This is a genomic window from Mycobacterium sp. DHQP2018-32-09, from assembly GCF_058148405.1.
Genome location: NZ_JBYVYK010000012.1, coordinates 1 through 113,121, shown reverse-complemented (window position 1 = coordinate 113,121; position 113,121 = coordinate 1). Strand labels below are relative to the sequence as shown.

Genomic DNA, 113,121 nt, shown 5'->3' with positions numbered 1-113,121 from the left:
CGGTCGGCACTCCGCAGCCGGGCCCGGCGCCGCAGCCGCCCCAGCCGGCCCCGGAGCCGCCGACGACCGCGTTCCGCGCGCAGCCCACGCCCGAGGCGGACGCCACGGAGAAGATCGACACGCGCGAAGCCGCCGACGACGATCGCAAGCGCCGTGGCGGCGGTGGCGGCGTCAGCGCGGCGGACCTGCTGCGCCGCGAAGGCCGGATGTAGGTCGGACCCGGCGGGAGTCATCCCGCCGGGCTCACCTCGTCGGGTCTGGCGCTGATGGTCGGGCCCGTGTCGGCTTCGAGCGCGGCCTGTTCGGCGTCCGGGTCCTCGGCCAGCAGTACGCGCACCGCGCTGTTGAGGAACGCCACGACGGGCACCGCCAGCAGCGCCCCGATGATGCCCGCGAGCACGCCGCCGGTCGCGATCGCCAGCACGACGGCCAGCGGGTGGATCGACACCGCGCGCCCCATCACCAGCGGTTGCAGGACGTGCGCCTCGAGCTGCTGCACCGCGATGATGAGCCCGAACGTGATGAGCGCGTACACCCAACCCTTGGCGATCAGTGCCACCACGACCGCCAGCGCCCCCGACAGCACCGCGCCGACCAGCGGGATGAACGCGCCGAGGAACACCAGCGACGCCAAGGGCAGCGCCAGCGGGATGCCCATGATCGCCAGGCCGGTGCCGATGCCGACGGCGTCGACGAGCGCCACCAGGAACGTGGCTCGCACGTAACCGATGAGCGAGTGGAAGCCCGCCCGGCCGGCGTCGCGGACCCGGGCGCGCGTCCGCGTGGGGAACACCCGGGTGACGAACGCGAAGATGTTGCGGCCGCCGTGCAACAGGAAGATCAGCGTGAAGAACGCCAGCAGCGCACCGGTGACGATCTCGGCGATGGTGCCCGCCGTGGAGAACGCCCCGCTGGTGAGCTTGGACTGGTTGTTCTTCAGCGCGTCGATGGCTGCCTGGGTGGCGCTCTGCACCTGCTCGTTCGAGAAGTGCGACAGCACGCCCGTCGACAACGTCTGACGGACGTTGTCGATGCTTTGCGTCACCTGTTCGACGAGCGCGGGCGCACCCTCGACGAACTGGCTCACCACGAACGTCAGCAATCCGCCGACCACCACCAGGCTGCTCAGCAGCACGATCGCCACCGCCGCGCCCCGGTTGAGCCCGCGGCGATCCAGCAGGTCCACGACCGGTACCAGCATGGCCGTGAGCATCGTGGCCAGCAGCACCGGCACCACGATCACCTCGAGGTGCGCCACCACCCACAGCAGGGCGGCCAGCGCGGCGAAGATCACCAGCAGCCGCCACGACCACGCCGCACCCTTGCGCACCAGCGGGTGCACGGCCTCGTCGGCCGCGGTATCCCACGAGAACCCCTGTGACATGCGACGTAGCGTACTGCCGGTCATGATCATTCTCGATGATCCTGGTCGAGGGTCCCCGAGCCGCGGGGGGCCCGCCGTTACCCTGTAGGGCGTGTCGCACGACGCGCCGGCCGGCGACTCTCGCCGAGAAGGACGCCAGCGTGGCAAGTACTGGTGGTTGCGCTGGGTGATCATCGCCGTCGCCGTCGTGGTGCTGACGGTCGAGGTCGTGCTGGTGTGGGATCAGCTCGCCAAGGCGTGGCACAGCCTGCTGACCGCCAACGCGTGGTGGGTCGCGGCGTCCGTCGTCGCGGCCATGGCCTCGATGCACAGCTTCGCCCAGATCCAGCGCACCCTGCTGCGTTCGGCCGGCGTCCGGGTGCGGCAGTGGCGCTCGGAGGCCGCGTTCTACGCGGGCAACGCGCTGTCCACCACCATGCCCGGCGGCCCGGTGCTGTCGGCGACGTTCATCTACCGCCAGCAGCGCCTCTGGGGCGCCACGCCCGTCGTCGCGTCCTGGCAGCTGGTGATGTCCGGCGTGCTGCAGGCCGTCGGCCTGGCGCTGCTCGGGCTCGGCGGCGCGTTCCTGCTCGGGGCCAGCAAGAACCCGCTGTCGCTGATCTTCACGCTCGGCGGTTTCGTCGCACTGCTGCTGTTGGCGCAGTCGGTGGCGGCGAACCCCCAACAGATCGACGGCATCGGCGTGCGCGTGCTGTCCTGGGTCAACTCGGTGCGCGGCAAGCCCGCCGACACCGGGTTGGCGAAGTGGCGCGAGCTGCTCGGGCAGCTCGAGTCGGTGAGCCTGAGCCGTCGGGCGCTGGGCAAGGCGTTCGGCTGGTCGCTGTTCAACTGGATCGCCGACGTCGCGTGCCTGGCGTTCGCGGCGTACGCGGCCGGGGGGCACCCGTCGCTGGCGGGGCTCACGGTGGCCTACGCCGCGGCGCGCGCCGTCGGCGCCATCCCGCTGATGCCGGGTGGGCTGCTGGTGGTGGAGGCGGTCCTGGTGCCCGGGCTGGTGTCCAGCGGCATGACGTTGGCGGCCGCCATCTCGGCGATGCTGATCTATCGGCTGGTCAGCTGGATCTTCATCTCGGCCATCGGCTGGGTGGTGTTCTTCTTCCTGTTCCGCACCGAGAAGGACGTCGATCCCGACACCGACCCCGGCACCGACGCCACCCCGGAGTCGGCCCGCGATCCGCACGACCCTCATAGGATCTAGGCCATGACCACCCCGCGAAGCGCCGTCCTGGCCGGCCTCGCCGTGCTGACGCTGCTCGCCGGGTGCTCGGGATCATCCGAATCCCCCTCTGCCGAAAGCGGTTCCGACACCTCATCGGCCGCACCCACCGCAGAGGACGCCGAACCCAGCGTGGTCACCCCCGTGCTGGCCCACGTCCTGGCCGCCCCCATCCCCGTCCCCGGTACCGACGGCAAGGTGCACCTGGCCTACGAGCTGCAACTCACCAACGCCATGGGCAGCGACGTCACCGTGCGGTCGCTCGCCGTGACCGCGGGCGACCGTACGCTGCTGACGCTCGACGGCCCCGAGTTGGCCGGCCGCACGCGCCTGCTCGGCGACGCGGGTACCCCCACCGCCACGCTGGGCGCCGGCCGTAACGCCACGGTGTGGCTCGACGTCGCCATCGATCCCAGCCAGGGCACCACACCCGCTGTGCCGGAACGGCTTTCGCATACGGTGGTGGTGGACGTGAGCACGCCGTCACCACCCCTGCTGCCCGCCACGGTCACCGCCGAGGTCGCCCCCGTCACCGTCTCGACGCACGCTCCGGCGGTGATCGCGCCGCCGCTCGACGGGCCCGGATGGCTCAACGGCGACGGCTGCTGCACCGACATGACCGCACACCGCATGGCGCTCAACCCCATCAACGGGGCCCTCTGGGTGGCCGAACGGTTCGCCATCGACTACGTCCAGCTGAGCCCGCAGGGCACGGTGACCACCGGTGACCCGACCAAGCTCGAGTCCTACCCCTACTTCGGCGACGACGTACACGCCGTCGCCGACGGACCGGTGGTGGCCGTGGTCGACGGCCTGCCCGAGCAGACGCCGGGCACCGCCCCGACCGGACTGCGCCTGGACGAGTACGGCGGTAATCACGTGGTGCAGGACATCGGCGACGGCAACTACGCCTTCTACGCGCATCTGAAGACCGCCTCGGTGACGGTGTCCCCCGGCGAGCAACTCACGGCCGGCCAGGTGGTGGGCAGCCTCGGCAACAGCGGCAACACCGACGCCCCGCACCTGCACTTCCACGTGATGGATGGCCCGGACCCGTTGCGCGCCAACGGCATTCCGTTCGAGATCCGGTCCTTCGACCTCACCGGCAGGGTGACGTCCTACGATGCGTTGGGGCCGCTGCTCGCGGGCAGACCCGCGCCCATGGTGGCGGGCTTCGCTCCCCGCACCGAAACCAACACCTCCCCACTGAACTTGGACGTGATGACCTATGCCGTCGGCTGAGAAGCGCACCGTCGCCCTGGCCCTGCTCGCCGACGCGGCGGCCATCCTGGCCTTCGCGGCCGTCGGCCGCCGCAGTCACGCCGAGGGCGTCACCGTCGCCGGCGTGCTCGCCACGGCCTGGCCCTTCCTGTCCGGCACGGCGGTCGGGTGGGTGATCGTCAGGGGGTGGCGCAAGCCCACGTCGCTGCGGCCCACCGGGCTGGTGGTCTGGCTGTCGACCCTCGTCGTCGGAATGGTGTTGCGCAAGCTGGTGTCTGCGACCGTGGTGCCTAGCTTCGTGGTGGTCGCGGCGTGCGCCACCGCCATCCTCGTACTCGGCTGGCGCGGCGTCGTAGCGGTCCTGGCTCGACGGTGACCTCGTCGTCCTGATCGTCGGCGTCGTCGACCGCGGCGGTCGACACGGTCAGCACCGCGCGCAACCCGCCACCAGGTCCGTCGGCCAATTCGATGGCGCCGCCGTGCAAGTCGGCCTGCTGCGCGACGAGCGCCAACCCCAGCCCGGACCCGCCGACGGCGGCCGTGCTGCCGCGCACGAAGCGGCCCAGGACGGCCTCGTGCTCCTCGGCGGGCAACCCGCGGCCGTCGTCGTCGACCACGATGGTGAGCAGCCCGGGGGTGCGGCGGTGGGCCGCGAGCACGATGCGCGACGCGCCGCCATGCGCAATCGCGTTGCGCACCAAGTTGTCCACCGCCAGACGCAGACCGCCCGGCCACCCCCACACCGTGCCGACGTCGTCGTCGGTCTCGACGACGATCTCGACCGCCCCCGAGTGGGCGTTCTCGCGCGCCACCCGGTCGAGCATGTCGGTGACGTCGATGGGCTCGCGGTCCTCGGCCTGCGCCAGCTGTCCCGACGCCAGCTGCCCCAGCGCGGTGATGATCGCCTCGACGCGCCGCTGGGCGCGCGACAGGTCCGCGACCACCTCCTGGCGCTCGTCGGCGGGCAGGTCGTGGATGCGCAGCGTGTCCAGGTCCGCACGCATCGCCGTCAGCGGGGTACGCAGCTCGTGGGCGGCGTTGGCCGCGAAGTCCTGTGCCGCTTGCAGACTCGTCGTCGTGACCTGCTGCGCCGCCGCCAGCCGGCTGAGCATGTCGACCATGGCATCGGAGAGCTCCTCCGCCTCGCGGACGCCCTTGACCGCCTCGATCCGCTCGCCGCCCTTCCCCAGCCGCATCGTCTGCGCGGTGAGCTTGCGCAGCGGCCGGATGGCGGGTCCGGCGAGCAACCAGCCGAGCCCGCCTGCGATCAGCACGGTGATCAGACCGACCGTGGCGTACAGCGGAATCCTGGCGCTGTTCAACAGGATGCTGTCCGCGCGGATGCCCACCGACATCAGCACGCCGCCCTGCTGGTCCATGGGGATCGTGCGCACGCGGTACTCGAGGCCGTTGACCTCCACCGTGGCCGTGCCCGGTGGCAGGCGGGGAAGTTGGAACCCGCGCTGGAACACCACCTGCCCGGACGAGCGCGACCGACCCGTGGTGAGCACGCCGCGGCTCGAGTTGCCGAACTGCTCGGGGTACATGCTGGCGTCCACGATCGAGTCCAGGCGCCGATCCAGTTGCACCGCATCGTTGTTGGCGAGCACCAGCGACGTCAGCACCGTGAACACCGCGACCACGGCCGCCGCGGCGACCGCCGAGGCCAGCGCCACGCGCGTGCGCAGCGAGGCCGACCTCAGGAAGCGGGGTAACTGCACCCGTCAGCCGTCTTGTCGCAGTACGTACCCGATGCCGCGCACGGTGTGGATCACGCGGGGATGCCCGTCGCGCTCCAGCTTGCGCCGCAGGTAGCTGATGAACACGTCGGCGACGTTGGTGTCGACGTCGAAGTCGTAGCCCCACACCAGTTCCAGCAGGCGCTGCCGCGACAGCACCACGCCGGCATTCTCCGCCAGCACCGCCAACAGGTCGAACTCACGCTTGGTCAGCTCCACGCGATCACCGTCGACGAACACCAGCCGGCGCGCGGTGTCGATGGTCAGCGGACCGACGGTCAACGTGTCCGACTGCTGCTCCGAGTGCGCGGAGCGCCGCAGCAGCGCATGCAGCCGCGCCACCAGCTCGCCGAGGTCGAACGGCTTCGTCAGGTAGTCGTCGGCACCGGCCTCCAGACCGGCGATGCGGTCGTTGACCGTGTCACGCGCCGACAGCACGCAGATCGGGATGTCGTTGCCCAGCGCCCGCAGCGCCGTCACCACGGCCACGCCGTCGAGTTCGGGCATCTGCACGTCGAGCACCAACGCGTCGTGGGTCTCGGTGGACAGCAGCCGCAGCGCTTCCTTGCCATTCGACGCCACCCGGACGTCGAACCCCGAGTGCCGCAGACCGCGCGACACCGAGGTACGAACGTCCGGGTCGTCGTCGACCATCAGGACCATCCGGCCCGGCTCCCTGCCGGCTTCCGGCCCGACGTCCTCCCCGGTGGGATGTGCCCCCTGCCTCGCAGGCACGGGGGTTACGGAATTGCGGGCGCCGGTGCCGAGCCGCAGCGATTCTTGATGTCGACCAGCGGCTGCCGGATGCCCGTCAGCTCCGCCTTGGTCTGCGGGTTCTGATCCAGGTAGGCGGTGACGTCCTTGCGGAGCTCTTCGCGCGGCTTGCCCTCGAGGCTGGTGAAGAACCAGTTCACGTCCGGGTGGGTGAACAGGTAGGCCGAAGTGGAGGCCGACACGCCCGCGGCGACGCCTGCCAGGTCGGCGGCGGTGCAGTTCGGGGGGTTCTGGGCCGGGTCGTCGGCCATGGCAGACGGGATCGCGCCGAACAGCATCGCGCCTGCGATCGAGCCGGCGCCCAGTGCGCCAGCAACCGCACGTCGCCCAGCACGGGCCGAGAGCAACATGATCAAGCTCCTTCTTCCAAGACGGACACGCCGTAACCCCAGGCGGTTACCGACACAGAAAAGCTAAGCAGAATCCCCGACGAGTTTCCCGCCTTGTGCACAACCGGTGTCGCCCGACCGTGAAATCGCAGGTCACGACGGCGTCCAGGGACGACGTCGACGCTCGTGGGACTAGCCCGACGTGGTGCTCACCGCTCCAGGAGTCGCCGCACCCCCGGGCCGGGCCGGCGCGCCGGGCGCCGTCACCGTCGGCGCGGAGCCACCGGGAACGCCGACGGTCTGCGCGGCTCCCAGCGTTCCTGGCAAACTGCTGGGAGCCCCACCCTGTGCGGCTGCGCCCGCCCCCTGGACGGCCTGCACCAACCCCAGCAGCTGCGGCAGCGAGACCGGCAGCTTGCACTGGTTGGACAGCGACACCAGCGGCGCTTGCAACTCCCCGATGTCCTTGGCGGCGTCGGGGTTGGCGTCGAAGTACGCCTTGAGCGCCGCCAGCGACTGGGGGCCCGCCTGCTGCTGCGAGATGGTGGTCAGCGCGGCGTCGGTCTTCGGGTGGGCGTCGAGGTAGATGCCCGTGGACGTGGCCACCGAACCGATGGTCTTGGCGATCGAGCTGGCCGCGCACGGGTTGGTGGCGGCCGTCGCCTCGGGGGCGCCGACCCCGCCGGGGATGGCGAGCGCCACGGCGGCTGCCCCGCCTGCGGCGGTGACGGCGAACACGCCGAGCAGGCTGCGGCGGATGGTACGGGGGAACTGGACCACGGTGACTCCTCACGGTCCGCGCGCGGCACGCCAGCGGCGCGGACCTCGTTCGATCACGGCGTCGGCGAATCCCCGACCCACGCCGTCGCGGCCCATCCTGCCATCCGCACGGGACCGGCGCACAATTCGCGCAGCAAACCAGCAGGTCACCGGGAGAAGCATCGCGGCGGTGGGGTCTTGGGCGGCCGCGCAAACGGGTCACCCTACCCCGCGCTGCGGTAGGCTCTCGACAACGAAACGCCTGCGACGGGGACACGAGAAGCCGAGGTTCGTCATCCAGCAGTTCATGATGCGCTTGAGCGCGAACTTGCGCAGATTCCGCTGGGCGGTCTTCGCGGTGTGGCTGTTGCTCCTGGTGCCCTCGGTGTATCTGGCGATCAGCCAGTCGAGCAACCTCATCGGCGGCGGTTTCGAGGTCGCGGGTTCCCAGTCCCAAGCCGTCGAATACCAGGTCGAAGACCACTACCCCGATCTGGGCGCCTCCCCCCTGGCGCTGGTGGCCGCACCCCGCGCCGACGCGTCCTACGACGACATGACCGCCGCCGTGGCCGAACTCGAGCGCATCGCCGCGCAGCAACCCGGCGTCAAGATCGTGCCCAACCCGCAGCAGCCGCCGCCCCGACCCGACCGGCCGTACGTCGTCTCGCTGCAGACCAGCTTCGACAGCGCCAGCACCGACATCGCCAAGCAACTGCGCAAGGACGTCGGCATCGACGGCGAACGACCCGGCCAGACCGCCGACGGCAAGGTCCGGCTCTACGTCATCGGCCAGGGCGCGCTCAGCGCGGCAGCCAGCGAAGCCACCAAGCACGACATCGCCCAGGCCGAACAGTGGAACATCCCGATCGTCCTGATCGTGCTGCTCGCGGTGTTCGGGTCCCTGGCCGCGGCGGCGCTGCCGCTGCTGCTCGGCGTGTGCACCGTCGTCGTCACCATGGGCCTGGTCTTCCTGCTGTCGATGGTCACGCAGATGTCGGTGTTCGTCACCTCCACGGTGTCGATGTTCGGGATCGCGCTGGCCGTGGACTACTCGCTGTTCATCCTCATGCGCTTCCGCGAGGAACTGCGCTCCGGCCGGGACTTCGAGCAGGCCGTCGACGCCGCCATGGGTACCTCGGGGCTCGCCGTCCTGCTGTCGGGTCTGACCGTCATCGCGTCCATGACCGGCATCTACCTCATCGACACGCCGGTGCTGACGTCCATGGCCACCGGCGCCATCCTCGCCGTCGCGGTCGCGGTGCTCACCTCCACGACGCTGACGCCCGCCGTGCTGCGACTGTTCGGCAGATCGGCCGCCAAACGGTCGACCTACCTGCACCTGTCGCGGCGCGGTGACACCACGCAGTCACGGTTCTGGACCCGCTGGGTCACCGGGGTGATGCGCAGGCCGTGGATGTCGGCGTCGATCGCGGCGGTGCTCCTGCTGGTGCTGGCCGCCCCGGCGGTCGGCATGACGCTGGGCAACAGCCTGCTCAAGCAGTTCGAGCCCACGCACGAGATCCGCGGCGGCGTGAACGCCGCGGCCGAGGCCCTCGGACCCGGCGCCATGGGCCCCGTGCGCGTGCTGGTCACGTTCGACGACAACACCGCCAACCAGCCCGACAACGCGGCCACGCTGTCCGCGGTGCAGCAGAAGATCGCGCAGGGCCCCGACATCGCCAGCGTGACGCCGCCGGTCTTCGGCGACGACAACCGCAGCGCGCTGCTGTCCGTCGTGCTGTCGATCGACCCGGAGGAGTCCGGCGCCCGCGACACCGTGGACTGGCTGCGCGACAACCTGCCCGCCGCGGCGGGCGATCGCGCCCAGGTGGCCGTCGGCGGACCCACGGCCCTGATCAAGGACTTCGACGACCGGGTGTCCGGTACGCAGCCCCTGGTGTTCGTGTTCGTGGCGCTCATCGCGTTCGTGATGCTGCTGATCTCGATCCGATCGGTGTTCCTGGCCCTCAAGGGCGTGCTCATGACGGTGCTGTCGGTGGCGGCCGCCTACGGCAGCCTGGTGGCGGTCTTCGAATGGGGCTGGCTGGAACCGCTGGGCTTCGACAAGCTCGACTCCCTCGACAGCACCATCCCGCCTCTTGTGCTGGCCATGACGTTCGGCCTGTCGATGGACTACGAGATCTTCCTGCTGACGCGCATCCGGGAACGGTTCGTGCGCACTCAGAACACCCGCGACGCCGTCGCGTACGGCGTGAGCACCAGCGCGCGCACCATCACCAGCGCGGCACTGATCATGATCGCCGTGTTCGTCGGGTTCGCGTTCGCGGGCATGCCGCTGGTCGCCCAGCTGGGCGTGGCGTGCGCCGTCGCCATCGCCGTGGACGCCACCGTGGTCCGGCTGGTGCTCGTCCCCGCGCTCATGGCGATGTTCGCCGAGTGGAACTGGTGGCTGCCCCGCTGGCTGGACCGCGTGCTGCCGTCGGTCGACTTCGAGAAGCCGCTCCCCAAGGTCGACGTCGGCGACCTCGTCATCATCCCCGAGGACATCTCGGAGCTGGGCCCGTCCGGATCCGACATCCGCACCGTGGTGAAGTCGGCGGCGAAACTGAAGAACCTTGCACCGCAGACCATCACGGTGGCCGATCCGTTGGCGTTCAGCGGGTGCGGCCCGGCGGCCGACATCGGTCGCGGCCGGGACCCCGTCCTCGTCGGCTCCGCCACGCGGGCCACGCCCACCGTGATTCCCGCGTCGTCGCCGGGCGCCAACCCGGTGGCTGACACCGTTCGGCTCAGCACGCGCGGCGGCGTCCGCCTGGTGTCGCGCATCGGGGCCGTCGGCACGTCGGTCAAGCGCGCCCAGCCCACCACCGTGCACCCCGTGACGATGTGGCGCGGCCGGCTCGCCGTGGCTCTCGACGCCCTGCAGACCGCGGCCGACCTCGCCGACCCCGTCGTCGAGCGCCGCCGGCCCATGGAGACCACCAACGTCCTGCTGCCCACCGGCGACCGGCTGCAGATTCCCACCGGGGCCGAGACGTTGCGCCTGACGAGCTATCTGTTGATGTGCCGCAACACCGCGAAGGACTTCACCGCGTTCGCCGACCTCGCCGACTGCATGGAGACTCACACCGCGGCGGAGGTGCTGGCCCGGATGGACCGGTACTACTCTGGTCAACGCTCCCGGCGTCAGTGGGTGGCCACGCAGTTGGTCCGGCGGCTGGCCGATCCGCACCCGTCCGACCTGGACGAGGAGACGCAGGACTGGGAGCGGGTGAGGAAGCGCTGCCTGTCCGTGGCAGTGGCCATGCTGGAGGAGGCGAGGTGACGTTGTCCGCAGAGACGCGGGACACGCACAGCGGAAACGCCGCCCCGCAGCAGCCGCGCCCCGTCGTCGACGAGCGGCCGGTCGAGTTCTGGCCGACGTCGTCCATCCGCGCCGCGCTGGAGACCGACGACCTGACGGTGTGGCAGCGCATCACGGTGGCCATCAAGCGCGACCCGTACGGCCGCACCGCCCGCCAGGTCGAGGAAGTGCTGGCATCGGCGCCGCCCTACGGCGTGTCGAAGGCCCTGGCCGAGGTGCTGGCCCGTAGCCGTGCCGGCCTGGAGGCCAACGAGTGCGCGGAGGTGGCGCGTCACATCAAGCTGATGCTGGACCGGTCCGGGCTCGGCCAGCAGGAATTCGCGTCCCGCGTCGGCGTCCCCGTGGCCACCTTCGAGGCCTACCTGGCCGCCGAGGACTGCCCCGCCGCATCGCTGATGATCCGCATGCGCCGTCTGTCGGACCGCTTCGCGAAGATCCACGGCGAGCGCAACTCGCTGTGAGGGCGCGTCCTACCTGGCGTTGATGGGCGTCACGTCCACCACGCGCCACTGGTCTGCGGTCTCGGCGGTCTTGGTCAGCGCGACGCGCAGCGCGTACACCGCCACGTCGGCGGGCTTGTTCGGCGCGTTCTGGGTGCCCCGCACGACGACGGCGACGCTGGCCAGCTGCGGCCCGATGGCCTCGACGCCCGCCGAGATGGTCTGCGCCTGTCCGGAGATGTTCTTGCTCGTCAATTCCCGTGCCACGGCCGCGAATTGGTTGCGGTAGACGTCGGCGCGCTCGGGCGTCATGAGCGCGGCCGCACGGTCGATCGAGGCGTTCGGATCGCTCGGGGTGAAGGTGGCCGACGCCTCCGCGACGCTGCTCGCGATGCCGACGACCTCCGAGGCGTCGGTGCGCAGGCTGCGGTCGGGCACCGTCAGCTGGAAGTACCCCACCGTCACGGCGGCCACCAGGGCCGCGGTGGCCAGACCGACGACCACCAGGCGCAGTCGTGGGCCGTCGTCGTCGGTGCCGATGGTCACGCCGTCGCGTCGGTACAGCACGTAGTCGACCACCATGGCCTGCACGATCAGCAGGCACAGCACCGAACAGACCGACACCCACCACAGCGGCCACCCGGAGGCGACGCCGACGAACACCAGGCCGGCGACGGCCGCGACCGGGGCCGCGACGTCGAACAGCACCACGCGCACCACGTTGCTCATCGCAGCGTCTCCAACCGGGAGACCAGCAGCTTGCCGTCGACGTCGGACACCCCGAGGCGCAGGTTCCAGCGGACGGTCTGCGGCTTCTCGTTGCCCGTGTTCTGGGTCACCGACGTCGCGACCACCAGCACGGTGTCCGTGCGGGAGGCCACCGTCGAGAGCTCGGGCTGATCCTGCGGTGGCGGCGCCCCGTCGGGCCCCGGGGGCGCGTGGTGCAGCGTCTCGATCGCCACCGACTCGACCTGGCCGGTGGTCTTGGACCGCAGTTTCGCGACGACGGCGCGGAACGGTTCGACGGTGGTCTCGAAGTCCGCGTTGAGCTGGCCGACGGTGCCGTCGTGCAGCGTGCGCAGGTTGTCGTCGATGGTGTCGGCGTTCATGTTGATCAACGTCGTGGTCCAGTCCGCGGCGGTCTGCAGCACCTCGGTCTGGTAGGCGCGTTCGGCCTCGTCGTCGCGGTGACCCGACCAGAGGAGCACGCCGAGGACCACGGCCGCCACGCAGACCACGCCGAGGACCGCCGAGGCGATTCCGTAACCGCTGAGCCGGCCTCCGTCGCGCTCGGTGGGCTCGTCGGGGGACGCGTCGGGCATGGGCGTGAGGGTACCCGGCGCTCGTCGCGCACCCTCCGCTCGGCGGCGGCGCGCCCGCCCGCTCCGATGGCAGGATGGCGGAGTGACACGTGAAGCCATTCGCTCCGGTATCGATCTGTCCTACGTGGACGCCGCCGCACGACCCCAAGACGATCTGTTCGGTCACGTCAACGGACGCTGGCTGGCCGACTACGAGATGCCCGCGGACCGCGCCACCGACGGTGCGTTCCGGCTGCTCGCCGACCGCGCCGAGGAGCAGGTGCGCGACCTGATCCAGGAATCCGCCGCGACGGGGGCCCCGGCCGGCACCGACGAGCAGCGCGTCGGGGACCTGTTCGCGAGCTTCATGGACGAGGCCACCATCGCCGAGCGCGGTGTCCGGCCTTTGCTCGACGAGCTGGCCGCCGTGGATGCGGCGGCCGACCGCACGCAGCTGGCGGCCGTGCTGGGCAGCCTGCAGCGGGTGGGCGTGGGCGGCGGGACGGGTGTCTACGTCGACACCGACTCCAAGAACTCCACGCGCTACCTGCTGCACGTCACGCAGTCCGGGTTGGGACTGCCCGACGAGTCGTACTATCGCGACCCCCAGCACGCCGAGATCCTGGCCGCGTACCCCCAGCACGTGGCGCGGATGTTCGCGCTGGTGTTCGGTGAGGAACCGCAGCCCGGCGAGTGGGAGGCCACGGCCCAGCGCATCGTCGCGCTGGAGACCGCGATCGCCGCGGCGCACTGGGACGTCGTCAAGCGCCGCGACGCGGACCTGACGTACAACCTGCGTCGCTTCACCGACCTGCCGCAGGAGGCGCCCGGTTTCGACTGGGCCGGCTGGGCGGCGGCGCTGGGCAGCACGCGCGAAGAAATCACCGAGTTGGTGGTTCGCCAACCCGACGCGCTCACCGCGTTCGCCGCGCTGTGGGCCGAGCGTGACCTCGAGGATTGGAAGAACTGGCTGCGGTGGCGCGTCGTCAACGCGCGGACGGCCATCCTTCCCGACGAGATCGTCGCCGAGAACTTCGAGTTCTATGGCCGCCGGTTGTCGGGCACCGAGCAGATCCGGGACCGCTGGAAGCGCGGCGTCGGCCTGGTCGAGGGGCTGATGGGGGATGCGGTCGGCAAGCTGTACGTCGCCCGCTACTTCCCGCCCGCGGCCAAGGAACGCATGGACGAGCTGGTGGCCAACCTGCGGGAGGCCTACCGGGTGAGCATCACCGAGCTGGAGTGGATGACGCCCGAGACCCGCCAGCGGGCGCTGGACAAGCTCGACAAGTTCACGCCCAAGATCGGCTACCCGGCGAAGTGGCGCGACTACTCGGCGCTGGTGATCGACCGCACCGACCTGTACGGCAACTACCTACGCGGGCATGCCGTCGAGACCGACCGGGAGCTGGCGAAGCTCGGCGGCCCGGTGGACCGCGACGAGTGGTTCATGACGCCGCAGACCGTGAACGCGTACTACAACCCGGGGATGAACGAGATCGTGTTCCCGGCGGCCATCCTGCAGCCGCCGTTCTTCGACGCCGAGGCCGACGACGCCGCGAACTACGGCGGCATCGGCGCGGTGATCGGGCACGAGATCGGGCACGGCTTCGACGACCAGGGCGCCAAGTACGACGGCGACGGCAACCTGGTGGACTGGTGGACCGACGCCGACCGGGCGGAGTTCGGCAAGCGCACCAAGGCGCTCATCGACCAGTACGAGGTGCTGGTGCCCCGGCAGCTGAGCGATCAGGCCGACGCCCCGCACGTGCAGGGCGCGTTCACGGTCGGCGAGAACATCGGCGACCTGGGCGGGCTGTCGATCGCGCTGCTGGCCTACGAGCTGTCCCTGGACGGCAAGCCCGCACCCGAGATCGACGGCATGACCGGGGTACAGCGGGTGTTCTACGGCTGGGCGCAGGTGTGGCGGACGAAGTCCCGCGATGCCGAGGCCATCCGCCGGCTTGCGATCGATCCGCATTCGCCGCCGGAGTTCCGCTGCAACGGGGTGATCCGCAACATCGACGCGTTCTACGAGGCGTTCGACGTCACCGAGAAGGACGCGCTGTACCTAGAACCGGCTGCGCGCGTACGCATCTGGAACTAGCGCTCAGCCGGTCAGCGGCAGCCCGTGGACGATGACGTCGTCGATGCGGTCCGACAGCGTCGCGACCGCATCGACGACGCCCGCGTGCAGGCCGATGCCCCACACGAGCGAGCCCAGCAGGGCCGCCGTGGCGTGCACGTCGGTGTCGGGCGGCAGTTCCCCGCGCGCCACCGCGGCGCGCACCAGCTCACCGAACAGACGGGCGGCGCCGGTGGTCAACGGGTCGTCGTCGCGCCCCTGGCTGCGGCCGCGCGCCCCGTCGAGGTAGCCGCGCACCAGAAACGCCATCTCGGCGCGATCGGCGAGTTCGATGCGCCGCATCTCGCCGACGTAGCAGCGCAGCTGGCTGCGTAGCGTGGGCTGGGCGGCCACGTGCTGGAAGCACTCGTCGAGCAGGCGCACGGTGTCGCGGAGCAATTCGTCGTAGATGTCGTCGACCGAGGCGAAGTAGTAGTAGATGGCCTTGGCGGACAGGCCGGCGTGGTCGGAGACGTGTTTCATGGTGGTGCCCCACCGGCCGCGGATGCCGAACTCCTCGCGGGCCGCCCGCACGATGTTGGCCCGCGTCTGGCTGGACTGCCGCCCCGCGGGCCTGCCGCGTCGCGGCTTCACGTCGTTCACAGCCATGTCACGCCACCATCATGGACCCAGCATAACGTGCACAAAGCGCGCCAGTTTCACCTCTTGGCGAACTTCGTACCGAAGGCATGAACGACGAGTGCCCCGGCGCCGTGGCGCCGGGGCACTCGTCGGGGATGCGCGGGGGTCAGAACATCTGCCAGTCCGACGCGCCGTCGGGCTGGTTGTAGAGCCCACCCTTGCTGTTCTTCACGACGACGGGGTCGCCGCTGCCGAAGTTGTCGTAGAACCACTGCGCGTTCGCAGGACTGAGGTTGATGCAACCGTGGCTGGCGTTGCGCTTTCCCTGGTCGCCCACCGACCACGGCGCGCTGTGCACGAAGATGCCGCTGTTGTCGATGCGGACGGCGTCCTGGACCTTCAGCTTGTAGCCCTCGGCGGAGTCGACGGGCACGCCGTAGGTGGACGAGTCCATGATCATGTCGGCGAACTTCTCCAGCACGTAGTAGGTGCCGTTCTTGGTCTCGTGCTTGCCGTCGTCGCGGCCCATCGACATGGGGAAGGTCTTCTCCAGCTGGCCGTTGCGCCGCACCTCCATGGTCTTGGTGGCGTCGTCGACCGTGGCCACCAGGTAGTCACCGGTGCGGAACGTCGACTTCGTGCCGCCCGCGTCGATGCTCACCACGGTGTTGGCGGGCCAGAAGTCCTGCGGTCGCCACCGCACCTGCGTATCGCTGGTCCAGTAGAAGCGGCCGGGCACGGGCGGATTGGACGAGATGTGGATGGCCTGCTCGGCCATCGCCCGGTCGGCGATGGGCCGGGCGAAGTTGATGTAGATGGGCTTGGCGACACCGACCATGGAGCCGTTGCTCGGGTTGAACGTCGGCGGGGCGAACACCGGCGGTCCGGTGTACGGCAGGGGGTTCTGCCCGGCGGGCGTGCCGTCGGGGACCGCGGCGGGCGCGCCGTAGTTGTTGACCGCGCCGGTCGCCGGGTCCACGGGGATCCGCGGATCGGTGAGCGGGGCCGGCTCCGGCGGGGCCGGGTCCCACGGCATCCTGGGCATCTGGAACGGCGGCGGGGCCGGTGCCGGTGGCGCGTCGATCACGGCCGGGTCGGGTGCCGGTTCGGCCAGCGCGGTCGGTGCCACCAGCACCGCCGAGGAGACCAGGCCCGCCGCGAACACCGCGGTCCCGATTCGCTTCAACACATTCCGTTGCGGCATCACGCCACCTCCATAACCAAAAAACTGCACTCAGTGTGGCACAGCACGCCGCCGTCACCCGCTCCGCGAACCCGCCCCGACGCCGGCTTGACGGCTGTCGTGCCAGGTCAGACCGCGAAATGTCCGATGAGTGAACCCTCAGGATCGGACCAGGCGAGCGATGGCCGCCGAGGCCTCGGCGAGCTTGCGTTCGGCCTCGTCGCCCCCCTCGGCGACGGCGTGGCTGACGCAGTGCCCCAGGTGCTCGTCGAGCAAACCGAGCGCCACCGACTGCAGTGCACTGTTGACGGCACTGATCTGGGTGAGCACGTCGATGCAGTACTTGTCCTCGTCGATCATCTTGGCGATGCCGCGGACCTGCCCCTCGATGCGACGCAGCCGCTTGGCGTAGTTCTCCTTGTTGCTGGAGTAACCGTGCGCGCCGTCCTGCTCCGGGGTGTCACCCATCGCTACCCTCCCAGCATCTGCTTCATCTGCGTGATCTCCGCCTGCTGGGCCGTGACGATGTCCTCGGCGAGGCGCTTGGCGTCGGCGTTGACGCCCGTGTTCAGCTCCGTCTGCGCCATCGCGATGGCGCCCTCGTGGTGGGAGATCATCGACTGCAACCACAGCGTGTCGAAGTCCCTTCCCTTCAGCGTGCCCAGCCGGTCCATCGTCGCCTGATCCACCATGCCCTGCATGTCGGACATGTCGTGTCCCTCGTGGCCGCCGGTCGGCGCCCCTCCGGTCGGCGCGGCGCCGGTCCACTGCGTCAGGAAGCCCTTCATGGTCTCGATCTCGGGCTGCTGCGCCTTGGCGATGGCCGCCGCGAGTTCGACGACGGCGGGGTCCGACGAGCGGCTGGGCACCATGTCCGCGAGCTGCACGGCCTGCTCGTGATGGGGGATCATCATGGTCGCGAACGACACGTCGGCCGCATTGTGATCAGCTGGGGCGGCCGCCTCGGCGGTCGAGGTCTGCGACGAATCGGGCTGGTGATCGGCGTGGCCGTCACTCTCGGCCTGCTTGGTGCACGCGGACAGGAACAGGGCTGCTGCGCACGCGGCGACGAGGGCCGCGGCGCGCGTCGTGGTCGATGTCATGACCACCACCGTACCCGATACCCCCAAGGGGTATGGAGCCGATTGCGGGCGGCTCCCAGGTCGGGCGCATAATCGTGCCCATGCCCTCAGAGACTCCCTCAGCGTCCGGCGCACCCGACATCAAGCCCCGCAGCCGCGACGTCACCGACGGCCTGGAGAAGACCGCCGCCCGCGGCATGCTGCGCGCCGTCGGCATGGGCGACGACGACTGGGCCAAGCCGCAGATCGGCGTGGGTTCGTCCTGGAACGAGATCACGCCGTGCAACATGTCGCTGCAGCGGCTGGCCCAGGCGGTCAAGGCCGGTGTGCACGACGCCGGCGGGTACCCCCTGGAGTTCGGCACCATCTCGGTGTCCGACGGCATCTCGATGGGCCACGAGGGCATGCACTTCTCGCTGGTGTCGCGCGAGGTCATCGCCGACAGCGTCGAGACCGTGATGCAGGCCGAGCGACTCGACGGTTCGGTGCTGCTGGCCGGCTGTGACAAGTCGATCCCCGGCATGCTGATGGCGGCCGCGCGCCTGAACCTGGCCAACGTCTTCCTCTACAACGGGTCCATCATGCCCGGGGTCGCCAAGCTGACCGACGGCACCGAGAAGGAAGTCACGATCATCGACGCCTTCGAGGCCGTCGGCGCGTGCGCGCGCGGGTTGATGTCGCGCGAGGACGTCGACATCATCGAGCGCGCGATCTGTCCGGGCGAGGGCGCCTGCGGCGGCATGTACACCGCCAACACCATGGCCTCGGCCGCCGAGGCGCTCGGAATGTCGTTGCCGGGCAGCGCTTCTCCGGTCGCCATCGACTCCCGCCGCGACGAGTACGCCCGCCGCTCCGGCGCTGCGGTCGTCGAGATGCTGCGCCGCGGCATCACCGCGCGCGACATCCTCACCAAGGAGGCGTTCGAGAACGCCATCGCCGTCGTCATGGCGTTCGGCGGCTCGACCAACGCGGTGCTGCACCTGCTCGCCATCGCCTGGGAGGCCCGGGTCGAGCTGACGCTGGCGGACTTCACCCGCATCGGCAGCAAGGTGCCCCACCTCGCCGACGTGAAGCCGTTCGGCCGCCACGTGATGAAGCACGTCGACGAGATCGGCGGCGTGCCCGTGGTGATGAAGGCGCTGCTGGACGCCGGCCTGCTGCACGGGGATTGCCTCACGGTCACGGGCCAGACCATGGCCGAGAACCTGGCCCACATCGAGCCGCCGGACCCCGACGGCAAGGTGTTGCGTGCCATGAACAACCCGATCCACCCCACCGGCGGCATCACGATCCTGCACGGATCGTTGGCCCCGGAGGGTGCCGTGGTGAAGTCGGCGGGCTTCGACTCGGACGTGTTCGAGGGCACCGCACGGGTCTTCGAACGCGAGCGGGCAGCGCTGGACGCCCTCGAGGACGGCACCATCACCCACGGCGACGTCGTGGTGATCCGCTACGAGGGCCCCAAGGGCGGTCCCGGAATGCGGGAGATGCTGGCGATCACGGGTGCGATCAAGGGCGCCGGCCTGGGCAAGGACGTGCTGCTGATGACCGACGGCCGGTTCTCCGGTGGCACCACGGGCCTGTGCGTGGGGCACATCGCGCCCGAGGCCGTCGACGGTGGACCCATCGCGTTCGTCCGCGACGGCGACCGGATCCGCCTCGACGTGGCCAACGGCACGCTGGACATCCTGGTCGACGAGGCCGAATTCGAGTCGCGCAAGGCCGGTTTCACCCCGCTGCCCCCGGTGTACGAGACCGGCGTGCTGGCCAAGTACGTCAAGTTGGTGGGCTCGGCGGCCGTCGGCGCGGTCTGCAGCTAGACCGCACTACGGGCACTGCCCGTTGTTGACGCAGCCGGGTGCCGGGGTGGCCTTGAGGGTCGGCGACGCATCCGAGGTCTGCTCCATGGGCGCGGCCGTGGGCAGGCTCGTCACGGGCTCGTCGACGGTGGTGGTCTCGAGCGTCATCCCCGGCACGACCGGTTGCACGTAGGACGTCGTGGTCGCCGAGGCTCCCGAGCCCTTGGCCAGGGCTGCCGGGCCGGGGCCGCCGGCGACCGCGACGATCACGGCGGCGGCCGCCACCGCGCAGACGGCCACGGTCGATCCGATCCTCTTGACGGTGGGCATGGGCTGCTCCTTCCGGACGGTGGCAGGAGTCGACGCCGACCTCTGCAGTCAAGGCCGGAAGCCGATGACAGTCAAGTGGTTGTACAAGTGTTTGGATGAATTCGGCAGCAACCGCACGAGGTCTAACCGGCCGCCGCCAGCCCCTCGATACGGCGCAGCGCCCAGGCCAAGACCGGGAGATACCCCGGCGCCCACCAGGGCGCGCTCATCCAGATCCGGGCTCCGCCGGGCACCGGGTCCACCCCGTGCCGCGTCGCCGGCACCCCGGCCACCGTCCACCCCCAGGATCGGCCGGGCACGAACTCGGTGATCTCGAACGGCAGCGGCACCCCCACCGGCGTCCACACCCTCCCCCGGGAGCCGAGCGTCAACACCTCGCCGTCCATCTCGGCCCGCGACACCGTGGGCCCCCACCGCGGCCACTCCCGCAGATCGGTGAGCACGTCCCACGCGCGCTCGGGCGTCGCACCGATCACTCGGTTCACCGTGAAGGCCATGGGCTATCGGTGCCCTGCCGGTCAGCGCACCAAACTCCCCTCCGACCAGGTTTGCGGACGGGTCGCGCGGGGTATTGAACGCACGCTTGACAAGAAGGCTCAACGAGGAGGCTCAGTGACTGCTGCGCTCGCGTCGCTCATCGACGGCATCTCCCGCGGCAGCTCCGACGATCTGCTGCGTTTCTACGACCGCACGTCCGCGCGGGTGTTCGGGGTCATCGGCAACCTGGTGCCCGACCCGGACCAGCGCGAGCGCGTCATGGAGGACATCTACCTCGAGGTGTGGGAGAAGGCCGCAGACTACGACCCCGACGAGATGTCCCCGGGGGCCTGGCTCATCACGCTGGCCCACCAGCAGGCCGTCGCGCACTCGCGCAGCGGCGCCGCGCCCACCGACGTGGTCGGGCTCCCGGAGTCCGCGCCCGAACTGGACGCGCTTCCCGCCCTGCAGCGCAAGTGCGTCGAACTCACCTACTACCGCGGCATGACGCTCAGCCAGGCGTCGACCCACCTCGGCATGACGGAGGCGGCCGCCACCGAGACGCTCACCGATGCCGTTGGCGGGCTGGCCCCCGCCCGCGAGACGCTGCCTACCGCGGGCTGACGCGGGCCACCGCGAAACCGTCCCACCCCTTGGCGCCGACGGTCTGGATGGCGGCGGCCTCCAGCTGCGGGTGTTCACCAATCATCGCGAACACGTCCCGCACGGCGCGGGCCTGCCGGTCGTCGGGGGCGGGATCCAGGACACGGCCCATCCGGGCGATGTTGTCGACGACGATCACCGCGCCCGGCCGCGCCAACCGGACGGCCCACTCCACGTAGGCGACGTTATTCTCCTTGTCGGCGTCGACGAAGAAGAAGTCGAACGTCTCGCCCCGCTCGGCGAGTGCCGGCAGACCGTCGAGCGCTGCCCCCACCAGGATCTCGACGCGGTCGCCCACCCCGGCCCGGTCGAGGTTCGCGCGGGCCACGTCGGCGTGGGCCTGGGCGTACTCCAGCGTGACCACGCGTCCCGTCGGCCCGACACCGCGCGCCAGTGCGATGGTGCTGTAGCCGGCCAGCGTCCCGATCTCCAGCACGCTGCTCGCCCCGGCGATGGTGGTCAGCAGCGTCAGCAGCTTGGCGTGCTGAGCCGACACCTCGATGGGCGGCATCGCCGCCGCGTCGGCCGCCTCGCGGGCAGCGGTCAGCGCGGCGTCTTCGGTGTGCAGCAGACGTCCGAACAGGTCGTCGAGGGCAGCGGGATCCGGGGTGGTCATGTCGTCGAGACTCCTTCTTTGTCGTAGACCACGCGCAGCACGTGCGCGACCTCCGGCCCCATGACGACGTCCGCCAGCTCGCAGAACGTCGTCACGAACGCCGGCCCGTGGGCGGGTGCCACCGGGCTCAGGTGATGGGCCACCTCGTGCAGCACGACGAGTTCGCGCATGGCCCAACCGGTTCCGGTCTCGGGCACCGCGATCACGGCGGCGTCGTCGCTGCACTCGTAGTGGGCGGCCCGCACGCCGCGGCGGCTCCGCACCCGCAGGGCGGGCGTGCCGGGCCAGCGCTCGCGGACCGCGGGCAGCGCCAGCACTCGATCGAGGTACTCCTGGACCGACGCCACCGACCCGAAGCGCGCCTCGGGCGGCAGCGTCAGCTGCGTCCCGAAGAAGTCCACCGCGTGGCCGCGGGCGGCGGCGCGGTCGAACAGCGTGCGGACGAACTCCTCTGCGGCGTACACCCGGGAGCGCTGCGCGTCGCGCGTCACGGTGCGCCGTCAGCGGTCCAGCGCACCGCGCGACCCGGACAGCTCGGTGGTGGGCCCCAGCCGCGCCCGCGCACCCGCGCGGTCACCGGCACGCCGTGCGGCCGACGAGTAACCCGCCGAGGCGGTGGTGGCCCGCCAAGTGCCCCGCGCCTTCGACGCCTCGCGGTAGAACGACTTCAGCTCGAGATCCTTGTTGCGCAGCGCAATCGCGGTGCCCGGGCGGTCCTCGCGCACCGCGGCGGCCTCGCGTTGGGCCTCCTCGCGGGCCGCGGCCAGGCGCTGACCCACCCGCGCCCCGAAGGCCAGCTGGAAGTTGAGCCGCGCGGTGATGGTGGGCGTGGGCCGGTGCTGGCCGCTGGCGATGTAGGCCTCCGAGGCCTTCACCATCTGCAGCACCAGGCTGGCGTACAGCGCGTGGGTGGCGTCGACGTCCTCGGCGAAGCCGTACGCGTAGACGAACGTCGAGTTCGACGCCACGTCGCACTTCACGTCGTTGGCGGCGGCGATCACCACGAACAGCTGCACGTAGGTGCGCAGCCCCTTGGTGCCCGCCTCGCCGATGGTGACGGTGCGCTGCACGGGCGCTTGGGCCGCGGTGCGCGTCGCCGAATGCGCCCGCGCCACGGCCAGGTCGATCGACGTGGTGGTGGCCAGCCGTTGCGCGGCCGCCATGAATGCCTCGGCCTCGTGGGCGTTCTCGGTGTTCTCGGCCTGCCGCAGCAGCGCTGCGATGCGGGCCAGCATCTTGTCGTCGCTCATGGGTCGACCATGCACCTACCTACCGACGAAACCGTCGAGCGCGGTGACGAGCTGCGGTGACAGCGGGTCCTGCTTGGCGTAGTTGGCGACGCTGTCGGTCGGGTCGTCGCGCAGCACGTGGTTGACGCCCTTGAGCTGGACGGCCGTCAACTGGGTGTGCGCCAGCGCGTCGAACAGCGGCTTCTCGGACGCGCAGTTGGCCTGCGCGTCGGAGTCCGAGCACGTCGCCAATACCGGCATGCCCGCGGGGAGCTTCGCCGCCAACGCCTGCGGATCGATCTGGTCGGCCTCCACGACGGCCTTCACGTTGCCGGGGTTCAGGACGGCGCCGAGCCCTTCCGGCAGCTGCTTGGGTGCGGTGCCCTGCGTGCGCGCTTCGACGACGGCGGCGTTCCACGCGGCCAGCACGTCGTCGGCCTGCTGGCGCGTCTTGGCCCCCGACGCCACGGCGGCGTCGACGTCGGCCCGGACGCGTCCGGTGATGATGTCGAGATAGCGCGCCGACAGCGGCTGGAACAGCCCCAGCGAGTGCACCTGCAGCGCATCGGGTGCGGTGTCGGTCGCCAGCGCCATGGCGTGCACCGTGCCCTCCCCCAGCGCGTAGATCGAGATGCGCGCCTTGTCGGTGCGCGTCTGCCCGGCCAGGAACCGCGCGGCCGCCTTCGCGCCCGCGGTGTACACGGCGCTGCCGACGTCCTGCGGCTTGGTGGCGTACGGCCCGAGGCCGGTCTTGCCGGTGCCCACCTTGTCGTAGCGCAGCGTCGCGACGCCCTTCTCGGACAGGTACTGCGCGAGCTGACGCATGTTGCCCACCGGGCCCGCGACGGCGTTGTCGCCGTTGCGGTCGGTGTTGCCGCTCTCGGAGATCAGCAGCGCCGCGGGACCGGGTGCCGCGCCGTCGCGGTGTCGGTAGGTGCCGTAGAGGGTCAGCCCGTCGGTGGTGAACGTGACGTCCTCGTCGACCCAGCCCGACGGGTCGGCCACCGGTGTCGCCGACCCGGTCGACGGGGCCGCCGGACCGCCGGAGGCGCAACCGCTCACGCACAGGGCCGCCAGCAGCACCGCGAACCAGCGCATCAGCGCCGTCACAGGCGCGCCTCGATCCACCGCACCACGTCGTCGAGCACCTCGTCGCGCTCGGGTTCGTTGAACACCTCGTGGAACAGGTGCGGGTACGCCTGCAACGTCGCGTCGGTGGAGCCGACGTGCGCCATCAGCTTCCTGCTGCCCGCGACGCCGACCAGGCGGTCGTCCTCGCCGTGCACCACCAGCAGCGGTGCGGTGAGCGCGGCGGCGCGCTGCGGCATGGTCTGGCCCACACCGATGAGCGCCTTGGCGATGCCTGCGGGTAGGCGGCCCAGGTGCACCATCGGGTCGGCACGGTAGGCCGCGACCACGGCGGGGTCGCGGGACACGGCGTCGGCGTCCAGCTTCTCGACCGGCAACCCCGGCAGCAGGCCGCCGAGGAGGTTGGCCGCGGTGATCATCACCGGTGACACGCCGTCCTGGGCGTCCACCGCGGGCCCCGACAGCACCATCAGGTCGTAGTCGCCGACGTACTCGGCGCCGTAGCTGAACACGACGCCACCGCCCATGCTGTGGCCCAGCACGACGCGGGGCAGCGTCGGATGCTCACGTGCGGCGATGCCCGCCAGGGCGTGGAAGTCGGCCACGTATTCGGCCATCTCGCGCAGGTACACGCGCTTGCCCCCGGAGCGGCCGTGTCCGCGCTGGTCCAGCGCGTAGGTGAGCAGCCCTGCGGCGCCGAAGCGACGGGCGACGTGGTCGTAGCGGCGGGCGTGCTCGGCGTAGCCGTGGCACAGCACGACGACGCCGCGGGGCGCGACCTGCGGGGTCCAGACGTCGTAGACGATGCGGACGCCGCCGACGCCGGCGAAGCTGCGTTCGGTGCGGGTTGCGGAGGGGGTTTCGGCCACCATGGGAGGTTATCGGTCCTGACACACCGGCGCCGTCGTCGACCGCCCGTGCTCGTCGGTGCCGGACAGTAGGCTCGGCCCCGTGAGCGTGCTCGCCTTCGACTCCAGGGACGCATTCCTCGCCGACGCTCAGCGGTACCGGCGGGAACTACTCGCGCACTGTTACCGGATGACCGGCTCGCTGCACGACGCCGAGGACCTGGTGCAGGAGACCTACCTGCGGGCGTGGAAGTCCTACGAGGGGTTCCAGGGCCAGTCGTCGGTGCGCACGTGGCTCTACCGCATCGCCACCAACGCCTCGCTGACCGCGCTCGACGGACGCAAGCGGCGCCCGCTGCCCAGCGGGCTGGGCGCGCCGGCGTCCGACCCGACGGGCGACATCGCCCAGCACCCGGAGATCACCTGGCTGGAGCCGCTGCCGGACGCCCCGCACGACGATCCCTCGGATCCGTCGGTGATCGCCGAGTCGCGGGAGTCGGTGCGCCTGGCGTTCGTGGCCGCGCTGCAGCACCTGTCGGCGCGGCAACGGGCCGTGCTGGTGCTGCGCGAGGTCTTGCAGTGGAAGGCGTCGGAGGTGGCCGAGGCCATCGGGTCGTCGACGGCGGCGGTGAACAGCCTGCTGCAACGTGCGCGCGCGCAGCTCGACACCGTCGCACCCTCGCCGGACGACGGTGCCGCCGCGCCGGATTCGCCGGAGGCCAGGGACCTCTTGGCCAAGTACGTGGCGGCCTTCGAGAACTACGACATGGAGCAGCTGGTCACGCTGTTCACCGCCGACGCGGTGTTCGAGATGCCGCCGTTCGACGGCTGGTATTCGGGTCCGGCCGACATCGTCACGCTGTCCAAGACGCATTGCCCGGCCGAGGGCGCCGGCGACATGCGCTTCACCATGCTCACCGCCAACGGTCAGCCGGCGGCGGCGCTGTACATGCTCAACCGCGAGACGGGTCGGCACGAGGAGTTCCAGCTGCACGTGCTGGACGTGCGCGCCGACGGTATCGCCCACGTGGTGGCGTTTCACGCCGACGGCCTGTTCGCGAAGTTCGGCCTGCCGGTGCACCTCTGACTCACGGTCCATCGCGGGGTGCCTGATCCACGACGCGTCGTGACCGGCCAACGCCCTGTTCAACGGCGTCGTCGACGGCGATATTAGAACGTGTTCCATGATCGCGTCCCATGAAGACCAAGGGCGCCCTGCTGTGGGAACTCAACTCTCCGTTCCGGGTCGACGAGATCGATCTCGGCGACCCCGTTGCCGGCGAGGTGCAGATCCGCATGCACGCCGCGGGCATGTGCCACTCCGACTACCACCTCACCACCGGTGCGACGCCGATCGGGCTGCCCGCCCTCGGCGGGCACGAGGGTGCCGGCGTGGTGACGAAGGTGGGCCCGGGCGTCACGGCCGTCGAGGAGGGCGACCACGTCATCCTGGCGTTCATCCCCGCCTGTGGCTCGTGCCCGCCGTGCCTGAAGGGCTTCCGCTCGCTGTGTGATCGCGGCGCGCTGCTGTTGGGCGGCAAGGCGATCGCCGACGGGACGTCGCGGGTGCGGGCGGGTTCGCACGACGTGTCGCCGATGAATCTGCTCGGCACGTTCGCGCCCTACATGACGGTGCACCAGGACTCGGTGGTCAAGATCGATCCGGACGTGCCGTTCGAGACCGCCGCCATCATGGGCTGCGCGGTGCCCACCGGCTTCGGGTCGGCCACCAACGTCGCCGACGTCCAGCCCGGGGAAACGGTGGCCGTCATCGGCGTGGGCGGCATCGGGATGAGCGCGCTGCAGGGCGCGGTGATCTCGGGCGCCCGGCACGTCATCGCGATCGACCCCAACGAGTGGAAGCGCGATCAGGCCATCAAGTTCGGCGCCACGCACGTCTACCCGTCGATGGCCGAGGCCATCATGCCGATGATGGAGCTCACGTACGGCCTGATGGCCGACAAGACGATCATCGCGGTGGGCGAGATGCGCGGCGAGTACGTCGAAGAGGCGATGATCCTCACCGCCAAGACCGGAACGTGCGTGGTGACGGGCATGGGCTCGATGGTCGACGCCGACGTCAAGCTCAACCTGTTCCTGTTCACGATGTTGCAGAAGACGTTGAAGGGCAACATCTTCGGCGGCGGTAGCTCGCACGTGGAGACGCCGCGCCTGGTGGGGCTGTACAAGTCGGGCGTCCTCAACGTCGACGACATGGTGACGCGCACCTACCGGCTCGAAGACATCAATGACGGTTACCAGGACATGCTCGACGGCAAGAACATCCGCGGCGTGATCACCTACGACGAATCGGACTGGTAGCCCAGCCGCTGCAGCACGCGGGCCGTCCAGCGGCCGACGACGTCCAGGTCGGCGGCCGACAGGCCGTCGAACACCACGCTGCGCACCAACTCGGCGTGCCCGGGCGCGGCGGCCTTCAGCGCGTCACGGCCCTGCGCCGTGAGGTCGACGGTGGCGGCGCGGCGGTCGTCGGCCGCGCCCGCTCGGCTCACCAGACCCCGGGTGCGCATCCGGCTGAGTTGGTGGGAGAGCCGGCTCTGCTCCCACCCCAGCCGCTCACCCAGGTCCGACATTCGGCATGCCCGCAGGTCGGACAGGGCCACCAGGACGTCGTAGTCGGCGAGCGAGAGGCCGCAGTCACGCTGCAGTTGGCGGTTCATGGCCGCCTGCAGGCGGGCCGTCATGGCGAGGTGGTCTTGCCACACCCGGAGCTGGTCGTCGGAGAGCCACACGGAATACATGACACATCATCCATGTTGTCGTGTCCAGCGCCCGCCACCTAGGCTGGCGACGGACTCCCGAGGAGCGAACCATGACCACAGCCGAAACCGTCGACGTGCGGCGCGCCGGCGACCGCGCGACCACCAAGATCTCGTGGCTGGACTCCAAGCACTCGTTCTCGTTCGGGGGCAACTACGACCCGAGCAACACCCACCACGGCCTGCTGCTGGTGAACAACGACGACGTCGTCACCCCCGGCTCCGGCTTCGAGACGCACCCGCACCGCGACATGGAGATCGTCACGTGGGTGCTGCGCGGGTCGCTGGTGCACCAGGACTCCACCGGGCATTCCGGGGTCATCTATCCCGGCCTGGCACAACGGATGTCGGCCGGCCGGGGCATTCTGCACTCGGAGAAGAACGACTCCTGGACGCTCACCGGCGATGCCCAGCACGCCGAGCCCGTGCACTTCGTGCAGATGTGGGTGGTCCCCGACGAGTCCGGCATCACGCCGGGTTATCAGCAGATGGAGATCGACGACGAGCTGCTGCGCGGCGGCCTGGTGACCATCGCGTCGGGCATGCCCGAGCACGCCGGTGAGGCGGCCATCTCGATCCGCAACCGCTACGCCGCCCTCAAGGGCGCGCGGTTGCAGCCCGGCGACACCGTCGAGCTGCCACAGGCGCCGTACCTGCACCTGTTCGTTCCCCGCGGCGAGGTGACGTTGGAGGGCGCCGGCGCGCTGCACGAGGGCGACGCCGTCCGGTTCACCGCATCGGGTGGGCAACGAGTCACGGCCACCGAGCCGTCCGAGATCCTGGTCTGGGAGATGCATGCGAGTTTGGCAGCGGCATAGCGGGAAGGCCGGGGTCTTCGCAGGGATGGCCCTCGCGGTGACGACCACGGTGCTGGCGGCGTGTTCCTCGGCGCCGTCGCCCGCACCGACCTCGTCGCCACCGGTCCAGACCGCCGGGCTCGAGGAGGTGACGGTGCAGGTGCCCGACGATCTGGGCGCCGCACCGTTCGACGAGCCGCGAAAGGCGCTGGTGCCCAAGGGCTGGACACTGTCGGTGTGGGCACGGCTGCCCGAACCGCGACTGCTGGCGTGGGCGCCCGACGGCAACCTGCTGGTGTCGGCGCCGAGTACGGGGCAGGTCATCCGACTGCAGCCCACCGGCGCCGGGCCGATGGACGAGCTGCTGCTGGACGGTCTCGACCAACCCCACGGCCTGGCGTTCCAGGGGTCGACGCTCTACGTCGCCGAGAGCGACCAGATCGACGCCTACGACTACGCCGACGGGGAGGTCACCAACCGGCGCACCGTCGCCACCGGCCTGCCCGATGCCAAGAGTCCGGACCTGCGGGGCGCCTATGCCCATGCACTCAAGAGCGTCGCGGTGGGACCCGATGGCGCCGTGTACTTCTCGATCGGATCCACGGGCAACGTGTCGGCCGCGGATCGCACGGCCACCCCGCCCCGAGCGGTGATCATGCGGGTTCCCCCGGGCGGTGGGCCCGCAACGCCGTTCGCGACCGGCGTGCGCAACGGCACCGGGCTGGCGGTGGCCCCGGACGGCAGCCTGTGGACGGCCAACAACGGCCGCGACAACGTGCCGTTCCCCGAGGAGGGACCGGACTACGGCAAGGTGCTGCCCGACTACGTGGCCGAGCACCCGCGCGAGCAACTCGCGAAGGTGACGCCGGGCCGCGAACTCGGCTGGCCGTACTGCAACATCGACGGCGGCCCGGCGAACCTGCCGTACCTGCGCGACGCGCAGACCAATCCCGACGGCAGCAAGCTGGACTGCGCGGCGCTGCCGCCGGTGGAGCAGAGCTTCGGCGCGCACTCTGCGCCGCTCGGTCTCAGCTTCACCGCGGGCCAGCTGCCCGAGCCGTATGCCAGCGGTGCACTGGTGGGCGTCCACGGGTCGTGGAACGCGGACCCGCCGCGCGCACCCGAGGTGTCGTTCTTCCCTTGGCGCGACGGCACGTTGGGTGATCAACAGACCCTGGTGGGCGGTTTCCAGGCCGACGACGGCAGCCGCTGGGGCAGGCCGGTCGCCGCAGTGGTCGGCCCCGATCGTGCGGTGTACGTCAGCGACGACGACGCCAACGCCATCTACCGCCTGGCACCTCCGGCCTAGGGCTACCACGGTGGGTCCTGTTCTCGATCAATTGTTTTCGCGTTGGCGTGGCGTTCGTCGGTGATGGCTTGGCGGCGGGCTGCCGCGCGGGTGGCCGGGCGGCGCGGCATGGTCAGGCCCGCGGTGTGCTTGCCCGGCGGGGCGCTGGTGAGGGCGACCGGGGCGGTGGGGCGGCACAGTTCGGGGAAGAGCAGCCGGCTGCCGGGGGTGGTGCGGTAGGTCTGCCCGTCGGGCGCGGTCCACACGACGGTGCCGTCGGGGAATTGCTCGTCGCGCCAGCCCGGCCAGAACGTCTTGAGCAGGTGATGTTCGCGGCACAGGCATTTCAGGTTCGACGCGCACGTCGGACCCACCGGCCAGGCGACGGTGTGATCGAGGTCGGTGACCGTGGCCGGTCGGGCACATCCGGGGAACCGGCACGTCAGATCCCGGCACCGCACGAACTCCGCCAGCGCGCGTGAGGGCCGATACCGCGGCTGCGGGGGCGCCTGCCCAGGGTGGATCAGCCGGCGGATCCGGCCGTGCCCGGCCGCGTGGGCGATGACCGCCGCGGGTAGCACCGCGCCCCCGAGGATCACCCCGGGATCGGCGGCCGACGCCTCGCCCGGATCGGCGGCCAACGCCTGCGACAGTCCGGTCAGGGTGTAGGTGAACCACGGCTTGGGCAGCAGCGGGGCACGGGCGCCAGACAGGGCGCGGCGTTGAGCGGTGAGATCACCACCACGGGGCGTGGAAGCGGAATCGTCTGCAATGAAGTTCTTTTCAGACGTGCTGGGCCCATCGGCGGTACCGGGCGAGGCCCCGTCAGCACGGTCCGCGCTATCGGTGGTCACGGGATTCTCGGCGCTGCCCGCCTCCGGCCTCGGCTCGTCGAGTGCGTCCTGGCGGGCGATCACGTGCACGATCACCCCACCCCCGGCCGGCCGGCTCGCCGCCGCACACCCCTCGGTCTCACACAGGCACGGCAACCGATCCCACCCGAACGCCATCGCCCCCACCGCCGCCGCCCGCCGCTGATCCACCGTGCGCGGATCGGCCGGACACGGCGTGGCCGCCAACGCCGCGATCCGCGCCTCGGCGGCCTTGGCGTCGGTGGCCAACACCGTCGCCTCCAGATACCCCACCCCCGACCCGTCCTCGACGTGCACCTCCACCCGACAACCCCGCGCCCGCTCCCGCGTACGGCGCACCGCGAACGGATCGTGACGGGCGATCACCGCGTCCACCGCCCGCTCGGCCGCCCCCACCGACAACGCCCCCGGCCCGGCCACCACCTCGGCCAGCTCCGCATCCACGGCCGCCAGCGCGTCACGGTCCTGGATCAGCAGCGTGCGCGCACACAGCACGTGCACCAGCCGATACGAGACGTCGCCGGCGGCGAACACCGCCGCCAGCCGCGGCAGCCGCTCCCGCAACGTCACCGCATCCATCAACAACCCCGAGGCCACCCCACTGGTCACCTCGTGGGCCGCGCCGATCTGGGCGCACACCGCACCCCAGTTGTCCAGACGCCACTGCTCCCGGTCGGCCGATCCCACCTCGGCATGGGCGGCGGCCAGCAGATCGGCCATGTGCGACAGCCGCGCCGCGCACGCCGCGTTCTCCAACCGCGCGCACGCCCGCAGTCCCGCCGCCGCCGTACGCGCCGCGACGACCTCGGCCACCAAGACTTCGAACACCTGTTCTACGATACCGACCCCACCCACCGGCCACCAGCACCATCACCCCCACCTGTGGATGAATCCACCACTGGGGATGAACACCCGAAAACGTCAGCGCGGCATGCTAATACACGCCGCGCTCACAGCCCGTTGAGCACGCGCGTCAGCTGCGCCTCGACATCGCCCGCCAGCTTCTCGAACGCCAGCTTCATGGCGGGCGTCAGCAGCTTCGCCGCACCCTTCATCTGCAGATCGGCGTGATAGGTGACCACCGACCCCTCACCGTCGGGGTCCACCGTGATGGTGTCGGTACTGGTGGAGTTGTCGTTCTCGCCGACGAACTCGATGGTCCGGTGGTCCAACCGATTCAGGTGGTAGACGAGCTTGGCCGTGACGCCGAAGATCTTCGATTCGTTGCGCCACGACGAACCCACCTTGACGGGGCCGTCGTCGATGCGCGTGCACGTCTGAGTGCCGGGATCCCACTCCTCGGCGTTGCCGAAGTCCTTGAGGTAGTCGATGACCCGTGCGGGCGGCGGGGTGACGGCGAACGAGCGCTCTACGGAGACCATGGCGCGGGATTACCCCGCCCGTCGTCGATCCACGCCCGCCCGACGATCGACCAGGCCCACGACGTCGCCGACGAGATGCGTGGCAAATCCGTCGGGACCGTCCCGTCACCACGCCGTGATACCAGCGTGACGAAAGTTGACAGCGTGTCACCTGTGATTATTGTTATCTCAGCTAGCGAGAGGGGTTCCGGTGCGCAGGAGGACCGCAAACTTTCGGCGCCTCGCTCGGATGGCGTGCGCCTACGCCACCACCATGACGGTGTGCGCCTCCCTGGCGTCGACCACCGGCGCACCGCACGCCCGCGCGGCCGACGCCCGCGAGTTGCTCGCCGGCGCCATCGCCAACACGCGTGGGGCCTACCTGGTCTACAACTTCGGCGCCGGCCACGCCGCCCCCATGCTCAACGCGGCAGGCAACTGGTACGAGTCGTCCGGCGGCGGCCACCTGATGATCATCAAGGGCGCCTCCCAGCGGCTCACCCCCCGCCTGCTCGTCGACACCCACTCCGGATACCAGGCGCGCTGCGAACGAGATCCCCGCGCCCGCACCGGCGAAGGACTGTGGCAGGCCTCCGAGACCTACTCCCCCCTGCAGGCGTGGCAGGCACTGGGACGCCCCACCATCGCCATCAACGCCAACTTCTTCGACGTCCGCGGCCAGCAGGGCGGTTCGTGGAAGACCACCGGATGCACGTCACCGTTGGGCGCCTACGTCGACAACACCCGGGGCCAGGGGCGCGCCAACGCCGCCGTCACCGGCACCATCCCCTACGCGGGCAAGCAGGGCCTCTCGGCAGGCAACGAGGTGTGGACCGCGTTGAGCACCATGATCCTGCCCGTCGCCGGCGCCCCCTACGTGGTGGCGCCCACCAGCGACACCGATTACGACGCCGCCACCAGAACCGTCACCGAACTGGTGAACAAGGGCACCCGGTTCGTCGCCGTCGCCGGTCTGCACCTGTTGGCCCCCGGCGACACCGGGCAGATGAACGACGGCGGGCCCAGCGCCGCCCGCACCGCCCTGGCCTACTCCCGCACCAAGGACGAGATGTACGTCTTCCAGGGCGGCAGCTACACCCCCGACCAGATCCAGGACCTCTTCCGCGGCCTCGGCAGCGACACCGCGATCCTGCTCGACGGTGGCGGATCGTCGGCCATCGTGCTCCGGCGTGAGGCCGGCGGCATGTGGGCGGGAGCGGGTTCGCCGCGGGGATCGTGTGACACCTACGAGGTGCTGTGCGACTCCCGCGAGCGCGCCCTACCCAGCTGGCTGGCGTTCAGCTGACGTCACGCAGCGTCGGACGCCCCCGCGGCACCGGCACCGGATTCCCCTGCCGCACCGGAGGTCTCGGCACCACCGGCCGCACCGGCAGCCGGCTTGACGGCCTTGTCCTTGCCGGCCGACGACGGCGAAGCGGCGGTCTTGGGCGTCGAGGCGTTGGCACTGTCGCGGACGACGTTGAGCGCCGGCTTGCCGCTCTTGGGCTCGTCGTCGGGCTTCGCGTGCTTGGGGGTCGTGGTGCTCGCGGCCGGCGTCGACCCGTCGTCGGGCTTGGCGTGCTTGGGGGTCGACGACGTGGCATCACCCGCTGCGTCGTCCGTGCCGTCCTTGGGGTCGCCGGCTTGCGAGCCGGCCTGCTCGGTGGTCCCGCCCGTGGTCGGCTGCTTCTCGTCCGGCGTGGCCTGCTCGGGCGCCTGCTCGTCGGTCTTCTGCTCGTCGGTCTTCTGCTCGTCGGTCTTCTGGGGCTGGGTGGCCGCGTCCTTCGACGGCGTGTCGGCCGGCTTGCCCTCGGAGGCTTGGCCCTTGGCGGGCTGCTCCTGATCGCCTGCCTGCTGCGATGACCCTGCCTGCTGCGACGACTCGGACGCGCCCGACAGCGACAGCCGCGAGAACGTCGCGTTGACCTCGGGTACCGACGACGCCGCCTGGGGGGCCAGGTTGGCACCGGGCAGTTGCCCCGTCAGCCCGCCGAGCAGACCGCCCAGCAGCCCACCCACGACGTTGCCCAGCCCGCCGACGACGTTGCCCAGTCCACCGATCAGACCTCCGAGCGGGTTGCCCGCCGCACCGCCGAGGGGCACGCCGCCGCTGGGGTTGAGCAGGCCCCCGTTGGAGAACACCGCGTCGACGAGCGATTGCAGGACGTTGGGTCCGGTGGGCGTGGGGTTGGCGCTGAAGAACTCCTTCTGGAACCCGGTCATCAACGCGTTGACCGAATCCACCAGCGCGCGACCGTAGTCGATGTTCGCGAACGACAGGAACGGCGTCTCGGTGCCCGCCGTGGTGTAGTCGCGCGTATAGGTGCCGTCGGGGTTCTGCGACACGTTGGCGTAGCCGATGTTCGTCATGATCGACAGCGCCGGGGCGAGAGCGTTGGCCAGCCGCATCGGAAGCTGTGCCAGGGGGCTCAGCCCCACCAGGTTCAGGAAGTCCGACGCCAGGTAGAGCGGTTCGAGCAGGGGCAGCGTCTTGGACTTCAGCGTCAGATATCCGTTGAGCGACAACGGTTGTCCGGCGACGATGCCGCTGGTGAGCTTGTTCGTCAGGTCGGCGATCTGATCGTCGAGTTCGGCGGCGGTGATGCCGCGCATCATGTAGGTCGGCGACAACGCGGCGGCCAGGTTGTTGAACAGCGTGAACGCATTGGGCCACGACGCCAGGTCCGACATCGGCTGGTACTCGTAGGTCGCGTCGATCATGATCGGGAGGACGTTGGCCCCGCCGACGTGCAGACCCAGCGGCGTGATGCCGCTGAGCGGGTTGTTGCTGTCCCCGGTGAGCGCGGTGGTCGGGTTCAGCGTGTTGATGCCGAACAATGCTGCGATCGAGGCGAATCGGGCCAGCGCGCCGCCGTCGGGGCGGGCCGGGTTGTTGAGCAGGATCATCGGCAGCACCGTGAGGCTGCCGAGCAAGGGCGTCGCCTCGTTGCTCTGGTATTGCGAACCCCCGGGCTGTGTCTTGAGCTGGTTGATGATCTGCTCGTAGGCCATCGCGGCCGCGAACGCGCCGATGCCCGTGCCCACGACGGGCGTGAGTCGCAGGTGCAACGCGTCCGGCACCAGCCCGGTGACCGGGTCGACGACGCCGGTGATCGTGGTCAGCTGGTCGATGAGCGCGTTGAGCCGCTGGGTGACCGTCGGGGTACCCGGTAGCGAAATGCCCAGGCCGCCGAGCAGGGTGTCGAGCAGCCCGAGATTGAGCGTGTCGGGGTTCGCCTTCTCCAGCAGTCCACGCACGGTGTCCAGCAGACCGTCGACGCCGACCTCGAGGTAGGGCGTGTTGCCCACCTCGCCGGCGATGGTGTTCGGCAGCGCCGGGGTCCACCCCAGGTCCAGACCCAACAGCTTGAAGAACAGCGGTGCGTCGCCCGCGGTGACGACGTTCACGCCGGGCAGGTCCAGGTTCGAGAGGTTGAACGGATTGGCCAGGTCGAGGCCCAACAGCGCCAACAGGCCCGACAGCGTGCCGTTGGTGACCTGCTCCAGACCCACCAGCTTCAGCAGGTTGGTGACGAGCGGGATGTCTTGCGGCTTGAGGATCCCGTCGAGGATCGGCAGATCCACCGAGATGGCACCGAGCAAACCGGGCAGCAGGCTCGCGGGGATGCCGGCGAGCAGCTTGTTGAGCAGGCTCTTAGGGTCCACCCCCGCGGCCTGCGCGACGGCCGCGAGGTTGAGGCCGTTGACCACCTGGCGGATCAGCTGGTCGGCGATCGCCTGATTACCGCCGTAGATCGCCGACCCGGCGCCCCCGGTGAGATCCGGCACCTGGGCGCGCGGTGGCAGCAAGCTGGTTGCAGCCGCCAACCCCACGGCGTCCGCGCGACCGTCCTGGGTCTGATGCGGGGCGGGCACCGCGCCGACGGTCAAAGCTGAGACCGTCGCTGTGGCCGTCGCGGCGACGGCAGCCCGCCGTGCTTGGCGACGTGCTGTCCGGTGCATGGCTGCCATCTGACCAGTCCTTTCGGGCACAGTGTGTCCTGTCTCACAGGACGTTAGCACTGACGCCCGCGCCAATTCCAATCATTGCTCAGCTAACGGTGTGCACCACCCGTCACATGTTCCAGATATGGACCTTTTGACAATTGAAGGACTTTGTCACGGGGTGCCTACAGCAAAGATTCAGCCACTGCCGAGCAAAGCCGGGGGCCGATGCAGGGATGCCGGCGGACGCGCACGACACCCGGCGGCGAAGTTTGCCGCGTTCGTACCATTTCGCTGATTTGCCGAGACCGGAGACCCGCGCACCGGACAAACCCGTGAACTGTCGACGCGCAGGCGGAGCGCTCAGCCCCGGCTAGCTACTTGTCACCGCAATCTTCGCGCGGCACTGCGCGGCGTGCCAGCTCGTTTGCTGGACGCCGACCGGTCGCGGCCGATCAGAGCCGCGGGGTGAGGTCCAACGACGTCACCGCGGTCATCCGCGTGATGAGCCAGCGGTCGTCGCGGCGCTCCATCGACAGCCGATAGGACAGGTACCGCAGTGACGGGATGCCCTTGGTCACCGGGCTGGTGGCCACCGAGTTCGTGAACACCAGCGCACTGGCCTCGGTGGGGGTCAACGACTCCACGGCGGCACCCATCACCTGCGTCGCGTTGCTCACCTGCGCCTGCTTGTTCGACTCCACGATCGAGTCGATGTAGCGGCGGTAGTCCGCGGCGAAGTCGCCTCCGAGGTACTTCGCGGCGCGGTCGGGCAGGGTGTCCATGTCGTCGGGCGTGTACGTCCACAACGTGGTGATGGCATTGGCGGCCACCTCGGCCACCTCGAACTTGGTCTGCACCTCGGCCCGAGAGCTCAGGTATGGCTGCACCTTGGCACCGGCGAACGCCGCCGCGGCGACGAACAGCACGCCCGCGGCCACCGTCGCGACCTTGAGTTTGCGCCCCGCAGTGCGGTGCGGGACCAGAATCGGTTCGGGCTCGGGCTCGGGCTCCGGTTCGGGCCCCGGTTCGGGCGCGGTCGCGCCCGGCTCGGCGGTGTCTGATTCGGCGGTGTCAGATTCGGCGGTGCCAGACTCGGCGGTCTCAGATTCGGCGACACCCGGCTCGGCGACGCCCGGCTCGGGGGTCTCCGGCTCGGCGGTCTCGGGCTCGGGGGTCTCGGGCTCGGGGGCCTTCGCGCGACGCCACGAGAACCGCCGCTTGCGCGGCGTCTCGGCCACCGGTTCGGTGCCCGAGTCGACGGGACCCTCGGCCACCGGTTCGGCCGCCTGTTCGTCGGCGGCGGGCTCGGCTTCCTCGGTGGGCGCGGCCTCCTCGGCGGGCTCGGCCTCCTCGGCAGGGGCGGCCGCGACCTCGGGTTCCGGAGCTGCCGCGGTGGCCTTGCGCAGTTGCTGGCGCGGCAACCGGTGCCGACGGCCGGACTTGCCCTGCGGGACGGCGCCGGTGGTCAGATCACCTGAATCAGATTGCTGATCTTCCACTGCTGTCCTTCCTCGATAGTCGTTACCACCCAACGGTTTCCGCTCTCCACCGTCGACTTGCCGTCGGGCGAGGAAGTGGTGACCTTGGTGGCCACCAGGACGTCGGCGCTGCCGTTGTCGTTCCAGCGTTGCACCCCGGCCGCCAGCACCTCTCCGGTCGACGGTTCGGAGCGGGCCACCTGGATGACGATCTCGTTGTGCTTCTCGTTGAACTGCTTGGCGAAGTCGCCGGTGCCCTGCGCCATGATGCGGTCGGCGTAGTCGTTGGCGTTGAACGGATCCAACGTCGTGTACTTGGTCATGAAACCGCGGACGTAGTCGAGTGCAGCGGCGTCGCGCAGGTCGGTGCGTCGTTGACTCTCGTGCTGCACCAGCATGAACACCGTTGCCGCGATGGCGAGCGCGGCCACCAGCGCGGAGACCATCACCGTCACCGGCAACCCCCAGCGCAGCGGTGCCGGCTTGTCCACCCGGAACGCGAAGTACGTCTTGGGATCGAGCGTCGCGTCGATCCGGCGTTTGGGGCTCATCCGTTGTTCACGTTCATCAGGGGCGCCTTGAGCACCACGAGGTTGGCGACCTGCCAGCGGTCACCGGTCTTGTCGAAGTCGACGCGCACGGTGGCGGTGATGAAGCGCAGATCGGTCGGATTGTCGCCGCGCTGACCCTGCAGTGCGAGCAGCATGGCGGCGTGTGTCGCGGTGTTGTCCAGCACGGCGCTGCTGACGGCCCAGTACTCGTTGGTGACCACGCCGGCCTTGGCGACGGCTTCCTGCTGCGTCATGAGTTGGCCGCGGTACTCCTCGGTGGCGAGGTCCTGCGCCCGCTGGAAGTCGTCCTTGACGCTGTCCTTGCCGTAACTCAGCAGCTGTTCGACGATGCGCGGACCCTGCTCGGCGATCTGGCTGCGTGCCGCCTCCACCGCCCGGTCGTGGCGATAGATGGCCTGGTAGCCCAGACCGGCACCGGCCACGCACAGCACCGCCGCGGCCACCACGACCGCGCCCGCCTGACGACGCACGTTCCGCTTCTCCGGGTCGACGGGATCGACCACGCGGACCTCGGTGCGCGCCAACAGGTCGGCGAAGGTGCGGTGCCGTCGATCCCACAGCGGCCACAACCAGCCGAGGAACAGGGCCACCGTGTCGAGCAGGTGTGCCAGGTCGCGCACCAGCAGCCGGAACGCGCTCGCCGACCCGCCGTCTCGGCCTACCACGCGGATGCCGACCACGGCCCGGCCCAACGTCCAGCCGGTCACGGCCGGGACCACGGTGCGGTTGCACACCGTGGCAAGTGCCGCGATCACGGCGACCACCGTGTACACCCACCACACCCAGCCACGCACCGGCGCGGTGATCACCAGCAGTGCCATCGCCGCGATCACGACGACGCCGGGCACCACGTCGAGCAGCAACGCGGCCGCGCGCGCAGGCCACGAGGCCAGCGGCGGTGAGACCTCGACCGGGGTTGCCTCGTCGAGCAGCTCCGGGGCGGCCTCGGTGGTCGGTTCGGTGCTGACGTCCGTCACGAGGTGACCTGGTCGAGTTTGGCCACCTTGTACGTGCCGTCGGCGGGCGCCATCTTCACGCGCAACCGGTAACCCTGTTCGCGGTCGGCGGCCTCGGTGTTGGTCACCTTGGTGCGCAACGCCACCAGCACGTCGACGGATCCGTCGTCGTTGTTCTTCTCGACGGCGGCCCGCATGTCGCTGACCTGGATCTTGACGTTGGCGGCCTGGTAGGCCTCCACCAGGATGCTGCTGAACAGGCTGGCCTGGACGGCGAAGTCACCGGTGCCGCATTCGATGATCTTCGACTGGCTGGCGGTCATGGCGCTGACGTCGGGCGCCTGGGTGGCCGCCACGCACTCCTTGGCGCGCGCGACGGCCAGGGCGTCGTCGACCGCCATGGCATCGCTGGTGTGCTGCTGCTGCAACGCCAGGTACCCGCCGAAGCCCAGGCCGCCGGCGAGCAGCAGCAAGCCGACGAAGATGGCAGCGAACCAGCCGCGGCCCAGCTTCTCGGGGCGTCGTTCGTCGGCGGGGTCGACGGGCTGTTCCGGGGCCTCGCTGTTTGCGACCTCGGTGTCCGGGACCTCGGTGTCTGGGGCCTCGGTGTCTGGGGCCTCGGTGTCTGGGACCTCGGTCTTTGGGACCTCGGTGTCTGGGACCTCGGACCGTTCCGTGGCCTCGGTTGCTTCGGCGGTGTGCGAGTCGTCCTTCCGGTCGTCCTCGCCATGGGGCGGGTCGGTGGGGTTCAGCCGGCTGGTGCCAGCATCTCCTTCCATCCGTTGTCTCCTGGGTTGCTCGAGTTGTTGACGGAGTACGTGACCCCGTCAGGACCCACGACCTCTCCGCTCTGCGGGCTGTAGATCGCCCCCGGTCCCGATGCCGGAGTGTAGACACACGGGTTGGGCTGCTGGCCACTGCAGCTGACGCTGCCCTGGCCAGGGGCCGTGAGCGGGTCGCTCACCGGCGATGGCGGCGGGGGCAGCTTGTCGGCGGGAAGCGGGTTGAGTCCATTGTTGATCGACGGCGCCGGGATGACGTAACCGGGCTTCACCGGCTGGTCGCAGCGGGCGCCGGCCGCCGGGCAGGTGAGCACCTGGTTGGGGTCGCCGTACCAGGGGTTGGTGCCCGCCGGTTCGTAGGGCTCGTCGCTGCGGCACTCGCGGGGGGTGGCCGCGCGCTTGCCGGGCACGTCCGCGCACGGGTAGTTGCGTGCGCCACGCACCACGTTGCCCTGGTAGTCCTTCGGGATCTTGCAGTACGTTCCCGACGGCAGCGGCGCCATGCTGGTGTCGGCAGGCGACCGCCATTCGGGGGCTGGGACGAACCCCGTCAGACATGGCGGTGGCTGGTTGATCGACAGGCCGAAGTGCAGCAGGCCCTCGCCCTCGAAGATGGTGCCCGCCTGCGCGATCGATGCACCCTGCGGGAACACCACCAGCGCCTGCTCGATGCCCTTGTGGTAGCGCTTGAGCATGTCGTTGACGATCGCGAGGTTGGCCAGCGTCTGCGGTAGCGACTCCTTGACGTCGCCGAACACCGCGTTGAGCTGATCGGCGGTGGGCGCGGCCTGCTGTAGGCCACTGCGCAGCGCCTGGTCCTGCTCGGCGGTCTGCGCGGTGATGGTGTTGAGGTTCGCCGACCACCGCTGGATGGCGTCGCCGGACTCGACCTGGCTGTTCAGGATCGGCGTCGAGTTGTTGATGATGTCGTTGACCGGGTCGAGGTTGTTCTTGAAGTCGGTCGCGATCGCCGTCGTGGAGTCGACGAGGCGCTGCAGTGCGGGCCCGAGCCCGCCGACGGCTTCCGACGTCTCGGTGAGCAGCGAGTCGATCTTCTCCTTGGGCAGCACCGCCAGCCCCTGATTGGCGGCATCGAGTGCGGGCCCCACCTCACTGGGCACCGTGCTCTTGGTGATGGTGTCGCCGTTGGCGAGGAACCGCGTCGGGTTCGGATCGGTGGAGACCAGGTCGAGGTACTGCTCACCGATGGCCGACACCGAGTGCACGTTCGCCGTGGCGTCGGCCGGGATCTTGTAGTTGCTGTCGATCCGCATGGTGGCCCGAGCCCCCGTCTCCGTGGGCACCACCTCCGTCACCTTGCCGATGGTGCTGCCGAGGTAGGTGACGTTGGCGGTCGCGTACAGCCCGCCGGACCGCGGCAGGTTCGCGTGCAACTCGTACTGGCCGATGCCCATCAGGCTGGGCAGGCGCAGGTAGTAGAGCCCCAACGCCGCCAGCGCGATGAGCGTCAAGATCGTGAAGACGATCAGCTGGACCTTGATGACACGGGTCAGCATCGCTCACTCCCCCCTTTCCACCAGGGGACCACCCGGCACGCTGTGCGCGTTCGGCGTGAACCGCACGTCCGGGATCATCGTCGACGGATCGCGACCCCACGCCTGCTCGAGCGCCCGCAGCATGCCCGACACCCCGGTGCCCGACAGGAAGCCGTTGTCGATGGCCGACAGCGTCAGGTCCACGTTGAGCGACACGTTGATGTAGTCGCCGCGAACCACCTTCGGCACGTTCTCGATCGAGAACGGCGCCGTCAGGATCAGCTTCAGCGCACCGATCAGGTACGGCGAGGCCTTGCCCAGCTGGTTCAGCGGACGCTGCAGCAGGTTCAGGTTGCGCGTGATGTCCGGGTTCGCCTGTGACAGGGCGTCGTCGGTGGCCTTGCTGACGCGCCCCAGTGCGACGACGGCATCGGCGAACAGGTCGCGGGTGTCGGCGAAGTGCTTGATCAGCGGCGGGAACTCGGTGAGCACGCGGTCGAGCGTGTCGTTGCGCTGCGCGACGATCGACAGCAGCCGGTTGGTCGAGTCGATGGCGCGCGTGATGTCCTCGCGCTGCGCGTTCAGTTCGGCGGTGAACGTGTCGAGTCTGCCCAGGAATTCCCGGATCTGGTCGGCCCGGCCGGTCAGCACGTTGTTGATCTCGGTCTGGATGGTCTCCAGGTTGGGGATGCCGCCACCGGTGAGGATCGTGCCGATGCTGGCCAGCACGCGTTCGGTGGTGGGGAACGCCGAGGCGCGGTCCAGCGGGATGGTGTCCCCGCTGCGCAGCCGCTGCGACGACGGATCCGCGGGCGGGTCCAGTTGCACGTGCTGGCTACCGAGCAGCGACGTCTGGCCGATGGAGGCCAGCGCGTTCTCCGGCAGGTCGACGTTCGGCTGGACGTCCAGGGTGAGCGTTGCCACCCAGTTCTTCAGCTCGATGCGGCGGACGGTCCCGACGAACACGTCGGCGACACGTACCCGGCTGTTGACGTTGAGCGCCAACGTATCCGGCATCTGGACGTAGATCGTCATCTTGTCGCTGCCACTGCCCGGTCCGCCGGGCAGCGGCACGTTGGCGATGCCCTGCCAACCACACGACGTCAACACCAGACCGGCCATCAGCGCCACGAACGAGCGTTTGGCCAAGCGGGCCAACGGCATCGACTTCACCTTTGCGATCATCAGCCACCTGCCTCTGCGGGAAGCAGCGGTCCGGCGGGTGCGGGCGGCGGGCCGGGGTACGGCGGCGCAGGCGCGTTCACCACGCCCACCGGTGCGGGGGCGGGTCCGGGCGCGGGGGCGCTCATCGCACCACCCGGGTCACCCGGGATGACGCCGGGCGCCGGACCGGGCGGCGGCCCCGGCTGCGGGTACCACGGCGGTGGCAGCGGCGAGTTCTCGCCGTACGCGTTGGGCGGGCCGGGCAGCTTGCCGTTGGCCTGCACGCCGAAGGCCGGCGGCGCGGGCGGGATGGGCACGTCGGGCCCACCGAGCAACGCGGACAACGAATCCGGGGTCAGCATGTTCGCCGTGAACGGCTGCACCTGGGTGCCCTGCATGCCGGGTGCCACCACCCAACCGGGCTCGTGGTTGCCGTGCGAGAACAGGGTGTCGCGCGAGAAGATGCCCGGCACCGTGGTGTCCTTGTAACCCGGCGGCGGCTGCAACCGCGGCTCCGAGTACGCGATCTGCTTGGGCAGCGTCATCGCGGTGCTCACCTGGTTCAGGCCGAACGGCGGGTAGTTGAACTTCGTCGCGTCCAGGATGGGCGCCAGGTACTGCGCGCACAGCTCGGCCGAATCCTGGTAGCCCAGACGGCTTCCCGCCTGGATGGCACTGCACAGGAACTGCATCGGGTTGGCGTAGTTGTTGATCACCGGCAGGCCCACGATGCCGCCCTGGTTGGGCGAGCTGATGTTGACGATGTTGGCGCCCAGGTTCGGGAACACGTGCAGGCCGGTCTCCAGGCCGTCCCGCGGCTCGGGCTGCAGGATGGCGTTGGTGACGTCGGCGAGATTGTTGACGTCCTTGGTGAGCACCTGCGAGTTCTCGTTCAGGAAGCCCCGCGTGGTGGTGAGCAGCTGATTGAGATCCTGTACGGCCGTGGCCACTTCGCGATCGGTGTTGGTGAACGCGTTGGTGAACTGGGCCAGGTTGTCGTTCAGCTCGACGAACTGCCGGTCGTTCTTGTAGAGCGCGTTGACGAACAGCGCGAGGCTCTTCACCACGCCGAAGAAGTCGCCGCGGCCCTGGTTCAACGTGGTCAACGCTTCCGACAGGCTGTTGAGCGTCTTGTTGATCTCCTGCCCCTTGCCCGCGAGGCCGTCGGAGAACGACTCGATGACGTCGCCGAAGGGGCCCTTGGGCTGCTCCGGGGTGGGGCCGAGGTCGGTGAGGATGCGGTTGATGGAGTCGCGCAGCTCGTCGTACTCGACGGGCACCTGCGTCTGATCCTCCGGGATCACCGCGCCGTCCTTGAGCACCGGTCCGCCGGTGTAGGGCGGCGACAGCTGAATGGTGCGCGACGCCACCAGGCTCGGGTTCAGGATCGACGCCGTGACCTGTTCGGGCACCTTGTACTTCGACGCGTAGTGGAAGGTCACGCGCATCTTGTCGCCGGCAGGCTCGATCGAGTCGATCTGGCCCACCTGAACGCCCATGATCTGGACCTTGTCACCGGGATAGAGCGCCAGCGTCTGCGGGAACTCGGCGACCACGGTGTTGGTGGTCAGCTTCCGGTACAGGTTGTAGCCCAGCACACCCAGCACCAGTGCCACGACGATCACGAGGGCACCGACGATCACGGTGCCGCGGGACAGCGCCGGCAGCTTGATGTTGCGGACGTTGAAGATGGTCGACATCGGTGCCTCCTATCCCTGAGATCCGGGTGGCAGGAACGGGGGGTTGCCCGGCAGCGGCGGACCACCCGGCACCTCGGGCCCGGGGCCCGGGGGCGGGATGGGACCGACCAGCGCCGGCGGCAGCGGCGAGGTGCCGTCACCCTGCAGCGAACCCGGCGCGATGTACGGGTCCGACGGTCCGTCGGTGGGCGGCACCGTGCGCGCTCCCGGGGGTCCGGGCGCGAACGACGGCGGCGGGGTGCCCTGCACCGGCGGCGAGTACTCACCGGGGAACGCCGCGCTCGGCACGCCGGGAGCCGGCGGCGGGGCGTCGGGGTTCGGCGGAGCGCCGAGGACGTCGGGCGGCCCGTAGTTGTTGGGGCCGTAAGGGTTCGGACCGAACGGCCCGTTCTCGGCCTGCGTGCACGGCAGCGGGTTGCCCGGTGTCGGGAAGTTGTTGGCCGCCGGTGCGTAGGAGCAGGGCGAGCCGGCGATCACCGCGGGACCGGGATGTTCGGCGGTGCCCTCGAGCGGCGTCGGCGCGGGCGGCGGGGCGCCGTTGGCCTGCCGCTGTCCGTTGGGATCCGGGTAGCGGAACTCGGGAAGCCCAGCGTTGCGCCAGAACTCGTTGGGATCGATGCCGCGCTTCTTGAAGGCGGCGTCGACCCACGGCTGCAGGATCCAGTACGGCAGCAGGTTGACGAGCATCACCTTGAAGTAGGGGCCCGAGGCGAGCGCCTCGGCGAGCGACGCGGTGAACTTGCTCAGCGTCGACAGCGTGTCCACCAGGTCGTACTTGCGTTGCACCAGCACGTCGCTGACGGTGTTGAGCTGCGTGAGCACCTTGTTCAGGTTGGGGTTGTCGTCGATGAAACCCTTGACCTGGGTGGAGAACTGGCCCACCCGCTCCAGCAGCTGGCTGACACTGTTGTAGCGCTCGTTGATGGCGCCCAGCAGGGTCTTGGAATTCACCAGCAGCTGGTTGATCTGCTCGCTGCGGTCACCGAGCACGCCGGCGATCTTGTTGGCGTTGGCGAGCAGCTTCTTGATGTCCTCGTCGCGCTTGCCGATCGTGTCGGAGAACCGGGCGACGCCGTCGAGTGCGGCGCTCAGGTGCGGATAGGTCTGGTCGATGGTCTGCGACAGCACGTTGAGCGACTGCTTCACCGACTGGGTGTCCCAGCCCGACGCCGCCTTCGTGACGTCGAAGAAGGCATCGTAGATCTGGTACGGCGTCGTGGTCTGGCCCAGCGGCAGGACGCCGTTGGCGCTCAGCGGCGTCGAGCCCTTCGGCACGATCTCGAGGTTCTTGCGGCCCAGGATGGTGTCGGTGCGGATGTTCGCGCGACTCTCGGTGCCCACCTTGGTGGTGCCGAGGGAGTAGCCGATGACCACCTTGTCGCCGTCGATCTCCGCGCTGCGGATGGTGCCGACGTCGACGCCTGCGATGCGCACCTTGTCGCCGGGCTTGAGCCCGCCGGTGTCGGTGAACTGCGCGTAGTACGTCGGCTGGGCGAAGATCATCGGCACGCTGGCGAAGCTCTGGCCGACGCCGATGATCAGCACCAGGATGATGATGCCCATCATCCCGTTGCGGACGCGGTTGTCCCCTTCGAGAGTCCTCACTGCGGTGTGCACCTCCCCGAGGGCTGGCTCCACACCTTCACCGTGCGGACGGGTCCGCCCGGCTGAAGACCGTTGAGCCGCAACGTGACGTCGCACGCGTAGAAGTTGAAGAAGTCGCCGTAGACGCCGCCGGCGCGGCCGATGATCTTCAGGGCCGTGGGCAACCGGGTGAGGATGTCGTTGAGCTGGTCCTTCTGATCGACCAGCGGCTGCTGGATGATCTCGAGGTTGGTGACCGTCTTCTGCAGCAGCGGCCGGTTGTCACCGAGCAGGTCCGCGACCGAGCCTGCGGCGTCGCTGATCTCGGCCACCGACGACGCGATGGGATCGGCGCGGTTCTTCAGACCGGTGACCAGCTTCTCGAAGTTCTGCAGCGTCTCGTCGAACTGCTTCTGATGCTTGACCGTGGTGTCGAGCACGGTGTTGAGGTTGCGCACCACCTCCCCGATCGCCTGGTCGCGGTCGGCGATGGCCGCCGTGAGTTGTGCGGTCTGGTCCAGGATGTCGTTGATGGTGCCGCCCTGGCCCTGGAAGATCGTGATGATCGACTGGGCGATGTTGTTCACCTTGTCCGGGTCGAGCGCCCGGAACAGCGGCCGGAAGCCACCGATGAGCGCGTCGAGGTCCAGCGCGGGCGAGGTGAGCTTGTCGGGGATGGTGCCGCCGGCGGGCAGCAGCTTGTTGGAGTCGCCCCGCTTGAGTTCCAGGTAGCGGTCGCCGATCAGGTTGAGGTACCGGATGGATGCGGTGGTACCGCCGACGTCACCGTCGCTCTGGAACAGCTGCAGCGAGCGGTCGACGTCGAAGTCGACCTCGACCTTGTCGCCGCCCGGCAGCAGCCGGACGTCGGAGACCTTGCCGACCTCGACGCCGGAGGCGCGGACGAACTGGCCCGCGCGCAGGCCCGAGGCGTTGGTGAACACCGCGGTGTAGCTGTTGGTGCGGTCGAAGCGCATCTGTCCGAACACCACGATGATGACGGCAGTGAACAACAGCAGCACCAGCGAGAAGGCGCCGAGTTTGATGGCGGTTCCGGTGATTCTCATGGGTTGATCGTGTTCTCCCCGATCTGGCGACCCCATACGTATTCGATGGCGATCGGCTGGCCGAGTTCGAGGTGGTTGTAGGGGGCGATCGACGCGCCGGTGTCCATCACCAGGTACGGCGCCGGCCACAGGTCACGCGTGACGGGCTGCCAGCACCCGGGCTTGCCCTCGGGCCCGCCCCTGGCGTTCACCCGCGGCAGGTTGTCCGGATACACGTAGGGGTTTCCGGCGCCGAGGATCTCGGAGTGCGTGCGCAGCGAGTAGCCGTTGCCGCCCAGCGACGCCGCGATCTTCGGCTCGACGTCGTGGTAGTTGCGGATGGTGCAGAAGATGGCCGGGCTGTACTCGTCGAGCAGCTCGCTGGTGGGGACCAGGTCCGCGGCACCGCGCACCAGGTACGGGGCACTCTTCTCGAACACCTCGCCCGCGGTGTTGCCGAAGCCGACCGAGGCCATCAGCGCCTGGTCCACGTTGCCCTGCTGTTCGTTGAGGGTGCGGGCGGTGGTGACGGCATTGTTCAAGCCGTCGAACAGGTTCGGCGAGGCGTCGGCGTAGACGTCGGCGAGGTCGGCGAGGCGCTGGGTGTCCTCGCGGATGCGCGGCATCTGCGGGTTGAGGTCGGCGAGGATGGTGTTGCCGTCCTCGAGGGACTGTCCGAAGCGTTCGCCGAGTCCGCCGAGCGCCTGGGCGGTGGCGGTGAGGGTTTCGTTGAGCTTGACCGGGTCGACCTTCTGGGCCACCGACACCACGGTCTCGAACAGCGTGTTGAACTCGGTGGTCACCGACGTCACGTCGATGGGCTGGGCCGGGTTCACCCGGCCGGAGGGGTTGGGCGGCGTGGAGAACGCGATGTACTTGTTGCCGAACACCGTCGACGCCTTGATCTGCGCCTCGACGTTCTGCGGGATCAGGTGCACGAACTTCGGCTCGACGTCGAGGATGACCTTGGCCTTGGGCACGTCACCGACGGTGACCGAGTCGATCTGGGTGACGCGGCCGATCTCGACGCCGTTGTAGGTCACCTTGGAGCCGGGGTCCATCGACAGACCCGAACGCGCTGCCAGCAGCGTCAGCTGCGTCTTGGGCGAGAAGTCGCCGCGGAACTGACCCCACACCAGCGCCACGATGACGACGGCGACGACCACGAGCACCACGCCGGCGATCTTGTACGGCGGCGTCTTCGGGGTGTTGAGCGGCAGCTGCATCTGATCGGGACGAGTCATCGCATCACACCGTGAGGTTGAAGTTGGCGTCGGTGCCGTACAGCGCCAACGATGCGAACAGGACCACCAGCACGATCGCGATGAGCGAGGCCCGCATCGAGCGACCCACGGCCTCGCCGACGCCGACGGGTCCGCCGCTGGCGTAGAAGCCGTAGTAGCAGTGGTTGATCATGACGATGATCGAGATGATGATCGCCTGCACGAACGACCAGGCGACGTCGTCGGGACGCAGGAACGTGCGGAAGTAGTGCTCGTAGGTACCGGTGGACTGTCCGTAGAACAGCGTCGTGGTGACCTGAGCGGACAGGAAACTCATGATGATGGCCATCGCGTACAGCGGGATGATGACCACGAAGCCCGCCATGATGCGGGTCGACACCAGGTAGCTGATGGACTTGATGCCCATCACCTCGAGCGCGTCGATCTCCTCGCTGATGCGCATGGCGCCCAGCTCGGCGGTGGCGCCCGCGCCGACCGTGGCCGCCAGCGCCTGGCCCGAGACCACCGGGGCGGCGATGCGCACGTTGACCAGGGCGGCGAAGAAGCCGGTGAACGCCTCGACGCCGATGTTGCCCAGCGACGCGAAACCCTGGATGGCGATCAGCGATCCACCCGAGAGCGTCACGAACCCGACGATGGCCACGGTGCCGCCGATGACGGCCATGGCGCCGGTGCCCATGCCGATCTCGGCGATGAGGCGCAGGATCTCGCGGCGGTAGTACCGCAGCGCGTGGCCGATGGATCCGACCGCGGTGACGACGAACCACGCGATGTGGCCGACGCTGTCGAGGAAGCGCGCCGGTGCGCCGGCGAGCCGCTCGGCCCGGGGGATGGCCCGGGGGAAGCGCTGCCGCAGGACTGCAGATGTCGACATGTCAGCGCCCCGTTCCGAATCGGACACCGATGGTGGTCAGTACGACGTTCACGGCGAACAGCGCGATGACGCACAGCACCAGGGTCTCGTTGACCGCGGTGCCGACGCCCTTGGCGCCGCCGGAGACCGTGAGCCCGCGGTAGCAGCCGACGAGCCCGGCGATGAGACCGAACGTCATGGCCTTGACGACCGAGATGAGCACCTCGGGCAGGCCCGTGACGAGCGTCAGGGTGGAGACGTAGGCGCCGGCGGAGATGTTCTGGATGTAGACGCCGAAGACGAAGCCGCCGACGAGACCGATGGTGATGACCGCACCGTTGAGGAGGAAGGCGACGAACGTCGAGGCGATGACGCGGGGGACGACGAGCCGGTGGATCGGGTCGATGCCGAGCACCTCGAGGGCGTCGATCTCCTCGCGGATGGTGCGGGCGCCGATGTCCGCACAGATGGCCGTGGAGCCGGCGCCGGCCACGACGAGCACCGTCACGAGCGGGCCCAGCTGGGTGACCGCGCCCAGTGCCGCGCCCGCGCCGGAGATGTCGGCGGCGCCGAACTCGGCCAGCAGGATGTTCAGCGTGAAGATGATGAGCACCGTCAGCGGGATGGCGACCGCGATGGTGGGCAGGAAGGCCACCCGCATGAGGAACCAGCCCTGGAGGATGAACTCACGCCACTGGAAGGGCCTGCGGAACAGGGCCTTGAAGGTGAGCACGCACATCTTGACGAAGCCGCCCACGGCCGTGAGACCGGGCCTGACCTGGTCGCGGACGTAGCCGACCAGGCCCGAAGACTGCGCCGTCACGTGCCGATCCCGCGGCGGCCCGCTGAAGAACGGCTAACCCGTCGCACTCGCCCTCCTCGCCTAGGCCCCGACCGTGTGAGTCCCATCTCGCTACTGGTCAGTAGTAGCTGGGACCACAGGACTGTACCCGATGGATTCACGGCACCGTAGCGCATCGGCCGGATTGTGACCGTCGCCGTCGGCAAACTCGTCGCCACGTCCTATGCCTCCCCGGATTTCTCAGAAACCGTTGGAACAGAGCTACTTTCGCGAGCGTCAATCGAAACGCCGGCACCGAAGCGTGCTCTCAGTTCCGTCTTGAGCACCTTGCCCGCCGGGTTGCGCGGCAGGGCGTCGACCACCTCGACGGCCTTCGGGTGCTTGTAGCGTGCCAGGCGATCGGCGAGGAAGTGATCGAGATCGGCCAATTGGAGGCCCGGATCGTCGTCGCGGACGGATCCGGGGCTGCCGGTGCTCAGCACGATGACGGCCACCGGCACCTCGCCCCACTTGTCGTGCGGCCTGCCGATCACGGCCACCTCGACGATGGCGGGGTGACCGGCCAGGACGTTCTCCACCTCCGCGCAGTAGATGTTCTCGCCGCCGGAGATGATCATGTCCTTCTTGCGGTCGACCACCCAGACGTAGCCGTCCTCGTCCTGGCGCACCAGGTCACCGGAGTGGAACCAGCCGCCGTAAAACGCCTCGGCGGTGGCTTCCGGGTTGTTCCAGTAGCCGGCCATCAAAGTCGGTGCGCGATAGACGATTTCGCCGACCTCACCGACGGCGACGTCGTTCATTCCCTCGTCGACGACGCGGGCCGCCACCGTCGGGATGACCCGGCCCACCGATCCGAGCTTGCGGATGGCGTCCTCGGCGAGCAGCATGCACGTCACCGGCGACATCTCGGTCTGGCCGAACGCCGCCAGGATCTGGCAGCCGGGAAACGTCTCGGCCATGTCGCGCAGCAACGTGTCCGACGCCGGTGCCGCACCCCAGGACAGCGTCCGCAGAGCCAGCTCGCGTGGCCGGGCCCGCTGTGCCGCGCACACCGCCTGCCACTGTGCCGGCACCAGGAAGATCCCCGTGACGCGCTCGGCCTCCAGCACGTCGAGCAGCTGGTCGGGATCGAACGAGCCCAGCGGGTGGATGACCGTGGGGGTACCCAACGTCAGACCGGGCAGCATGTTGCCTATGCCGGCGATGTGGAACAGCGGCACGCCGATGAACCCCACGTCGTGGTTGATGTCGGCGCCGTTGGTGAACAACATCGTCATGGTCTGACCGGTGAGGTTGGTGTGGGTCAGCACCGCACCCTTGGGCCTGCCGGTGGTGCCCGACGTGTACATGATCAGGGCCGGGTCGTCGTTCGGAACGTCCACGGGCGCTGCCGGTTCCCCGGTCTCGCCGATCAGGTCCTCGTAGCCCTGGACGCCGTAGTCGTGGTCGCCGGGGGCGCCCGCGACCACGACCGTCCGCAGCACGGGTGTCAGGTCGCGGACGGCGGTCGCCACCGCCGCGAGGACGGGTTCGGTGACGACGACGCCGGCTTCGCAGTCGTCGACGAGGAACGCCAGTTCGGCGGGCGTCAGCCGGAAGTTCACCGGGACCGCGATGGCGCCGAGCAGGTTTACCGCCAGGAAGGTCTCGACGAACTCGGGGCGGTTGAGCATCAGGATCATCACGCGGTCGCCGGCATCGACGCCGCGGCGGTGCAGCGCGCCCGCCAGCGCCGACACGCGGCGGTGCAGCTGCGACCACGTCGTGGTGATGCCCAGGAAGCGCAGCGCGGGGTCGTCGGGCTGCATCAGCGCGTGGCGGGCGAGCTGGTTGGTCCAGTTCTGGCGGCGGGCCAGATAGGGCTGTGCCACCGGGTTCGGAGTGGTCAAGTGTTGTGCTCCCTGCAGTCCCCGGCGCGGGTTGCGCAATCTTGATATTTGATCAAACATTGTGTTGGTCAGGTCACACTATGGTGTCGCCGATCGGGGGACAAGTCCCGATCGACCTTCGCGGGGAGGGGAAGGGAGCGCCGATGCCTGCCGCCACCACCGTCACCGCGGGTCGCGGCGCGATACGCCGCAGACAGCTCTCCGACGAGGTGGCCGGCCACCTGCGGGCCCGCATCATGTCCGGCACGCTGCGACCGGGCACCTTCATCCGGCTCGACGACACCGCCGCCGAACTGGGGGTCAGCATCACCCCCGTGCGCGAGGCCCTGCGCACGCTGCGCGGTGAGGGTCTGGTGCACCTGGAGCCGCACCGCGGGCACGTGGTCGCGGCCTTCACCCGCACCGACGTCGAAGACCTGTTCTGGCTGCAGACGACCATCGCCGAACAGTTGGTGCGTACCGCCGCACAGCGCATCACCGAGGCCCAGATCGCCGAACTCGAGTCGCTCGCCGACGAATTCGACACCGCCCTCGAGGATCAGGACGTCGATCGCGTCGGCACCGCCGAGTTCGCCTTCCGGCGGGCCGTCAACGTCGCGGCGGGCCGGATGAAGCTCGCCCGCTTCCTGCTCCACGCCAGCCGCTACCTCCCGGCGAGCTTCTACGCGGGGGATCCGCAATGGGGTGCGCAGGCCATGTCCAACCACCGTCGGCTCATCGCCGCGTTCCGGCGCCGCGACGCCGACGCCGCCGCCCGCCTCACCCGCGAACAGTTCACCGACGGCGCCCGTCGGCTCACCGCACGCCTCGACGAGCTGGGGGTATGGGGCTCAAGCGCTCCGGCCGGCCCGGTCAGCGCCCGGCCAAGGCCTCCGCGCGGGCCTTGAGGTTGTCGGCCAGGTAGCCCAGCGCGTCGTTGACGACCTTCTTCACCATCATCGCGGGCACCGGCATGGTGGTCTCGACGTCGAAGTCGACCGTCAGCAGCGTCGTCGGCCCCATCTCCACCACCGAGAACAGCTGTTCCTGCTTGGAGAAGTGCTCGCCCTGCTGCATCACCGTCTGGATCTGGTTGGGCGCCGGGTAGTAGACGGCCTGGATGTAGACGCCGTCCATGCCCTGGATCGACGTGTCGAGCCGCAGCTGGCTGGGGCGACCGTCGTCGTAGCGGGCCAGGATCCAGCAGCCCTTCACCTCGTCGTTCCACTGCGGGTACGCCTCGAAGTCGGCGACGATCGACATGATCGTCTCCGCCGACGCGGACACCTCCACGGTCTTGCTCACGATGGGCACCGGGCGATCCTATAAGTCATGAGCACACCGATCCGGATCGCCGTCCTCGACGACTATCAGTCCGTCGCGCTGCAGAGCGCCGACTGGTCCCCCGTCACCTCGCGCGCCGACGTCACGGTCTTCACCGATCACGTCGCCGATCCCGACGACCTGGTACGGCGGTTGACCCCCTTCCAGGTGGTGATGGTGATGCGCGAACGAACTCCCCTGCCGCGCACCGTGCTCGACCGCCTGCCGAACCTGCGCATGATCGCGTCCACCGGCAACGTCAACGCCGCCATCGACATGGCGGCCGCCGCCGAACGCGGCATCCACGTCACCGGGACCGGCGGCTCGGTCGCGTCGACCGTCGAGCTGACGTGGGCCCTGATCCTCGCCACCGCCCGCGACCTGGTGGCCGAGCGGCAGGCCGTCGCCGACGGCCACTGGCAGCTGGGGGTGGGCCGCGAACTCGACGGCCGCGTGCTGGGCGTGCTGGGTCTCGGGCGCATCGGTGCCCGCGTGGCCCGCATCGGCACGGCGTTCGGGATGGACGTGGTGGCCTGGAGCACCAACCTCACCCCCGAGGCCGCCGCCGAGGCGGGCGCGCGTCACCTCCCGCGCGACGAGTTCTTCGCCGCCGCCGACGTGCTCACCGTGCACCTCAAGCTCGGCGAGCGCACCCGCGGCCTCGTCGGCGCCGCGGAGCTGGCGCTGATGAAACCGACCGCGACGCTGATCAACACCTCACGCGGGCCCATCGTCGACGAAGCCGCCCTGGTGGCCGCCCTGCGCGCCGGCGGCATAGCCGGTGCCGGCCTCGACGTGTTCGACGTCGAACCCCTCCCGGCGGCGCACCCGCTGCGCACCATGGGCAACGTCATCGCGACGCCGCACATCGGCTACGTCGCCGACCGGTCGTACCGGATCTTCTACCGCGACGCGGTGGCGGCCATCGCCGCATGGCTCGACGGCGTCACGTCGTAGCCGAGGCCAGCAGCTCGCGGATGGGCTCGGGGATCGGCACCGGCCGCCGGGTCTCCCGGTCGACGTACACGTGCACCCAGTGGCCGACGGCCGCCACCGGTGCCGCGTCGCCGGCGCCGAACAGCGCCAGCCGGTAGGTGACGCTGCTGGTGCCGATGCGCGCGACCGCGAGACCCACCACCAGCGGGTCGGGGAACCTCAGTTCGGCGAAGTAGCGGCAACCGGATTCGGCCACCACCCCCAGCCACGGGGCCCGGAGCGGGTCGATGCCGAGCGTGGTGTCCAGCCAGCCGTTGATCGCAGTGTCGAACAACTCGTAGTACTTGGCGTTGTTGAGGTGCCCGAACATGTCGTTGTCGGTCCACCGCGTGGTCACGGGCCAATGCACCGGGAAGTCGGCGCTCGTCAGCGTGCGGTCGTCGTCGGCCATGCCCGCATTCTCCCCCTGCCGCGGCGCCGTGACGGATGGGGCAAGCTGGGGGCATGCAGATCCGCGGAGCCGTCCTCGAACACATCGGCGCGCCCCGCCGCTACGCGGAATCGCGGCCCATCACCATCGCCGACCTGGACTTGGCCCCGCCCGGTGACGGCGAGCTGCTGGTGCGCATCGAGGCGGCCGGGCTGTGCCACTCCGACCTGTCCGTGGTCGACGGCAACCGGGTACGGCCGGTACCCATGCTGCTCGGCCACGAGGCGGCCGGGATCGTCGAGGGCGTGGGCGCCGACGTCGCCGACGTCGCCGTCGGCCAGCGCGTCGTGATGACGTTCCTACCCCGGTGCGGTCACTGCTCCGGTTGTGCCACCGACGGTTTGGCGCCCTGCGAGCCGGGAAGCGCCGCCAACGGCGCCGGCACGCTGCTCTCGGGCGACGTGCGGCTGACGCGCGCCGGCGAACCCGTGCTGCACCACCTCGGGGTCTCGGCGTTCGCGACCCACGCCGTGGTGGACCGCCGCTCGGTGGTCCCCGTCGACGCCGACGTGCCGCCGGTGGTGGCGTCGCTGCTGGGCTGTGCCGTGCTCACCGGCGGCGGCGCCGTACTCAACGCGGGCAGGCCGCGACCCGGCCAGACCGTCGCGGTGGTCGGGGCGGGCGGTGTGGGCATGGCGGCCATCCTCACCGCGCTGGCCCACGACGACGTCCGCGTCGTGGCCATCGACCGTCTTCCCGAAAAGCTCTCTCTGGCAACCCAGTTGGGGGCGCATGCGGCCATGACACCCGACGACGCCGGCGACCTGCGCGCCGACGTCGTGATCGAGGCCGTCGGCCATGCCGCCGCACTCGAGACCGCGCTGGCGGTGACCGCGCCCGGTGGGCGCACCGTCACCGTGGGACTGCCGCACCCCGACGCCCGGATCACTCTGTCCCCGTTGGCCCTGGTCGCCCAGGGCCGGTCACTGATCGGTAGCTACCTGGGTTCGGCGGTACCTGCACGCGACATTCCCCGCTTCGTCGAGATGTGGCGCGCCGGAAGGCTTCCCGTCGAATCGCTGGTGTCGGCCCGCATCGCGCTCGACGACGTCAACGACGGCATGGACCAGCTCGCCGACGGGCACGCCGTCCGCCAGATCATCGAGTTCTGAGCCGTCGGCTAGAACCAGGCGTCGCGCATCTCCAGCGTCGTGCGATCCAACCGGGACAACAGCTCCCACTGCGGTGCGGTCTTGGGCAGCTCGTAGCGGAAGAAGAAGCGGGCGGCGTGCCGCTTGCCCTCGTAGAAGTCGCCGGCGCGCCCCTCGGCGGCGAGATACTGCTCCAGCCACGTCCACGCCACCACGACGTGGCCGAACGCCTCCAGGTACACCGCACTGTTGGCCAACGCGGCCTCCAGGTCGCCCGAGGCGAACAGCCCCGCGGTGACCTCGAGCGTGCGCTGCCACGCGGTGCGCAGTTCGGCCGCCAGCTCCGCGGCCTCACCACCCACGGCGTCGGCGCGGTCGGCGGTGGCCGTCACCACGTCGCCGAGCGCCGTCAGGCTGGCTCCGCCGCGCTGAGACACCTTGCGTCCCAGCAGATCCAGGCTCTGAATGCCGTGGGTGCCCTCGTGAATCGGGTTGAGCCGGTTGTCCCGGTAGTGCTGTTCCACGTCGTACTCGCGGGTGTAGCCGTACCCGCCGTGCACCTGGATGGCCAGATCGTTGGCCGCCAGGCACCACTGCGACGGCCAGCTCTTGGCCACCGGGGTCAGGATGTCGAGCAGTAGTGTCGCCCGCTCCGCCTCGTCGGCGGATGCGGGCGCGTCCCGCAGGTCGATCAGCCGGGCGCAGTACAGCGCCAGGGCCAACCCGCCTTCCACGTAGGCCTTCTGCGCCAACAACATGCGCTTGACGTCGGCGTGCTCGACGATGGGCACCTGCGGCGTCGCGGGATCCTTGGCCGTCACCGGGCGTCCCTGTGGGCGTTCCCGCGCGTAGTCCAGCGACTTCAGATACCCGGTGTAGCCGAGGGCCACCGCCCCCATCCCGACACCCAGGCGGGCCTCGTTCATCATGTGGAACATGTAGGCCAACCCGCGGTGCGGCTCACCCACGAGATACCCCACGGCCCCGGATCTGCCCCCGGGAGAATGGGTTCCGTCACCCAGGTTCAGCACCGTGTTGGTGATGCCGCGTTGCCCCATCTTGTGATTGAGCCCCGAGATGGCGACGTCGTTGCGCTCGCCCAGCCCGCCGTCGGCGTCGACGAGGAACTTGGGCACCAGGAACAGCGAGATCCCCTTGGTCCCCGCGGGACCGCCGGGGATCTTCGCCAACACCAGGTTGACGATGTTCTCGCTCAGCTCGTGCTCGGCGCCCGAGATCCACATCTTGGTACCGAACAGCCGGTACGTGCCGTCGTCGCACGGTTCGGCGCGGGTGGTGATGTCGGCCAGCGACGACCCGGCCTGCGTCTCCGACAGCGCCATGGTGCCCAGGAACCGCCCGGCGAGCATGGGCCGCACGAACGCGTCGACTTGTTCGGGGGTGCCGAACTTCGACACCAGGTTCGCATTGGCCATGGTCAGCATCAGATAACCGGACGTCGCGACGTTGGCGGCCGCGATCCAGGCGAAGCCGGCCTGCGCCACGCACACGGGAAGGCTTGCCCCGCCCAGGGATTCGTCGGCCGTCATGCCGAGCAGGTCGGCGGCGGCGAACGCGTCGATGGCCTCCTTCACCCCGTCGACCACGGTGACCCGCGTGCCGTCGAACGTCGGCTCGTGGGCGTCGCTGGCCTTGTTGTGCGGGGCGAAGTACCGCGTCGCCAGGCTCTCGCACAGATCCAGGACTCCGTCGAACGTCTCGCGCGAGTGCTCGGCGAAGCGGTCCCGCTTGACCAGGTCTTCGGCCCCCAGCCACTCGTAGAGCAGGAAGTCCAGGTCGCGGCGGCTCAAGATGGTCGACTTCACGTCATTCCGCCGGGATGGTCGCGGCCACGTCGCTGACGTCCAGGCCCAGCGGCTCGGCGGCGCGCACCGCCTCGTCCTTGATCAAGCCGCGGAGCAGCGCGGTGCTGAACTCGACGGCGATCTCCTGGGCACTGCGTCGGCCCTGCGGACGCAGCCACCGATAGGCCCCCAGCGTCATGCCGATGTAGCCGAGCGCCAACACGTGCGAGTCGCAGTCGTAGAACTCGCCGCTGGCGATCCCGCGGTCGATCACGTCGCGGACGTGCTCGTAGACGGTGGTCTCCGAGGTGCGGATGTAGGCGACCTGTTCCTCGGTGAACCACTCCGTGATGTAGGGGCCCTCCTGGAAGTACACCGCGGCCCGCTCGATGTCGCTGGCGATGCCGACCAGAAGCCGGCGGGTGAAGTGGTAGATGGTCTCGCGGGCGGTGGCCGTCGGGTCGTCGTGCAACGCCCCGACCGTGAAGTCGGCCGCGCTCTTGTAGATGTCGTAGAGGATCAGCGACTTGCTGGCGTAGTAGTGATAGACGGTCGCCTTGTTGAGTCCGACGGCGTCGGCGACGTCGTCCATGCGCGTGCCGTGGTATCCCCGCGCGGCGAAGAGCTTCGTGGCGACGGCGAGCAATTCCTCGCGCCGCGTGGGGGCGCTGGCGTTCGCGGGTTCGGACATGGCGACTCACTATATGCAGGCCGGGGCGGCGCCCGGGGATCAATCAACTGGTTGGCCAGTCTAGGCTTTCACAGTCAATCCCTTGCCCACGAACCCGCAGGGCGGGTTAGACTCGCAGACGGTCGACGCTTGGAGGTAACGATGGATCCGAATCCCGATTACGACGCCAGCGACGAGATCGAGTACTTCTTCCAGTTCCTCCCGTGGGGTTTGCGGGGCGTCTACCCGCCCCCCGCCTACCCGCCGGTCTGACCGACCTCGACGGCATCGCCGACGCGGATCGTCCCCGACGACAGCAGTCGGCACACCGACCCCGCCCGCCTGCTCAGCGCCCGCGCGGCACCCGGGCCGATGACGTCGTCCAGCAGGCGGCACGGTGCCGCCACGCGCACCACCTCGAGTTCCACCTCCCCGATGCGGATGCGGGTCCCCGGCTTCGTGGGGACGTCTCCCGCGTCCACCGTGACGTTGCGGCGCGTCGCTCCGGCGTCGAAGACCCGGCCGAGGTCGCGGGCCGCGTCGTCCAGGCGCTCGCGGGACTGCAGCGTGACGTGACGGTGCCGGGTGCCGTGGTAGCGGTCGCCCACCAACCCGCGCCCCTCCTCGGCGACCACCTCGTCCACCGACTTCACCGGTAGCCGACTGCCCGGGGCGACGTGAATGGCGACCACCTGCACGCCCGCGAGGCTACGCCGCCCCCGCCCGATTCGCGGCTACGCCGCGGGTGCCTTGACGGCCCGCCCCACCTCCGCGCGCAGCCGCGCGTACTCCGGGGACCTGCGCAGCTCGTCGGGGTCGACGCCGCTGCGGGGCAGGTCCACCGGGATGTCCAGCGCCACCTTGCCGGGCCTGCGAGTGAGCACCACGATGCGCGACCCCAGGAACGCCGCCTCGTCGGCACTGTGCGTGACGAACACCGTGGTGCGCCCCGTCTCGGCGCTCACCGCACGCACGTCCTCCTGCAGTCGCTCGCGCGTCAGCGCATCGAGCGCGGCGAACGGCTCGTCGAGCAGGAACAGCGACCTCTCGGCGGCCAGGGCGCGCGCGATCGCCACCCGCTGCTGCTGCCCACCGCTGATCTCCCAGATCTTGCGGTCGGCGGTGCCCTCCAGGCCCACCCGCGCCAGCAGGTCGTCGCGCCGGTTTGCGCGCCGGTCACGCGGCACGTGCGCATACTTCAAGGCCAGTTCGACGTTGCCGCCCACCGTGCGCCACGGGAACAGGCGCGGCTGCTGGAACACCACGCCCGACGTGACGCCGGGTGTCGGCGCCGTACCGGCCACCTCCACCGCCCCGGCGGTGGGGGCCTCGAAGCCCGCGATGAGCCGCAACAGCGTGCTCTTCCCGCATCCCGACGCGCCCACCAACACCAGGAACGCTCCCGGTTCCACGTCCAGGTCGACGGGCCCGAGCGCCGTCACCTGATCGCGACCGGCCCCGTACCGGTGCTCGACCCCGGCGATCCGCAGGCCCCCGCTACTGCTTGAGGGCATCGGGCAATCCCTTGGTGTAGATGGCGTCCTGGAACGTCTTCAGCGGTGCGGCCGAGGGAATCTGGTTCTGCTCGGCCAGGAACGTCGACGCGCTCTGCAGGTTCGACGCGATGTTGCCCGGATTGCCCTCGGAGCCCAGCCATTCCGGCGACGCCACCTCGGCGGGCGTCAGGTAGACGCCCTGCTCGAGCTGCCCGTCGACGTCGGCCGGGCTCAGGCCCACCTCGGCGGCGATGGCCTTGGCCGCCGCCGCCGGGTCGGTGTGGATGACGTCGAGTGCGCGCGCCTCCTGCTGGCGCCACACGTCGACCACCTCGGGGTGCGCATCGGCGAACTCGGTGCGCACCGCGCCGAGGTCCAACGTGGGCTTCCCGTCCTTGGCCAGCTGCTTGCTGGTGATCAGGTCCTTGCCCGTCTTGCGCAGATCGTCCAGCGTCGGCAGCCAGCTGTAGGCGGCGTCGACGTCGCCGCGGTCCCACGCCGCCAGGATGGCCTGCGGCTGCAGGTCCACCAGCTGGACGTCGGACGGCGTCAACCCGTTCTGGGCGAGTGCGGCCAGCAGGCTGTAGTGGGCGGTCGACGCGAACGGCGTCGCGATGCGCTTGCCCCTGAGGTCGGCGATGGTGGTGATGCCGCTGCCGTTGCGCGCCACCAGGGCCTCGTTGTCACCGGCGACGTCGAGCACGAACGCCACCTGGTACGGGATGTTGAGCGGAGCGGACAACCCGCGAGCCACCGGGCTGGAACCCAGTGCGCCGAAGTCGAGTTCCTTGGCGATGAACGCGGTGTTGACGTCGGCGCCGGAGTCGAACTTGGTCCACTTGACGTTGTAGTCGGGCAGCGCGTCTTCCAGCCAGCGGTTGTTCTTGACGATCAGATCACCGCTCGGAAACGATTGGTAGCCAATGCGAATGGTCGGTTTGTCGGACTGGCCGCCCGAGTTGTCCACCGCGCACCCGGACAGGGCCACCGTCGCGGTGGCGGCGATCGCCAGCAGTACCCTCAGCCTCGGCACCCTCGACCTCGGTGAGCGCTTGCGTGAAGAGCCGGTGGACGTCATGTCTTTCCTCTCCAGGGGACGACGCGCCGCTCCACGGCGCGCAGCAGACCGTCGATGATCAGGCCCGAGAACCCGACGGCGAAGATGCCGACGAGGACTACCGGGGTGTTGTTGTAATTGCTTGCGTCCTTGACCAATCCGCCGATGCCGGGGATGCCGTTGAACAGCTCGGCGGCCACGACGGCGGAGTAGGCCATGCCGACGCCCAAGCGGATGCCGGTGAAGGTCTCGGGCAGTGCCGACGGGATCACGACGTCGCGGATCACCTGCGCCCGCGAGGCGCCCAGTGCGCGCGCGGCCTCCTGCAGTCCCACCGGCGCCGCCAGGACGGCCGACGTGGTGGCCACCGCGGCCGGCGGTAGCGCCGCCAGCGCCAGCAGCGTGATCTTGGGTGCCTCGTCGATGCCCAGCCAGATCACCAGCAGGAAGAAGTACGCCAGCGGCGGCAGCGCCCGGATGAACGTCAGCCACGGCTCCAGCACGCTGCGCACCCAGCTCACCGACCCCATGACCAGGCCCAGCAGGACCCCGACGGCGATGCCGACGACGACGCCGGCGAACACCCGGCGCAGGGTCATGTACAGGTGCTCCCACAGCAGGTACCCGCCGTACCCGCGGATGCCGTCATGCGTGGTCGACACGTCGAGGAATGCCCGCCACACGGTGGCCGGATAGGGCACGAAGGTTTGATTCCACACGCCGCTGGCCGCCGCGAGCTGCCACAGCAGCCCGAACACCACCACCGACAGCAGGGGCAACCCGGCGCGCGTGAGCAGTGCGCGCCAACGGTTGCGGGGCGCGGTTCTCCTCGGCGGGTCGGCGAGCGACTCGTCGGGGGCTTCGACCGGGAACCTGTCGACGAACACGGACACGGGCACTGCTTCCTACGCGGGCTGAACGGAACGGAAACGCGTTCAGCGACAGCGGTAGTCAGCAGGCGGTGGCACGCGCACCAGGCATGTGTACCGTGCAGTCCGCGGCAGGCGAAGGGATGCGCTCATCACGAGTCTTTGTGATGGCCGTCCTAGGTTTCACCGGGAGACGCCGGGGTAGTTCCCGACGGTGACTCTCGCGCATCCCTCCACCGAGCCCCGGTTGCCCTCGCCCCGTGGTCCGTTGTCCACCACGGTCATCGACCTGCTGGCCGAGCGCGCACCCCACGGTCACCTGCAACGCATCGAGTCGTCGCTGGGCGACGCCGACCCCTACGGCCTGGATCTGCAGCTGGCGCTGCACGTCTGCTACGAGCTGCACTACCAGGGTTTCTTCGGCGTGGATCCGCGGTGGGAGTGGAACGCCGGCCTGCTGCACCTGCGCGGTCGGATGGAAGACGCGTTCCTCTCGGCGTTGCGCCGCGACATCGAGGACATGGGTCCCGACGCGTCGGTCGAGGACGAGATGGCGCGGCTGTCGGTAGAACCGACCCGTGGCACCGGGCCCTCCTGGCACCTGCTGGCCGAGGGCACCTGGGACCAGGTGCTGGAGTACTTCGTGCACCGGTCGATCTACCACCTCAAGGAGGGCGATCCCCACGCCTGGGCCATCCCGCGGCTGCGCGGCCGCGCCAAGGCCGCGTTCGTGGCGGTCGAGTTCGACGAGTTCGGCGGCGGGCGCGCCGCCGACGTCCACCAGGTGCTGTTCGGCGACCTGCTGGCCGCGTCCGGGTTGGACGCCGGCTACCTCCACTATCTGGACTACGGCGTCGCCGAGTCCCTGGCGGTGGTCAACGTGATGTCGATGTTCGGGCTACACCGCGCCTGGCGCGGCGCGGCGGTGGGCCACTTCGCGGCCACCGAGATCACCTCGCCGTCGGGGTCGCGGCGGATGGTGCGGGCGCTCGAGCGGTTGGGCGCGCCTGCCGAGGCGGTGCGGTTCTACGCCGAGCACGTCGAGGCCGACGCCGTGCACGAGCAGGTGGTGCGCACCGAGGTGGTGGGCGACCTGGTGGCGCGCGAGCCGCACCTCGAGGCCGACGTCGTGTTCGGCGTCCGCGCGTTCGAGTTCGTCGAGGACCGCCTCGGCGATCACATGGTGCGGTGCTGGCAGGACGGCCGCACGTCGCTGCGGCGTCCATTGGACTGACCCGGACTGACCCGGACTGACCTGGACTGACCCCGCGTCCCGTCCGATCCGCCGGCACGGGGCCGGGGGGCGTGCTTTACTTCCAGAAAATTGACGGAGGAGTAAAGCATGGCACGCGGGTCACGGACCTGGCTGCACGTGGGCGCGGCGTCGCTGGGCGTGGGCGCCGCTTTGGGCCTTGGCCTGCTGGGCCCCCAAATCGCTTCCGCCGCGGCCGATGACGACGCGCCGTCGACGTCCGCGGCCGCATCGGCGCCCGCCGCCTCCAAGTCCGCCGCGTCGAAGAACACCGCAGGCAAGGTGCGGCCATCCGCGGGCGCGACCCGCACCACCGCGGGGACGACGCGGCACGCCGATGACGACAAGACCAAGCGGTCGAGTTCCGCCAGGCCCAGCAGCAAGCCCGCCAGCCCCACGCCCACCACGTCCACGCCCACGTCCACGCCCACGCCTAGCGACGGACCGCACCCGGGCGACGCCGAGACGCCTCAGCCCGCGTCGGCCACCGTGACGGCTCCCCCGACCGCACCCCAGACGGTCGCCGACGAGGCCGAGCCGCCCACCCCCGCCGCGACGCCGGTCCTTCCCACCAACCCCTGGGGCATGCAGACCACGAACGGCTCCCATCCCAGCCCCGTCGACGCGCCGATCACGGCCGCCACCGCGTCGCTGCAGCAGCTGATCACCGCGCTACCGCTGCCTCGTGAGCTGCGCGACGCGCTCACCGGCACGCTCTGGACCGCACGACGCACCTTCTTCAACCTGGCACCGACCGTGGCGCCGGTGCGGGTCACGGGCAGCCCGGACGGCCCCATCGAAGGCGCGGTCGCGGCCGTCGACCCGGAAGGCGACCGCATCGTCTACCGGCTCACCCAGGGACCGCGATTCGGCACCGTCGCCATGGCCGCCGACGGCAGCTACGTCTACACCCCGGGCGCGGACTTCGACGGCGTGGACACGTTCGCGATCTCGGCCGTGGACGTCGGCGCGCACGTGAACCTGCTCGACCCGTTTCGCGGCGGTGTCGCCACGTCGATGCTGGTCAACCAGGGCGCGGTGCGGTTCGAGTTCACCTACACCCGGGGGGCGGACGAGTGGACCCCGCAACGGCGCGGGGTCCTCGAGGAAGCGGGCCGACGGCTGGCCGCCTTCATCCTGGTGGACGCGCCGCGCACCCTCACCTACGAGGTCGACAGCGAGGGTGCCGACCCCGCGCACCTCGCCAGCGCCGTGTCCCCGTTCGTCTCGACGGCCACCGGCCCCGGTCTCTGGCCGTCGGTCGTGCAGCACGAACTCCTGACCGGTGAGGACCTCAACGGGCCCGATTTCGACGGCAGGATCAACTGGAACTGGTACCCCAGCCGTTCCACTTGGAGTATCCAGCAGGATCAACCGGCCGGCACCGTGGACGCCCTGTCCACGGCCATGCACGAGCTGATGCACACGTTCGGGTTCACCAGCGTCATCGGTGCGCCCGGCCAGAACGCCGCCCGCCGCTACTGGAGCCCGTTCGCCCAATTCGTCGGGGCCAGTGACGGTGAACGCGCGATCACGCCCGACTTCAGGTGGAACACCGACCGCGACTTCGACGCCATCGCCGGTGGGGAGGACGGCGGGCTGTTCTTCTTCGGGCCCCACGCCGTGGCCGCCTACGGCGCCCCGGTGCCGATCTTCTCGTCCAGCCCATTCATATCCGCGTCGCATTTCGCCGACGGGTTCTTCGTGGGCGCCAACGCCAACCTGATGAACACCTATCAGCGCGTGGGCGACGGCGTGCGCACGCTCAGCGTCCTCGACGTCGCCGTGCTGGCCGATCTGGGCTACACCGTGGTGGGGGCGTACGACTCAACGGTGTGACGCCGCCTCATTCGTCGGTGGCCGCTACTCGCTGCTTCTTGCGGTGGCTGGTGTCGCACAGCGGGTAGAGCTTGCTGCGTCGGCACGTGCAGATCGCGACCATGAACCGGTCCGATTCGGTGACGGTGCCGTCGGGCGTCTCGATGCGCACCGGACCCTGAACCAGCAGCGGCCCGGAGCCGGCGATGCGCACCGTGCGCGGCTCGCTCATCGCTTGCTGCCCTCGACGACGGCGATCCGCTCGACGCGCCTGCCGGCCTCCAGTCGACCGGTGCGCTCCAGCCACGGGGCGCGCGCCGTCATCACCGGACCGAACGGGATGCGCAGCCAGCTCACCACCTCCGCGTGCAGGCCCTGGCCACGCAAGCCCTCGACGGTGGCCTCGACGTCGGCGAACTCGGAGTGCACCACCAGCATGCGGCCGCCGTCGGCCAACAGCTCCGGCGCGTGGGCACACATCGGGTCCAGCACCAGCCTACCGTCGACGCCTGCATCGAAAGACATTGCCGGACCGGCATTCTCGGGGATGTCCTCGGCCACCTCCGGCCCGGGGCACGGCACGTAGGGCGGGTTGGCCAACACCAGGTCGAACGGCCGGAACTCGGCCGCGCGCGCCCAGTGGCCCAGGTGCACGTCGACGTCGACGTCGGCGGCCGACGCGTTGGCGCGCGCCGCACGCACGGCCCGCGGGCACAGCTCGAAGGCGGCCACCGACGCCGCGCCCAACCGGGCCGCGGCCACGGCGACGAACCCGCTACCGGTGCACAGGTCGGCCACGCGCAGGCCGGTGGGATCGGCCCGGCGCGCCATGACGTCGACCAGCAGCTGGGAGTCTTCCTGCGGCGGGTAGACCCCGTTGGGGACGACGCTCACCGGTTCCGGGCAGGCAGCAGTCATGACGAACCTTTCGCGGGGGAGGGTGGGGCGGCGCCATCGGGGCTTGAGCGCGCACCTCCGTGATGCCCGCTGCCCGAGCGACTAAACCGCGCGGTGGCACGGACATTTTGACCACGGGGGGCGGCCGCGGAGTACAGTCGGAGACGTCCACGAGGACACGCACCGTTTAGCCAAAGCGGATGTCAGGTTGCGCCGCGAAACGGCTGCCCCTTCCTTCCCCCGTCCAGTCTGTGGCGGGGAACCCGGCAGAGCACACACGTCGGGGATCGCGCGCCATCGCATCGCAACCACGGCAGATTGCCGGTTCCGTCCCAGACGGAAAGAATGCTGGGCCCTGCTGCGGCCACTGCATTCGATGGGACGCCTGTTAGGGGGTCCGACACCGTGACCATGCAACTCGAAGCGCCAACCACCCGACGGTCCAACGACGAGTACGCCGACGTCGTCGACATGTTCCACGAACTCCACCGACTGCCGCCCGGCAGCCCGCAGCGCCAACGACAGCGCGACGCCATCGTGGCGCGCTGCCTGCCGTTGGCCGACCACATCGCCAAGCACTACGACCGCCGCGGCGAGGACATCGAGGACCTGGCGCAGATCGCGCGCCTAGGCCTGGTGAACGCCGTCGACCGGTTCGACCCCGAGAAGGGCGCCGGCTTCCTGTCGTTCGCCGTGCCGACGATGATGGGCGAGGTCCGCAGGCACTTCCGCGACCACGGCTGGGCGATGCACGTGCCGCGCCGACTCAAGGACCGCCACGTCCACCTGACCCGGGCGATGTCGGATCTGACGCAGACCCTCGGCCGGGCGCCCACGCCCACCGAACTGGCCGCCCACCTCGAGATCGAGCGCGAGGACGTGGTGGAGAGCCTGGTGGCGTCGGCGGCCTACCGCACCCATTCCATCGACGCTCCGGTGTCCACCGGCGACGACGATGCGCGGATGGTGGCCGACACCGTCGGCAGCATCGACCCCGCGTTCGCCCGCATCACCGACCAGGAATCGGTGAAACCGCTCATCGCCGCGCTCCCGGAGCGCGAACGCTCGATCCTGTATCTGCGCTTCTTCGATTCCATGACGCAGAGCCAGATCGCCGAGCGCATCGGGGTGTCGCAGATGCACGTCTCGCGGATCCTCGAGCGCACCCTGTCCACGCTGCGGGAACAGGTGATTTAGCGGTCGAGACGCTTGGCGAGGGCGCCAAGAATTCGTCGAGAATCCGCCAAGGACGGCCCCCGATGCTGGTCGCAGCTCGCACCCGCGAGACCGACCAGATCGTCAGGAGTTCACGTGTCCACCACTCGGATCGTCTCAGTCGCCCTCGCCGCCGTCGCGGCCGCGGGCCTCGGCCTGGCCGGCGCCGCGCCCGCGTCGGCCACCGACGAGCACGGTTACTTCGTCGCGCTCACCGACTACGGCTACGGCGACACGTCCCAGGACGTGGCGCTGAACCTCGGCTACGCCGTGTGCGACGACATCACCCACGGGGTGCCCAAGAGCGTCACGCTGCGGGCCATCTACGACAACACCAACGAGAACGTCGACGCAGCCGACGCGGACTTCCTGTACAAAGCCGCGCTCGTGCACCTCTGCTAGCGGGTCAGGTGGCGGGCAGCGCCGCCGCCGGGCCGGCCTCGAGTTCGCGCATCGGGGCCGCCTGCGGCAGCCGCAGCGGCAGTTCGGCGACCTTCGTGCGGACGCCGTGCACGGCGCCGCTCATCGCCAGGGCGGCAGCACCCCAGCAGCGCTGGCCGATGGCGCCGGCGCGCACCCACGGGCCGGTGCGCACGCGCTGACTCCACGGCGTGTAGGAGTAGACGGCCGGGTCGAAGAACAGCGGCATGTCGACGGTCGAGGTGTTCTCCAGGAACACCTCGTCGCACCGCTGGCACCACACCTCGTAGGTGATGGTGTCGGGGGCGGTCTCGACGAACGCGTAGTCGGCAGGGGCCACGCAGCAGGGACAACGGGTCATTCCGCGCTCGACCAGATTCATGGATCGATACTGGCGCCTGCGGCACGCCCAGACAGCATCCCGGCCCATGTCGTTGCGCGTTCGGTTCCCAACCGTGACCAACGGGCATGATGTCCGGATGACGCAGATCCGCGGCCGGGTGTGGCGCGACGGCAAACCCCACGACGACTTCTCCTTCGAGCGGATCTCGGATTGTCTGGAGGGTGACGACACCCTGGTGTGGGCCGACGTCTACGACCCCGACCAAGACACGCTGGCCGCACTGGCCCACGAACTGCGGCTCAACGTGTGGGCGGTCGAGGACGCGACGGCACCCAAGGAGCGCACCAAGGCCACCGTGTACCACTCCCACACGTTCTTCACGGTGTACGCCATCGAGACCGTGTCACCCGACGACGTGCAGGCCGTCGCCGCGGGCGACGAGGCGTCGTTGATCGTCAAGCACCGGATCTCGGGATTCGTGCTGCCGCAGGGGCTCATCACCGTTCGGCTGCCACCCGCGACGGGTCCCGACCACTTCGACATCGACGTCGTCTCCGAGCGCTTCGACGAACTCGGCGGCCAGGAGTACGGCGTCGGCGCGCTGGTGCACGGGCTGCTGGACGTCGTGGTGGACGGGCACTTCGAGGCGGTGCAGGCCCTCGACGACGCCATCGAGGACTTGGAGGACGAGCTGTTCGCCGACGACGGGCCGCGACATGGACTGCAGCGCAGGACGTTCCGCTTCCGCAAGGACCTCGTCGAACTGCGCCGCGTCGTGCTGCCCATGCGGGAGGTGGTGGGCGCCATCCAGCACCGCAGGCTCGACGCCAAGACGTCACCCGAACTCGACCCGCTCTACGCCGACCTGTACGACCACGTCCTGCGCGCCTCCGAGTGGACCGAATCGCTGCGCGACATGGTCACGACGGTCTTCGAGACCAACCTGTCGCTGCAGGACGCCCGCCTCAACACGGTGATGAAGAAGCTCACCGGGTGGGCCGCGATCATCGCGGTGCCGACGGCGGTCACCGGGTGGTACGGCCAGAACGTCACCTACCCCGGCATCAACACGGTCGCCGGCTTCATCGCCAGCAGCGTCGTGATCGTGCTGCTGGTCGCGGTGCTGTACGTGTCGTTCCGGCGCCGCGACTGGCTATAGCACCGGCGTAATGAGCCGCGGCGCCCGGCAAACGGCGCCGATTGCCTCGCTTCGCGGGGTCTCGACGACGGATGTCGTTGCGTCCGCCGTGGTTACGCGCGTGACCAGGCACGGGCGTGACGCGCACCGGGCCGAGGTGGCGCGCACGGCGTCCACGGGCAAATGCGAGACTCTTCCGATGATCATCGGGATTCCTCGCGAGTCGCATGCGGGTGAGACGCGCGTCGCCGGCACGCCGGCCACCGTCGGGCAACTGCTCAAGTTGGGCTATTCCGTCGTCGTACAGTCCGGCGCCGGGGACGCCTCCAGCTTCTCCGACGCCGCGTACGTCGAGGCCGGAGCGCAGATCGGCGATCCGTTCGCCGCCGACGTGGTCCTGAAGGTCAACGCCCCCGACGATGCGGAGATCGCCGCGCTGCGCGACGGCACGACGCTCGTCAGCCTGATCTCCCCCGCCCTCAAGCCCGAGCTGGTGGACACGCTCGCCGCACGCCCCATCACGGTGCTCGCCATGGACGCCGTGCCGCGCATCTCGCGCGCGCAGTCGCTCGACGTGCTGTCGTCGATGGCCAACATCGCCGGCTACCGCGCCGTCGTGGAGGCCGCCCACGCCTTCGGCCGGTTCTTCACCGGCCAGGTGACCGCCGCGGGCAAGGTGCCCCCGGCCAAGGTGCTCGTCGTCGGTGCCGGCGTGGCGGGCCTGGCGGCCATCGGCGCAGCGGGCAGCCTGGGCGCCATCGTCAAGGCCACCGACCCCCGCCCCGAGGTGGCCGACCAGGTGAAGTCCCTGGGCGGGGAGTACGTGTCGGTGGACCCGAACGCGGGCGAGGTGTCGGCCACCGGCTACGCCAAGGAGATGGGCGAGGACTACAAGGCCCGCGAGGCCGCGCTGTACGCCGAGCTGGCCTCCGACGTCGACATCATCATCACCACCGCCCTGATCCCCGGCCGGCCGGCCCCGCGCATCATCACCGCCGACATGGTGGCCTCGATGAAGCCGGGCAGCGTCATCGTCGACATGGCCGCGGCCAACGGCGGCAACGTCGAGGGCACGGTCAGGGACCAGGCCGTCGTCACCGCCAACGGCGTCACGATCATCGGCTACACGGACCTGGCCGGTCGCCTGCCCGCCACCGCCTCCCAGCTCTACGGCACCAACCTGGTGAACCTGCTCAAGCTGCTGACTCCCGCCAAGGACGGCCAGCTGACGCTGGACTTCGACGACGTCGTGCAACGGTCGATCACCGTCGTGCGCGACGGCGAGATCACCTGGCCGCCACCCCCGGTACAGGTATCCGCCGCCCCTGCCGCCGCACCCGCGGTCACGGCCGAACCCAAGCCCGCCAAGACGCCCATGACCATGCAGCGCCGCATCGGTCTCACCTTCGCGGCGGCGGCCGTGCTGTTCGTGCTCGTCGCGCTGTCCCCGGCCGCACTGCAGGTGCACCTGGTGGTGTTCGCCCTGGCGATCGTCATCGGCTACTACGTCATCGGCCATGTGCACCACGCACTGCACACGCCGCTGATGTCGGTCACCAACGCGATCTCCGGCATCATCGTCGTGGGCGCACTGCTGCAGATCGGCCACGGTGACACCGTCATCACCGCGCTGGCCACGGTGGCCATCCTGCTGGCCAGCATCAACGTCTTCGGCGGCTTCGCGGTCACGCGCCGCATGCTCGCCATGTTCTCCCGCAGCTGACGCCGCCTGCGCCCGAATACTCCTCGAACGGATACCTCATGTTCACGGTAGAGACTGCCGCCACCGCGGCGTACATCGTCGCCGCACTGCTGTTCATCCTCGCGCTGGCCGGACTGTCCAAGCACGAGACGTCCAAGGCCGGCAACAGCTTCGGCATGGCGGGCATGGCGATCGCGCTCGTCGCGACCGTCGTGCTGGCCCTGGGCCGCCACATCGAACCGGTGGGCCTGGGCCTGCTGCTCGGGGCCATGGCCATCGGCGCCGCGATCGGCCTGTGGCGCGCCAAGGTCGTCGAGATGACCGGCATGCCGGAGCTGATCGCCCTGCTGCACAGCTTCGTCGGCCTGGCCGCCGTCCTGGTCGGCTGGAACGGCTACCTGCACGTCGAAGGCCAGCTCGCAGGCGCCGAGGCCGCGCTGCTGCGCAGCGAGGGCATGCTCGGCATCCACTCCGCCGAGGTGTTCGTCGGCGTGTTCATCGGCGCGGTCACCTTCACCGGCTCCATCGTCGCCAACCTCAAGCTGTCGGCCAAGATCAAGTCCGCGCCGCTGATGCTGCCCGGCAAGAACGTGCTCAACGTCGGCGCGCTCGTGGTGTTCTTCGCCCTCACGGTGTGGTTCGTCGTCTCCCCGCAGCTGTGGCTGCTGGTCGTGGTGACCGTGCTGGCGCTGCTGCTGGGCTGGCACCTGGTGGCCTCCATCGGCGGCGGCGACATGCCCGTGGTGGTGTCGATGCTCAACAGCTACTCCGGCTGGGCCGCCGCGGCGTCGGGCTTCCTGCTGGGCAACGACCTGCTGATCATCACCGGCGCGCTCGTCGGCTCCTCCGGTGCCTACCTGTCCTACATCATGTGCAAGGCCATGAACCGGTCGTTCATCTCCGTCATCGCAGGCGGTTTCGGGATCGAGGCCGGTCCGGCCGAGGACAAGGATTACGGCGAGCACCGCGAGATCACCGCCGAGGGGGCCGCCGAGCTGCTGGCGGGCGCCTCCTCTGTGATCATCACCCCCGGCTACGGCATGGCCGTCGCCCAGGCCCAGTACGGCGTCGCCGACCTCACCCGCAAGCTGCGCGACCGCGGCGTCGAGGTGCGCTTCGGCATCCACCCGGTGGCCGGGCGCCTGCCGGGCCACATGAACGTGCTGCTGGCCGAGGCCAAGGTGCCCTACGACATCGTGCTGGAGATGGACGAGATCAACGACGACTTCGGCGACACCGACGTCGTGCTCGTGATCGGCGCCAACGACACCGTCAACCCGGCGGCCTCGGAGGACCCCGGCAGCCCCATCGCCGGCATGCCGGTGCTCACGGTGTGGAACGCCAACAACGTCATCGTGTTCAAGCGGTCCATGGCGTCGGGCTACGCCGGCGTGCAGAACCCGCTGTTCTTCCGCGACAACACCCAGATGCTCTTCGGTGACGCCAAGGACCGCGTGGACGCCATCAACGCGGCGCTCTAGGACCGTGACGGCCCGGCCCCGCGTCCCCGCGTGGTCGGTGCCGGGGTTCTTCGTCGTCGGCGCGGTGTCGCAGTACACCGGCGCCGCACTGGGCGTCGTCCTGTTCCAGACCACCGACCCGACGGCGGTCGCCTGGCTGCGCTGCGCATCGGCAGCCGTCGCGCTGGTGGCGTGGCGGCGCCCCTGGCGACGACGGGTGCGGTGGACGCGTTCCGCGCTGCGGTGGGCGGCCGGGTTCGGCGTGGTCACGGTCGCGATGAACGTGGCGTTCTTCGAGGCCATCGCGCGGATCCCGCTCGGCACCGCCGTGGCCATCGAGTTTCTGGGCCCCGTCGCCGTGGCGACGCTGGGCTCGCGGCGCGCCCGCGACCTCGTGGCGGTGGTGCTGGTGACGACGGGCGTCGTGCTGGTGGCCGGCGTCCGGCTGGAGGCCGACGCCGTCGGTGTCGGCTGCGCGCTGCTGGCCGCCGCACTGTGGGCGGGCTACGTCCTGCTGGGCAAGCGGGTCGCCGACGCCGGCTCCGGACTGGACTCGCTTGCCGTCGGCATGGCCGCGGCCGCGGTCGGGCTCGCCGTGCCGCTGCTGGCGCCGCAGCTGTGGACCGATGCGGGTGTCTTCGCCGAGCCTCGCACCTGGCTGCTGGGCATCGGGGTGGGCGTGCTGTCCACGGCGGTGCCGTACGCGCTCGACCAGGTGGTCCTGACCGCCGTCGGCCGGGCGCGCTTCGCGCTGCTGCTGGCCCTGCTCCCGGTCACCGCCGCGGTGGTGGGTGCCGTGGTGCTGGCGCAGCGACCGACGCTCACCGAGGCCGCGGGCATCGCGCTGGTGGTGGCGGCGCTGGTGATCAGTTCCCCGGCGACGCCAGCAGCCCCCGGGTGAGCAGCGTGGCCAACTCCGCGTAGGCCTCGGCGTCGCTCAACCCCGTCGCGGCCCGCACGGCACGCTGCTGGATGCGGACCATCGTGGCCGCGACGACGTCGGCGGCGAACGCCGCGTGCACGTCGCGGTAGGTGCCGCAGGCCACGCCGTCGACGATCAGCTGCCGCACCCGCTGCGCGGCGGCGCGCGTGTTGGCCTCGTACACCTCGCGGGCGGGCGCGAAGTCCGCGACGTCGGTCATGAAGTCCTCGCCTGCGGCTGCCAGCGCGTCCCCGACGGCGGTCAGATACGCCGACACGCGGGCCGCGGGGTCCGCGGTTCGCTCCACGGCGGCCTCGACGTCGGCGGTGGCCCGCTTGAAGAAGTGCACGGTGACGCGGCGCACCAGGTCGTCCTTGCCGGCCGCCAGCGTGTACAGCGTCGACTTCGAGCAGTGCAGCCGCGCGGCGACGTCGTCGAGGGTGAGCCGGCTGAACCCGTCAGCCAAGAACAGGGCCAGCAGGTCGTCGAACAGTCTCGTCCGCCGCCGCGTGCCGAAGCCTTCGACCGGATCCACCATGATCGAAACAGTACTGCGCAGCCGCCTGCAGTACTATTTCGACGCATGGCCGTCGACCGTCTACTGCCCACCGAAGAAGCCGCCGAGCTGATCGCGCTGGCGCGCGACGTCGCCGACAAGGTTCTCGACCCCATCGTCGACGAGCACGAACGCACCGCGACCTACCCCCGCGGTGTCTTCGCGCAACTGGGCGCCGCCGGGCTGATGAGCCTGCCGCAGCCCGAAGAGTGGGGCGGCGGCGGCCAGCCCTACGAGGTCTACCTGCAGGTACTCGAGGAACTCGCCGCCCGCTGGGCCGCCGTCGCCGTGGCGGTCAGCGTGCACAGCCTGTCGTCGCATCCGCTGCTGGCATTCGGTACCGAGGAGCAGAAGCAGCGCTGGCTGCCCGGCATGCTCTCCGGCGATCGGATCGGCGCCTACAGCCTGTCCGAACCCCAGGCCGGCTCCGATGCGGCGGCGCTGCGCTGTGCGGCCGTGCGCCACGACGATCACTACGTGATCAACGGGTCGAAATCCTGGATCACCCACGGCGGGGTGGCGGATTCCTACACGCTGTTCGCGCGCACCGGCGACGCGAAAGGCGACATCTCCTGCTTCCTGGTCCCCGGCGACCTGCCCGGCCTGACCTTCGGCAAGCCCGAGGACAAGATGGGCCTGCACGCCGTCCCGACGACGTCGGCGTTCTACGACGACGCCCGCCTCGACGCCGACCGCCGCATCGGCGCCGAAGGCCAGGGCCTTCAGATCGCGTTCAGCGCACTGGACTCCGGAAGGCTGGGCATCGCCGCCGTCGCGGTCGGCATCGCGCAGGCCGCCCTCGACGATGCCGTCCGCTACGCCCGCGAACGGACGACGTTCGGCCGCAAGATCATCGACCACCAGGGCCTGGGCTTCCTGCTGGCCGACATGGCCGCCGCCGTCGGCAGCGCCCGGGCCACCTACCTCGACGCCGCCCGCAGGCGCGACGCCGGCGCGCCCTACTCCGCGCAGGCCAGCGTCGCGAAACTCGTCGCCACCGACGCCGCCATGAAGGTGACCACCGACGCCGTCCAGGTGCTCGGCGGCGTCGGCTACACCCGCGACTTCCGCGCCGAGCGCTACATGCGCGAAGCCAAGATCACCCAGATCTTCGAGGGCACCAACCAGATTCAGCGGCTCGTCATCGCGCGCGGCCTCTCAGGTCACGACGGCTGACCGGCAGGGCGGTCGGGTTCCGGCGGCGAGGTGACCGTGACGCGGGTACCGCGGACCCCCGCCGCCGACTCGATCACCAGCCGGCCGCCCATGGCCTCGAACCGCGCCAGCAGCGACCCCAGCCCGATGTGGCCCGCCGCCACGCTGTCGGCCACCCGCGCGGGGTCGAACCCGACGCCGTCGTCGGCGACCACCAGCACCACGCGATCCCCGGCCCGGCGCAGTGTCACGCCGACCGTGGTGGCCCGGGCGTGCTTGCGCACGTTGGCCAGCAGCTCGCGGGCCGCCCGGTAGAGCAGCGACTGCGACTCGGGCTTGCCCACCTCCTCCAGATCACCCTCGACGGCGCAGTCACCGCGCGAACGGAACTGCTGCAACAGTTCCCGCACGGCCTCGGCCAAACCGAGCTGGGCCAACACCTGCGGGTGCAGCTCGGTGACCGTCGACCGCAGCACCGCCGCGGTCCGCTGCAAGGAGTCGTACACCGCGTCCAGCGCCGGGTCGGGACTGCGCTCGCGCAACGCGTCCACCTCCATCCGAGCAGCCAGCAGGTTCTGCAGCGGCACGTCGTGCAGGTGCTCGGCGATCTCGCGGTTGTGCCGCTCGTCGGCCGCCAGCGCCTCGGCCACCAGGTGCCTGCGCACCTCCTGCAGCGACCGCACGCGCGCCTGCCGCCGCGCCAGGAAGTAGCACAGTGCGCTGACCGCGACGGCCAGCCACAGCAGGAACCCCACCTGGGTGTACACGATGTCCGGCAGCCCCATGGAGTCGTCGCGCCTGCTGTAGACGATCCAGGCCGCCAGGTAGCACGCCGCCCCGGCCAGCCCCAGCACGCCGGTGAGCATCGGCCGGTCCTGGAACGCCACCGAGATGGGCAGCAGGAAGAACACCGGCAGCAGCGCCGCCGTCGCGCCCCCCGAGACGACGCACAGCGCCAGGACCACCAGCACGTCGACGCCCGTCGACGCGTAGTCGGCCCACCGCGGCACCGGCCCGCGCACCACGATCACCACCCAGATCGCCGCCGCGACGGCGTAGGCGCCGAGCAGCACCGCGTACACGTCGGGCAGCCAGGAGTCGACGTCCCACACCCACACCAGCAGCGCGATCAGCCCGATCAGCGGCAACCGCAGGAACGCCGACACGCGCACCGGCGACGCCGAGAAGTACGCCAGGAAGCGCTCCACGCTATTCGAGCAACCCGCGCCGCATCGCCTCGGCGACCGCGGCCGCACGGTCTCCCACCCCGAGCTTCTCGTACAGCCGCTGCACGTGGGTCTTCACCGTCGACGGCGCCAGGAACAACTCCTTGGCCATGGCCGGGATGGTGCCACCCGCCGCGATCAGCTTGAGCACCTCGCGCTCGCGGGGGCTCAGCGTCGGCGCGTCGTTCTCGCCGCGCTTGCGGATCTCGCCCGCCAGCCCCGCGGCCAGGCTGGGTGCCACCACGTCACGGCCCTTCGCGCACTCGAGTACCGCGTTGACCAGTTCGGAGCGGCTGGACTCCTTCGGCAGGAAACCCGCCGCGCCGTCCTGCAGCGCCTTGAACACGATGGCCGGCTCGTCGTGCGCGGACAGCAGCAGCACGCGCGTGGGCAACTCGTCACGGGTGACGGCGGCCGCCACCTGGGCACCGTCGAGGCCCGGCATCCGGTAGTCGAGCAGCGCCACGACCGGCCGGTGCTCCCGGATGGCCTCGAGTGCGGCCATGCCGTCGTCGGCCTCGGCCACCACCTCGACGTAGCCACTGTTGTTCAACGCGCGCACGACGCCGTCGCGGAACATCGGGTGGTCGTCGCCGACCACCACTTTCACCTTGTCGCCATGGCCCAGGCCGGTCACCGCGTCAGCTTCCCACACCATCGGGATGAATGACCGCAAACTCGCCCCTGTCGGATATGGTCTCCCAAGCGCTACGCGTCGGTTGGGTCACCAGTACATTTGCGGCGGTGACCGGCAGCGCAGCGGCAATTCGTCGGGGGCAGGTACGGCACCGTGACATCGGAGTCCCGGTGCGCACTGCTGGTCGCTCGGATGACCCGACGGGGCATCTCAGTGCGTCCGGCCGGGCTGACAAGGGATAGCACCGCATGGTCAATCAACTCGAGCACGCAACCGAGGCGCTGCGCAAGGCGCTCGTCCAGGTCGAACGGTTGAAGAACCAGAACCGGGCGCTGCTGGAACGTTCGGGCGAGCCGATCGCCATCGTCGGCATGTCGTGCCGCTACCCCGGTGGCGTGGCGTCGCCGGAGGATCTCTGGCGCATGGTCGCCGACGGCCGCGACGTCATCTCCGAGTTGCCCGACGACCGCGGCTGGGACCTCGCCAACCTCTTCGACGCCGACCCGGACGCCCCGGGCAAGTCGTACGCCCGCTCCGGCGGCTTCGTCGAGGGCGTCGCCGACTTCGACGCCCCGTTCTTCGGCATCGCCACCAACGAGGCGCTCGCGATGGATCCCCAGCAGCGCATGCTGCTGGAGCTGTCGTGGGAGGCGCTCGAGAACGCGGGCGTGGACCCCACGTCGCTGCGCGGCAGCGCCACGGGAGTGTTCGCCGGCGTCATCGCGGGCGGCTACGGCATGTCCGACGACGCCATCGAGGGCTACCGCCTCACCGGCATGACCTCCAGCGTCACGTCGGGCCGCGTGGCCTACGTGCTGGGCCTGGAGGGCCCCGCGGTGTCCGTGGACACCGCGTGCTCGTCGTCGCTGGTGGCCCTGCACCAGGCCGTGCAGGCGCTGCGCCTCGGCGAGTGCGACCTGGCGCTGGCCGGCGGTGTCACCGTCAACGCGACGCCGACGATCTTCGTCGAGTTCAGCCGCCACCGCGGTCTGGCGCCCGACGGCCGCTGCAAGCCCTACGCGGGCGCGGCCGACGGCGTCGGCTGGGCCGAGGGCGGCGGCGTGCTGGTCGTGGAGCGGCTCTCCGACGCGGTGCGCCACGGCCACCGCGTGCTCGCGGTGGTGCGCGGGTCGGCGGTCAACCAGGACGGCGCGTCCAACGGGCTCACCGCCCCCAACGGCCCCTCGCAGCAGCGCGTGGTGCGCGCCGCGCTCGCCAACGCCGGGCTCACCACCGCCCAGGTCGACGTGGTCGAGGGCCACGGCACCGGCACCCCGCTCGGCGACCCCATCGAGGCGCAGGCACTGCTGGCCACCTACGGCCAGGACCGGACGCAGCCGCTGTGGCTGGGATCCATCAAGTCGAACATGGGTCACACGCAGGCCGCGGCGGGCGTCGCGGGCGTCATCAAGATGATCATGGCGATGCAGCACGGCGTGCTGCCCGCGAGCCTGCACGTCGACGAGCCCAGCCCGCACGTGGACTGGACCGCGGGGGCGGTGTCGCTGCTCGCCGAGGCGCGCCCGTGGCCCGCGGGCGAGGCCCCGCGCCGCGCCGGGGTCTCGTCGTTCGGGATCAGCGGCACCAACGCCCACGTCATCGTCGAGGAGCCGCCCGCCGAGGCGGCCCCGGCCGGCGAGCAGCCCACCGATCAGCCGCTGGTGCCGTGGGTGCTGGCCGCCAAGACGCCGAATGCCCTGGCCGCCCAGGCAACTCGACTGGCCGCCCACCTCGCCGACCATCCCGACCTGGCCGACGTCGACGTGGCCGCGACACTGGCCGGCCGGACGGCCTTCGAACACCGCGCCGTGGTGCTGGGCACCGATCGCGATGCCCTGCTGGCCGGGCTGGCCGAGATCGCCAACGCGAGCGACACCCCGGAGTCCGCGGTGCGCGGGCACGCGACGCCCACGTCGAAGACCGCGTTCGTGTTCCCCGGCCAGGGCAGCCAGTGGGTCGGCATGGGCCTGGCACTGCTCGACACCGCCCCCGCCTTCGCCGCCGAGATCGCCGCGTGCGACGCGGCGCTGGCCGAGTGGGTGGACTGGTCGTTGCTCGACGTGCTGCGCGGCGCGCCGGGCGCGCCCGGCCTGGACCGGGTCGACGTGGTGCAGCCGGTGCTGTTCGCGACCATGGTTTCCCTTGCCGCGCTGTGGCGTTCGCTGGGCGTGACGCCCGACGCCGTGATCGGGCACTCCCAGGGGGAGATCGCCGCCGCCTACGTCGCCGGGGCGCTCTCGCTGCGCGACGCCGCCCGCGTGGTGGCGCTGCGCAGCGCGCTGCTGCTGGCCATCTCCGGTGAGTCCGGCATGGTGTCGCTGGCCTGCGGCGTCGACCGCGCCCGGGAACTCCTGCTGGGCGTCGACGGGCTGTCCGTCGCCGCGGTCAACGGCCGCTCGGCCGTCGTGGTCTCCGGCCCCGACGCCGGGCTGGCCGATCTGATGCGTCAGTGCGAGGCCCTCGAGATCCGCGCACGCCGCGTCGACGTCGACTACGCGTCGCACTCGGCGGCCGTCGAGGCCATCCGCGACCGCCTCCTCGAGGCGCTCGCCGACGTCGCCCCGCAGGCCACGCGCATCGCGTTCGTCTCCACGGTCACCGGCGAGGTCATGGACACCGCCGGCCTGGACGCCCAGTACTGGTACCGCAACCTGCGCCAGACCGTCGAGTTCGACGCCGCCGTGCGGACGGCGTGCCGGCACGGGTACCGGGCCTTCGTCGAGAGCAGCCCGCACCCGGTGCTGATCGCAGGCATCGAGGACACCGTCGCCGACGCGGGGGCCGAGCCGATCGTGGTGCCGACGCTCGGCCGTGAAGACGGCGGCCTGGACCGCTTCCTGGCCTCGGCCGCCCACGCGTGGGTGGCCGGCGTGCCGGTGTCCTGGGGCCGCGCGTGCCCGGGCGGGCGGCTGGTCGACCTGCCGACCTACGCGTTCGACAAGCGGCGATTCTGGTTGTCCGGCGGCGGTTCCGGTGCGGCCGACGCCACCGGCTTCGGTCTCGCCGGCGGGGCCCACGGCCTGCTGACGGCCGTGGTCGAGGTACCCGAGTCCGGGCACGTCGTGCTGACCGGCCGGCTGTCGGCGGCCACGCAGCCGTGGCTGTCGGATCACGCGGTGGGTGGCACGGTGCTGTTCCCCGGCACCGGTTTCGTCGACCTGGTGATCCGCGCCGGCGACGAGGTGGGCCGACCCACCATCGACGACCTGGTGCTGCAGGCGCCCCTGGTGGTGCCGCCCGCGGGCATTCCGGTGCGCGTGGTGGTGGGACCCGAGCAGGACGGTGGCACGCGCGCGGTCTCGGTGTTCTCGCGCGGCGACGCCGACGACGCCTGGACCCTGCACGCCGAGGCGCAGGTCAGCGCCGACACCGTGGCCCCCGCCGCCGAGCAGGCCGCGTGGCCGCCGCCCGGTGCGCTGCCCGTCGACGTCTCCGACGCCTACGCGCGGCTGGCCGCGCGCGGCTACCACTACGGCCCGGCCTTCCGCGGGTTGTCCGCGATGTGGCGCCGCGACGCCGAGGTGTACGCCGAAGTGGCTCTGCCGCAGGATGTCTCGCCGACCGGGTTCGGCATCCACCCGGCTCTGCTGGACGCCGCACTGCACGCCATCGCGGTCGCCGGTGACGACGACCGGCTGGCCCTGCCCTTCGCGTGGGAGCGGGTGACGCTGCACGCCGAGGGCGCCGCCGCGGTACGCGTGAAGATCGTCGCCACGGGGGAACACTCGGTGGCCATCGAGCTGGCCGACGGGCTGGGCATCCCCGTGCTGTCGGCGGGATCGATGACCGTGCGGCCCGTCAGCGCCGACCAGCTCGCGTCGGCCGCCGCCCGCGCCGACGGCGAGCTGCTCGAGGTGGACTGGACGGCGCTCCCCGCGCCCGAGTCCACGACGGCTGGACCCGCCACCAGCGGGGACACCGCGATCTTCGAATCTGCGGCCGTGGCAGCCGATTCCGTCGACGTGCCGGCCGCCGTGCGCAGTGCCACCACGGCGGCGCTGCTGCGCGTGCAGGAGTGGTTGACGCAGCCGACGGGCACGCTGGTGGTCGTCACCCGCGGCGCCGTCGCGGCCTCCGGCGCCCGCACCGACGTCGTCACCGACCTCGCGGGGGCCGCGGTCTGGGGTCTGGTCCGTGCCGCGCAGACCGAGAACCCCGGTCGCTTCGTGCTGCTCGACGTCACCACCGATACGACCGACGTCGACGGCGCCGCGGCCCTGGCGCTGGCCGTCGGCGAGCCGCAGCTCGCCCTGCGCGACGGCGCGGTGTTCGCTCCGCGCGTGGTGCGCAGCCGCGGCATCGACGGCATCCTGACCCCGCCCGCCTCGGGCGCGCCGTGGCGCCTCGGCGTGACCACCGCGGGCTCGTTCGAGGATCTGGCGCTGGTGGAGGTGCCCGGCGCGGGCGCTGCCCTGCCCGCGGGCCACGTCCGCGTCGCGATGCGCGCGGTGGCGGCCAACTTCCGCGACGTGATGATCACCCTCGGCATGTTCACCCACGACGCGCTGATCGGCAGCGAGGGCGCCGGTGTCATCACCGAGATCGCCCCCGACGTCACGGACTTCGCGGTGGGCCAACGCGTGATGGGCCTCTTCCCCGAGGGCACCGGCACCGAGGTGGCCGCCGACGCGCGGCTGCTGGCCCCGGTGCCCACCGGCTGGACCGATGCGCAGGCCGCCGCGACGCTCGTCGTGTTCACCACCGCGTACTACGGCCTCAAGGAGCTGGCGAAGGTCGAGCGCGGCCAGTCGATCCTGATCCACGCCGCCACCGGCGGCGTGGGCCTGGCCGCCATCCAGCTGGCCAGGCACTGGGATCTGGACGTGTACACCACCGCGAGCCGGCCCAAGTGGGACGTGTTGCGCGCGTTGGGCTTCGACGACGAGCGCATCGGCGATTCGCGCACCCTGGAGTTCGAGCGGAAGTTCCTCGACGGCACCGGCGGCCGCGGGTTCGACGTCGTGCTGGACTCCCTGGCGGGCGAGTTCGTCGACGCCTCGCTGCGACTGTTGCCGCGCGGCGGCGTGTTCCTCGAGATGGGCAAGACCGACATCCGCGACGCCGACACCGTCGCGGCCGCCCACGAGGGCGTGTACTACCGCGCGTTCGACCTGTTCGAGCCCGGCAGGCCGCGCATGCACGACTACATCGTCGAGCTGTCGGAGATGTTCGAATCCGGGGTGCTGACGCCACTTCCGGTGACCACGTGGGACATCCGTCGCGGCCCCGCGGCCCTGCGGCACCTGTCGCAGGCCCGCCACGTCGGCAAGATCGTGATGACGTTCCCCGACGCGTGGGCCGCGGGCACCGTGCTGATCACCGGTGGCACCGGCATGGCCGGGTCGGCGGTGGCCCGCCACGTCGTGGCCGCGCACGGCTCGCGGCACCTGCTGCTGCTGTCGCGGCGCGGCGCCGACGCCCCCGGTGCGGCCGAGCTGACGGCCGAGCTGACGGCCGCGGGCGCCGACGTCCGCATCGTCGCGGCCGACGCCGCCGATCGCGACCAGCTGGCTGCGGTGCTGGCCGACCTCAGGGTCCCGCTGTCGGCCGTCGTCCACGCCACCGGCGTGCTCGACGACGCCGTGATCGGCTCACTGACGCCCGAACGGCTCGACCCCGTGCTGCGGGCCAAGGTGGACGCCGCCTGGAACCTGCACGAACTCACCCGCGACGCCAATCTCGGTGCGTTCGTGATGTTCTCGTCGATGGCCGGCATCGTCGGCTCGTCGGGTCAGGCCAACTACTGCGCGGCCAACACGTTCGTCGACGCGCTGGCCGCGCACCGCCGCGCCCTGGGGCTGCCCGCGACGTCGCTGGCGTGGGGTCTGTGGGACCAGGCCAGCGCCATGACGGGGCACCTGGACGCCGCCGACCTGTCGCGGCTGGGCCGCGACGGCGTGCTGGCGCTCTCCGGCGACGACGCCATGGCGCTGTTCGACACCGCGCTGGTGGTGGGCGAGCCGCTGCTGGCCCCCGCGCGCATCGACCGCGGCGCGCTGCGGACGCGGGCGGCGCAGGGCCTGTTGCCGCCGATGTTCGCCGCCCTGGCCACTTCCTCGTCGCGCCGCCGCGTCGACGACACCCTGGTGGCCGCCAAGTCGAAGTCGGCGCTGGCGCAGAAGCTCTCGGGCCTGTCCGAGGAGGCGCAGCAGGCGCTGGTCCTCGACGTGCTGCGCTCGCACATGGCCACGGTGCTGGGCACCGGCGAACCGGAGGCCATCGCAGGCGACCTCGCGTTCTCCGACCACGGTTTCGACTCGCTGACCGCCGTCGAGCTGCGCAACCGCCTCAAGGCCGCGACCGGGCTGGCGCTGTCGCCCACCCTGATCTTCGACTACCCCACCCCGGATGCGCTGGCCGGGTACATCCGCTCCGAGCTGGCCGAGGCGCCGCAGGCCGTGGCGCAGGTGCCGACGGCACTGGCCGTGATCGACGAACCGATCGCGGTGGTCGGCATGGCCTGCCGCTACCCCGGCGGCGTGGACTCGCCGGAAGCGCTGTGGGACATGGTCGCCCAGGGCCGCGACGTGCTCACCGAGTTCCCCACCGACCGCGGCTGGGACCTGGGCGGGCTGTTCGACGACGATCCCGACGCGCCCGGCACCTCGTATTCGCGCACCGGCGGCTTCCTGACCGACGTCGCCGGCTTCGACCCCGCCTTCTTCGGGGTGTCGCCCAGCGAGGCGCTGGCCATGGACCCGCAGCAGCGGCTGTTCCTGGAACTGTCGTGGGAGGCGCTCGAACGCGCCGGATTGGACCCGGCGACGTTGCGCGGCAGCGCCACCGGCGTGTTCACCGGCATCATCGCGCAGGGTTACGGCGTGGGCGCCGACGGCGTGGAGGGCTTCCGCCTCACCGGCCAGGCCGCCAGCATCGCGTCGGGCCGCGTGGCGTACGTGCTGGGGCTGGAGGGCCCCGCGGTGTCGGTGGACACCGCGTGCTCGTCGTCGCTGGTGGCCCTGCACATGGCCGCGCAGTCGCTGCGCCTCGGCGAGTGCGACCTGGCGCTGGCAGGCGGTGTCACCGTCAACGCGACGCCGGACATCTTCGTCGAGTTCAGCCGCCAGCGCGGGCTGTCCGCCGACGGGCGGTGCAAGGCGTTCGCGGGCGCGGCCGACGGCACCGGCTTCGCCGACGGCGGCGGCGTCCTGGTGGTCGAACGACTGTCGGACGCCCGGCGACTGGGTCACCGCGTGCTCGCGGTGGTGCGTGGTTCGGCGATCAACCAGGACGGCGCGTCCAACGGGCTCACCGCCCCCAACGGCCCCTCGCAGCAACGCGTGGTGCGGGCGGCGCTGGCCAACGCCGGCCTCGCGGGCACCGACGTCGACGCCGTCGAGGCGCACGGCACGGGCACCACGCTCGGCGATCCCATCGAGGCCCAGGCACTGCTGGCCACCTACGGGCAGGACCGCACGCAGCCCCTGTATCTGGGCTCCATCAAGTCGAACATGGGGCACAGCCAGGCGGCGGCAGGCGTCGCGGGCGTGATCAAGGTGATCGAGTCGCTGCGGCACGACACCTTGCCCGCCACGCTGCACGTCGACGAGCCCAGCCCGCACGTCGACTGGACCATGGGCGCGGTGGAACTGCTCACCGAGCCTCGGCCGTGGCCCGCTGCGGCGGGCCGCGCGCGCCGGGCCGGGGTGTCGTCGTTCGGCATCAGCGGCACCAACGCGCACGTCATCATCGAGGAGGCCCCGGCCGACCTCGCCGCGGCGCCGTCCGAGGTGCGCGAGCACCCGCCGGTGATCCCGTGGGCGCTGTCGGCGAAGAGCCCGGAGGCCCTGGTGGCCACCGCAACCCGCATCGCCGACCACCTCGACGCCCACCCCGACGTCGACCCGCTCGACGTCGGGTGGACGCTCGGCGGGCGGAGCGCGTTCGCGTTCCGCGCCGTCGCCCAGGGCACGGACCGCGACGAGTTGGTGCGCGCGCTGCGCGAGCTGGTTCCCGGGGAGCGCGCCACGACGGGCAAGACCGCGTTCGTCTTCGGCGGTCAGGGCTCGCAGACCCTCGGCATGGGCCGGGAACTGCATGCGGCCTACCCGGTGTTCGCCGAGGCGTTCGACGCGTGTGCCCGCGAGCTGGACCGCCACCTGCTGCGCCCCATCCGCGACGTCACGTGGGGCGCCAACGCCGCACTGCTCGACAGCACCGAGTTCGCGCAGCCTGCGCTGTTCGCCGTGGAGGTCGCGCTGTTCCGGCTACTCGAATCGTGTGGCGTGCGACCGGACTTCCTCATCGGGCACTCCATCGGCGAGCTGACGGCCGCGCACGTCGCGGGCGCGCTGTCGCTGGAGAACGCCGCCGCGCTGGTGGTGGCCCGCGGCCGGCTCATGCAGCGGCTCCCCGAGGGCGGCGCGATGATCGCGGTGGCCGCACCGGAGGCCGACGTGACACCGCTGCTGACCGGCGAGGTGAGCATCGCCGCGGTGAACGCACCTGGCTCGGTGGTGATCTCGGGCCCCGAGGCGCAGGTCGCCGCGGTGGCCGAGACGCTCAAGGCCCGCGGTGCCCGCACGCACCGCCTGGCGGTGTCGCATGCGTTCCACTCGGCGCTCATGGAGCCGATGCTGCTGGAGTTCAACACCCTGGCGGCCGGCATGTCGGTGAGCGCACCCGCCATCCCCGTGATCTCCAACGTGACCGGCGAGGTGGCCGGTGCGGACTTCGCGTCGTCGGCCTACTGGCAGCGGCACGTGCGCGAGGCCGTGCGGTTCGCCGACGGCGTCCGCACCCTGGCCGCGGCGGGCGTCACGCGGTTCGTCGAGGTGGGTCCCGCGAGCGGGCTCACCGCGTCCATCGCCCAGACCCTCGCCGACGCCGAGCCCGTCACCGCGTCGGTGCTGCGCAAGGATCGCCCGGAGCCGGCCACGCTGGTCGCCGCGCTCGCCGAGTACTCGGTGGCGGGCGGTCAGGTGTCGTGGCGCGACGTGTGCGCGGGTGGCCGGCTGGTGGACCTGCCGACGTATGCCTTCCAGCGGCGCCGGTTCTGGCTGTCGGGCTCCGGTGCCGGGGCCACCGACGCCGCGGGCCTGGGCCTGGCGGGCACCGACCACGCCCTGCTGGGCGCGGTGGTGGAGCTGCCGGAGACCGGCGGCGTGGTGCTCACCGGCCGCCTGGCGACCGCGGTGCAGCCGTGGTTGCCCGATCACGCCGTCGCCGACGTGGTGCTGTTCCCCGGCGCCGGCTTCGTCGAGCTGGCCATCCGCGCCGGTGACGAGGTGGGGTGCGGCGTCGTCGACGAGCTGATGCTGCACGCGCCGCTGGTGCTGCCGCCGCAGGGCGTGGCCGTCCAGGTGGTGGTGGGCGGACCCGAGAACCGGACGTTCTCCGTCTTCTCCCGGCCCCACGGCGAGGAGTCGTCGTGGACCCTGCACGCCGAGGGTGAGCTGGGTGCCGAAAGCGCCCCGCCGGGAGCCGATCTCACGGTGTGGCCGCCGGTCGGCGCCCGCGAGGTCGACGTCGCCGAGGCGTACGCGGAGTTGGCGGCACGCGGCTACCAGTACGGGGCGGCGTTCCAGGGCCTGCAGGCGATGTGGCGCCGCGGCGACGAGATCTTCGCCGACGTGCGGCTGCCCCGCGACGTGTCGACCACCGGCTACGGCGTGCACCCGGCGCTGCTCGACGGTGCCCTGCACGCCGTGATCCTGGGCATGGACTCCGGCGAACTCGCGCTGCCCTTCTCCTGGCAGCGGGTCACGCTGCACGGTGCCGGGGCCACCGCGGTGCGCGCCCGGATCGCCCCGACGGGACCCAGCTCGATGTCGATCGACCTGGCCGACGGGCTCGGCCTGCCGGTGCTGTCGGTGGGCGCCATGGTGGCGCGTCCGGTGACGGCCGCGCAGCTCGCGGCCGCCGTGGGCGCCACGACCGGCGGCGAGCTGTTCGAGGTGACGTGGACCCCGATGACGGAGGATCCCGCGGCCGCGGCCCCCGCCCCCGAGATCTACGAGCTGGTCACCGAGCCGGGCGTCGCCGGGGTGTACGCGGCGACGCACGCCGCGCTGGCCCGGGTGCAGGACTGGCTGTCGAGGCCCGTGTCGGACGGCGAGTCCGGCACGCTGGTGGTCGTCACCCGCGGCGCCGTCGCGGGGACCGATCTGGCCGCTGCGGCGGCGTGGGGCCTGATCCGGGCCGCGCAGACGGAACATCCCGGCCGCGTCGTGCTGGTCGACACCGACGACTCCGCCGCACTGGACGACGACCGCCTGGTCCAGGTGGTCGCGTCCGGTGAACCCCAGGTGGTGCTGCGCGGCGGCGTGCTGCACCACGCCCGCGTGCTGCCCAGCCGGGCCGCCGAGGCCGTGCTCACCCCGCCCGCGGACGGCGGGCCGTGGCGGCTCGCGGTGAACCCGGCCGGCTCGTCGGGCACGTTCGAGGACCTGGTGCTCGAACCACTGCCCGACGCGTTCGCGCCGCTGCCCGCAGGTCGCATCCGGGTGGCCATCCGCGCCGTCGCGGCGAACTTCCGCGACGTGATGATCACGCTGGGGCTCTACCCGGGTGACGCGGTGATGGGCATCGAGGCCACCGGCGTGGTGACCGAGATCGGCGCTGGCGTCACGACGGTCGCCGTCGGTGACCGCGTGATGGGCGTGTTCCCAGAGGGCACCGGCACCATCGCCGACACCGACGCCCGCGTGGTGCTGCCCGTGCCCGACGACTGGCGCGACGCGCAGGCCGCGGGCTTCACGGTGGGGCACGCGACGGCGTACTTCGCGCTGCGGCGCCTGGCCGACGTCGCGCCCGGCCAGGCGGTGCTGATCCACGCCGCCACCGGTGGCGTCGGCATGGCGGCCGTGCGCCTGGCCAGGCACTGGGGCCTGGAGGTGTTCGCCACCGCCAGTCGGCCGAAGTGGGACACGTTGCGCGCCATGGGCTTCGACGACGACCACATCGGCGACTCCCGCACGCTGGACTTCGAGCAGAAGTTCCTGGCCGCCACCGGCGGCCGCGGCGTGGACGTGGTGCTGGACTCCCTGGCGGGCGAGTTCGTCGACGCCTCCCTGCGGCTGCTGCCGCGCGGCGGGGCGTTCCTCGAGATGGGCAAGACCGACATGCGCGACGCCGACGCCGTCGCGGCCGCCCACCCCGGCGTCCGCTACCGGGCGTTCGACCTGTTCGAGGCCGGTGCGGACGGCGTCGCGGAGATCCTCGCCGGCGTCGCCGCACTGGCCGCTGCGGGCCAGTTGGCGCCGCTACCGGTCGAGCAGTGGGACGTGCGCCGCGCCCCCGCGGCGCTGCGCCACCTCAGCCAGGCCCGCCACGTCGGCAAGGTCGTCATGACCATGCCCGACGCGTGGGCGGTGGGCACCGTGCTGATCACCGGCGGTACCGGCATGGCAGGGGCCGCGCTGGCCCGCCACCTGGTGGCCCGGCACGGGGCGCGCGACCTGCTGCTGGTGTCGCGCCGCGGCCCCGCCGCGCCTGGTGCCGGCGACCTGATCGCCGACCTGGAGGCGGCGGGCGCGCGGGTGCGCATCGTGGCGGCCGACGTGTCCGATCGCGACGCGCTGGCCAAGGTGCTCGCCGAGATCGACCACCCGCGGGCGTTGTCGGCGGTGTTCCACACCGCAGGCGTCATCGACGACGCGGTGGTCACCTCGCTCACCCCGGAGCGCGTCGACGCGGTGCTGCGGGCCAAGGTCGACGCGGCCGACAACCTGCACGAGCTGACGCGTCACCTCGACGTGTCGACGTTCGTCCTGTTCTCGTCGATGGCGGGGCTGGTCGGCGGGTCCGGGCAGGCCAACTACTCGGCGGCCAACGCCTACCTGGATGCGCTCGCAGTGAACCGGAGGGCGCAGGGCCTGCCGGCGATGACGCTGGGCTGGGGGCTGTGGGATCAGGCCGGTGGCATGGCGGGCGACCTGGCGCAGGCCGACATCGCGCGGCTGGCGCGCGACGGCATCCTGGCGCTGTCGGTCGACGATGCGCTGGCGCTGTTCGACCGGGCGCTGGTGGTCGACGAGCCGTACCTGGTGCCTGCCCGCATCGACCGGGGCGCGCTGCGGACGAAGTCGGCGGCGGGCACGTTGCCGCCGATGTTCGTGGAGCTGATCTCCGGACCGGCGCGCCGCCAGGTCGGTGACTCGCTGGCGGCCGCACAGTCGCGGTCGGCGCTCACGGCGCGGTTGGCGGGTCTGCCGACCGACGAGCAGCACGCCGTGCTGCTGGACCTGGTGCGCTCGCACATGGCGACCGTGTTGGGCCTGCCGTCACCCGATGCGATCGGAGCCGACCTGGCGTTCTCCGATCACGGGTTCGATTCGCTGACCGCGGTCGAGCTGCGCAACCGGCTCAAGGCCGCGACGGGGCTGACGCTGTCGCCGACGCTGATCTTCGACTACCCGAACCCGTCGGCGCTGGCGGAGTACTTCCGCACGCAGCTGGGCGGGGAGGCCGCGCAGGAGCAGACGGTCAGCGCCGTGGACGCCGAGTTGGCGCGCGTGGTGGCGTCGATCCCGATCAAGCGGCTGCGGCAGGCCGGGGTGCTGGACATGCTGCTCAACCTCGCGGGGCAGACGGCCGACACCGCACCGGAGGACGCCGCGCCCCGCAGCATCGAGGACATGGACCTGCAGGACCTGCTCAAGGCCTTCGACGACGATGACGACTAGGGCGCGATGAGGGTTCTCGTCGCGGGCGCCGACCGGTCGGTCGGCCTCGGCGTGGCGTTGCGCCTGGCCGGCCTGGGTCACGAGGTGGTGGGCGTCGGGCGGCCGGGTCGATCGGCTCCCGAGAGTTGGCCCGGCACACTGCGGTTCGTCACGTCGGCCACCGCCGCGGGTGACGTCGACGTGGCCGTGGCGTGCGCCGGGGACGTCCCGGTGCCGGCAGGCGCGGCGCGGCGCGTCGAGATCCGGCACCCGCTGGTGCTGGGCCGCGACGCCGACGACGACGTGCTGGCACGCTTCGCCCGCCCGGTGTTCCTCTGCGCCGCAACCGATGCCGATCGGCCCCTGCAGGTGGTGCATCCCCACGACCTGCAGCGGGCCTACGTGCGGGCGGTGCTCGACCCGGACGCGCCCACCGAGGTGGCCGCGACCGGTCACACCACGGTGCGGGCGATCGCCGCGGCGGTCGGCCGACCGCTGGTGCACGTGCCCCGCTGGGCGGCGCCGTCGGATCTCCTCGCGGTCGAGCCGTGGCTGGGCTCCGGGGACGCCACGTGGAGCGCCGCCGAGTGCGTCGCGGACTTCGCGCTGGTGGTGCGGGCGCGGTTCGCGTTCGGCGGGCACGTGGTGGACCTGCCCTGGCGCCTGCCCCGCGTCCGCCGGATTCCCGCGGTCGACACCCCGTCGGAGGACGGCGTGGCACCCGTCGCCGCCGGAACCGCGGGCATCGCAGGCGAATTCGACACACCCATCGACCCACGCTTCCCCGCGTTCGTGGCCACCAACCTGTCCGAGGCGCTCCCGGGACCGTTCTCCCCGGCGTCGGCCTCGGTCACGGTGCGCGGGACGCGGGCCGCCGCCCTGGTCATCTCGCAGCGGTTGCGCCCGGGCGGGGCGGTGCAGGCGGAGATGGCCAAGCGCACCACCGGCGTGTTCGGGCACCGGCTCTACGCGGGCATCACGTCGGGCCACTTCATGGCGCAGACCGTGCCGCTGGTCGACCCGGACATGATCATCAACGGTTTCTTCGGCCGCACCGTGGAGGGCCTGGCCCTGTTCGGGCCGGAATTGCCCCCGGTGCAGCGGCGCGGGCTCCTCGGTCACCTCGTCGGGGTCGTGGTGTTCGCCAACAACCTGGTGGGCCTCACGGCGGGCTCGGGCCGCGACACCAGGGACCTGGTGGCCGACGTCGCCCGCCTGGAGCAGCGCACGCGGTCGGCCGCCGACGTGGACGATGCGCGCCTGCGCGAGCTGATCGTGCTGGCACGTGACCACGTGGTGCACGCGTGGGTGCTCGCGTCGGCGTCGATCCTGGTGTGCACGGCGTACGGGGTGATCCTGCGCATCCTGTGCGGTCGTGACGTGTTGCCGTCGGCGGGCCCCGACGTCGCCAGCGCGCAGTCGCTGGCGGCCGTTCACCGGCTCGCCGCGCTGGCCCGCACCGACGCCGACGTCGTCGCACTGTTGGGCACCGACCCGGACCCGGACCGGCTGGCCGCCGCCGCCCCGGAGTTCGCCGCGGCGCTGGCCGCCGAGATCGCGGTCATCGGGCACCGCGGCCCGGCCGAGGTCGAGATGCGCAGCGCGGCGTTCGCCGACGATCCCCGGCTGCTGCTGCGGATGGTCACCAAGACCCTCGAACTGCCCCCCTGGTCGCCGCCCGCCCCACCGCACATCCCGGCGTGGGTGCGCCCCATCGCCGCGGCCGCGGCCGGCCAGCTACGCGACCGCGAGGTGCGGCGCGACCGCATGGTGCGCACGATCTGGCTGCTGCGCGGCCTGCTGCGCGAGTACGGCCGCAGGCTGGTCGCCGCGGGGACGCTGCGCTGCGTCGACGACGTGTTCTACCTGCTGGTCGACGAACTCGACGCGCCACCGCCGGATCTCGCCGAGGTCGCGGCCCGGCGGCGGGCGCAGCAGGCCGAGCTGGAGCGCATCGTCCCGCCCGAGGCGTTCAGCGGCACGTGGGTTCCCACGCGGGCTGCCAGCGTGCTCGCCGACGGTGACGTGCTGCGCGGCCTGGGCGTCTGCGGCGGCATCGCCCGCGGACGCGTTCGGGTGGTGACACCCGAGACCATCGACGACCTGGAACCGGGCGAGATCCTGGTCGCGCAGGTCACCGACGTGGGGTACACGCCGGCGTTCGCCTATGCCGCGGCCGTGGTCACCGAGTTGGGTGGGCACATGTCGCACGCGGCCATCGTGGCGCGGGAGTTCGGCGTGCCGTGCGTCGTCAACGCCACGGCGGCCGCCACGCGGTTGCCGACCGGGACCCTCGTCGAGGTGGACGGGGCCGCTGGCACCGTGACGGTGCTCCCGCCGGACTGATCCGGCGGCGTTTCCGGAGTGCCCGGAGCCGGACTCGACGGGTGTCATATCGTGGCGGTCATGGACTTCGCGATGTCGGCCAAGGGTCAGGACTACTACGACCGCCTGACGGCCTTCATGGTCGATCACGTGTTCCCGGCCGAGGCGTCCTACGAGGCCTACCGGCGCGAGAAGGGGCCCGACGATCACTCGGTGCCGCCGGTCATCGAGGAACTCAAGGTGCTGGCCAAGCAGCAGGGCCTGTGGAACCTGTTCCTACCGTCGGAGTCCGGGCTGACCAACGTGGAGTACGCGCCGCTGGCGGAGTTGTCCGGCTGGAGCGGCGAGATCGGGCCCGAGGTGCTCAACTGCGCGGCCCCCGACACCGGGAACATGGAGACGCTGCACCTGTTCGCCACCGAGCAGCAGCGCAAGGACTGGCTGGAGCCGCTGCTGGCCGGGGAGATCCGCAGCGCGTTCGCGATGACCGAGCCTGCGGTGGCCTCCAGCGACGCCCGCAACATCCAGACGACGATGCTGCGCGACGGTGACGACTACGTCATCAACGGCCGCAAGTGGTGGATCTCCGGCGCCGCCGATCCCCGCTGCAAGATCCTCATCGTCATGGGCCGCACCAACCCCGACGCCGCGAGCCACCAGCAGCAGTCGATGATCCTGGTGCCCGTCGACACCCCTGGCGTGTCCATCGAGCGTTCGCTGCCGGTGTTCGGGTGGCAGGACCAGCACGGCCACTGCGAGGTGACCTTCGACAACGTGCGGGTGCCCGCGGCCAACCTGCTCGCCGAGGAGGGCAGCGGTTTCGCGATCGCCCAGGCCCGGTTGGGCCCCGGACGCATCCACCACTGCATGCGCGCCATCGGCGTGGCCGAGCGCGCGTTGGCGCTCATGGTCGACCGCGTGCAGCACCGCATCGCGTTCGGCAAGCCGTTGGCCGAGCAGGGCGTGGTGCAGCAGCAGGTGGCGTTGTCGCGCAACGAGATCGAGCAGGCACGCCTGCTGTGCCACAAGGCCGCCTGGACCATCGACCAGCACGGCAACAAGAGCAAGGACGCGCAGGTGCTGGTGGCCCAGATCAAGGCCGTCGCCCCGCAGATGGCGTGCAACGTGATCGACCGGGCCATCCAGGTGCACGGCGCCGCGGGTGTCAGCGACGACGTGCCGTTGGCGCGGCTGTACGCGTGGCACCGCGCCATGCGGTTGTTCGACGGGCCCGACGAGGTGCACATGCGCACGATCGCGCGCGCCGAGTTGGGGAGGGAGAAGTCGGCGTTCGCGAAGGCGGTGTGCCCGGCGTGACGTGGTCGGGCGGTGACGAGCTGTCGGGCGCCTGGAACTTCCGCGACGTCGCGGAGTCGACGGGCATCCGGCCGGGCCGGTTCTTCCGGTCCAGTGAGCTGAGTGCGCTCGACGATTCGGGGCGCGCGGCGTTCTCCGGGTACGGCATCACCGACGTCGCGGACCTGCGGTCGGTGCGTGAGGTGGAGCGGCGCGGGTCGGGGCTGGTACCCGCCGGCGTCGCGGTGCATCAGCTGCCGTTCCACGAGCTGACGGCCACCGACGCGGCGGCGCCGCACGAGACCAGCTTCGAGAAGATGATGACGGCCGACCCCGCGCAGTCCGACGTGGCCGAGTCGGCGCGCCGGTTCATGACCGAGGAGTACGTGCGCTTCCCCGCGCTCGCGGGCGCGCATCTCGCGGTGCGGCAGGTCATCTCACTGCTCGCCGACGGCAAGCCGGTGATCGCGCACTGCTTCGCGGGCAAGGACCGCACGGGGTTCACGGTGGCGCTGGTGTTGGAGGCGGTGGGCGTCGAGCGCGACGCCATCGTCGAGGACTTCCTGCGCAGCAATGCCGCGGTGCCGCGGCTGCGGGACCGCATCCTCGCGTCGGTGCGCGACCGCGCGGCCGAGCGCGCCACGCCCGAGATCGTGACGTTCGCCGAGGCGCGGTTGACCGAGGACGTGCTGGGCGTGCAGGAGGAGTACCTGGCGGCGGCCAGGGCCACCATCGACGCCGACTACGGCTCGCTGCCGAACTACCTGACGGCACTGGGCATTCCCGACGAGCAGCTGGTCCGCCTGCGCGAGGCGCTGCGCGGCTGAGCGGGGCGTGCCGCGTCGGGCTAGCAGAGCCCGTCAACCTCGTGGGTATCAGAAACCTCACCTCCATCCCGCAGCGCGCCATCGTTGTCGGTGCCCTCTGTCACCGTGACGCATGGCCGAACCCGACGAATCCCTGCTGCTGCGCGGCATCGAACTGCGCTACGCGCTGAGTTACTTCTTGGCCCAGCACGGGCCCTGCACGATCGCCGCGCTGATCGCGGGCCTCGAACACCAAGGGTTCGCGCTCGGGGAGGCGGCGCGCCCCGACCGCCCGGCACGGCACCCGTCCCACGCGGTCAGCCGACGAGCACACCCACGACCCACACCGCGGCGGCCAGCAGCGCACCGGTGAGTTCGACGCCCACCGACAGCGCGACGCCCTTGAGCGCGTGCACCGTCGACGCCCACGCCCGCCGTTGGTCGCGGCGCTTCGCCAGTTCGGCGAGGTAGATGCCCAGGACGAAACCCACCGGCAGCCCCAGCACGGGGATCACGAAGAAGCCGACGATGCCCAGCACCGCACCGGCGGCCAGGCTCCCCGTCGACACCTGCGCGCGACGCATCCGCTGCACGGGCCAGAGGTACTTCACCAGCAGCGTGGCGGCCAACAGCACGGTCACCACGCCGAACGTCACCCACCCGGACACGGTCTGCTCGACGAACGCCCACACCGCGACCGCCGCCCACACCAGCAGCGTTCCGGGGAGCAGGGGCACGATCACCCCGACGATGCCCACCGCGATGGTCATCGCGACCAGGATCAGTCCGCCGGTACCCACGTCTCGAGCCTACGGGCCAGGTCCACGAAGTCATCTGCCACGACGTCGAACTCGCCCGGCTCGAACCTCGGCGGCCGCCCCTCGGGGCCGTGTTCCAGCGGCCGCACCACGTACGCCGTGCGCAGGCCCGCCGAGCGCGCCGCCCGCAGATCCGACGGGTGGGCGGCCACCAGCATCAGCTCACCCGGCGCCACGTCGAGCAGCCCCGCGCACCCGAGGTACGCCTCGGGATCGGGCTTGTAGTGCCGGAAAAGTTCGGCCGAGATCACGCAGTCCCACGGCAGGCCGGCGTGCTTGGCCATGTTGGTCAGCAGCGACACGTTGCCGTTCGACAGCGTCGTGATGACGTACCGCGCCTTGAGCCGCGTCAACCCGGCCACCGCGTCCGGCCACGGCCGCAGCCGATGCCACGCCCGGTTCAACTCCGCGACGTCGTGCTCGGGGATCCCGCGCACGTCGGCCGCGGCCAGCAGCTCGTCGAGGAGCTGCCGGTGCAGCACGTCGATCGTGGTCCACGGCAGCTCGCCGCGGCGCACCCGGTCCATCGCCGGGGCGTAGCCGGCCCGCCAGTCGTCGGCGAACCGCGCCCAATCCCGCTGCACGCCATGGGCTTCCCCGAACCGCTGCAATTCGGCGATGATGGTGCCGCGCCAGTCGACGACCGTGCCGAACACGTCGAAGGCCAGCGCGCGCACCACCTCGTGCCCCACTAGGGCTCCAGCACCAGCTTGCCGCGGATCTCGCCGGCCGCCAACGCCTCCAGCGCCGCCCTGCCGTCGGCCAGCGGGTACCGCACCGGCGGCGGGGGCCGCAGGCCCGCGGCGACCAACCCCGCCAACCCGGCGGCGATGCCGGCCTGAGCCTCGGGCTGGGCCCTGACGAACTCGCCGAGACCCACGCCCACCACCGAGACGTTGCGCAGCAGCAGACGATTCACCTTCACCGACGGGATCCCCCCGCCGGAGGCGAAGCCCAGGACCAGCAGCCGTCCCTCCGGGGCCAGCACCCGCACGGCGTCGTCGAACGCCTCACCGCCCACCGGGTCCACCACCACGTCCACGCCCCGGCCGCCGGTCTCGTCGCGCACCGCCCGAGCCCAGCCCTCGGTCAGCGGCAGCACGACGTCGGCGCCCAGCGAGCGCACGTAGTCGTCCGCGCCGGCGCGGTGCACCATCGCGATCACCGTGGCGCCCATGGCCTTCGCGATCTGCACCGCGGCCGTCCCGACGCCACCGGCCGAACCGAGCACCAGCACGGTCTCCCCCGGCTGCAGCGCCCCACGGCGCTGCAGCGCGAAGTACATCGTGAAGTAGTTGCCCAGCAGCGCCGTGGCCGTCGCGTCATCGAGGTCGGCGGGCGTGGGCAGCACCGTCTGCGCGGGCACCACCACCCGCTGCGCCCAGGCACCCAGCATCGACAGCGCCGAAACCCGCTGTCCGGGCATGAAACCCGTGTCCGCCCCGGCCGAGCGCACCACGCCGGCAACCTCGGTTCCCGGGACGAACGGCGGCTCCAGCTTCAGCTGGTACTCCCCCTTGAGCAGCAGCAGGTCGGGGAAGCACACGCCGCATGCGCCGACGTCGATCACCACCGTGCCCGCGGCGGCGGGTTCGGTGGGATCGTCGACGTCGACGTAGTCCAACCCCGCAGGCCCCGTGAGGGACTGCGCGACGAGGGCCTTCACTACTTCAGGTTGAAGGCGGCCGCCTTGGCCGCCGACAGATCGGTGATCTCGCTCCACTTGCCTGCGATGTCGTCGACCGACGGCGGCGCACTGAACGTGACCCCCTCGTTCTGGAACAGCGCGGTGCGCTGCACCTTGCCGCCGCCCACGATGAAGATCGAGTCCGTGTCGGGCACCTCTTCGGTGCACAGGTAGGCCACCACCGGCGCCACGAACTCCGGCGTGAGGTTCTTGAGCACCTCGGGCGGCAGGATGTCCTCGGTCATGCGCGTCGCCGCGATGGGCGCGATCGCGTTGGCCTTGATGTCGTACTTGGCGCCTTCCTGGGCCAGCGTGTTGATCAGGCCGACGAGCCCCAGCTTGGCCGCGCCGTAGTTGGCCTGACCGAAGTTGCCGAACAGACCCGACGTCGACGTGGCGACCACGACGCGGCCGAAGCTCTGCTCGCGGAAGTGCGGCCACGCCGCACGGATGACGTTGTAGCCACCGTAGAGGTGCACCTTGAGCACGGCGTCCCAGTTCTCGAACGTCATCTTGTGGAACGTGCCGTCACGCAGGATGCCTGCGTTGCTCACCACGCCGTCGACCTTGCCGAACTCGTCGATCGCGGTCTTGATGATGTTCTCCGCGCCCTCGGGCTCGGCGACGCTGTCGTAGTTGGCGACGGCGCGGCCACCGGCGTCCTTGATCTCGGTGACCACCTGGTCGGCCATGTTGTGGCCGGCGCCGGTGCCGTCGCGCGAGCCACCGAGGTCGTTGACCACCACGCAGGCGCCCTCACGCGCCAGCGTGAGCGCGTACTCCCGCCCGAGACCTCCCCCGGCTCCCGTGACGACGACGACGCGATCCTGCACTCCGGGCATGAACTTTCCTCTCTGGGTCGGGCGGCGGCTAGAACAGCTTGCGCGCCAGCTTCCACGCCTTATCTGTATACGGCGGGTAGATCATGGCGGTTAAGTCGGGTCGCGTCGGCTTGGTCAGCACCGACTTGCGGTGGCTGAACTCCTCGAAGCCGAACCTGCCGTGGTAGGCCCCCATCCCGGACGGCCCCACGCCGCCGAAGGGCAGCTTGGTGGTGGAGAACTGGAACAGCAGGTGGTTGACCAACATGCCGCCCGCCGACACCTCGCGAATGACCCGTTCGCGCACGCTCTTGGTCTTGGTGAACAGGTAGGCCGCCAGCGGCTTGGGCCGCGAGTTCACGAAATCGATGGCCTCGTCCAGGTTTTGGACGGTGACGATCGGCAGGATGGGGCCGAAGATCTCGTCGCGCATCAGCGGTTCGTCGAGGTCGGGATCCACCACCACGGTCGGCTGGATCTTCAACGCCGCCGCGTCGGTGCCGCCGCCGACGGCCACCTCGCCCTTCGTCGCGGCCAGCGAGGACGCCAGCCGGTCGAAGTGCCGCTCGTTGACGATGCGCTTGCCCGACGGGTCGCCGGCCTCGAATGACTCGACGGCGGAACGGATCTTGGTGACCAGCTGATCGCGGATGGCGACGTCGGCCAGCACGTAGTCCGGTGCGATGCAGATCTGCCCCGAATTGATCAGCTTGGTCCACGCGATGCGCTTGGCGGCCACGTCGACGTCGGCGTCGGCGGCGACGATCACCGGACTCTTGCCGCCCAGTTCCAGGGTGACCGGCGTCAGATGCGTTGCCGCACTTTCGTATACGCGACGACCGATCTCGGTGCCGCCGGTGAAGCACAGCTTGTCGAAGCCCTGGGCGATGAGTTCCTGGCTCACCGCGCCATCCCCCTCGACGACGGCGACGGCGTCCGGGTCCAGGTACCGCGGCACCAACCGTGCCATCAGGGCCGACGACGCGGGCGCCACCTCGGAGGGCTTGAGCAGCACGACGTTGCCCGCTGCCAGCGCGCCGACGGCGGGGCCGAGAGTGAGCGCGAACGGGAAGTTCCAGGCGCCGATCACCAGGACCGCGCCGAACGGTTCGTACTCGACCCAGCCGCGGCCGGGAAGCTGCGCGAACTCCAGCAGCCGATGCTTGCGCTTGGTCCACTTGCCGACGTTCTTGGCCGCGTCGCGCGCCTCGGCCGCGGTGCTGGCGATGTCGGCGAGCCACGACTCGAACGGCTTGCGACCGAGGTCGGCGGCCAACGCGTCGGCGATCTCGGGCTCGTTGTCGGTGATGAGGCGCTCGAGTGCCTGCAGTTGGCGCCGGCGCCAGTCGACGTTGCGGGTACGCCCGCTCGCGAACGTGGCACGCAGCCGTGCGACCACGCTCGGGATGTCGGCGACGGACGTGGGGGCGACGGATTCGGTCGTCATGGGGTCACCCTAACCAACCAGCTGGTTGGTGAACACCCCCGTTGGCCTGCTACTGCCGTTCGGCCGTGACGAACTCCGAGAAGGAGTCCTCGTCGACCTCTTCGGTGAGCACCCAGCGGTCCAGCCGACGCATCTCGGCCTCCGACGTGACGGCCGCGGCCACCCAGCCGTGGGCGCCCAGCCAGGTCGCCACGTTGGCGCGATGCGGGTCGTCGTACATCAGATCGGCGACGTCCATGGGCTGCGACAGGTCGGGGCCACCCTCGGCGCGGAACCGCGTCATCAGGGCCTCGAACTTCTCCCGCATGCGGGCGCGACGCTCCTCGGAGTGCTTGCCGACGGTCTCGGCGGCGATCCGGCTGCCCGGTGCACTGAGTTCCGTGACGCGTTCGAACAGCAGATCCTGGGCCTCGGCCGGCAGGTACATCAGCAGCCCCTCGGCCAGCCACGCGGTGGGCCGTGCGGGGTCGAATCCGGCGTCGCGCAGGGCGGCGGGCCAATCCTGCCGCAGATCGACGGGCACCTCGCGGCGCTCCGCCGCCGGGGTGACGCCCTGCTCGGCCAGCGTGGCCGCCTTGTACTCGAGCACCAGGGGCTGGTCGATCTCGTACACGGTGGTGCCGGCCGGCCAGTCGAGCCGGTAGGCGCGGGAATCCAGGCCAGACGCCAGGATCACCACCTGACGGATGCCCGCCGCGGCGGCGGCGCGGTAGTAGTCGTCGAAGAAGTGGGTGCGGACGGCCTGGTAGTTGCCCATGTGCTCGATCACCTGGGCCACCTCGGCGCCGTCGTCACCGGCAGCGGCGACCTTGGCCGTGAAGGCCGGATCGAGCATGTACTCCCACACGCCGGTACCCGCCTTCGCCACCAGGGGCCGGGCGTACGGATCGCGGATCAGCGGCTCGTCGCGTTCGGTCTCGGCGGCGCGGGCCGCGGCCACCATCACGGCGGTCGAGCCGACGCTCGTCGCGATGTCCCAGCTGTCGTCGTGGCTGCGAAGTGAACCCATGGACCGTCCCCGTCCTGTCGGTCGCGGGCGTCCGGCGAGTGTTCGAGAGAGCGCCCGAGAAGCGCCGTCGATGCTACCGAACAAGTTAGCCCCGCTATCCGCCGTGCCATGCGGTGGGGGCCGACGTCACTGTGCCGGCGTTCCGGTTACTCCTCGAGCGTCCACAGCTTGTTCGCCAGGAGCAGTTCCAGCTTCTGCACGATGATGCCGAGTTCGTCGTGTCCGCCGACGTAGCCGGCGTAGAAACCCATGCCCCACATCACCGCGACGAGCAGCTCGACGAGCGTGGGTACGTCGGTGTCGGTCTTGAGTTCGCCCCGCTCGATCGCGTCGGTGACGGCCCACGTGACGAACGCCCGTGACGTCTTCAGCGAGTTGTGCTCGTCACGGCTCAATTCGGGGTGGCGCTGGGACTCCAGGACCGACGTGACCAGGAACGCGGCGGCCGAACGGTCCCGCGAATCCGCCTGCATGGTCGCCGAGAAGAACGCCGACAGCCGCTTCAGGAGCGCGGTCTCGCCCTCGGCCTTCGCCATGGCCGCAGCGACCACCATCTCGTTGGTCTTCTCCACCACCTCGCTGTAGAGCACGCGCTTGTTGGCGAAGTAGTGATTGATCGCCGGCCGGGTCAAATCCGCCCGGATAGCAATCGCCTGGAAAGTCGCGGCATCGTAGCCGAGCTCACTGAACACCTCGCGGGCAGCGCGCACGATGCGGTCCCGGGTCTCGGCCGCCTTCGCTGCTGGCGGACGTCCCGGGCCTCGGGTTGCGGTATACGGCACGGTCAAATTGTGCCACACGTCAAGGCGCACACCGGCGCTAAATGGTTGCGGAACCTTAAGGAAGCCGCACTCAGCAAATTAGGATCAACGAATTCCGCTGCGTTTCGCTGCGCCGATGACGATTCCCTGACCAAAATCGACTTTACGCTTCCGTCAACCACTGTCCGGCGGACCGCGCCGTGGGCCCACTATGGTGCTCCCATGGGGGGACCGATCTCACGGGAGTCATATCTCGAAACGGGCCTGGACGTGCTGTCCGACCTGGGGTACGGCGGGCTGAAGCTCGCCGAGGTGTGCAATCGCCTCGGCGTCACGACCGGCTCGTTCTACCACTACTTCAGTAGCTGGGCGGTCTACTGCCGGGAACTCATCTCGCACTGGTCGCACGTCCGCACCACGAAGGTCCGCACCAAGGTCGCCACCATCGCCGACCCGCGCAGCCGCATCGCCTACGTGTTGCGCGAGGCCGTCACCCTGCCACTCGCCACCGAGGCCGCCATCCGCGTCTGGAGCGCGATCGACCCCGCGGTCGGCCAGATCCAGGCCGAGGTGGACCGGATGCGCTACGACGTGTTGCACGAGGCGGCCGCGGAGATCCTGCGAGACCAGCGCACGGCCCAACGCTTCGCCACCACGGCGCTGTACCTGCTGGTGGGCTGCGAGCAGACGCTGCTCCCGCGGGTGCCCGACGACCTGCAGTGGATCGCCACGCAACTGCTCGACGCGCTCGACTCGGGCAAGTTCGGGACGGTCGCCGACGCCAGCTGAGGTCGTTGTCTACGATCTTCGAACATGCTCACCCCGGCGGACCTCTGGCGCCGGGCCCGGAATCGGCTCTCCGAGCGCGACCCCGAACGCGACGCGCTGCGTCGCGCGGTGCGGGCCGCGATCGTGCTGCCGATCGCCGCCGCCGTGGGATTTGCCATCGGAAGTGGTTCGCAGACACCGATGTTCGCCATCTTCGGCTCCGTCGCGCTGCTCATCACCGTCGACTTCCCCGGCAACCGCAATGCCCGCGGGCTGGCATATGCGGGTCTGGGGTGCAACGGCGCGCTGCTCATCGTGCTGGGATCTCTGGTGGCGCCGCTGCCGTGGGTCGCCGTCGCGACCATGTTCGTGCTGGCGGTGGTCATCACGTTCTCCGGCGTGCTCTCCGAGACCGTCGCCGCCGGACAGCGCTCCACGCTGCTGACGTTCGTGTTGCCCGCGTGCACCCCGCCGGGACCCATCGCCGACCGCCTCCTGGGGTGGGCCATCGCCGCGGCACTCGCGATCCCCGCCGCGCTGTTCCTGCTGCCGCCGCAGCACCACGACGATCTCCGCCGCCACGCCGCCCAGGTGTGCCGCACGCTCGCCGACCGACTCGACGGGCTGGCCGCGGCCGAGGACGTGACCCGAGCCATGAACGCGCTGCGCGCCAACTTCCTGGGCGCCGACTACCGCCCGGTCGCGCTCACGGCAGGCAGCCGCGCGCTGGTGCGCGTGGTCGACGACCTGCAGTGGCTGTCCGACCGCGTCACCGACTCCTCCGGTGACCTGCTGGCCCAGATGCGGGCACCCGTCGTGCGCGTGCTGCGCGACGCCGCCGCGGTGCTCACCACCTCGCCCGCGGCAGGCAGACGTGCCCACCGCACGGACCTCACCGCCGCGCTCGCCGCGCAGCGCGAGATCGCCCAGCGTCGTTACCGCGACGACATCGTCGAGATCCTCGGTGAACCCAGCGACGCCGCGGCCATCGGCGTCGGCCGCACGCTGTTGACGCGGCGCACGATCTCGGCGTGCGTCGGCGCGACGGGCCGCGTCATCGGGCTCGCCGCGGCCGCCGACGCGCGTCCGGTGTGGGCCCGGGTGCTGGGCCGCCGCCTACCGCGGGCCGGTGCCGCCGAACGCGTGCTGTCCGAATCGGAGGCGCTGGCGTATCTGACCACCGGTTTCGTCGCCACGCGGGCGGTCGTGGTGCGCAACAGCCTGCGCACCGGCCTCGGCCTGGCGCTCGCGGTGGCGGTGACGCACGTGTTCCCGGTGCAGCACGGTTTCTGGGTGGTGCTCGGCGCCATGTCGGTGCTGCGCAGCAGCGCACTGACCACCGGGACCCGCGTGGTGCGCGCCGTCGCGGGCACCGTGCTCGGCTTCCTGCTGGGCATCGCGTTCATCGAGCTGCTCGGCGTCGAACCGGTGGTGATGTGGCTGGCGCTGCCCGTCGTGGCCTTCGGCTCGGCCTACGTGCCGGAGGTGGCGTCGTTCGTCGCCGGGCAGGCGATGTTCACCATGATGGTGCTCATCATCTTCAACCTCATCGTGCCCACGGGGTGGAGCGTGGGATTGATCCGCGTGGAGGACGTGGTGGTCGGCGCGCTGGTGGGCATCGTGGTGTCGGTGCTGCTGTGGCCGCGCGGCGCGGGCGCCGCGGTGGCGCGTGCGGTCGACGCGGCCCTGGCCGTCGGCACCGAGTACCTCACGGCGGCCGTGCGGCGCGTCACCCGCGGCGCCTCGGAGGCCGCCAACGACCGCGTCTTCGCGCTCGGGCACGCCGCGATGACCGCATCGCGCACCCTCGACGATGCGGTGCGCCAATACCTCTCGGAGAGTGGGGGTTCCACGGACGGCCGGGCGCCGGTGATCCGGGCCGCCAACCGGGCCATCCGGTTGCGCAACGCTGCCGAGCTCATCGCCGACGTGGTGCCGCCGCCCTTGGCTGCCTACCCGCGAGTCCGCGACATCCTCGAAGCGCACGCCGCGGCGGTGTGCGCGCGGCTGACCACCACCGCCACCCCCGCCCACGCACCGATCAGCGACGACTTCGTGCTGGCATTGCGGGCCGAGGCCGGCGGCGACGCGCTGGCCGTGTCCGCTGCGCTGCCGCTGGTGACCGTGGCCGCGAACCTCGGCGAACTCGAGTTGCTCTACGAGCGCGCCGAGGAGTCGCGCGTCGGTTAGGTGGTGCGGTGGGGGCGCAGCGCATCGGCGGGCACGGTGCCGAAGCGGCCGGCGTTGAAGTCCTCCATGGCCTCGATGATCTCGGACTTCGAGTTCATGACGAACGGCCCGTACTGGAAGACCGGCTCGCGAATCGGCTTGCCGCCCAACAGCAACACCTCGAGCGCGGGGCGGTTGCCGTCCTGGTTCGGCGCGGCCGCGACGCTGATCCGGTCGCCGGGACCGAACACCGCCAGCTGGCCCTGCTCGATGGGGCGGGCGACGGGGCCGACGGTGCCGCGTCCGGACAGCACGTACACCAGCGCGTTGTAGTCGCGGTTCCACGGCACGTTCAGGCGAGCACCGGGTTCGATGGTGGCGTGCGCCAACGTGATCGGCGTGTGCGTCGAGCCGGGGCCGGCGTGGCCGTCGATGTCCCCGGCGATGATGCGGACCAGCGACCCGCCGTCGTCGGACGTGACGAGCCCTACCTGGCGACCCTCGATGGACTGGTAGGCCGGGGTCGCGAACTTGTCGGACTTGGGCAGGTTCACCCACAGCTGGATGCCGTGGAAGAGTCCGCCGCTTTCGACCAGTTCGGCCGGCGGGGTCTCGATGTGCAGCACCCCCGAACCGGCCGTCATCCACTGCGTGGCGCCGTCGGTGATCAAACCGCCGCCGCCGTGCGAGTCCTGATGGGCGAACCGGCCGTCGATGATGTAGGTCACGGTCTCGAAGCCGCGGTGGGGATGCCAGTCGGTGCCGCGCGGCTCCCCGGGCTCGTACTCCACCTCACCCATCTGGTCCATGTGGACGAACGGGTCGAGCGCGGCGGCGCTGACGCCCGCGAACGCGCGGACGACGGGGAAGCCCTCACCTTCGTAACCGCGCGGACCCGTGGTCACCGAGCGCACCGGGCGCTCGGTGTCGGCGGGGGCAGGCGCGCTGACGCGCGGCAGGGTCAGGGTGTCTGCGGTGACGGCGGGCATCGGAACCTCCTCGTGGGAACTGTCCGATAGAACCGGACTGCGGTCCGATTGTATTCCCGACGGGTCGTCCCGGTACCCGTCTCAGCCGAGGGCGTCCAGCGCCGCCGTCCTGGCCTCGGCCGCGCTGGCCATGGCGAGCGCGGCCTCGGCGGCCGCGCGGCACTGCGCCACAGTGACGGTCGCCAGCTTGGCGCCGACGGCCGAGATCGCGGCGGCCGCCGCCGACAGCGACGTGATGCCCAATCCCACCAGCACGCCCGCCAGCACCGGGTCCGCCGCGGCCTCGCCGCACACCCCGACGGGCTTGCCCACCGCCACACCGGCACGCGCGGCCATCGCGACGAGCGCCAGCACCGCCGGCTGCCAGGGATCGGTGAGCGTCGCCAGGTTCGCCGACATGCGATCGGCGGCCATCGTGTACTGCGTCAGGTCGTTGGTGCCGATCGACAGGAAGTCGACGTGCTCCAGGATGCGATCGGCCAGCAACGCGGCCGCGGGCACCTCGATCATCACGCCCGGGGTCAACCCGAGCGCCCTGGCCTGCGTGGCGAAGGCCTTCGCCTCGGCGGCCGTGGCGATCATCGGCGCCATCACCCACGGCGAGCTGCCCGTCGCGCGCGCGGCGGCGGCGATGCCCTCGAGCTGCCTGGTCAGGATGCCCGGGTTCGCGTCGGCGATGCGGATGCCCCGTACGCCCAGCGCGGGGTTGGCCTCGTCGGCGTGACCCGCGAACTTCAGCGGCTTGTCCGAGCCCGCGTCGAGCGTGCGCACCACCACCTTGGCACCGGCCTTCGCCCCTCCGAACGCCGTCAGCACCTCGCCGTAGATCTGCGCCTGCTCGGCGACGGTGGGCTCGACGTCACGGTTGAGGAAGCACAGCTCGGTGCGGAACAGCCCGACACCCTCCGCGGGAGTCTCGGCGGCCGCGCGGGCGGCGGCGCCGTCCTGGACGTTGGCGAGGATGGCGACGGGGTGGCCGTCGGCCGTGGCCCCCGGACCCTGCCACGCCCGGGCGGCCGCCACGTCGCGCTGCGCGGCGGCCACGGCCTCGGCGGCGACGGTCGCGTCCGGCCCCACGGTGACGGTGCCGAGCGTGCCGTCGACCAGGATCATGGTGCCCGCCGGGACGTCGTCCAAGCCGTCGACCGCCACCACGCAGGGGATGCCGAGCTGGCGCGCGATGATCGCGGTGTGGCTGGTGGGCCCGCCGAGCGACGTCGCCAACCCCACCACCAGCGAGGCGTCGAGGCCCGCGGTGTCGACGGGGGCCAGATCGTCGGCACACAGGATCGACGGCCGGTCCGGCACCGGCACGCCGGGCTCGGGTTCGCCGTTGAGTTCGGCGATCACGCGGTCGCGGATGTCGCGCAGATCCGTGACGCGCTCGGCCATCATGTCGCCGGCCTTCGCCAGCATGGCCGCCACCTTGTCGATGGCCGCGCCGACGGCCCACGGAGCCGGGGTGCCCGCGGTGACGCGCTTCTGGGCGTCGGCCAACCAGGCGCGATCCTGCGCGAGCGTGGCCGTGGTCGCGAGCACCTCGGAGGCCACGCCGGTCGCATGCGCGGCGCGGGACCGCAGCCGCTCGGCCACGGCGGCCGTCGCGGCCAGCAGGCGCGCGGCCTCGTCGGGTCGCGCGTCGTCGGGGAGTTCGGGGACGGCGGAGTCGTCGAGGCGGGGACGCGCTCCGGGGCGGACGACGGGTGCGTACTGCACCCCACCGACCGCGGGTACGCCGCGGAGGACCGTGGCATGTGACCGAGCTGCGGTTGTCGATGTCATGTGACCAGGATTACAAGAATCCATTGACAAGTCAACACAGTCAGGCGTAAAACAACATACATCAACACTTCAAGTGCACATTTCCCACATGGCACGTCACGCTCACACGACAGACCACCCTCACGACCACACGAACGGGGCCGCATGTACGCCGAGGAACGCCAACAGGCGATCGCCGAACTGGTGATCAGCCGAGGACGTGCGTCGGTCACCGAGCTGGCCCGCGAATACGACGTCACCACCGAGACCGTCCGCCGCGACCTCGCAGCCCTCGACAAGGCCGGCGTCGTGCGCCGCGTCCACGGCGGCGCCGTCCCCGTCCGGGCACTGCACCTCGTCGAACCCGGCGTCGGCGAACGCGACGTCACCCGCGCCGATCACAAGGACGCCATCGCCGCGGCCGCCGCCGAGTTCTTCCCCCTCGCCGGCGCCACCGTACTGCTCGACGCCGGCACGACCACCGCCCGCATCGCCGCTCACGTACCCACCGACCGCAACCTGGTCGTGGTCACCAACTCGGTGCCCGTCGCCGCGCGGCTCGCCCCGCTGCCCTCGGTCTCCCTGCACCTGCTCGGCGGCCGCGTCCGCGGCATCACCCAGGCCGCAGTCGGCGAACAACCCCTGCGCGCCCTCGACGAGATGCGCGTCGACGTCGCCTTCATCGGCACCAACGCCATCAGCGTCCGCCACGGCCTGTCCACGCCCGACGGCGAGGAAGCCGCCGTCAAGCGCGCGATGGTCCGCTGCGCCAACTACGTCGTCGTCGCCGCCGACTCGAGCAAGGTGGGCCGCGAGGAATTCGTCAGCTTCGCCCCGCTGTCCGCCGTCGACACCCTGCTCACCGATGCCGAGATCACCGAATCCGACCGCGCGCAGCTCGAAGGGCACGGCGTCGAGGTCGTCACCGCGGAGGCCCGTCCATGATCGTCACCGTCACCCCCAACCCCAGCATCGACCGCACGGTCACGCTCGACACCCCGCTGACCCGCGGTGCCGTACAACGCGTCACGACCTCCACCTCCGAACCGGGCGGCAAGGGCGTCAACGTCGCCCGCGCACTCACCCTCGCCGGCGTCGACGCCGTCGGCCTGCTGCCTGCGGCCGACACCGATCCGCTGGTGTCGGCGCTGCGCGCCACCGGCGTCGCCTTCCGGTGCGTCCCCGTCACCACGCCGGTGCGCACCAACGTCGCCATCACCGAAGCCGACGGCACCACCACCAAGCTCAACGAGCGCGGCGCACCCCTGGACGCCGCGACCCGCGACGCCCTCACCCGCGCCGTCCTCGACGCCGCGGCCGGCGCCGCGTGGATGGTGCTGTCCGGATCCCTGCCGCCGGGACTGCCCGACGACTGGTACGCCGAGATCGCCACCCGATTGGCGTCGTCACCGTGCAAGGTCGCCGTCGACACCTCCGACCGGCCGCTCGCCGCCCTGGCCGCGAACTTCGCCACCGCCACCCCCGACGTCATCAAACCCAACGCCGACGAGCTCGCCGGCCTCGTCGGAGCATCCGGCGCCGAGCTGGAGAGCGCCGCCGCCGCAGGCGACGCCGAACCCGTGGTCGCCGCCGCCCAGCAGGTCCTGCACCGCGGCGCCAAGAGCGTGCTGGTGACGCTGGGTGCCGCCGGGGCGGTCCTCGTCGACCGCACCGGGAGTTGGCTCGCCACACCGCCTCCCATCACCCCCCGCAGCACCGTCGGCGCCGGGGACAGCGCCCTGGCCGGCTACCTGCGCGCAGAGGTCGGCGGCGCCGCACCACCGCAGCGCCTGCAGATGGCCGTGGCCTACGGCAGCGCGGCCGCGGCACTGCCGGGATCCGCACTCCCCGGCCCCGCCCAGATCCACCTGGACGCCGTCCGGGTCTATCCCCTCGTGCCCGCGCCCACCCGCTCCTGACCCACCCCGACCCCGCATCGCCCTCCGAGAAGGAAGCAGCCTCATGTCCATCATCACCACCGACCTGGTCGCCCTCGATGTCGACGCCGGAGGCGTCAATTCAGCAGGCGACGCCGGCACCGAGAAGGAGGCCGTGATCCGACTGCTCGCCGGTCGCCTCGCCGACGCCGGCCGCGCCACCGACCGCGACGGCCTCATCGCCGCGGCCATGGCCCGCGAAGCGCAGTCCGCCACCGGCCTTCCCGGCGGCATCGCCATCCCACACTGCCGCTCGCCGCACGTCGAGCAGGCGACCATCGGCTTCGCCCGCCTCTCTCCCAAGGTGGACTTCGGCGCGCCCGACGGCCCGGCCGATCTCGCCTTCCTCATCGCCGCACCGGAATCCGGTGGCGCCGAACACATGAAGCTGCTGTCGAGCCTCGCGCGGGCCCTGGTGCGCAAGGAGTTCGTCGCCGCCCTGCGCGCCGCCACCTCGGCCGCCGAGATCGTCGACCTCGTCGACGGCGTCGTGAACCCCGCCCCGGCCGCGGCCCCTGCGCCGACCGCCCAGCCCGCCGCCTCCGAGAAGACGCGCACCCTGGTCGCGATCACGGCCTGCCCCACCGGCATCGCGCACACCTACATGGCGGCCGACTCCCTCGTCGCCGCGGCCAAGGACGCCGGCGTCACCCTGCACGTCGAGACCCAGGGCTCCTCGGGCAGCACCCCGCTGGCCCCCGAGGTCATCGCGGCCGCCGACGCCGTCATCTTCGCCACCGACGTCGGCGTCAAGGACCGCTCACGGTTCGCGGGCAAACCCGTCATCGCCTCCGGCGTCAAGCGGGCCATCAACGAACCCGCCAAGATGATCGCCGAAGCCCTCAGCGCCGCAACCAATCCCAACGCCGCCCGCGTCGAAGGCGGCACCGATGCACCCGCTGCCGCCGCCGCACCGGCGGGTGGCGTGGGCTGGGGCACCCGCACCCGGCAGATCCTGCTGACCGGCGTCAGCTACATGATCCCGTTCGTCGCCGCCGGCGGCCTGCTCATCGCGCTGGGCTTCCTGTTCGCCGGATACGAGATCGCGAACACCCCCGACGGCGAGACCAAGTCCCTCGGCAACCTCATCGCCCTCAACAACTCCATCACCGACCTACCGCCCGGCGGCCTGATGCAGTACATCGGCGCCATCCTGTTCAGCCTCGGCGGACTCGCCTTCGGCTTCCTGGTCCCCGCGCTCGCCGGCTACATCGCGTTCGCCATCGCCGATCGCCCCGGCATCGCCCCCGGCTTCACCGCAGGCGCCGTCGCGGGCTTCGTCGGCGCCGGGTTCATCGGCGGCATCGTCGGCGGTCTCATCGCCGGCTTCGCCGCGCTGTGGATCAGTCGCATCACCGTGCCACGCTGGGCCAAGGGCCTGATGCCCGTCGTGGTGATCCCACTGTTCGCCTCGCTCGCCGTGGGCCTGTTCCTGTTCATCCTGCTCGGCCGGCCACTGGCGTGGGTCAACACCAGCCTCACCGACTGGCTCAGCGGCCTGTCCGGCACCTCCGCGGTGCTGCTCGGCGTCATCCTCGGCCTGATGATGTGCTTCGACCTCGGCGGCCCCGTGAACAAGGCGGCCTACGCCTTCGCCACCGCCGGACTCACCGCCGCCACCACCGCGTCGTTCTCGATCATGGCCGCGGTGATGGCCGCCGGCATGGTGCCGCCGCTGGCCATGGCGCTGGCAACGGTGCTGCGGCCCAAGCTGTTCAGCGAACCCGAGCGCGAGAATGGCAGGCCCGCATGGCTTCTGGGTGCGTCGTTCATCACCGAAGGCGCCATCCCCTTCGCCGCGGCCGACCCGCTGCGCGTCATCCCCTCGATGATGTTCGGCGGCGCCATCACCGGGGCGCTGTGCATGGCCACCGGCGTCACCTCACGCGCCCCGCACGGCGGCATCTTCGTCCTGTTCGCGATCGACAACAAGCTGTGGTTCGTCGTCGCGATCGCCGTCGGCACCGCCGCCAGCGCCGCCGCCGTCATCGTCGCCAAGCAGTTCGCCCGCAAGACCACCGCCGCACCCGCGACGGTCACCGAGCTCGCCACCGCCTGAGACGGTCCCTCCTCGTACCGTCGGCTCCACCCGAACCCACCCACCGCAACCAACCCAGGAGAAACCCATGCCCAGCAAGACCGTGATCGTCGGATCCGCCATCGGCCTGCACGCCCGTCCCGCCGCGATCATCGCCGAGGCCGTCGCCAACTCCGGCGCCGAGGTCACCCTCTCGCTCGACGGCGGCGAACCCGTCGACGCCGGCTCGGCGCTGATGATCATGACCCTCGGCGCCGGCAACGGCGCGCAGGTGACCGTTGCCTCGGACGACGAGACCGCGTTGGCCACCGTCGTCGACCTGGTGCGTCAAGACCTCGACGCCTGAGCCCGCGCAAACCCGCGTGGCCTGCGTCGCAGCCCGTCAGAAAGCGGAACGGACCCCACATGCACACCATTAAGCTTGCGGAGTGCATTACGTGCGGGGGCGTGACGTCAAGCAATCGGGCGTCGAATCATGGGAAGCTCGTTTGCTGCAGGCGACGCAGCACAATCCGGGCCGGCCGCGGTCAGCGGGGGGTGACGCGTGCTTCGTCGCCTAGCGGTGATCCTCGCGGTGCTCGGCCTCGCGGTGCTCACCGCACCCCCGGCGGTGGCCATCGAACCCCCGGTCATCGACCGGGCGGCACTGCCACCTGACGAAACGGGACCCGACCAGCCCACCGAGCAACGCCGCGAGTGCTCCGGTCCCATGGTGTTCCCGAACTCGAACTTCGTCGACAAGCCGTGGGCCAGCACCTACCTGCGGATCGCCGACGCGCAGAAGTTCGCAACGGGCGCGGGCGTAACCGTCGCGGTGATCGACACCGGCGTCAACGGTTCCCGCCGGGTGCCCGCCGAACCCGGCGGCGACTTCGTGGACCAGGCGGGCAACGGCATGTCCGACTGTGACGCGCACGGCACGCTCACGGCGGCGATCATCGCGGGCAAGGGGTCGCCGACCGACGGCTTCATCGGCGTCGCACCCGACGCGCGCATCCTGTCGCTGCGGCAGACCTCCGACAACTTCCAACCGGTCGGTGCCCGCACCGACCCCAACGATCCCAACACCACCCAGACGGCCGGCTCCCTGCGCAGCCTCGCCCGCGCCATCCTGCACGCCGCCAACATGGGCGCCCAGGTCATCAACATCAGCGAGGCCGCCTGCTACAAGGTGACCCGCCGCATCGACGAGCGCGCCCTCGGCGCCGCCATCGAGTACGCCGTCAACGTCAAGGGGGCGGTGATCGTCGTGGCCGCAGGCAACACCGGCGGCGACTGCACGCAGAACCCGCCACCCAACCCGGCCCTGCCCGCCGATCCCCGCGGATGGCAGGGCGTGCAGACCATCGTGTCCCCGGCCTGGTACTCGCCGCTGGTCCTCACCGTCGGCGGCATCGGCGAGAACGGTCAGCCGTCGACGTTCTCCATGTCGGGCCCCTGGGTCGGCGCGGCCGCACCCGCCGAGAACATCACGGCCCTCGGGTACGACGGCAACCCCGTCAACGCCCTCGCCGGCCAGGACGGCCTGATTCCCATCAACGGCACGTCGTTCGCGGCGGCCTTCGTGTCGGGGCTGGCCGCCATGGTCAAACAGCGCTTCCCCGATCTCACGCCGGCCCAGATCATGAACCGGATCACCGCCACCTCGCGGCACCCAGGCGGCGGCGTCGACAACTACGTCGGCGCCGGCGTCATCGACCCCGTCGCGGCGCTGACCTGGGACGTGCCCGCCGGACCGGACACCGTGCCCTACCAGGTCAAGGAGATCCCCCCGCCGGTGTACGTGCCGCCGCCCGACCGTGGACCCATCACCATGGTCGTCGTCGTGGGCGCCGGACTGGCGGCCGCACTGGGCATCGGTGCCATGGCCCGCCGCGCGCTGAGGCGCCGATGAGGCAGTTCCTGTCGCAGTTCGGCTTTCGCGCCACCACCGGCCACCTGCTGTGGGCAGCGGTGCTCATCCCCGCCGCCATCCTGGTGTTCGCCGCCCTCGATCTGCTGTGGGTGGGCATCACGGTGGCGGTCATCGTCGCGGTCGCCGCCGTGCTGACGGTGCGCGGCCGCCGCTTCTCCGGCTGGATCGCCGCGATATTCGCTTGGCGCAGAAGGCATGCCGTGGCACCCGCGCCACCGTCGGAGCCCGCCGTGGGCGCCACGGTCATGCCGGGAGACCACGTCGCGGTGCGCTGGGAGGGCGATCACCTGGTGTCGGTGATCGAGTTGGTGCCGCGCCCGTTCACCCCCACCGTGATCGTGGGCGGCGAGGCCTTCACCGACGACGTCGTCGACACCAAGCTCGTCGAGGACCTGATCAGCGCCCACTGCCCCGACCTCGAGGCCGACATCGTCTCGGCGGGCCACCGCGTCGGCCGCACCGCCCCGGCCACCCTGGTCGCGCTGTACGAGCAGGTGGTGGGGCCCTACCCGGCGCCGGCGAACCGACGCACGTGGATCGTGTTGCGCGCCTTGCCCGAGACGACGCGGCGCTCGGCCCTGCGACGCGAGGCCGGTGTCGCCGGGCTGGCCCGCTACCTGGTGTCGTCGACCACTCGCATCGCCGACCACCTGGCCAGCAATGGCGTCGACGCGCGGTGCAGTCGCAGCTTCGACGACTTCGACAAGGCCACCGAGATCAGCTTCGAACGCGAGAACTGGTCGTTGATCAAGGGCCGCAGCACGTTCACCGCCGCGTACTCCGCACCCGGCGGACCCAACGCGTGGTGGTCGGCCCGCGCCGACCACACGCTCACCCGCGTGCGGGTACGTCCTGGCGCCGCCCCCACGGCGACCGTGCTCCTGACCACGCTGGCCAATCCGACCACCCCGCGCGGATTCTCCTGCCTGTTCGGGGGCCAGCGCGCGGCACTTCTCGGCCAGAGTCCGGTCACCGATCGGCACCACGAACTACCCATCGGGTCGGCGGGGGTGCTCATCGGCGAGACCGCCGACCGCTACCCGGTGTACATGCCGTTCGACGACGTCGACGTCAGCATCAACCTGGGCGACGCGCACCTGTTCACGCAGTTCGTCATCCGGGCGGCCGCGGCAGGTGCACTCGTCACGCTGGGCGCCCAGTTCAGCGAGTTCGCGGGCTTCATCGGCGCCCGCGTCGGCCGCACCCCGAAGGTGGCCTGGCCCAAGGCCACCACCTATCTGGGACCGCACACCGGCGTGGGCCGAGTGGTGTTGCGGCCCAACTTCATCGACACCCCGCGACACCGTCAGCTACCCATCCGGCTGATCAATCCGCGCGAGGAGAGTCGCTACCAGATGGTCTTGGAACAATGACGCACGGGGCGAAGGAGTAGGAGGAGTCATGGCGGGGGAAGTGAAGGTCGATCCAGCGGAGCTGGATGCCAAGGCCGCACAGATCAGCGAACCCATGCCCGCGGCGCCGGGTCAACCATTGCCGCCGTGCGCGCTTCAGGTCGCCGTCGACGCCGTCGGCGAGTTGAACAAGTCGGCCGAGATGCTGCGCGGGTTCGCCCACGCCGGGGAGGTGGAGGCCACGCGGCTGGCCGAGGCGTTCCGCTCCGCCGCGCAGGCGTATCGGCAGATCGACGAGCAGGCGGGTGTCGCCCTCGACCGCGGCGAGACCGCACCGTCGATTCCGCCGGTGCAGCCCGCCCCGCCGGCGACGCCGTCGGCAGCGCTGCCGCCGACCCCGAACTACCAGTGCCATGGCGCGCCGGGGGTGATGCTCGAGCAGGCGGCCGCCCAGATCGAGGCGCCCGATCAGGCGGCGTCGCTCGAAGCGTTCAAGAGTTCGTGGACCGCGTACGCGGCAGCGCTGGAAGCCAGGTCGGCCAGTTTCGACAGCGGGGGCATGTCGTGGGACGGAGGTGCCGCCGAGGCCGCGGGGGCCGCGTTGGCACTGCACCGCACCTGGTTGGAGCAGATGGCGTCCGCGGCGCGGGACCTGGCCGGTCAGGCGGGTGACCTCGCCGACGTGCATCGCAGCGCGGCGGCCCAGCATCCGACGTCGAAGGACATCGCCGAGCTCGACCGGCAGATCATGATGTCGACCGACATGAACCAGCGCGTGGGGCTCATGAAGATCCGGCAGAGCTGGCAGGAGAAGTCGGAGAGCATTCTCGGGGACTACGCCGCGCGTTCCTCGGGCAAGCCGCTGGATCCGCCACCGCCGCCGACCGTGCAGGGCGGGCCTCCGGCGTCGGCGGGCGATCGTCAGGGCGCACCCGACGGTCGGTTCAAGAAGACCGCGGAGGGCTCGGGTGAGTCGGGCAGCGGCTCGGGAGGTGGTGGCGGCGGCGCGCCGTCGGGCGCGGGCGCAGGCGGCGCCGGTG

At 70.9% G+C, this 113,121-nt stretch carries 99 protein-coding genes; 41 read left to right on the top strand and 58 right to left on the bottom strand.

Annotated elements, in window-relative coordinates; all coding sequences use genetic code 11:
* Positions 1-212: hypothetical protein (locus tag AC30CM_RS08535; protein ID WP_490116414.1), on the top strand; the 212-nt coding region annotated here is incomplete at its 5' end.
* A gap of 17 nt (positions 213-229) precedes the next feature.
* Here AC30CM_RS08535 and AC30CM_RS08530 read toward each other — a convergent pair.
* Positions 230-1,384 carry an AI-2E family transporter gene (locus AC30CM_RS08530; protein ID WP_490116413.1) on the bottom strand — a complete coding sequence of 385 codons (1,155 nt, stop codon included), beginning with the start codon at positions 1,382-1,384 and terminating at the stop codon, positions 230-232.
* Between the two features lie 91 nt (positions 1,385-1,475).
* On the opposite strand from AC30CM_RS08530, the gene AC30CM_RS08525 reads away from it, so the two are divergent.
* From AC30CM_RS08525 to AC30CM_RS08515, 3 genes are read left to right on the top strand one after another with little or no spacing between them, the layout of a single operon-like run.
* Complete coding sequence (locus AC30CM_RS08525) at positions 1,476-2,582, top strand: lysylphosphatidylglycerol synthase transmembrane domain-containing protein (protein ID WP_490116412.1); 1,107 nt, start codon at positions 1,476-1,478, stop codon at positions 2,580-2,582.
* Between the two features lie 3 nt (positions 2,583-2,585).
* The gene (locus tag AC30CM_RS08520; RefSeq protein WP_490116411.1) at positions 2,586-3,842 is read left to right on the top strand and encodes a M23 family metallopeptidase; all 1,257 of its coding nucleotides are present in this window, start codon (positions 2,586-2,588) and stop codon (positions 3,840-3,842) included.
* A complete protein-coding gene (locus AC30CM_RS08515) occupies positions 3,829-4,197 on the top strand; it encodes a DUF3054 domain-containing protein (protein ID WP_490116410.1) in 369 nt (122 codons plus the stop codon). The genes AC30CM_RS08520 and AC30CM_RS08515 overlap by 14 nt, the downstream gene beginning before the upstream one ends.
* Here AC30CM_RS08515 and AC30CM_RS08510 read toward each other — a convergent pair.
* The 4 genes from AC30CM_RS08510 to AC30CM_RS08495 all read right to left on the bottom strand — a co-directional run bounded on the left by AC30CM_RS08510 (position 4,112) and on the right by AC30CM_RS08495 (position 7,443).
* Entirely contained in the window at positions 4,112-5,542 is a 1,431-nt protein-coding gene (locus tag AC30CM_RS08510; RefSeq protein WP_490116409.1) for a sensor histidine kinase, read from the bottom strand. The two genes, AC30CM_RS08515 and AC30CM_RS08510, sit on opposite strands and share 86 nt — an antisense overlap.
* 3 nt (positions 5,543-5,545) lie before the next feature.
* Positions 5,546-6,223, bottom strand: coding sequence for a response regulator transcription factor (locus AC30CM_RS08505; RefSeq protein WP_490116419.1), 678 nt, complete (start codon positions 6,221-6,223; stop codon positions 5,546-5,548).
* 77 nt (positions 6,224-6,300) lie between these two features.
* Positions 6,301-6,684 (bottom strand): heme-binding protein, encoded by a 384-nt coding sequence (locus AC30CM_RS08500; RefSeq protein ID WP_490116408.1) that lies wholly within the window; start codon positions 6,682-6,684, stop codon positions 6,301-6,303.
* Between the two features lie 171 nt (positions 6,685-6,855).
* Positions 6,856-7,443, bottom strand: coding sequence for a hemophore (locus AC30CM_RS08495; RefSeq protein ID WP_490116407.1), 588 nt, complete (start codon positions 7,441-7,443; stop codon positions 6,856-6,858).
* Positions 7,444-7,729: 286 nt separating this feature from the next.
* Here AC30CM_RS08495 and AC30CM_RS08490 point away from each other — a divergent pair, with 286 nt between their 5' ends.
* Both AC30CM_RS08490 and AC30CM_RS08485 read left to right on the top strand, forming a co-directional pair.
* The gene (locus AC30CM_RS08490) at positions 7,730-10,708 is read left to right on the top strand and encodes an MMPL family transporter (RefSeq protein WP_490116406.1); all 2,979 of its coding nucleotides are present in this window, start codon (positions 7,730-7,732) and stop codon (positions 10,706-10,708) included.
* Positions 10,705-11,208, top strand: a complete 504-nt coding sequence (locus tag AC30CM_RS08485; protein WP_490116405.1) for an XRE family transcriptional regulator — start codon at positions 10,705-10,707, stop codon at positions 11,206-11,208. Before AC30CM_RS08490 ends, AC30CM_RS08485 begins: the two co-directional genes overlap by 4 nt.
* A gap of 9 nt (positions 11,209-11,217) precedes the next feature.
* Here the strand turns inward: AC30CM_RS08485 and AC30CM_RS08480 are convergent, their stop codons facing one another.
* Together AC30CM_RS08480 and AC30CM_RS08475 are read right to left on the bottom strand one after the other, a co-directional pair.
* Positions 11,218-11,916 (bottom strand): hypothetical protein, encoded by a 699-nt coding sequence (locus AC30CM_RS08480; protein WP_490116404.1) that lies wholly within the window; start codon positions 11,914-11,916, stop codon positions 11,218-11,220.
* The gene (locus tag AC30CM_RS08475) at positions 11,913-12,509 is read right to left on the bottom strand and encodes an Rv1363c family protein (protein ID WP_490116403.1); all 597 of its coding nucleotides are present in this window, start codon (positions 12,507-12,509) and stop codon (positions 11,913-11,915) included. The genes AC30CM_RS08480 and AC30CM_RS08475 overlap by 4 nt, the downstream gene beginning before the upstream one ends.
* Before the next feature lie 82 nt (positions 12,510-12,591).
* Here AC30CM_RS08475 and AC30CM_RS08470 point away from each other — a divergent pair, with 82 nt between their 5' ends.
* A complete protein-coding gene (locus AC30CM_RS08470; protein ID WP_490116402.1) occupies positions 12,592-14,592 on the top strand; it encodes a M13 family metallopeptidase in 2,001 nt (666 codons plus the stop codon).
* Between the two features lie 3 nt (positions 14,593-14,595).
* Here AC30CM_RS08470 and AC30CM_RS08465 read toward each other — a convergent pair whose 3' ends face one another.
* The 4 genes from AC30CM_RS08465 to AC30CM_RS08450 form a co-directional block, all read right to left on the bottom strand.
* Positions 14,596-15,219, bottom strand: coding sequence for a TetR/AcrR family transcriptional regulator (locus tag AC30CM_RS08465; protein WP_490116401.1), 624 nt, complete (start codon positions 15,217-15,219; stop codon positions 14,596-14,598).
* Between the two features lie 139 nt (positions 15,220-15,358).
* Positions 15,359-16,396, bottom strand: a complete 1,038-nt coding sequence (locus tag AC30CM_RS08460; RefSeq protein ID WP_490116400.1) for a L,D-transpeptidase — start codon at positions 16,394-16,396, stop codon at positions 15,359-15,361.
* 138 nt (positions 16,397-16,534) lie between these two features.
* Complete coding sequence (ricR, locus tag AC30CM_RS08455; RefSeq protein ID WP_490116399.1) at positions 16,535-16,843, bottom strand: copper-sensing transcriptional repressor RicR; 309 nt, start codon at positions 16,841-16,843, stop codon at positions 16,535-16,537.
* A 2-nt stretch (positions 16,844-16,845) separates the two neighbouring features.
* The gene (locus AC30CM_RS08450) at positions 16,846-17,478 is read right to left on the bottom strand and encodes a DUF305 domain-containing protein (RefSeq protein ID WP_490116398.1); all 633 of its coding nucleotides are present in this window, start codon (positions 17,476-17,478) and stop codon (positions 16,846-16,848) included.
* An 80-nt stretch (positions 17,479-17,558) separates the two neighbouring features.
* Here AC30CM_RS08450 and ilvD point away from each other — a divergent pair, with 80 nt between their 5' ends.
* Entirely contained in the window at positions 17,559-19,277 is a 1,719-nt protein-coding gene (ilvD, locus tag AC30CM_RS08445; RefSeq protein WP_490116397.1) for a dihydroxy-acid dehydratase, read from the top strand.
* Between the two features lie 6 nt (positions 19,278-19,283).
* Here ilvD and AC30CM_RS08440 read toward each other — a convergent pair whose 3' ends face one another.
* Positions 19,284-19,586, bottom strand: a complete 303-nt coding sequence (locus AC30CM_RS08440) for a hypothetical protein (protein WP_490116396.1) — start codon at positions 19,584-19,586, stop codon at positions 19,284-19,286.
* 122 nt (positions 19,587-19,708) lie between these two features.
* Positions 19,709-20,083, bottom strand: coding sequence for an SRPBCC family protein (locus AC30CM_RS08435; RefSeq protein ID WP_490116395.1), 375 nt, complete (start codon positions 20,081-20,083; stop codon positions 19,709-19,711).
* Positions 20,084-20,198: 115 nt separating this feature from the next.
* On the opposite strand from AC30CM_RS08435, the gene AC30CM_RS08430 reads away from it, so the two are divergent.
* A complete protein-coding gene (locus AC30CM_RS08430; RefSeq protein WP_490116394.1) occupies positions 20,199-20,687 on the top strand; it encodes a sigma factor in 489 nt (162 codons plus the stop codon).
* Here the strand turns inward: AC30CM_RS08430 and AC30CM_RS08425 are convergent.
* From AC30CM_RS08425 to AC30CM_RS08405, 5 genes are read right to left on the bottom strand one after another with little or no spacing between them, the layout of a single operon-like run.
* A complete protein-coding gene (locus AC30CM_RS08425; RefSeq protein WP_490116393.1) occupies positions 20,674-21,342 on the bottom strand; it encodes an O-methyltransferase in 669 nt (222 codons plus the stop codon). The two genes, AC30CM_RS08430 and AC30CM_RS08425, sit on opposite strands and share 14 nt — an antisense overlap.
* Entirely contained in the window at positions 21,339-21,833 is a 495-nt protein-coding gene (locus AC30CM_RS08420; protein WP_490116392.1) for a TIGR04338 family metallohydrolase, read from the bottom strand. Before AC30CM_RS08420 ends, AC30CM_RS08425 begins: the two co-directional genes overlap by 4 nt.
* 9 nt (positions 21,834-21,842) lie before the next feature.
* Entirely contained in the window at positions 21,843-22,592 is a 750-nt protein-coding gene (locus AC30CM_RS08415; protein ID WP_490116391.1) for a DUF2786 domain-containing protein, read from the bottom strand.
* Between the two features lie 15 nt (positions 22,593-22,607).
* Positions 22,608-23,669, bottom strand: a complete 1,062-nt coding sequence (locus AC30CM_RS08410) for a hypothetical protein (protein ID WP_490116418.1) — start codon at positions 23,667-23,669, stop codon at positions 22,608-22,610.
* Positions 23,670-23,677: 8 nt separating this feature from the next.
* Positions 23,678-24,529, bottom strand: a complete 852-nt coding sequence (locus AC30CM_RS08405; protein ID WP_490116390.1) for an alpha/beta hydrolase — start codon at positions 24,527-24,529, stop codon at positions 23,678-23,680.
* Between the two features lie 82 nt (positions 24,530-24,611).
* On the opposite strand from AC30CM_RS08405, the gene AC30CM_RS08400 reads away from it, so the two are divergent.
* Positions 24,612-25,595, top strand: coding sequence for a sigma-70 family RNA polymerase sigma factor (locus AC30CM_RS08400; RefSeq protein WP_490116389.1), 984 nt, complete (start codon positions 24,612-24,614; stop codon positions 25,593-25,595).
* A gap of 110 nt (positions 25,596-25,705) precedes the next feature.
* Complete coding sequence (locus tag AC30CM_RS08395) at positions 25,706-26,830, top strand: NDMA-dependent alcohol dehydrogenase (RefSeq protein ID WP_490116388.1); 1,125 nt, start codon at positions 25,706-25,708, stop codon at positions 26,828-26,830.
* Here AC30CM_RS08395 and AC30CM_RS08390 read toward each other — a convergent pair.
* On the bottom strand, positions 26,809-27,270 hold the full coding sequence (locus AC30CM_RS08390; protein WP_490116387.1) for a MarR family winged helix-turn-helix transcriptional regulator: 462 nt from the start codon (positions 27,268-27,270) through the stop codon (positions 26,809-26,811). The genes AC30CM_RS08395 and AC30CM_RS08390 overlap by 22 nt on opposite strands.
* Positions 27,271-27,341: 71 nt before the next feature.
* Here AC30CM_RS08390 and AC30CM_RS08385 point away from each other — a divergent pair, with 71 nt between their 5' ends.
* The gene (locus AC30CM_RS08385) at positions 27,342-28,106 is read left to right on the top strand and encodes a pirin family protein (protein ID WP_490116386.1); all 765 of its coding nucleotides are present in this window, start codon (positions 27,342-27,344) and stop codon (positions 28,104-28,106) included.
* Complete coding sequence (locus tag AC30CM_RS08380) at positions 28,084-29,394, top strand: PQQ-dependent sugar dehydrogenase (RefSeq protein ID WP_490116385.1); 1,311 nt, start codon at positions 28,084-28,086, stop codon at positions 29,392-29,394. Before AC30CM_RS08385 ends, AC30CM_RS08380 begins: the two co-directional genes overlap by 23 nt.
* A 2-nt stretch (positions 29,395-29,396) precedes the next feature.
* On the opposite strand, the gene AC30CM_RS08375 is transcribed toward AC30CM_RS08380, so the two are convergent.
* Entirely contained in the window at positions 29,397-31,073 is a 1,677-nt protein-coding gene (locus AC30CM_RS08375) for an HNH endonuclease signature motif containing protein (protein ID WP_490116384.1), read from the bottom strand.
* 122 nt (positions 31,074-31,195) lie between these two features.
* Complete coding sequence (locus tag AC30CM_RS08370) at positions 31,196-31,627, bottom strand: SRPBCC family protein (RefSeq protein WP_490116383.1); 432 nt, start codon at positions 31,625-31,627, stop codon at positions 31,196-31,198.
* Between the two features lie 229 nt (positions 31,628-31,856).
* On the opposite strand from AC30CM_RS08370, the gene AC30CM_RS08365 reads away from it, so the two are divergent.
* Entirely contained in the window at positions 31,857-32,912 is a 1,056-nt protein-coding gene (locus AC30CM_RS08365; RefSeq protein ID WP_490116382.1) for a phosphodiester glycosidase family protein, read from the top strand.
* 2 nt (positions 32,913-32,914) lie between these two features.
* On the opposite strand, the gene AC30CM_RS08360 is transcribed toward AC30CM_RS08365, so the two are convergent.
* The 14 genes from AC30CM_RS08360 to fadD5 form a co-directional block, all read right to left on the bottom strand.
* The gene (locus AC30CM_RS08360; RefSeq protein WP_490116381.1) at positions 32,915-35,482 is read right to left on the bottom strand and encodes a hypothetical protein; all 2,568 of its coding nucleotides are present in this window, start codon (positions 35,480-35,482) and stop codon (positions 32,915-32,917) included.
* A 524-nt stretch (positions 35,483-36,006) separates the two neighbouring features.
* Positions 36,007-37,053, bottom strand: a complete 1,047-nt coding sequence (locus AC30CM_RS08355; RefSeq protein ID WP_490116380.1) for a mammalian cell entry protein — start codon at positions 37,051-37,053, stop codon at positions 36,007-36,009.
* The gene (locus tag AC30CM_RS08350; RefSeq protein WP_490116379.1) at positions 37,020-37,583 is read right to left on the bottom strand and encodes an Rv1363c family protein; all 564 of its coding nucleotides are present in this window, start codon (positions 37,581-37,583) and stop codon (positions 37,020-37,022) included. The genes AC30CM_RS08355 and AC30CM_RS08350 overlap by 34 nt, the downstream gene beginning before the upstream one ends.
* The gene (locus tag AC30CM_RS08345; protein ID WP_490116378.1) at positions 37,580-38,581 is read right to left on the bottom strand and encodes an RDD family protein; all 1,002 of its coding nucleotides are present in this window, start codon (positions 38,579-38,581) and stop codon (positions 37,580-37,582) included. Before AC30CM_RS08345 ends, AC30CM_RS08350 begins: the two co-directional genes overlap by 4 nt.
* On the bottom strand, positions 38,578-39,339 hold the full coding sequence (locus AC30CM_RS08340; RefSeq protein WP_490116377.1) for an Rv1363c family protein: 762 nt from the start codon (positions 39,337-39,339) through the stop codon (positions 38,578-38,580). The genes AC30CM_RS08345 and AC30CM_RS08340 overlap by 4 nt, the downstream gene beginning before the upstream one ends.
* Positions 39,309-40,859 carry an MCE family protein gene (locus AC30CM_RS08335; RefSeq protein WP_490116376.1) on the bottom strand — a complete coding sequence of 517 codons (1,551 nt, stop codon included), beginning with the start codon at positions 40,857-40,859 and terminating at the stop codon, positions 39,309-39,311. Before AC30CM_RS08335 ends, AC30CM_RS08340 begins: the two co-directional genes overlap by 31 nt.
* Before the next feature lie 3 nt (positions 40,860-40,862).
* Entirely contained in the window at positions 40,863-42,002 is a 1,140-nt protein-coding gene (locus tag AC30CM_RS08330; protein WP_490116417.1) for a virulence factor Mce family protein, read from the bottom strand.
* Between the two features lie 20 nt (positions 42,003-42,022).
* Positions 42,023-43,702, bottom strand: coding sequence for a virulence factor Mce family protein (locus tag AC30CM_RS08325; RefSeq protein WP_490116375.1), 1,680 nt, complete (start codon positions 43,700-43,702; stop codon positions 42,023-42,025).
* A 9-nt stretch (positions 43,703-43,711) separates the two neighbouring features.
* Positions 43,712-45,307 carry a virulence factor Mce family protein gene (locus AC30CM_RS08320; RefSeq protein ID WP_490116374.1) on the bottom strand — a complete coding sequence of 532 codons (1,596 nt, stop codon included), beginning with the start codon at positions 45,305-45,307 and terminating at the stop codon, positions 43,712-43,714.
* A complete protein-coding gene (locus AC30CM_RS08315) occupies positions 45,304-46,353 on the bottom strand; it encodes a virulence factor Mce family protein (RefSeq protein WP_490116373.1) in 1,050 nt (349 codons plus the stop codon). Before AC30CM_RS08315 ends, AC30CM_RS08320 begins: the two co-directional genes overlap by 4 nt.
* Positions 46,350-47,576: an MCE family protein gene (locus AC30CM_RS08310; RefSeq protein ID WP_490116372.1), complete on the bottom strand. Its 1,227-nt coding sequence runs from the start codon at positions 47,574-47,576 to the stop codon at positions 46,350-46,352. Before AC30CM_RS08310 ends, AC30CM_RS08315 begins: the two co-directional genes overlap by 4 nt.
* A gap of 4 nt (positions 47,577-47,580) precedes the next feature.
* Positions 47,581-48,450 carry an MlaE family ABC transporter permease gene (locus AC30CM_RS08305; RefSeq protein ID WP_490116371.1) on the bottom strand — a complete coding sequence of 290 codons (870 nt, stop codon included), beginning with the start codon at positions 48,448-48,450 and terminating at the stop codon, positions 47,581-47,583.
* A gap of 1 nt (position 48,451) precedes the next feature.
* The gene (locus tag AC30CM_RS08300) at positions 48,452-49,252 is read right to left on the bottom strand and encodes an MlaE family ABC transporter permease (protein WP_490116370.1); all 801 of its coding nucleotides are present in this window, start codon (positions 49,250-49,252) and stop codon (positions 48,452-48,454) included.
* 200 nt (positions 49,253-49,452) lie between these two features.
* Positions 49,453-51,180 (bottom strand): fatty-acid--CoA ligase FadD5, encoded by a 1,728-nt coding sequence (fadD5, locus tag AC30CM_RS08295; protein ID WP_490116369.1) that lies wholly within the window; start codon positions 51,178-51,180, stop codon positions 49,453-49,455.
* An 83-nt stretch (positions 51,181-51,263) separates the two neighbouring features.
* On the opposite strand from fadD5, the gene AC30CM_RS08290 reads away from it, so the two are divergent.
* Complete coding sequence (locus tag AC30CM_RS08290; protein WP_490116368.1) at positions 51,264-52,007, top strand: GntR family transcriptional regulator; 744 nt, start codon at positions 51,264-51,266, stop codon at positions 52,005-52,007.
* On the opposite strand, the gene AC30CM_RS08285 is transcribed toward AC30CM_RS08290, so the two are convergent.
* Positions 51,973-52,413: an SRPBCC family protein gene (locus tag AC30CM_RS08285; RefSeq protein WP_490116367.1), complete on the bottom strand. Its 441-nt coding sequence runs from the start codon at positions 52,411-52,413 to the stop codon at positions 51,973-51,975. The two genes, AC30CM_RS08290 and AC30CM_RS08285, sit on opposite strands and share 35 nt — an antisense overlap.
* 18 nt (positions 52,414-52,431) lie before the next feature.
* Here AC30CM_RS08285 and AC30CM_RS08280 point away from each other — a divergent pair, with 18 nt between their 5' ends.
* The gene (locus tag AC30CM_RS08280) at positions 52,432-53,379 is read left to right on the top strand and encodes a D-2-hydroxyacid dehydrogenase family protein (RefSeq protein ID WP_490116366.1); all 948 of its coding nucleotides are present in this window, start codon (positions 52,432-52,434) and stop codon (positions 53,377-53,379) included.
* On the opposite strand, the gene AC30CM_RS08275 is transcribed toward AC30CM_RS08280, so the two are convergent.
* On the bottom strand, positions 53,369-53,809 hold the full coding sequence (locus AC30CM_RS08275) for an acyl-CoA thioesterase (RefSeq protein ID WP_490116365.1): 441 nt from the start codon (positions 53,807-53,809) through the stop codon (positions 53,369-53,371). The two genes, AC30CM_RS08280 and AC30CM_RS08275, sit on opposite strands and share 11 nt — an antisense overlap.
* 53 nt (positions 53,810-53,862) lie before the next feature.
* On the opposite strand from AC30CM_RS08275, the gene AC30CM_RS08270 reads away from it, so the two are divergent.
* On the top strand, positions 53,863-54,960 hold the full coding sequence (locus AC30CM_RS08270) for an alcohol dehydrogenase catalytic domain-containing protein (RefSeq protein ID WP_490116364.1): 1,098 nt from the start codon (positions 53,863-53,865) through the stop codon (positions 54,958-54,960).
* Between the two features lie 8 nt (positions 54,961-54,968).
* On the opposite strand, the gene AC30CM_RS08265 is transcribed toward AC30CM_RS08270, so the two are convergent.
* Both AC30CM_RS08265 and AC30CM_RS08260 read right to left on the bottom strand, forming a co-directional pair.
* Positions 54,969-56,765, bottom strand: a complete 1,797-nt coding sequence (locus AC30CM_RS08265; protein WP_490116363.1) for an acyl-CoA dehydrogenase — start codon at positions 56,763-56,765, stop codon at positions 54,969-54,971.
* A gap of 1 nt (position 56,766) precedes the next feature.
* On the bottom strand, positions 56,767-57,435 hold the full coding sequence (locus AC30CM_RS08260; RefSeq protein ID WP_490116362.1) for a TetR/AcrR family transcriptional regulator: 669 nt from the start codon (positions 57,433-57,435) through the stop codon (positions 56,767-56,769).
* 141 nt (positions 57,436-57,576) lie between these two features.
* On the opposite strand from AC30CM_RS08260, the gene AC30CM_RS08255 reads away from it, so the two are divergent.
* Positions 57,577-57,687: a hypothetical protein gene (locus tag AC30CM_RS08255; RefSeq protein WP_099045876.1), complete on the top strand. Its 111-nt coding sequence runs from the start codon at positions 57,577-57,579 to the stop codon at positions 57,685-57,687.
* On the opposite strand, the gene AC30CM_RS08250 is transcribed toward AC30CM_RS08255, so the two are convergent.
* From AC30CM_RS08250 to AC30CM_RS08235, 4 genes are read right to left on the bottom strand one after another with little or no spacing between them, the layout of a single operon-like run.
* Positions 57,672-58,112 carry an MOSC domain-containing protein gene (locus tag AC30CM_RS08250; protein ID WP_490116361.1) on the bottom strand — a complete coding sequence of 147 codons (441 nt, stop codon included), beginning with the start codon at positions 58,110-58,112 and terminating at the stop codon, positions 57,672-57,674. The two genes, AC30CM_RS08255 and AC30CM_RS08250, sit on opposite strands and share 16 nt — an antisense overlap.
* Positions 58,113-58,148: 36 nt before the next feature.
* Positions 58,149-58,928 (bottom strand): ABC transporter ATP-binding protein, encoded by a 780-nt coding sequence (locus AC30CM_RS08245; RefSeq protein WP_490116360.1) that lies wholly within the window; start codon positions 58,926-58,928, stop codon positions 58,149-58,151.
* The gene (locus tag AC30CM_RS08240) at positions 58,912-59,988 is read right to left on the bottom strand and encodes a taurine ABC transporter substrate-binding protein (protein WP_490116359.1); all 1,077 of its coding nucleotides are present in this window, start codon (positions 59,986-59,988) and stop codon (positions 58,912-58,914) included. Before AC30CM_RS08240 ends, AC30CM_RS08245 begins: the two co-directional genes overlap by 17 nt.
* Positions 59,985-60,860 (bottom strand): ABC transporter permease, encoded by an 876-nt coding sequence (locus AC30CM_RS08235; protein WP_490116358.1) that lies wholly within the window; start codon positions 60,858-60,860, stop codon positions 59,985-59,987. Before AC30CM_RS08235 ends, AC30CM_RS08240 begins: the two co-directional genes overlap by 4 nt.
* A gap of 190 nt (positions 60,861-61,050) precedes the next feature.
* Between AC30CM_RS08235 and AC30CM_RS08230 the strand changes: the two genes are divergently transcribed.
* Positions 61,051-62,070 (top strand): iron-containing redox enzyme family protein, encoded by a 1,020-nt coding sequence (locus AC30CM_RS08230; RefSeq protein ID WP_490116357.1) that lies wholly within the window; start codon positions 61,051-61,053, stop codon positions 62,068-62,070.
* A gap of 108 nt (positions 62,071-62,178) precedes the next feature.
* Positions 62,179-63,927 (top strand): Ig-like domain-containing protein, encoded by a 1,749-nt coding sequence (locus tag AC30CM_RS08225; protein ID WP_490116356.1) that lies wholly within the window; start codon positions 62,179-62,181, stop codon positions 63,925-63,927.
* Positions 63,928-63,934: 7 nt separating this feature from the next.
* Here AC30CM_RS08225 and AC30CM_RS08220 read toward each other — a convergent pair whose 3' ends face one another.
* Both AC30CM_RS08220 and AC30CM_RS08215 read right to left on the bottom strand, forming a co-directional pair.
* Positions 63,935-64,138 (bottom strand): CDGSH iron-sulfur domain-containing protein, encoded by a 204-nt coding sequence (locus tag AC30CM_RS08220; protein WP_490116355.1) that lies wholly within the window; start codon positions 64,136-64,138, stop codon positions 63,935-63,937.
* On the bottom strand, positions 64,135-64,824 hold the full coding sequence (locus AC30CM_RS08215; RefSeq protein ID WP_490116354.1) for a HemK2/MTQ2 family protein methyltransferase: 690 nt from the start codon (positions 64,822-64,824) through the stop codon (positions 64,135-64,137). The genes AC30CM_RS08220 and AC30CM_RS08215 overlap by 4 nt, the downstream gene beginning before the upstream one ends.
* Before the next feature lie 390 nt (positions 64,825-65,214).
* Here AC30CM_RS08215 and AC30CM_RS08210 point away from each other — a divergent pair, with 390 nt between their 5' ends.
* Positions 65,215-66,000 carry a SigB/SigF/SigG family RNA polymerase sigma factor gene (locus AC30CM_RS08210; RefSeq protein ID WP_490116416.1) on the top strand — a complete coding sequence of 262 codons (786 nt, stop codon included), beginning with the start codon at positions 65,215-65,217 and terminating at the stop codon, positions 65,998-66,000.
* A 114-nt stretch (positions 66,001-66,114) separates the two neighbouring features.
* On the top strand, positions 66,115-66,420 hold the full coding sequence (locus AC30CM_RS08205; protein WP_490116353.1) for a DUF732 domain-containing protein: 306 nt from the start codon (positions 66,115-66,117) through the stop codon (positions 66,418-66,420).
* Between the two features lie 4 nt (positions 66,421-66,424).
* Here the strand turns inward: AC30CM_RS08205 and AC30CM_RS08200 are convergent, their stop codons facing one another.
* The gene (locus AC30CM_RS08200) at positions 66,425-66,820 is read right to left on the bottom strand and encodes a hypothetical protein (RefSeq protein ID WP_490116352.1); all 396 of its coding nucleotides are present in this window, start codon (positions 66,818-66,820) and stop codon (positions 66,425-66,427) included.
* Positions 66,821-66,917: 97 nt separating this feature from the next.
* Between AC30CM_RS08200 and AC30CM_RS08195 the strand changes: the two genes are divergently transcribed.
* From AC30CM_RS08195 to AC30CM_RS08180, 4 genes are all read left to right on the top strand, one after another.
* The gene (locus AC30CM_RS08195) at positions 66,918-67,940 is read left to right on the top strand and encodes a magnesium transporter CorA family protein (protein ID WP_490116351.1); all 1,023 of its coding nucleotides are present in this window, start codon (positions 66,918-66,920) and stop codon (positions 67,938-67,940) included.
* 178 nt (positions 67,941-68,118) lie between these two features.
* Complete coding sequence (locus AC30CM_RS08190; RefSeq protein WP_490116350.1) at positions 68,119-69,642, top strand: Re/Si-specific NAD(P)(+) transhydrogenase subunit alpha; 1,524 nt, start codon at positions 68,119-68,121, stop codon at positions 69,640-69,642.
* A gap of 38 nt (positions 69,643-69,680) precedes the next feature.
* Positions 69,681-71,102, top strand: a complete 1,422-nt coding sequence (gene pntB, locus AC30CM_RS08185; protein WP_490116349.1) for a Re/Si-specific NAD(P)(+) transhydrogenase subunit beta — start codon at positions 69,681-69,683, stop codon at positions 71,100-71,102.
* A 4-nt stretch (positions 71,103-71,106) separates the two neighbouring features.
* Positions 71,107-71,982, top strand: coding sequence for an EamA family transporter (locus AC30CM_RS08180; RefSeq protein ID WP_490116348.1), 876 nt, complete (start codon positions 71,107-71,109; stop codon positions 71,980-71,982).
* Here AC30CM_RS08180 and AC30CM_RS08175 read toward each other — a convergent pair.
* On the bottom strand, positions 71,948-72,541 hold the full coding sequence (locus AC30CM_RS08175; protein ID WP_490116347.1) for a TetR/AcrR family transcriptional regulator: 594 nt from the start codon (positions 72,539-72,541) through the stop codon (positions 71,948-71,950). The genes AC30CM_RS08180 and AC30CM_RS08175 overlap by 35 nt on opposite strands.
* A gap of 45 nt (positions 72,542-72,586) precedes the next feature.
* Here AC30CM_RS08175 and AC30CM_RS08170 point away from each other — a divergent pair, with 45 nt between their 5' ends.
* Positions 72,587-73,735: an acyl-CoA dehydrogenase family protein gene (locus tag AC30CM_RS08170; RefSeq protein ID WP_490116346.1), complete on the top strand. Its 1,149-nt coding sequence runs from the start codon at positions 72,587-72,589 to the stop codon at positions 73,733-73,735.
* On the opposite strand, the gene AC30CM_RS08165 is transcribed toward AC30CM_RS08170, so the two are convergent.
* The gene (locus tag AC30CM_RS08165; RefSeq protein ID WP_490116345.1) at positions 73,723-74,922 is read right to left on the bottom strand and encodes a sensor histidine kinase; all 1,200 of its coding nucleotides are present in this window, start codon (positions 74,920-74,922) and stop codon (positions 73,723-73,725) included. The two genes, AC30CM_RS08170 and AC30CM_RS08165, sit on opposite strands and share 13 nt — an antisense overlap.
* Before the next feature lies 1 nt (position 74,923).
* Positions 74,924-75,598, bottom strand: coding sequence for a response regulator (locus tag AC30CM_RS08160; RefSeq protein WP_490116344.1), 675 nt, complete (start codon positions 75,596-75,598; stop codon positions 74,924-74,926).
* A 227-nt stretch (positions 75,599-75,825) separates the two neighbouring features.
* Between AC30CM_RS08160 and AC30CM_RS08155 the strand changes: the two genes are divergently transcribed.
* From AC30CM_RS08155 to AC30CM_RS08135, 5 genes are all read left to right on the top strand, one after another.
* Positions 75,826-88,203 carry a type I polyketide synthase gene (locus AC30CM_RS08155; protein ID WP_490116343.1) on the top strand — a complete coding sequence of 4,126 codons (12,378 nt, stop codon included), beginning with the start codon at positions 75,826-75,828 and terminating at the stop codon, positions 88,201-88,203.
* Between the two features lie 6 nt (positions 88,204-88,209).
* Complete coding sequence (locus tag AC30CM_RS08150; protein ID WP_490116342.1) at positions 88,210-90,528, top strand: PEP-utilizing enzyme; 2,319 nt, start codon at positions 88,210-88,212, stop codon at positions 90,526-90,528.
* 72 nt (positions 90,529-90,600) lie between these two features.
* Entirely contained in the window at positions 90,601-91,824 is a 1,224-nt protein-coding gene (locus AC30CM_RS08145) for an acyl-CoA dehydrogenase family protein (RefSeq protein WP_490116415.1), read from the top strand.
* The gene (locus tag AC30CM_RS08140) at positions 91,821-92,630 is read left to right on the top strand and encodes a tyrosine-protein phosphatase (RefSeq protein ID WP_490116341.1); all 810 of its coding nucleotides are present in this window, start codon (positions 91,821-91,823) and stop codon (positions 92,628-92,630) included. Before AC30CM_RS08145 ends, AC30CM_RS08140 begins: the two co-directional genes overlap by 4 nt.
* A gap of 112 nt (positions 92,631-92,742) precedes the next feature.
* Positions 92,743-92,982 (top strand): hypothetical protein, encoded by a 240-nt coding sequence (locus tag AC30CM_RS08135; RefSeq protein WP_490116340.1) that lies wholly within the window; start codon positions 92,743-92,745, stop codon positions 92,980-92,982.
* Here AC30CM_RS08135 and AC30CM_RS08130 read toward each other — a convergent pair.
* From AC30CM_RS08130 to AC30CM_RS08100, 7 genes are all read right to left on the bottom strand, one after another.
* The gene (locus tag AC30CM_RS08130; RefSeq protein WP_490116339.1) at positions 92,927-93,409 is read right to left on the bottom strand and encodes a DUF456 domain-containing protein; all 483 of its coding nucleotides are present in this window, start codon (positions 93,407-93,409) and stop codon (positions 92,927-92,929) included. The genes AC30CM_RS08135 and AC30CM_RS08130 overlap by 56 nt on opposite strands.
* The gene (locus AC30CM_RS08125; RefSeq protein ID WP_490116338.1) at positions 93,391-94,119 is read right to left on the bottom strand and encodes a haloacid dehalogenase type II; all 729 of its coding nucleotides are present in this window, start codon (positions 94,117-94,119) and stop codon (positions 93,391-93,393) included. Before AC30CM_RS08125 ends, AC30CM_RS08130 begins: the two co-directional genes overlap by 19 nt.
* Positions 94,119-95,093 carry an NADPH:quinone oxidoreductase family protein gene (locus AC30CM_RS08120; RefSeq protein WP_490116337.1) on the bottom strand — a complete coding sequence of 325 codons (975 nt, stop codon included), beginning with the start codon at positions 95,091-95,093 and terminating at the stop codon, positions 94,119-94,121. Before AC30CM_RS08120 ends, AC30CM_RS08125 begins: the two co-directional genes overlap by 1 nt.
* Entirely contained in the window at positions 95,093-95,956 is an 864-nt protein-coding gene (locus AC30CM_RS08115) for an SDR family oxidoreductase (RefSeq protein WP_490116336.1), read from the bottom strand. Before AC30CM_RS08115 ends, AC30CM_RS08120 begins: the two co-directional genes overlap by 1 nt.
* Positions 95,957-95,984: 28 nt before the next feature.
* On the bottom strand, positions 95,985-97,382 hold the full coding sequence (locus tag AC30CM_RS08110; protein WP_490116335.1) for an aldehyde dehydrogenase family protein: 1,398 nt from the start codon (positions 97,380-97,382) through the stop codon (positions 95,985-95,987).
* Between the two features lie 49 nt (positions 97,383-97,431).
* Positions 97,432-98,391 carry a class I SAM-dependent methyltransferase gene (locus AC30CM_RS08105; RefSeq protein WP_490116334.1) on the bottom strand — a complete coding sequence of 320 codons (960 nt, stop codon included), beginning with the start codon at positions 98,389-98,391 and terminating at the stop codon, positions 97,432-97,434.
* 146 nt (positions 98,392-98,537) lie between these two features.
* Positions 98,538-99,173, bottom strand: coding sequence for a TetR/AcrR family transcriptional regulator (locus AC30CM_RS08100; RefSeq protein ID WP_490116333.1), 636 nt, complete (start codon positions 99,171-99,173; stop codon positions 98,538-98,540).
* A 201-nt stretch (positions 99,174-99,374) separates the two neighbouring features.
* Here AC30CM_RS08100 and AC30CM_RS08095 point away from each other — a divergent pair, with 201 nt between their 5' ends.
* Both AC30CM_RS08095 and AC30CM_RS08090 read left to right on the top strand, forming a co-directional pair.
* Positions 99,375-99,941: a TetR/AcrR family transcriptional regulator gene (locus AC30CM_RS08095; RefSeq protein ID WP_490116332.1), complete on the top strand. Its 567-nt coding sequence runs from the start codon at positions 99,375-99,377 to the stop codon at positions 99,939-99,941.
* A gap of 24 nt (positions 99,942-99,965) precedes the next feature.
* Positions 99,966-102,110 (top strand): FUSC family protein, encoded by a 2,145-nt coding sequence (locus AC30CM_RS08090; RefSeq protein ID WP_490116331.1) that lies wholly within the window; start codon positions 99,966-99,968, stop codon positions 102,108-102,110.
* Here AC30CM_RS08090 and AC30CM_RS08085 read toward each other — a convergent pair.
* Together AC30CM_RS08085 and AC30CM_RS08080 are read right to left on the bottom strand one after the other, a co-directional pair.
* Positions 102,107-103,078: a pirin family protein gene (locus AC30CM_RS08085; RefSeq protein WP_490116330.1), complete on the bottom strand. Its 972-nt coding sequence runs from the start codon at positions 103,076-103,078 to the stop codon at positions 102,107-102,109. The two genes, AC30CM_RS08090 and AC30CM_RS08085, sit on opposite strands and share 4 nt — an antisense overlap.
* 81 nt (positions 103,079-103,159) lie before the next feature.
* Positions 103,160-104,860, bottom strand: coding sequence for a putative PEP-binding protein (locus tag AC30CM_RS08080; RefSeq protein ID WP_490116329.1), 1,701 nt, complete (start codon positions 104,858-104,860; stop codon positions 103,160-103,162).
* Between the two features lie 144 nt (positions 104,861-105,004).
* On the opposite strand from AC30CM_RS08080, the gene AC30CM_RS08075 reads away from it, so the two are divergent.
* From AC30CM_RS08075 to AC30CM_RS08045, 7 genes are all read left to right on the top strand, one after another.
* Entirely contained in the window at positions 105,005-105,784 is a 780-nt protein-coding gene (locus tag AC30CM_RS08075; RefSeq protein ID WP_490116328.1) for a DeoR/GlpR family DNA-binding transcription regulator, read from the top strand.
* Positions 105,781-106,758, top strand: a complete 978-nt coding sequence (locus tag AC30CM_RS08070; protein WP_490116327.1) for a 1-phosphofructokinase family hexose kinase — start codon at positions 105,781-105,783, stop codon at positions 106,756-106,758. The genes AC30CM_RS08075 and AC30CM_RS08070 overlap by 4 nt, the downstream gene beginning before the upstream one ends.
* Before the next feature lie 43 nt (positions 106,759-106,801).
* A complete protein-coding gene (locus AC30CM_RS08065; RefSeq protein WP_490116326.1) occupies positions 106,802-108,835 on the top strand; it encodes a PTS fructose transporter subunit IIABC in 2,034 nt (677 codons plus the stop codon).
* 67 nt (positions 108,836-108,902) lie between these two features.
* Positions 108,903-109,160 (top strand): HPr family phosphocarrier protein, encoded by a 258-nt coding sequence (locus tag AC30CM_RS08060; RefSeq protein WP_490116325.1) that lies wholly within the window; start codon positions 108,903-108,905, stop codon positions 109,158-109,160.
* Between the two features lie 198 nt (positions 109,161-109,358).
* Entirely contained in the window at positions 109,359-110,708 is a 1,350-nt protein-coding gene (gene mycP, locus AC30CM_RS08055) for a type VII secretion-associated serine protease mycosin (RefSeq protein WP_490116324.1), read from the top strand.
* Positions 110,705-112,102: a type VII secretion protein EccE gene (eccE, locus tag AC30CM_RS08050; protein ID WP_490116323.1), complete on the top strand. Its 1,398-nt coding sequence runs from the start codon at positions 110,705-110,707 to the stop codon at positions 112,100-112,102. The genes mycP and eccE overlap by 4 nt, the downstream gene beginning before the upstream one ends.
* 28 nt (positions 112,103-112,130) lie before the next feature.
* A partial coding sequence (locus AC30CM_RS08045) for a PPE domain-containing protein (RefSeq protein WP_490116322.1) occupies positions 112,131-113,121 on the top strand: 991 nt, incomplete at its 3' end.

Bases quoted from the DNA above. Each gene is read 5' to 3' on its own strand.
- AC30CM_RS08530 (WP_490116413.1), bottom strand. From the start codon at position 1,384: ATGTCACAGGGGTTCTCGTGGGATACCGCGGCCGACGAGGCCGTGCAC.
- AC30CM_RS08520 (WP_490116411.1), top strand. From the start codon at position 2,586: ATGACCACCCCGCGAAGCGCCGTCCTGGCCGGCCTCGCCGTGCTGACG.
- AC30CM_RS08515 (WP_490116410.1), top strand. From the start codon at position 3,829: ATGCCGTCGGCTGAGAAGCGCACCGTCGCCCTGGCCCTGCTCGCCGAC.
- AC30CM_RS08505 (WP_490116419.1), bottom strand. From the start codon at position 6,223: ATGGTCCTGATGGTCGACGACGACCCGGACGTTCGTACCTCGGTGTCG.
- AC30CM_RS08500 (WP_490116408.1), bottom strand. From the start codon at position 6,684: ATGTTGCTCTCGGCCCGTGCTGGGCGACGTGCGGTTGCTGGCGCACTG.
- AC30CM_RS08490 (WP_490116406.1), top strand. From the start codon at position 7,730: ATGATGCGCTTGAGCGCGAACTTGCGCAGATTCCGCTGGGCGGTCTTC.
- AC30CM_RS08480 (WP_490116404.1), bottom strand. From the start codon at position 11,916: ATGAGCAACGTGGTGCGCGTGGTGCTGTTCGACGTCGCGGCCCCGGTC.
- AC30CM_RS08475 (WP_490116403.1), bottom strand. From the start codon at position 12,509: ATGCCCGACGCGTCCCCCGACGAGCCCACCGAGCGCGACGGAGGCCGG.
- AC30CM_RS08465 (WP_490116401.1), bottom strand. From the start codon at position 15,219: ATGGCTGTGAACGACGTGAAGCCGCGACGCGGCAGGCCCGCGGGGCGG.
- AC30CM_RS08460 (WP_490116400.1), bottom strand. From the start codon at position 16,396: ATGCCGCAACGGAATGTGTTGAAGCGAATCGGGACCGCGGTGTTCGCG.
- ricR (WP_490116399.1), bottom strand. From the start codon at position 16,843: ATGGGTGACACCCCGGAGCAGGACGGCGCGCACGGTTACTCCAGCAAC.
- AC30CM_RS08450 (WP_490116398.1), bottom strand. From the start codon at position 17,478: ATGACATCGACCACGACGCGCGCCGCGGCCCTCGTCGCCGCGTGCGCA.
- ilvD (WP_490116397.1), top strand. From the start codon at position 17,559: ATGCCCTCAGAGACTCCCTCAGCGTCCGGCGCACCCGACATCAAGCCC.
- AC30CM_RS08440 (WP_490116396.1), bottom strand. From the start codon at position 19,586: ATGCCCACCGTCAAGAGGATCGGATCGACCGTGGCCGTCTGCGCGGTG.
- AC30CM_RS08435 (WP_490116395.1), bottom strand. From the start codon at position 20,083: ATGGCCTTCACGGTGAACCGAGTGATCGGTGCGACGCCCGAGCGCGCG.
- AC30CM_RS08425 (WP_490116393.1), bottom strand. From the start codon at position 21,342: ATGACCACCCCGGATCCCGCTGCCCTCGACGACCTGTTCGGACGTCTG.
- AC30CM_RS08415 (WP_490116391.1), bottom strand. From the start codon at position 22,592: ATGAGCGACGACAAGATGCTGGCCCGCATCGCAGCGCTGCTGCGGCAG.
- AC30CM_RS08410 (WP_490116418.1), bottom strand. From the start codon at position 23,669: ATGCGCTGGTTCGCGGTGCTGCTGGCGGCCCTGTGCGTGAGCGGTTGC.
- AC30CM_RS08395 (WP_490116388.1), top strand. From the start codon at position 25,706: ATGAAGACCAAGGGCGCCCTGCTGTGGGAACTCAACTCTCCGTTCCGG.
- AC30CM_RS08390 (WP_490116387.1), bottom strand. From the start codon at position 27,270: ATGTATTCCGTGTGGCTCTCCGACGACCAGCTCCGGGTGTGGCAAGAC.
- AC30CM_RS08385 (WP_490116386.1), top strand. From the start codon at position 27,342: ATGACCACAGCCGAAACCGTCGACGTGCGGCGCGCCGGCGACCGCGCG.
- AC30CM_RS08380 (WP_490116385.1), top strand. From the start codon at position 28,084: ATGCGAGTTTGGCAGCGGCATAGCGGGAAGGCCGGGGTCTTCGCAGGG.
- AC30CM_RS08370 (WP_490116383.1), bottom strand. From the start codon at position 31,627: ATGGTCTCCGTAGAGCGCTCGTTCGCCGTCACCCCGCCGCCCGCACGG.
- AC30CM_RS08365 (WP_490116382.1), top strand. From the start codon at position 31,857: ATGGCGTGCGCCTACGCCACCACCATGACGGTGTGCGCCTCCCTGGCG.
- AC30CM_RS08350 (WP_490116379.1), bottom strand. From the start codon at position 37,583: ATGAGCCCCAAACGCCGGATCGACGCGACGCTCGATCCCAAGACGTAC.
- AC30CM_RS08340 (WP_490116377.1), bottom strand. From the start codon at position 39,339: ATGGAAGGAGATGCTGGCACCAGCCGGCTGAACCCCACCGACCCGCCC.
- AC30CM_RS08335 (WP_490116376.1), bottom strand. From the start codon at position 40,859: ATGCTGACCCGTGTCATCAAGGTCCAGCTGATCGTCTTCACGATCTTG.
- AC30CM_RS08330 (WP_490116417.1), bottom strand. From the start codon at position 42,002: ATGCCGTTGGCCCGCTTGGCCAAACGCTCGTTCGTGGCGCTGATGGCC.
- AC30CM_RS08325 (WP_490116375.1), bottom strand. From the start codon at position 43,702: ATGTCGACCATCTTCAACGTCCGCAACATCAAGCTGCCGGCGCTGTCC.
- AC30CM_RS08315 (WP_490116373.1), bottom strand. From the start codon at position 46,353: ATGAGAATCACCGGAACCGCCATCAAACTCGGCGCCTTCTCGCTGGTG.
- AC30CM_RS08310 (WP_490116372.1), bottom strand. From the start codon at position 47,576: ATGACTCGTCCCGATCAGATGCAGCTGCCGCTCAACACCCCGAAGACG.
- AC30CM_RS08305 (WP_490116371.1), bottom strand. From the start codon at position 48,450: ATGTCGACATCTGCAGTCCTGCGGCAGCGCTTCCCCCGGGCCATCCCC.
- fadD5 (WP_490116369.1), bottom strand. From the start codon at position 51,180: ATGTTTGATCAAATATCAAGATTGCGCAACCCGCGCCGGGGACTGCAG.
- AC30CM_RS08290 (WP_490116368.1), top strand. From the start codon at position 51,264: ATGCCTGCCGCCACCACCGTCACCGCGGGTCGCGGCGCGATACGCCGC.
- AC30CM_RS08280 (WP_490116366.1), top strand. From the start codon at position 52,432: ATGAGCACACCGATCCGGATCGCCGTCCTCGACGACTATCAGTCCGTC.
- AC30CM_RS08275 (WP_490116365.1), bottom strand. From the start codon at position 53,809: ATGGCCGACGACGACCGCACGCTGACGAGCGCCGACTTCCCGGTGCAT.
- AC30CM_RS08270 (WP_490116364.1), top strand. From the start codon at position 53,863: ATGCAGATCCGCGGAGCCGTCCTCGAACACATCGGCGCGCCCCGCCGC.
- AC30CM_RS08260 (WP_490116362.1), bottom strand. From the start codon at position 57,435: ATGTCCGAACCCGCGAACGCCAGCGCCCCCACGCGGCGCGAGGAATTG.
- AC30CM_RS08255 (WP_099045876.1), top strand. From the start codon at position 57,577: ATGGATCCGAATCCCGATTACGACGCCAGCGACGAGATCGAGTACTTC.
- AC30CM_RS08245 (WP_490116360.1), bottom strand. From the start codon at position 58,928: ATGCCCTCAAGCAGTAGCGGGGGCCTGCGGATCGCCGGGGTCGAGCAC.
- AC30CM_RS08240 (WP_490116359.1), bottom strand. From the start codon at position 59,988: ATGACGTCCACCGGCTCTTCACGCAAGCGCTCACCGAGGTCGAGGGTG.
- AC30CM_RS08225 (WP_490116356.1), top strand. From the start codon at position 62,179: ATGGCACGCGGGTCACGGACCTGGCTGCACGTGGGCGCGGCGTCGCTG.
- AC30CM_RS08220 (WP_490116355.1), bottom strand. From the start codon at position 64,138: ATGAGCGAGCCGCGCACGGTGCGCATCGCCGGCTCCGGGCCGCTGCTG.
- AC30CM_RS08215 (WP_490116354.1), bottom strand. From the start codon at position 64,824: ATGACTGCTGCCTGCCCGGAACCGGTGAGCGTCGTCCCCAACGGGGTC.
- AC30CM_RS08210 (WP_490116416.1), top strand. From the start codon at position 65,215: ATGCAACTCGAAGCGCCAACCACCCGACGGTCCAACGACGAGTACGCC.
- AC30CM_RS08200 (WP_490116352.1), bottom strand. From the start codon at position 66,820: ATGAATCTGGTCGAGCGCGGAATGACCCGTTGTCCCTGCTGCGTGGCC.
- AC30CM_RS08195 (WP_490116351.1), top strand. From the start codon at position 66,918: ATGACGCAGATCCGCGGCCGGGTGTGGCGCGACGGCAAACCCCACGAC.
- AC30CM_RS08190 (WP_490116350.1), top strand. From the start codon at position 68,119: ATGATCATCGGGATTCCTCGCGAGTCGCATGCGGGTGAGACGCGCGTC.
- pntB (WP_490116349.1), top strand. From the start codon at position 69,681: ATGTTCACGGTAGAGACTGCCGCCACCGCGGCGTACATCGTCGCCGCA.
- AC30CM_RS08175 (WP_490116347.1), bottom strand. From the start codon at position 72,541: ATGGTGGATCCGGTCGAAGGCTTCGGCACGCGGCGGCGGACGAGACTG.
- AC30CM_RS08170 (WP_490116346.1), top strand. From the start codon at position 72,587: ATGGCCGTCGACCGTCTACTGCCCACCGAAGAAGCCGCCGAGCTGATC.
- AC30CM_RS08160 (WP_490116344.1), bottom strand. From the start codon at position 75,598: ATGGTGTGGGAAGCTGACGCGGTGACCGGCCTGGGCCATGGCGACAAG.
- AC30CM_RS08155 (WP_490116343.1), top strand. From the start codon at position 75,826: ATGGTCAATCAACTCGAGCACGCAACCGAGGCGCTGCGCAAGGCGCTC.
- AC30CM_RS08150 (WP_490116342.1), top strand. From the start codon at position 88,210: ATGAGGGTTCTCGTCGCGGGCGCCGACCGGTCGGTCGGCCTCGGCGTG.
- AC30CM_RS08145 (WP_490116415.1), top strand. From the start codon at position 90,601: ATGTCGGCCAAGGGTCAGGACTACTACGACCGCCTGACGGCCTTCATG.
- AC30CM_RS08135 (WP_490116340.1), top strand. From the start codon at position 92,743: ATGGCCGAACCCGACGAATCCCTGCTGCTGCGCGGCATCGAACTGCGC.
- AC30CM_RS08115 (WP_490116336.1), bottom strand. From the start codon at position 95,956: ATGCCCGGAGTGCAGGATCGCGTCGTCGTCGTCACGGGAGCCGGGGGA.
- AC30CM_RS08110 (WP_490116335.1), bottom strand. From the start codon at position 97,382: ATGACGACCGAATCCGTCGCCCCCACGTCCGTCGCCGACATCCCGAGC.
- AC30CM_RS08105 (WP_490116334.1), bottom strand. From the start codon at position 98,391: ATGGGTTCACTTCGCAGCCACGACGACAGCTGGGACATCGCGACGAGC.
- AC30CM_RS08095 (WP_490116332.1), top strand. From the start codon at position 99,375: ATGGGGGGACCGATCTCACGGGAGTCATATCTCGAAACGGGCCTGGAC.
- AC30CM_RS08090 (WP_490116331.1), top strand. From the start codon at position 99,966: ATGCTCACCCCGGCGGACCTCTGGCGCCGGGCCCGGAATCGGCTCTCC.
- AC30CM_RS08085 (WP_490116330.1), bottom strand. From the start codon at position 103,078: ATGCCCGCCGTCACCGCAGACACCCTGACCCTGCCGCGCGTCAGCGCG.
- AC30CM_RS08080 (WP_490116329.1), bottom strand. From the start codon at position 104,860: ATGACATCGACAACCGCAGCTCGGTCACATGCCACGGTCCTCCGCGGC.
- AC30CM_RS08075 (WP_490116328.1), top strand. From the start codon at position 105,005: ATGTACGCCGAGGAACGCCAACAGGCGATCGCCGAACTGGTGATCAGC.
- AC30CM_RS08070 (WP_490116327.1), top strand. From the start codon at position 105,781: ATGATCGTCACCGTCACCCCCAACCCCAGCATCGACCGCACGGTCACG.
- AC30CM_RS08065 (WP_490116326.1), top strand. From the start codon at position 106,802: ATGTCCATCATCACCACCGACCTGGTCGCCCTCGATGTCGACGCCGGA.
- AC30CM_RS08060 (WP_490116325.1), top strand. From the start codon at position 108,903: ATGCCCAGCAAGACCGTGATCGTCGGATCCGCCATCGGCCTGCACGCC.
- eccE (WP_490116323.1), top strand. From the start codon at position 110,705: ATGAGGCAGTTCCTGTCGCAGTTCGGCTTTCGCGCCACCACCGGCCAC.